The organism is Candidatus Pelagibacter sp. PS_40 (assembly GCF_059417765.1).
Map to the genome: position 1 here is coordinate 1 of NZ_CM182064.1, position 115343 is coordinate 115343.

General features: G+C 29.0%; 115 protein-coding genes, 6 tRNA genes, 1 rRNA gene and 1 riboswitch (1 of these 123 running past the window's edge). Of the genes, 69 read left to right on the top strand and 53 right to left on the bottom strand.

Features of this window, described 5'->3' with window-relative positions:
* Both dnaA and dnaN read left to right on the top strand, forming a co-directional pair.
* Positions 1-1413 (top strand): chromosomal replication initiator protein DnaA, encoded by a 1413-nt coding sequence (dnaA, locus tag AC5SLW_RS00005; RefSeq protein ID WP_494575128.1) that lies wholly within the window; start codon positions 1-3, stop codon positions 1411-1413.
* Positions 1403-2515 carry a DNA polymerase III subunit beta gene (dnaN, locus tag AC5SLW_RS00010; protein WP_011281689.1) on the top strand — a complete coding sequence of 371 codons (1113 nt, stop codon included), beginning with the start codon at positions 1403-1405 and terminating at the stop codon, positions 2513-2515. Before dnaA ends, dnaN begins: the two co-directional genes overlap by 11 nt.
* Here the strand turns inward: dnaN and AC5SLW_RS00015 are convergent.
* From AC5SLW_RS00015 to argH, 3 genes are all read right to left on the bottom strand, one after another.
* Positions 2512-3213: a lysophospholipid acyltransferase family protein gene (locus tag AC5SLW_RS00015; protein ID WP_011281690.1), complete on the bottom strand. Its 702-nt coding sequence runs from the start codon at positions 3211-3213 to the stop codon at positions 2512-2514. The two genes, dnaN and AC5SLW_RS00015, sit on opposite strands and share 4 nt — an antisense overlap.
* Before the next feature lie 12 nt (positions 3214-3225).
* The gene (gene lysA, locus AC5SLW_RS00020; protein WP_011281691.1) at positions 3226-4440 is read right to left on the bottom strand and encodes a diaminopimelate decarboxylase; all 1215 of its coding nucleotides are present in this window, start codon (positions 4438-4440) and stop codon (positions 3226-3228) included.
* Positions 4441-4557: 117 nt separating this feature from the next.
* Positions 4558-5946 (bottom strand): argininosuccinate lyase, encoded by a 1389-nt coding sequence (gene argH / locus AC5SLW_RS00025; protein ID WP_011281693.1) that lies wholly within the window; start codon positions 5944-5946, stop codon positions 4558-4560.
* 24 nt (positions 5947-5970) lie between these two features.
* On the opposite strand from argH, the gene AC5SLW_RS00030 reads away from it, so the two are divergent.
* Entirely contained in the window at positions 5971-6486 is a 516-nt protein-coding gene (locus AC5SLW_RS00030; protein ID WP_006997492.1) for a TlpA family protein disulfide reductase, read from the top strand.
* On the opposite strand, the gene AC5SLW_RS00035 is transcribed toward AC5SLW_RS00030, so the two are convergent.
* The gene (locus tag AC5SLW_RS00035) at positions 6483-6686 is read right to left on the bottom strand and encodes a twin transmembrane helix small protein (protein WP_018413748.1); all 204 of its coding nucleotides are present in this window, start codon (positions 6684-6686) and stop codon (positions 6483-6485) included. The two genes, AC5SLW_RS00030 and AC5SLW_RS00035, sit on opposite strands and share 4 nt — an antisense overlap.
* A gap of 50 nt (positions 6687-6736) precedes the next feature.
* Between AC5SLW_RS00035 and AC5SLW_RS00040 the strand changes: the two genes are divergently transcribed.
* Entirely contained in the window at positions 6737-7393 is a 657-nt protein-coding gene (locus AC5SLW_RS00040; RefSeq protein WP_020169009.1) for an alpha/beta hydrolase, read from the top strand.
* Between the two features lie 51 nt (positions 7394-7444).
* On the top strand, positions 7445-8011 hold the full coding sequence (locus AC5SLW_RS00045) for an HNH endonuclease (RefSeq protein ID WP_006997489.1): 567 nt from the start codon (positions 7445-7447) through the stop codon (positions 8009-8011).
* Here the strand turns inward: AC5SLW_RS00045 and AC5SLW_RS00050 are convergent, their stop codons facing one another.
* From AC5SLW_RS00050 to AC5SLW_RS00060, 3 genes are read right to left on the bottom strand one after another with little or no spacing between them, the layout of a single operon-like run.
* On the bottom strand, positions 8012-8545 hold the full coding sequence (locus AC5SLW_RS00050) for a demethoxyubiquinone hydroxylase family protein (RefSeq protein WP_006997488.1): 534 nt from the start codon (positions 8543-8545) through the stop codon (positions 8012-8014).
* Positions 8529-9008: a disulfide bond formation protein B gene (locus AC5SLW_RS00055; RefSeq protein WP_006997487.1), complete on the bottom strand. Its 480-nt coding sequence runs from the start codon at positions 9006-9008 to the stop codon at positions 8529-8531. Before AC5SLW_RS00055 ends, AC5SLW_RS00050 begins: the two co-directional genes overlap by 17 nt.
* Positions 9009-9015: 7 nt before the next feature.
* Entirely contained in the window at positions 9016-9612 is a 597-nt protein-coding gene (locus tag AC5SLW_RS00060) for a YqaA family protein (protein WP_006997486.1), read from the bottom strand.
* Positions 9613-9680: 68 nt separating this feature from the next.
* Here AC5SLW_RS00060 and AC5SLW_RS00065 point away from each other — a divergent pair.
* Positions 9681-9765: transfer RNA gene (locus AC5SLW_RS00065), tRNA-Leu, on the top strand.
* A gap of 7 nt (positions 9766-9772) precedes the next feature.
* Complete coding sequence (locus AC5SLW_RS00070; RefSeq protein ID WP_041185772.1) at positions 9773-11479, top strand: AMP-dependent synthetase/ligase; 1707 nt, start codon at positions 9773-9775, stop codon at positions 11477-11479.
* A 356-nt stretch (positions 11480-11835) separates the two neighbouring features.
* Here AC5SLW_RS00070 and AC5SLW_RS00075 read toward each other — a convergent pair whose 3' ends face one another.
* From AC5SLW_RS00075 to AC5SLW_RS00100, 6 genes are all read right to left on the bottom strand, one after another.
* Positions 11836-12750 carry a CarD family transcriptional regulator gene (locus AC5SLW_RS00075; protein WP_006997483.1) on the bottom strand — a complete coding sequence of 305 codons (915 nt, stop codon included), beginning with the start codon at positions 12748-12750 and terminating at the stop codon, positions 11836-11838.
* The gene (gene fdxA / locus AC5SLW_RS00080; protein WP_006997482.1) at positions 12692-13018 is read right to left on the bottom strand and encodes a ferredoxin FdxA; all 327 of its coding nucleotides are present in this window, start codon (positions 13016-13018) and stop codon (positions 12692-12694) included. The genes AC5SLW_RS00075 and fdxA overlap by 59 nt, the downstream gene beginning before the upstream one ends.
* Positions 13015-13440: a tellurite resistance TerB family protein gene (locus AC5SLW_RS00085; protein ID WP_006997481.1), complete on the bottom strand. Its 426-nt coding sequence runs from the start codon at positions 13438-13440 to the stop codon at positions 13015-13017. Before AC5SLW_RS00085 ends, fdxA begins: the two co-directional genes overlap by 4 nt.
* Positions 13440-15920: a helicase-related protein gene (locus AC5SLW_RS00090; protein WP_018413755.1), complete on the bottom strand. Its 2481-nt coding sequence runs from the start codon at positions 15918-15920 to the stop codon at positions 13440-13442. The genes AC5SLW_RS00085 and AC5SLW_RS00090 overlap by 1 nt, the downstream gene beginning before the upstream one ends.
* Before the next feature lie 129 nt (positions 15921-16049).
* Positions 16050-16475: a PaaI family thioesterase gene (locus AC5SLW_RS00095; protein ID WP_494575132.1), complete on the bottom strand. Its 426-nt coding sequence runs from the start codon at positions 16473-16475 to the stop codon at positions 16050-16052.
* 123 nt (positions 16476-16598) lie between these two features.
* Positions 16599-16675 (bottom strand) — tRNA-Arg (locus AC5SLW_RS00100).
* Between the two features lie 75 nt (positions 16676-16750).
* Between AC5SLW_RS00100 and AC5SLW_RS00105 the strand changes: the two genes are divergently transcribed.
* The 4 genes from AC5SLW_RS00105 (at position 16751) to AC5SLW_RS00120 (ending at position 23274) form a co-directional block, all read left to right on the top strand.
* On the top strand, positions 16751-17938 hold the full coding sequence (locus AC5SLW_RS00105) for an acetyl-CoA C-acetyltransferase (RefSeq protein WP_494575134.1): 1188 nt from the start codon (positions 16751-16753) through the stop codon (positions 17936-17938).
* Between the two features lie 130 nt (positions 17939-18068).
* Positions 18069-21107, top strand: coding sequence for a pyruvate dehydrogenase (acetyl-transferring), homodimeric type (gene aceE, locus AC5SLW_RS00110; RefSeq protein WP_494575136.1), 3039 nt, complete (start codon positions 18069-18071; stop codon positions 21105-21107).
* Between the two features lies 1 nt (position 21108).
* Positions 21109-22380, top strand: coding sequence for a 2-oxo acid dehydrogenase subunit E2 (locus tag AC5SLW_RS00115; protein ID WP_494575829.1), 1272 nt, complete (start codon positions 21109-21111; stop codon positions 22378-22380).
* Between the two features lie 6 nt (positions 22381-22386).
* A complete protein-coding gene (locus AC5SLW_RS00120; protein ID WP_011281704.1) occupies positions 22387-23274 on the top strand; it encodes a DMT family transporter in 888 nt (295 codons plus the stop codon).
* Here AC5SLW_RS00120 and AC5SLW_RS00125 read toward each other — a convergent pair.
* Positions 23271-24041: an undecaprenyl-diphosphate phosphatase gene (locus AC5SLW_RS00125; protein ID WP_271615747.1), complete on the bottom strand. Its 771-nt coding sequence runs from the start codon at positions 24039-24041 to the stop codon at positions 23271-23273. The genes AC5SLW_RS00120 and AC5SLW_RS00125 overlap by 4 nt on opposite strands.
* 184 nt (positions 24042-24225) lie before the next feature.
* Here AC5SLW_RS00125 and AC5SLW_RS00130 point away from each other — a divergent pair, with 184 nt between their 5' ends.
* Genes AC5SLW_RS00130 through AC5SLW_RS00140 form a run of 3 tightly spaced genes read left to right on the top strand, consistent with a single transcriptional unit; the run spans position 24226 to position 31047 of the window.
* On the top strand, positions 24226-25665 hold the full coding sequence (locus AC5SLW_RS00130) for an NAD(P)-dependent oxidoreductase (protein WP_018413760.1): 1440 nt from the start codon (positions 24226-24228) through the stop codon (positions 25663-25665).
* On the top strand, positions 25665-30170 hold the full coding sequence (gene gltB / locus AC5SLW_RS00135) for a glutamate synthase large subunit (protein ID WP_494575139.1): 4506 nt from the start codon (positions 25665-25667) through the stop codon (positions 30168-30170). Before AC5SLW_RS00130 ends, gltB begins: the two co-directional genes overlap by 1 nt.
* Before the next feature lies 1 nt (position 30171).
* Complete coding sequence (locus AC5SLW_RS00140; RefSeq protein WP_494575141.1) at positions 30172-31047, top strand: Rossmann-fold NAD(P)-binding domain-containing protein; 876 nt, start codon at positions 30172-30174, stop codon at positions 31045-31047.
* Here AC5SLW_RS00140 and AC5SLW_RS00145 read toward each other — a convergent pair.
* On the bottom strand, positions 31018-31773 hold the full coding sequence (locus tag AC5SLW_RS00145) for an alpha/beta hydrolase (protein WP_494575143.1): 756 nt from the start codon (positions 31771-31773) through the stop codon (positions 31018-31020). The genes AC5SLW_RS00140 and AC5SLW_RS00145 overlap by 30 nt on opposite strands.
* Before the next feature lie 42 nt (positions 31774-31815).
* Here AC5SLW_RS00145 and AC5SLW_RS00150 point away from each other — a divergent pair, with 42 nt between their 5' ends.
* The 10 genes from AC5SLW_RS00150 to AC5SLW_RS00195 are packed head-to-tail and all read left to right on the top strand — an operon-like array spanning position 31816 to position 43206.
* The gene (locus AC5SLW_RS00150) at positions 31816-32970 is read left to right on the top strand and encodes a glycosyltransferase family 4 protein (protein WP_494575145.1); all 1155 of its coding nucleotides are present in this window, start codon (positions 31816-31818) and stop codon (positions 32968-32970) included.
* Complete coding sequence (thrS, locus tag AC5SLW_RS00155) at positions 32971-34887, top strand: threonine--tRNA ligase (RefSeq protein ID WP_020169017.1); 1917 nt, start codon at positions 32971-32973, stop codon at positions 34885-34887.
* Positions 34888-35433 carry a translation initiation factor IF-3 gene (gene infC, locus AC5SLW_RS00160; RefSeq protein ID WP_006997463.1) on the top strand — a complete coding sequence of 182 codons (546 nt, stop codon included), beginning with the start codon at positions 34888-34890 and terminating at the stop codon, positions 35431-35433.
* Between the two features lie 53 nt (positions 35434-35486).
* Complete coding sequence (gene rpmI, locus AC5SLW_RS00165; RefSeq protein ID WP_006997462.1) at positions 35487-35693, top strand: 50S ribosomal protein L35; 207 nt, start codon at positions 35487-35489, stop codon at positions 35691-35693.
* Between the two features lies 1 nt (position 35694).
* A complete protein-coding gene (gene rplT, locus AC5SLW_RS00170) occupies positions 35695-36051 on the top strand; it encodes a 50S ribosomal protein L20 (protein WP_006997461.1) in 357 nt (118 codons plus the stop codon).
* A 43-nt stretch (positions 36052-36094) separates the two neighbouring features.
* A complete protein-coding gene (gene pheS / locus AC5SLW_RS00175) occupies positions 36095-37162 on the top strand; it encodes a phenylalanine--tRNA ligase subunit alpha (protein ID WP_006997460.1) in 1068 nt (355 codons plus the stop codon).
* Positions 37159-39567: a phenylalanine--tRNA ligase subunit beta gene (gene pheT / locus AC5SLW_RS00180; RefSeq protein WP_494575148.1), complete on the top strand. Its 2409-nt coding sequence runs from the start codon at positions 37159-37161 to the stop codon at positions 39565-39567. Before pheS ends, pheT begins: the two co-directional genes overlap by 4 nt.
* Positions 39568-39569: 2 nt before the next feature.
* The gene (gene lepA / locus AC5SLW_RS00185) at positions 39570-41375 is read left to right on the top strand and encodes a translation elongation factor 4 (RefSeq protein WP_494575150.1); all 1806 of its coding nucleotides are present in this window, start codon (positions 39570-39572) and stop codon (positions 41373-41375) included.
* Between the two features lie 3 nt (positions 41376-41378).
* Positions 41379-42404: a Gfo/Idh/MocA family protein gene (locus AC5SLW_RS00190; protein WP_494575152.1), complete on the top strand. Its 1026-nt coding sequence runs from the start codon at positions 41379-41381 to the stop codon at positions 42402-42404.
* Positions 42397-43206 carry a glycosyltransferase family 17 protein gene (locus AC5SLW_RS00195; protein ID WP_494575154.1) on the top strand — a complete coding sequence of 270 codons (810 nt, stop codon included), beginning with the start codon at positions 42397-42399 and terminating at the stop codon, positions 43204-43206. Before AC5SLW_RS00190 ends, AC5SLW_RS00195 begins: the two co-directional genes overlap by 8 nt.
* 10 nt (positions 43207-43216) lie before the next feature.
* On the opposite strand, the gene AC5SLW_RS00200 is transcribed toward AC5SLW_RS00195, so the two are convergent.
* Positions 43217-44233 (bottom strand): glycosyltransferase family 61 protein, encoded by a 1017-nt coding sequence (locus AC5SLW_RS00200; protein ID WP_494575156.1) that lies wholly within the window; start codon positions 44231-44233, stop codon positions 43217-43219.
* Positions 44234-44358: 125 nt separating this feature from the next.
* Here AC5SLW_RS00200 and AC5SLW_RS00205 point away from each other — a divergent pair, with 125 nt between their 5' ends.
* The 4 genes from AC5SLW_RS00205 (at position 44359) to AC5SLW_RS00220 (ending at position 48653) form a co-directional block, all read left to right on the top strand.
* Positions 44359-45096, top strand: coding sequence for a class I SAM-dependent methyltransferase (locus AC5SLW_RS00205; RefSeq protein ID WP_494575158.1), 738 nt, complete (start codon positions 44359-44361; stop codon positions 45094-45096).
* An 11-nt stretch (positions 45097-45107) separates the two neighbouring features.
* Positions 45108-45197: transfer RNA gene (locus AC5SLW_RS00210), tRNA-Ser, on the top strand.
* Positions 45198-45312: 115 nt separating this feature from the next.
* Positions 45313-47370, top strand: a complete 2058-nt coding sequence (locus AC5SLW_RS00215) for a DNA gyrase subunit B (RefSeq protein WP_494575160.1) — start codon at positions 45313-45315, stop codon at positions 47368-47370.
* 2 nt (positions 47371-47372) lie between these two features.
* Positions 47373-48653, top strand: coding sequence for an ActS/PrrB/RegB family redox-sensitive histidine kinase (locus tag AC5SLW_RS00220; RefSeq protein ID WP_494575162.1), 1281 nt, complete (start codon positions 47373-47375; stop codon positions 48651-48653).
* Here AC5SLW_RS00220 and AC5SLW_RS00225 read toward each other — a convergent pair.
* The 3 genes from AC5SLW_RS00225 to AC5SLW_RS00235 are packed head-to-tail and all read right to left on the bottom strand — an operon-like array spanning position 48650 to position 51950.
* The gene (locus AC5SLW_RS00225) at positions 48650-50458 is read right to left on the bottom strand and encodes a cobaltochelatase CobT-related protein (protein ID WP_020169020.1); all 1809 of its coding nucleotides are present in this window, start codon (positions 50456-50458) and stop codon (positions 48650-48652) included. The two genes, AC5SLW_RS00220 and AC5SLW_RS00225, sit on opposite strands and share 4 nt — an antisense overlap.
* On the bottom strand, positions 50459-51433 hold the full coding sequence (cobS, locus tag AC5SLW_RS00230; RefSeq protein ID WP_494575164.1) for a cobaltochelatase subunit CobS: 975 nt from the start codon (positions 51431-51433) through the stop codon (positions 50459-50461).
* The gene (locus tag AC5SLW_RS00235; RefSeq protein WP_027306804.1) at positions 51423-51950 is read right to left on the bottom strand and encodes a J domain-containing protein; all 528 of its coding nucleotides are present in this window, start codon (positions 51948-51950) and stop codon (positions 51423-51425) included. Before AC5SLW_RS00235 ends, cobS begins: the two co-directional genes overlap by 11 nt.
* A 25-nt stretch (positions 51951-51975) precedes the next feature.
* Between AC5SLW_RS00235 and AC5SLW_RS00240 the strand changes: the two genes are divergently transcribed.
* A complete protein-coding gene (locus AC5SLW_RS00240) occupies positions 51976-52236 on the top strand; it encodes a BolA/IbaG family iron-sulfur metabolism protein (RefSeq protein WP_230470851.1) in 261 nt (86 codons plus the stop codon).
* Here the strand turns inward: AC5SLW_RS00240 and aroB are convergent.
* Complete coding sequence (aroB, locus tag AC5SLW_RS00245) at positions 52225-53331, bottom strand: 3-dehydroquinate synthase (protein ID WP_494575167.1); 1107 nt, start codon at positions 53329-53331, stop codon at positions 52225-52227. The two genes, AC5SLW_RS00240 and aroB, sit on opposite strands and share 12 nt — an antisense overlap.
* On the bottom strand, positions 53318-53830 hold the full coding sequence (locus AC5SLW_RS00250) for a shikimate kinase (protein WP_494575169.1): 513 nt from the start codon (positions 53828-53830) through the stop codon (positions 53318-53320). Before AC5SLW_RS00250 ends, aroB begins: the two co-directional genes overlap by 14 nt.
* A gap of 58 nt (positions 53831-53888) precedes the next feature.
* On the opposite strand from AC5SLW_RS00250, the gene AC5SLW_RS00255 reads away from it, so the two are divergent.
* The 5 genes from AC5SLW_RS00255 to truA are packed head-to-tail and all read left to right on the top strand — an operon-like array spanning position 53889 to position 58011.
* Positions 53889-54065 carry a hypothetical protein gene (locus tag AC5SLW_RS00255; protein WP_494575171.1) on the top strand — a complete coding sequence of 59 codons (177 nt, stop codon included), beginning with the start codon at positions 53889-53891 and terminating at the stop codon, positions 54063-54065.
* Positions 54040-55800, top strand: a complete 1761-nt coding sequence (locus AC5SLW_RS00260) for a hypothetical protein (protein WP_494575173.1) — start codon at positions 54040-54042, stop codon at positions 55798-55800. Before AC5SLW_RS00255 ends, AC5SLW_RS00260 begins: the two co-directional genes overlap by 26 nt.
* A gap of 26 nt (positions 55801-55826) precedes the next feature.
* Entirely contained in the window at positions 55827-56345 is a 519-nt protein-coding gene (def, locus tag AC5SLW_RS00265; protein WP_494575175.1) for a peptide deformylase, read from the top strand.
* Positions 56346-57278 carry a methionyl-tRNA formyltransferase gene (gene fmt / locus AC5SLW_RS00270; protein ID WP_494575177.1) on the top strand — a complete coding sequence of 311 codons (933 nt, stop codon included), beginning with the start codon at positions 56346-56348 and terminating at the stop codon, positions 57276-57278.
* Positions 57271-58011: a tRNA pseudouridine(38-40) synthase TruA gene (truA, locus tag AC5SLW_RS00275; protein WP_494575179.1), complete on the top strand. Its 741-nt coding sequence runs from the start codon at positions 57271-57273 to the stop codon at positions 58009-58011. The genes fmt and truA overlap by 8 nt, the downstream gene beginning before the upstream one ends.
* Here truA and AC5SLW_RS00280 read toward each other — a convergent pair.
* The 10 genes from AC5SLW_RS00280 to rpmH are packed head-to-tail and all read right to left on the bottom strand — an operon-like array spanning position 58001 to position 65434.
* The gene (locus tag AC5SLW_RS00280) at positions 58001-58480 is read right to left on the bottom strand and encodes an SET domain-containing protein (protein ID WP_006997444.1); all 480 of its coding nucleotides are present in this window, start codon (positions 58478-58480) and stop codon (positions 58001-58003) included. The genes truA and AC5SLW_RS00280 overlap by 11 nt on opposite strands.
* A 31-nt stretch (positions 58481-58511) precedes the next feature.
* Positions 58512-59441, bottom strand: a complete 930-nt coding sequence (locus AC5SLW_RS00285) for a histone deacetylase family protein (RefSeq protein WP_271741904.1) — start codon at positions 59439-59441, stop codon at positions 58512-58514.
* On the bottom strand, positions 59438-60595 hold the full coding sequence (dapE, locus tag AC5SLW_RS00290; RefSeq protein WP_494575182.1) for a succinyl-diaminopimelate desuccinylase: 1158 nt from the start codon (positions 60593-60595) through the stop codon (positions 59438-59440). The genes AC5SLW_RS00285 and dapE overlap by 4 nt, the downstream gene beginning before the upstream one ends.
* Positions 60596-61423, bottom strand: coding sequence for a 2,3,4,5-tetrahydropyridine-2,6-dicarboxylate N-succinyltransferase (dapD, locus tag AC5SLW_RS00295; protein WP_006997441.1), 828 nt, complete (start codon positions 61421-61423; stop codon positions 60596-60598).
* 29 nt (positions 61424-61452) lie between these two features.
* On the bottom strand, positions 61453-62124 hold the full coding sequence (locus AC5SLW_RS00300) for a pyrimidine 5'-nucleotidase (protein ID WP_271480464.1): 672 nt from the start codon (positions 62122-62124) through the stop codon (positions 61453-61455).
* Complete coding sequence (argB, locus tag AC5SLW_RS00305) at positions 62121-62987, bottom strand: acetylglutamate kinase (RefSeq protein WP_494575185.1); 867 nt, start codon at positions 62985-62987, stop codon at positions 62121-62123. Before argB ends, AC5SLW_RS00300 begins: the two co-directional genes overlap by 4 nt.
* Positions 62988-64664 carry a membrane protein insertase YidC gene (gene yidC / locus AC5SLW_RS00310; RefSeq protein ID WP_494575187.1) on the bottom strand — a complete coding sequence of 559 codons (1677 nt, stop codon included), beginning with the start codon at positions 64662-64664 and terminating at the stop codon, positions 62988-62990.
* Entirely contained in the window at positions 64664-64915 is a 252-nt protein-coding gene (gene yidD, locus AC5SLW_RS00315; RefSeq protein ID WP_271480469.1) for a membrane protein insertion efficiency factor YidD, read from the bottom strand. Before yidD ends, yidC begins: the two co-directional genes overlap by 1 nt.
* Positions 64915-65259 carry a ribonuclease P protein component gene (rnpA, locus tag AC5SLW_RS00320; protein WP_011281733.1) on the bottom strand — a complete coding sequence of 115 codons (345 nt, stop codon included), beginning with the start codon at positions 65257-65259 and terminating at the stop codon, positions 64915-64917. The genes yidD and rnpA overlap by 1 nt, the downstream gene beginning before the upstream one ends.
* A 10-nt stretch (positions 65260-65269) precedes the next feature.
* Positions 65270-65434: a 50S ribosomal protein L34 gene (gene rpmH, locus AC5SLW_RS00325; RefSeq protein WP_006997435.1), complete on the bottom strand. Its 165-nt coding sequence runs from the start codon at positions 65432-65434 to the stop codon at positions 65270-65272.
* Positions 65435-65526: 92 nt separating this feature from the next.
* Here rpmH and AC5SLW_RS00330 point away from each other — a divergent pair, with 92 nt between their 5' ends.
* The gene (locus AC5SLW_RS00330) at positions 65527-66246 is read left to right on the top strand and encodes a TVP38/TMEM64 family protein (RefSeq protein ID WP_011281734.1); all 720 of its coding nucleotides are present in this window, start codon (positions 65527-65529) and stop codon (positions 66244-66246) included.
* Positions 66247-66248: 2 nt separating this feature from the next.
* On the opposite strand, the gene AC5SLW_RS00335 is transcribed toward AC5SLW_RS00330, so the two are convergent.
* Positions 66249-66322: transfer RNA gene (locus tag AC5SLW_RS00335), tRNA-Thr, on the bottom strand.
* A 101-nt stretch (positions 66323-66423) separates the two neighbouring features.
* Between AC5SLW_RS00335 and AC5SLW_RS00340 the strand changes: the two genes are divergently transcribed.
* The 12 genes from AC5SLW_RS00340 (at position 66424) to hisG (ending at position 74248) form a co-directional block, all read left to right on the top strand.
* Positions 66424-66621, top strand: coding sequence for a hypothetical protein (locus AC5SLW_RS00340; protein ID WP_006997433.1), 198 nt, complete (start codon positions 66424-66426; stop codon positions 66619-66621).
* A 100-nt stretch (positions 66622-66721) separates the two neighbouring features.
* Positions 66722-67279 carry a dCTP deaminase gene (dcd, locus tag AC5SLW_RS00345; protein ID WP_006997431.1) on the top strand — a complete coding sequence of 186 codons (558 nt, stop codon included), beginning with the start codon at positions 66722-66724 and terminating at the stop codon, positions 67277-67279.
* Between the two features lie 2 nt (positions 67280-67281).
* Positions 67282-68535 carry a UDP-N-acetylglucosamine 1-carboxyvinyltransferase gene (gene murA / locus AC5SLW_RS00350; RefSeq protein WP_271745978.1) on the top strand — a complete coding sequence of 418 codons (1254 nt, stop codon included), beginning with the start codon at positions 67282-67284 and terminating at the stop codon, positions 68533-68535.
* Positions 68535-68930: a DUF2948 family protein gene (locus AC5SLW_RS00355; protein WP_006997429.1), complete on the top strand. Its 396-nt coding sequence runs from the start codon at positions 68535-68537 to the stop codon at positions 68928-68930. Before murA ends, AC5SLW_RS00355 begins: the two co-directional genes overlap by 1 nt.
* Entirely contained in the window at positions 68930-70216 is a 1287-nt protein-coding gene (gene hisD, locus AC5SLW_RS00360) for a histidinol dehydrogenase (protein WP_027306790.1), read from the top strand. The genes AC5SLW_RS00355 and hisD overlap by 1 nt, the downstream gene beginning before the upstream one ends.
* A gap of 2 nt (positions 70217-70218) precedes the next feature.
* Positions 70219-70434, top strand: coding sequence for a translation initiation factor IF-1 (infA, locus tag AC5SLW_RS00365; RefSeq protein WP_006997427.1), 216 nt, complete (start codon positions 70219-70221; stop codon positions 70432-70434).
* A gap of 5 nt (positions 70435-70439) precedes the next feature.
* Positions 70440-70515: transfer RNA gene (locus AC5SLW_RS00370), tRNA-Phe, on the top strand.
* Between the two features lie 88 nt (positions 70516-70603).
* On the top strand, positions 70604-70816 hold the full coding sequence (locus AC5SLW_RS00375; RefSeq protein WP_006997426.1) for a cold-shock protein: 213 nt from the start codon (positions 70604-70606) through the stop codon (positions 70814-70816).
* A gap of 235 nt (positions 70817-71051) precedes the next feature.
* Positions 71052-71126 (top strand) — tRNA-His (locus AC5SLW_RS00380).
* 5 nt (positions 71127-71131) lie between these two features.
* Positions 71132-72529 (top strand): histidine--tRNA ligase, encoded by a 1398-nt coding sequence (gene hisS / locus AC5SLW_RS00385; RefSeq protein WP_011281738.1) that lies wholly within the window; start codon positions 71132-71134, stop codon positions 72527-72529.
* Positions 72507-73559: an ATP phosphoribosyltransferase regulatory subunit gene (locus tag AC5SLW_RS00390; protein ID WP_494575191.1), complete on the top strand. Its 1053-nt coding sequence runs from the start codon at positions 72507-72509 to the stop codon at positions 73557-73559. The genes hisS and AC5SLW_RS00390 overlap by 23 nt, the downstream gene beginning before the upstream one ends.
* A complete protein-coding gene (hisG, locus tag AC5SLW_RS00395) occupies positions 73559-74248 on the top strand; it encodes an ATP phosphoribosyltransferase (protein WP_011281740.1) in 690 nt (229 codons plus the stop codon). The genes AC5SLW_RS00390 and hisG overlap by 1 nt, the downstream gene beginning before the upstream one ends.
* Here the strand turns inward: hisG and AC5SLW_RS00400 are convergent.
* Positions 74234-74365: a hypothetical protein gene (locus AC5SLW_RS00400; protein WP_269077266.1), complete on the bottom strand. Its 132-nt coding sequence runs from the start codon at positions 74363-74365 to the stop codon at positions 74234-74236. The genes hisG and AC5SLW_RS00400 overlap by 15 nt on opposite strands.
* A 64-nt stretch (positions 74366-74429) precedes the next feature.
* Here AC5SLW_RS00400 and AC5SLW_RS00405 point away from each other — a divergent pair, with 64 nt between their 5' ends.
* From AC5SLW_RS00405 to AC5SLW_RS00420, 4 genes are all read left to right on the top strand, one after another.
* Positions 74430-75527 carry a DNA recombination protein RmuC gene (locus AC5SLW_RS00405; protein ID WP_494575193.1) on the top strand — a complete coding sequence of 366 codons (1098 nt, stop codon included), beginning with the start codon at positions 74430-74432 and terminating at the stop codon, positions 75525-75527.
* Between the two features lie 37 nt (positions 75528-75564).
* Entirely contained in the window at positions 75565-76254 is a 690-nt protein-coding gene (locus AC5SLW_RS00410) for a hypothetical protein (protein ID WP_041185804.1), read from the top strand.
* Position 76255: 1 nt separating this feature from the next.
* On the top strand, positions 76256-77683 hold the full coding sequence (locus AC5SLW_RS00415; RefSeq protein ID WP_494574092.1) for an exonuclease domain-containing protein: 1428 nt from the start codon (positions 76256-76258) through the stop codon (positions 77681-77683).
* Between the two features lie 75 nt (positions 77684-77758).
* Complete coding sequence (locus AC5SLW_RS00420; RefSeq protein ID WP_011281744.1) at positions 77759-78076, top strand: thioredoxin family protein; 318 nt, start codon at positions 77759-77761, stop codon at positions 78074-78076.
* Here the strand turns inward: AC5SLW_RS00420 and AC5SLW_RS00425 are convergent.
* Genes AC5SLW_RS00425 through AC5SLW_RS00490 form a run of 14 tightly spaced genes read right to left on the bottom strand, consistent with a single transcriptional unit; the run spans position 78073 to position 90502 of the window.
* A complete protein-coding gene (locus tag AC5SLW_RS00425) occupies positions 78073-79341 on the bottom strand; it encodes a bifunctional folylpolyglutamate synthase/dihydrofolate synthase (protein ID WP_494575195.1) in 1269 nt (422 codons plus the stop codon). The two genes, AC5SLW_RS00420 and AC5SLW_RS00425, sit on opposite strands and share 4 nt — an antisense overlap.
* Positions 79295-80224 (bottom strand): acetyl-CoA carboxylase carboxyl transferase subunit beta, encoded by a 930-nt coding sequence (locus tag AC5SLW_RS00430; RefSeq protein WP_011281746.1) that lies wholly within the window; start codon positions 80222-80224, stop codon positions 79295-79297. The genes AC5SLW_RS00425 and AC5SLW_RS00430 overlap by 47 nt, the downstream gene beginning before the upstream one ends.
* A complete protein-coding gene (gene trpA / locus AC5SLW_RS00435) occupies positions 80221-81018 on the bottom strand; it encodes a tryptophan synthase subunit alpha (protein WP_006997416.1) in 798 nt (265 codons plus the stop codon). Before trpA ends, AC5SLW_RS00430 begins: the two co-directional genes overlap by 4 nt.
* Position 81019: 1 nt before the next feature.
* Complete coding sequence (gene trpB / locus AC5SLW_RS00440) at positions 81020-82252, bottom strand: tryptophan synthase subunit beta (protein WP_006997415.1); 1233 nt, start codon at positions 82250-82252, stop codon at positions 81020-81022.
* Positions 82242-82871: a phosphoribosylanthranilate isomerase gene (locus AC5SLW_RS00445; RefSeq protein ID WP_018413791.1), complete on the bottom strand. Its 630-nt coding sequence runs from the start codon at positions 82869-82871 to the stop codon at positions 82242-82244. Before AC5SLW_RS00445 ends, trpB begins: the two co-directional genes overlap by 11 nt.
* Positions 82868-83560 carry an orotidine-5'-phosphate decarboxylase gene (gene pyrF, locus AC5SLW_RS00450; RefSeq protein WP_018413792.1) on the bottom strand — a complete coding sequence of 231 codons (693 nt, stop codon included), beginning with the start codon at positions 83558-83560 and terminating at the stop codon, positions 82868-82870. The genes AC5SLW_RS00445 and pyrF overlap by 4 nt, the downstream gene beginning before the upstream one ends.
* Entirely contained in the window at positions 83550-83840 is a 291-nt protein-coding gene (locus tag AC5SLW_RS00455) for an HU family DNA-binding protein (RefSeq protein ID WP_006997412.1), read from the bottom strand. The genes pyrF and AC5SLW_RS00455 overlap by 11 nt, the downstream gene beginning before the upstream one ends.
* A 3-nt stretch (positions 83841-83843) precedes the next feature.
* On the bottom strand, positions 83844-85574 hold the full coding sequence (locus AC5SLW_RS00460; protein ID WP_006997411.1) for a S1 RNA-binding domain-containing protein: 1731 nt from the start codon (positions 85572-85574) through the stop codon (positions 83844-83846).
* A complete protein-coding gene (locus AC5SLW_RS00465) occupies positions 85574-86227 on the bottom strand; it encodes a (d)CMP kinase (protein WP_018413793.1) in 654 nt (217 codons plus the stop codon). The genes AC5SLW_RS00460 and AC5SLW_RS00465 overlap by 1 nt, the downstream gene beginning before the upstream one ends.
* Positions 86224-87552 (bottom strand): 3-phosphoshikimate 1-carboxyvinyltransferase, encoded by a 1329-nt coding sequence (gene aroA / locus AC5SLW_RS00470; RefSeq protein ID WP_494575198.1) that lies wholly within the window; start codon positions 87550-87552, stop codon positions 86224-86226. Before aroA ends, AC5SLW_RS00465 begins: the two co-directional genes overlap by 4 nt.
* Positions 87553-87555: 3 nt before the next feature.
* Complete coding sequence (locus AC5SLW_RS00475) at positions 87556-88332, bottom strand: ATP-binding cassette domain-containing protein (protein WP_494575200.1); 777 nt, start codon at positions 88330-88332, stop codon at positions 87556-87558.
* A 1-nt stretch (position 88333) separates the two neighbouring features.
* Positions 88334-88918 (bottom strand): LPS export ABC transporter periplasmic protein LptC, encoded by a 585-nt coding sequence (gene lptC / locus AC5SLW_RS00480; protein ID WP_018413795.1) that lies wholly within the window; start codon positions 88916-88918, stop codon positions 88334-88336.
* Positions 88919-89890, bottom strand: coding sequence for a KpsF/GutQ family sugar-phosphate isomerase (locus AC5SLW_RS00485; RefSeq protein WP_494575203.1), 972 nt, complete (start codon positions 89888-89890; stop codon positions 88919-88921).
* Positions 89891-90502 (bottom strand): ribonuclease D, encoded by a 612-nt coding sequence (locus AC5SLW_RS00490; RefSeq protein WP_494575205.1) that lies wholly within the window; start codon positions 90500-90502, stop codon positions 89891-89893.
* A 16-nt stretch (positions 90503-90518) separates the two neighbouring features.
* Here AC5SLW_RS00490 and AC5SLW_RS00495 point away from each other — a divergent pair, with 16 nt between their 5' ends.
* Positions 90519-91487: a complex I NDUFA9 subunit family protein gene (locus AC5SLW_RS00495; RefSeq protein WP_494575207.1), complete on the top strand. Its 969-nt coding sequence runs from the start codon at positions 90519-90521 to the stop codon at positions 91485-91487.
* Positions 91488-91659: 172 nt separating this feature from the next.
* Here the strand turns inward: AC5SLW_RS00495 and AC5SLW_RS00500 are convergent, their stop codons facing one another.
* Positions 91660-92160 (bottom strand): GcrA family cell cycle regulator, encoded by a 501-nt coding sequence (locus AC5SLW_RS00500; protein WP_494575209.1) that lies wholly within the window; start codon positions 92158-92160, stop codon positions 91660-91662.
* 123 nt (positions 92161-92283) lie between these two features.
* On the opposite strand from AC5SLW_RS00500, the gene AC5SLW_RS00505 reads away from it, so the two are divergent.
* From AC5SLW_RS00505 to argF, 3 genes are read left to right on the top strand one after another with little or no spacing between them, the layout of a single operon-like run.
* The gene (locus AC5SLW_RS00505; RefSeq protein WP_006997402.1) at positions 92284-93096 is read left to right on the top strand and encodes an ABC transporter permease; all 813 of its coding nucleotides are present in this window, start codon (positions 92284-92286) and stop codon (positions 93094-93096) included.
* Between the two features lie 3 nt (positions 93097-93099).
* On the top strand, positions 93100-94266 hold the full coding sequence (locus tag AC5SLW_RS00510) for an aspartate aminotransferase family protein (protein WP_494575211.1): 1167 nt from the start codon (positions 93100-93102) through the stop codon (positions 94264-94266).
* A 2-nt stretch (positions 94267-94268) separates the two neighbouring features.
* Positions 94269-95198 carry an ornithine carbamoyltransferase gene (argF, locus tag AC5SLW_RS00515; RefSeq protein WP_018413800.1) on the top strand — a complete coding sequence of 310 codons (930 nt, stop codon included), beginning with the start codon at positions 94269-94271 and terminating at the stop codon, positions 95196-95198.
* Here argF and AC5SLW_RS00520 read toward each other — a convergent pair.
* Positions 95190-95729, bottom strand: coding sequence for a c-type cytochrome (locus AC5SLW_RS00520; protein WP_026225046.1), 540 nt, complete (start codon positions 95727-95729; stop codon positions 95190-95192). The two genes, argF and AC5SLW_RS00520, sit on opposite strands and share 9 nt — an antisense overlap.
* A gap of 103 nt (positions 95730-95832) precedes the next feature.
* Between AC5SLW_RS00520 and kdsB the strand changes: the two genes are divergently transcribed.
* The 5 genes from kdsB (at position 95833) to recR (ending at position 100160) form a co-directional block, all read left to right on the top strand.
* The gene (kdsB, locus tag AC5SLW_RS00525; RefSeq protein WP_494574093.1) at positions 95833-96573 is read left to right on the top strand and encodes a 3-deoxy-manno-octulosonate cytidylyltransferase; all 741 of its coding nucleotides are present in this window, start codon (positions 95833-95835) and stop codon (positions 96571-96573) included.
* 1 nt (position 96574) lies between these two features.
* Entirely contained in the window at positions 96575-97405 is an 831-nt protein-coding gene (locus AC5SLW_RS00530) for a prephenate dehydratase domain-containing protein (RefSeq protein WP_006997397.1), read from the top strand.
* Between the two features lie 144 nt (positions 97406-97549).
* Complete coding sequence (gene dnaX, locus AC5SLW_RS00535; protein WP_494574094.1) at positions 97550-99223, top strand: DNA polymerase III subunit gamma/tau; 1674 nt, start codon at positions 97550-97552, stop codon at positions 99221-99223.
* 3 nt (positions 99224-99226) lie between these two features.
* Positions 99227-99544 carry a YbaB/EbfC family nucleoid-associated protein gene (locus AC5SLW_RS00540; protein WP_006997395.1) on the top strand — a complete coding sequence of 106 codons (318 nt, stop codon included), beginning with the start codon at positions 99227-99229 and terminating at the stop codon, positions 99542-99544.
* 4 nt (positions 99545-99548) lie between these two features.
* Positions 99549-100160, top strand: a complete 612-nt coding sequence (recR, locus tag AC5SLW_RS00545) for a recombination mediator RecR (RefSeq protein WP_006997394.1) — start codon at positions 99549-99551, stop codon at positions 100158-100160.
* Here recR and AC5SLW_RS00550 read toward each other — a convergent pair.
* Positions 100147-102342 carry a malate synthase G gene (locus AC5SLW_RS00550; protein ID WP_494574095.1) on the bottom strand — a complete coding sequence of 732 codons (2196 nt, stop codon included), beginning with the start codon at positions 102340-102342 and terminating at the stop codon, positions 100147-100149. The two genes, recR and AC5SLW_RS00550, sit on opposite strands and share 14 nt — an antisense overlap.
* Positions 102343-102412: 70 nt before the next feature.
* A riboswitch (glycine riboswitch) is annotated at positions 102413-102500 on the bottom strand.
* 91 nt (positions 102501-102591) lie between these two features.
* Here AC5SLW_RS00550 and AC5SLW_RS00555 point away from each other — a divergent pair.
* Entirely contained in the window at positions 102592-103698 is a 1107-nt protein-coding gene (locus AC5SLW_RS00555) for an acetyl-CoA carboxylase carboxyltransferase subunit alpha (protein WP_494575213.1), read from the top strand.
* Here the strand turns inward: AC5SLW_RS00555 and secA are convergent.
* Positions 103693-106257 carry a preprotein translocase subunit SecA gene (gene secA / locus AC5SLW_RS00560; RefSeq protein ID WP_494575215.1) on the bottom strand — a complete coding sequence of 855 codons (2565 nt, stop codon included), beginning with the start codon at positions 106255-106257 and terminating at the stop codon, positions 103693-103695. The genes AC5SLW_RS00555 and secA overlap by 6 nt on opposite strands.
* Before the next feature lie 65 nt (positions 106258-106322).
* Between secA and argJ the strand changes: the two genes are divergently transcribed.
* Positions 106323-107624: a bifunctional glutamate N-acetyltransferase/amino-acid acetyltransferase ArgJ gene (gene argJ, locus AC5SLW_RS00565; RefSeq protein ID WP_271615983.1), complete on the top strand. Its 1302-nt coding sequence runs from the start codon at positions 106323-106325 to the stop codon at positions 107622-107624.
* A gap of 41 nt (positions 107625-107665) precedes the next feature.
* On the top strand, positions 107666-108097 hold the full coding sequence (locus AC5SLW_RS00570; protein ID WP_494575218.1) for a DUF1178 family protein: 432 nt from the start codon (positions 107666-107668) through the stop codon (positions 108095-108097).
* Here the strand turns inward: AC5SLW_RS00570 and ubiG are convergent.
* Positions 108094-108816, bottom strand: a complete 723-nt coding sequence (gene ubiG, locus AC5SLW_RS00575) for a bifunctional 2-polyprenyl-6-hydroxyphenol methylase/3-demethylubiquinol 3-O-methyltransferase UbiG (protein WP_011281767.1) — start codon at positions 108814-108816, stop codon at positions 108094-108096. The two genes, AC5SLW_RS00570 and ubiG, sit on opposite strands and share 4 nt — an antisense overlap.
* 65 nt (positions 108817-108881) lie before the next feature.
* On the opposite strand from ubiG, the gene AC5SLW_RS00580 reads away from it, so the two are divergent.
* The 5 genes from AC5SLW_RS00580 to AC5SLW_RS00600 are packed head-to-tail and all read left to right on the top strand — an operon-like array spanning position 108882 to position 113609.
* The gene (locus AC5SLW_RS00580; protein ID WP_006997387.1) at positions 108882-110093 is read left to right on the top strand and encodes an aspartate kinase; all 1212 of its coding nucleotides are present in this window, start codon (positions 108882-108884) and stop codon (positions 110091-110093) included.
* Positions 110094-110096: 3 nt separating this feature from the next.
* Entirely contained in the window at positions 110097-111197 is a 1101-nt protein-coding gene (gene ispG, locus AC5SLW_RS00585; protein ID WP_271615982.1) for a flavodoxin-dependent (E)-4-hydroxy-3-methylbut-2-enyl-diphosphate synthase, read from the top strand.
* Positions 111198-111202: 5 nt separating this feature from the next.
* Positions 111203-112276: a peptide chain release factor 1 gene (gene prfA, locus AC5SLW_RS00590; RefSeq protein WP_271564949.1), complete on the top strand. Its 1074-nt coding sequence runs from the start codon at positions 111203-111205 to the stop codon at positions 112274-112276.
* A 1-nt stretch (position 112277) separates the two neighbouring features.
* The gene (gene prmC, locus AC5SLW_RS00595) at positions 112278-113120 is read left to right on the top strand and encodes a peptide chain release factor N(5)-glutamine methyltransferase (RefSeq protein WP_494575221.1); all 843 of its coding nucleotides are present in this window, start codon (positions 112278-112280) and stop codon (positions 113118-113120) included.
* A 12-nt stretch (positions 113121-113132) separates the two neighbouring features.
* The gene (locus AC5SLW_RS00600; protein WP_494574101.1) at positions 113133-113609 is read left to right on the top strand and encodes a DUF4167 domain-containing protein; all 477 of its coding nucleotides are present in this window, start codon (positions 113133-113135) and stop codon (positions 113607-113609) included.
* A gap of 2 nt (positions 113610-113611) precedes the next feature.
* On the opposite strand, the gene AC5SLW_RS00605 is transcribed toward AC5SLW_RS00600, so the two are convergent.
* Positions 113612-114910, bottom strand: a complete 1299-nt coding sequence (locus AC5SLW_RS00605) for a M23 family metallopeptidase (RefSeq protein WP_494575223.1) — start codon at positions 114908-114910, stop codon at positions 113612-113614.
* A gap of 330 nt (positions 114911-115240) precedes the next feature.
* Here AC5SLW_RS00605 and AC5SLW_RS00610 point away from each other — a divergent pair.
* Positions 115241-115343: ribosomal RNA gene (locus AC5SLW_RS00610) — 16S ribosomal RNA — on the top strand (it continues 1372 nt past the right edge of the window).

Genomic DNA, 115343 nt, shown 5'->3' on the forward strand with positions numbered 1-115343 from the left:
ATGACAAGCAACAACACAACACAAAGTACAAAAGATGTTTCATCTGAAGCTTTAGATTGGGCTTTAATTCAAAAGGATATGAAAAATAAGCTAGGTAGCGATATATATGAAAGCTGGCTTAGAAAGATAGACTTCGTTGAAGAGATGAATAGCTATGTCTTACTTTCGGTTTCTACTAGATTTATTCGAGACTGGATTACTTCAAGATATTTAGACCAAATTTTGCAAATAGTAAAAACGTATAAGAAAGATTTAACAAGAATAGAGTTTAAGATTATTGAAAAAAACTCTGAAAATGAGATAGAAAATAATTTTACTAAAAATGAAAATAATGAAAACGTATCATTCATTAAAGATACATACTTACAATATAACAGAATAGACCCAAATAAAAGATTTGATAACTTTATAACAGGAACAAGTAATAAACTTGCCTATGAAGCATCCATGAAAGTTTCAGAAAATATTTCTCATTATAATCCACTTTATATTTATGGAGGAGTTGGAATGGGAAAAACACATTTATTAAATTCAATTGGTCTTTCATTAAAAGAAAAAAACAAAGTTATGTTTATTTCTGCTGAGAGATTTATGTATCAGTTTGTAAAATCAATCAAATCTAATGATATGGTGAAGTTTAAAGAGTATTTTAGAAATACTGACATATTATTGATAGACGATATTCAATTCATGAATGGTAAAGAAGCAATGCAAGAAGAGTTTTTTCATACGTTTAATGCACTATTAGATAAAGGCTCACAAGTTATAATCTCTGCCGATAGAGCTCCGAACAAATTATCAAGAATCCAAGATAGAATTAAATCAAGATTTGCTGGAGGTCTTGTTGTAGATATACAAAAACCTGACTATGAACTTAGAAGTAAAATTGTTAAACAAAAAACAGAGGAACTAAACATTTTTTATTCAAATCAAGTAAATATTTCAGAAGAAATACAAAAGTTTATAAGCACAGAAATAACCACAAGTATTAGAGAGTTAGTAGGAGCAATTAATAGAGTTGTTTCTTTTTCAAGAATTTACAACAAAGTTCCAAATTTATCAGAGGTTAAAGTAATTTTAAAAGATCTATTAAATATTGGAGAAAATAAAGTAACAATAGATTTAATACAATCAACTGTATGTAAGTTCTTCAAAATTAGTAAAAGTGAGATGCTTTCTTCAAGAAGATCTAGATATCTTGTAAGACCAAGACAAACAGCAATATATTTAACAAAAATTTTGACATCCAAGTCATTACCTGAAATTGGAAGAGAATTTTCTAATAGAGATCATACGACAATCATTCATTCAGTTAAAACCATTGAAAAATTGAAGGAAAAAGATCCAGAAATGACAAACAATATTAATAATCTAAAAAATCAGATATTGTATAATAAAGAAAATGAAATTTAACGTTAATCAACAAGATCTGCAACAAGCACTTAATTATTGCCAAGGCGTAATTGAAAAAAGAAGCACACTTCCTATTTTGTCAAACGTTTTATTAAATGCGAGTAATTCAAACCTAACAATTACAGCAACAGATTTAGATTTAATATTTATTCATCAAATTAACAATGTAGAAGTTATAGAAGAAGGAAACACAACTACTACGTCATCTATTATGTATGACATCATAAGAAAATTTTCGTCAGGAAAAAAAATTAATTTATCTTTAACAGACGTTAGCAAACTCCAAGTTGAGTCTGAAAAATCTGTTTTTAATTTAAATTGTATTAGTGCATCTGAGTTTCCACTAACAGATGAAAACTTTAATCAAAATGAATTTTCTATAAAATCAAAACAATTATTGAAATTATTAAATAAATGTAAATTTTCAGTTTCAAATGATGAAACAAGACACTATTTAAGTGGAATTTTTTTTCATCAAACACAAACTGAAGATAAAAATTTTTTAACAGCAGCAGCTACAGACAGTCATAGAATGTCTATTTCAAAAATAAGATTAGACCAGCAAGTAGATTTTGAACCAATAATACTTCCTAAAAAAACAATTTTTCAACTATGCTCATTGTTAGAAAGTTATGATGGCGATGTTAAAATTTCAAATATTAAATCTAAAATAAAATTTGAATTAAATAATAGTATATTAATATCTAAGTTAATTGATGGGAAATTTCCAAATTATATTCAGGTAATACCTAAGAATAATCAAAAGAAGTTAGAAATAGATTTAAAATTATTTTTAGACTCTGTTGATCGAGTTGCTTCAGTTTCATTAGATAAAAAAGATGGAGTTAAATTTAATTTGTCAAAAGACGTTTTAAACTTATCAGTTAACAACACAAATAGTGGTGATGGAAAAGAAAGTTTAACTGTAAAGTTTGATCATGATCTAGAAATAAGTTTTAATTCTAGATATTTAATTGATGTAGCATCACAACTTGATGGAGATAAGATTGAAATTTTTTTCAATGATACTGGGTCTCCGGCATTAATTAAAGATCCAGGCGATTTTGACAGTATATTTGTTGTAATGCCTATGAAAGGCTAGCTTAAAGTATCAAGTTCAGTATAAATAGTTTTTTCCAATTCTTTCGTAAAAATTTCCTTGCTTAGTCCAGGTTCAATAGGTTTTAAAATTGAAACAGTTAGAGTGGTATTAATTTTTTTCCAACCATGTTTTGGCCAGGTATTACCAGAATTGATTGCGATGGGTTGGCATGGAATATTTAATTCTTCATAAATTCTACCAGATCCTTTTTTAAAAGGAGTTCTATCTTCTGCAGAAAGTCTTGTTCCTTGTGGAAAAATTATTAAAGGTCTTTCAGATAATTTCACTTGTTTAGAAATATCATCGAAAAAACCTAAGTTTTCTTTAGAAATTTTATTTCTTTTAATTGAAATTGACCCTATTTTTTTTAAATACCAGCCAAATATAGGAATCATTAGCAATTCTTTTTTTAAAATAAAAACAGGAGAATTAAAGATAGTTTGTAAAAAAAAAGTTTCAAACATTGACTGGTGTGAAGCAGCTATAAAAAATTTTTTTCCTCTAATTATGTTTTCCCTACCTTTAATGATTATCTTTGTTGATAAAAATATTTTTAAACATAAAGAAGTCCAAAAGCCCATAATTTTTCCACCAAATAAAACTATTTTTTTTGGTAGTAAAATTGCTGGCAAGAAAATTATGGAAATTAAAACTATTCCTAAGAAAAAAAATAATGAAAATAAAAAATTTCTTATCATATTAATCAAAAACTAAATCAAATCTTTTAGTTTTTGTCTTTTTTTAATAATATTAATCTTTGATCCTTTAATTATTAATTCTGCTGGTTTTGGTCTTACATTGTAATTTGAGCTTAGTGACATTCCATAAGCTCCAACATCACACATTAGCACAAGATCTTTTTCTTTTAATTTCTGAAAACCTTTTATAGTTGTAAATTTGTCTGTACTTTCACAAATTGGTCCTACAAATTCATAAGTTTTGTTTGAAATTCTATTATTTTTTACTACAGGTATAGTTTGATGATTTGCACCATATAATGCTGGTCTCATAAGATCATTCATTGCAGCATCTAATATGATGAAATCTTTTTTGGTATTTTCTTTTATATAAATAACTTGAGAAATTAAAAATCCAATATTACCAACTATAGATCGACCAGGTTCAAATATTATTTTTGTTTTTTGGCCCTTTAGAAATTTTTGTATAGCAGTGTTATATTTTTGATAGTTAAGTTTTTTGCTATTTTTCTCATAAGAAATACCCATGCCTCCACCTAGATCAATAAATTCAAAGATATGGCCACTTTTTTTTATTATTTTATTCACTACACTGAGCATTTTTTCATATGGTTTGTGATCTAAAATTTGACTACCAATATGAACACTTAAGCATTTAAGGTTAATATTTTTAGAATGATTTGTAAAATTTACTAATTCAAAAAAAGTTTTTTCATCTACACCAAATTTATTTTCTTTTTTTCCAGTTGAAATTTGTTTTAATGTCTTAGCATCTGTATTTGGATTAAGTCTAATACCTATATTAACTATTTTTTTTTTTGATTTTGCAATTTTTTCAATTTCAATAATTTCACTTTTAGACTCAGCATTTATTAATAAAATTTTTTTATCAATTGCATAACTTATTTCTTTTGAAGTTTTACCCACGCCCGAAAAAACAATTTTTTTTGGGTCTATACCTGCTTTTAGAGCCATCATTAACTCACCCATTGAAACAACATCAGCACCTAGCCCTAATTTTCTAATTTCTCTTATCAGATTTACATTAGTATTGGATTTGACAGCAAAACAAATCAATGGAGAAAAGGAGCTAAAATTTTTTTTAAAATTTTTTATATTTTCTGTTAGCCGTTTGTGCGAATAACAATAAGTTGGTGTACCAAACTTTTTTGCTATTTTTTGAACATTAACTTTTTCAATTGTTAAGTTTTTCTTTATATATTTCATCAATCTACTGACTTTGGAAAAACCATTTCATTCCCCTCATATTGAGGATCTCCTTTTTTTCCACATGAAAACAAGAAAGAACAAATTATAAAAATTAAAATTAGTTTTTTTATCATTTTACGTCTTTTTATATTTCATTATCATTTTTTTGATATTATCAAAAGACGTTCCACCATAAGATTTTTTAGAGTTAACAGAGTTTTTCACATTAAATATCTTTAAAACTTCAATTGTGAGCCTTGGTTCAATTTTCTTTAGTTCGTCAATATTTAATTCATTCAATTTTTTCTTTTTTTTCTCTGCATAATTCACAATAGAAGCTGTAGTTTGATACGCTTTTCTAAATGGCATTGAATGATTTTTAACAAGATAGTCAGCTAAGTCAGTAGCTGTAATATAGCCTGAGTTAGCAAGGTCTAACATTTGTTGTTTATTAGGTTTTAGATTTTTTAAAACCTCATTAAGAATAGCAATACTGTTATTAAGAATTTCATTAGATTTGAAGAGTATTTCTTTATCATCTTGAAGATCTTTAAAATAAGATATGGGAAGCCCTTTAAGAATTGTCAACATTGAAAACAAATTTCCATAAACCGTTCCAGTTTTCCCTCTTAAGTATTCCAACAAATCAGGATTTTTTTTTTGAGGCATTATTGAAGAACCAGTTACCACTTTGTCTGAAAGTGTGATTAAATTGAATCCATCAGAGTTCCAAATAATTAGTTCTTCAGCTATTCTTGAAATATGCATTGAACAAACAGAAGCGCTATATAAAAAATCTAGAACAAAATCTCTATCTGCAACAGTATCAATTGAATTATTTGTTGGTCTTTTAAAGCCTAGTTTTTTTGAAGTAAAATTTCTGTCAATATTAAAAGAAGTACCTGTTAAAGCAGCAACACCCAAAGGATTTTCTGATAAACTTTCTAAATTATAGGTAAATCTTTTTTTGTCCCTATTAAACATTTCTACATAAGACATTAAATAATGCGCAAAAGATACAGCTTGTGCATTTTTTAAATGAGTAAACCCAGGCATTATGGTTTCAATATTTTTTTCTGAAATTTTGAGAATGGTTTTAATAATATTGTCTAAATTCTTATTAATTTCTTTAGTTGCTGAAGTCGTCCACATTTTAAAATCAGTAATTACCTGATCATTTCTAGATCTAGCCGTGTGAACATATCCAGCCTCTTCTCCTATAATTTGAAATAATCTTTTTTCAATATTCATATGAATATCTTCATATTTTTTATTATATTCAAATTTATTTTTTAAAATTTCTTTCTCAATTTTATTAAGTCCAAAAATTATCTTATTCTTAATTTTAAAAGAAATAATTTTTTGTCTAAATAACATCTCAACATGTGCGATTGATCCTAAAATATCTTCTTGAAAAAGCTTTTTATCAATATCTATTGAATTACCAACTTTTTGGAACAAAGTTGAGGCATCTTTCTTTATTCTTGATCCCCATATTGCCATATTGTTTTTATTTTTTACCATGATAATTAATTATACATATTTAGCATGAAATTATTATTAATATTTATCTACCTAATAACTAGCAACATTAGTTATGCACTAGAAAAACCTAATATAAAAAATTTAGTTTTATCAAAAAATACAAAAATATATGAGGGAGTAGTTTTTAAAGACTCAAATAATTATGATGTAAATTTAGATGATTTTAAAGGAAAATTGTTAATATTGAATTTTTGGGCTACTTGGTGTGCTCCTTGCAGAGAGGAGATGCCATCTCTAGATGACTTACAGTCAAATAGTAATTTTGATAACTTAAAAATTTTTCCTATTAATATTGGCCAGGAAAATTTCTCTAAATCAGATTCTTTTTTTAGAGAACTAAATATTCAAAATCTAGAGATATATTTTGATGCGCCAATTACTTTGGCTAAAAAATTTTCTTTAAGGGGAGTTCCTACAACTATTTTATTTAATAAAAAAGGTGAAGAGTTTGGGCGTATTATGGGATCTATTGATTTTAATAATTTGGATTTTATTAATTGGCTAAAACAATACGATTAATCTTTAAAGAAATAAGCAAAACTAACCAATGCTACTATAGCAATGAATTGCAGCAACACTCTTAGCTGCATCAGTTTATTCGAATATTTTTTGCTAGTTTCGCCACCTTTGAACAAAGTTCCAATTCCTAAGATCAAGACGACTGCTACAACTATTAAAAGCACAATACCTAAAATTTTAACTAATGTTCCTGTTATCATGAAACTATTGTAGAATAATTTTTAATAAAAAAAACATAATAAAAACATCTATGACACTTTGTCTATCAACTACAATTATTAAGCCAGAAAAAGATATGCCAATTAAAAATGCTATTATTTTACTGCACGGTTATGGGGGTGATGGGAAAGACATAAGTATGTTGACCTTAAATTGGAAAAGATTTTTGCCTAATACTATTTTTTTATGTCCAGATGGTCATGAAGAATGTAAAATTAACCCAGCAGGTTTTCAATGGTTTGATTTAACTAAAGATGATCCAAGTTATATTCTAGAAGAATCTAAAAAAGCAGAAAATAAACTCCAAAAATATATTGAAGAAGTTAAAACTGAATATAATCTTAATAATTCTCAAATTTGCTTATCAGGATTTAGTCAAGGATGCATGATGTCTATTAATTTAGGTTTAACTAGCAATCAAAATTATAATTGTATTGTTGGTTTTTCTGGTAAGATAATTAATCAAGATGATCTTAGTATGAGAAAATCTTCTTCTACTAAAATGCTATTGATACATGGTGATCAAGACGCAGTTGTGTCACCAACATTTTTATTAGAGGCAAAAGATTTCCTAATTAGAAATAATATTGAAATTGAAACCAAAATGATAAAGAATTGTGAACATCATATTCCTATTGAGGCATCAAGCGCGGCTTTAAATTATATTAAAAATAACTTTCAAATATAATTAAATTCTATTTATTGATAAATTATTTTTTTTCAGTTAGAGTTTTTTATAATGATTTTTAACGATCAGAATTTGTCTTTAGAAAAATGTCCTGCGCTAGTGTTAAATGCAGATTATAGGCCTTTAAGTTATTATCCATTGTCTTTATGGAGCTGGCAAGATTCTATAAAATCTGTTTTTTTGGATAGAGTTGTTATAGTTAGTAATTATGACAGAGTTATTAGGAGCCCATCGTTTAATATGAGATTACCAAGTGTTATTGCATTAAAAAGTTTTATAAAACCACAGTCTAATCCTAGCTTCACAAGATTTAATGTTTTTTTAAGAGATAAATTTTCATGTCAATACTGTGGAAGTGGTGAAGATCTTACTTTTGATCATTTACTTCCAAGATCTAAAGGTGGACAAACCAACTGGGATAATGTTGTAACTGCTTGTTCTTCATGCAATGTAAAAAAAGGTGGAAGGTTATTAAAAAATTTGGATATGAGCTTAAATCAAAAGCCATATCAGCCATCTACAGAAGACCTACATAAAAATGGTAAAAATTTCCCACCAAATTTCCTACACAAGAGCTGGATGGATTATTTGTATTGGGATGTTGAGTTAGAAGCTTAATTAAATTTTCTCAGAAATATTAATAGCAATTTTTGATCCAGTTTTAATTAATTTATCCAGAATAGAATACATTCCTTTTTTAGTTGCACCTTCTTTATAGGCTATATCTTTATGATGCAGCTCATCTTCTCTAAATTTAATTATTTTTTCTTTTAATTTTTTCTCATCGTTTTCTAACTCATTAATTTGATTTAGATAATGTTCGTCAATTACTTCTTCCACTGAGGCAGTGCATAGCATAGCAGCTTTTTTCCCCAGCATTGTTGAGCCAAAACCAAGTCCTACACCAAGCAAATCCCATAAAGGTAAAAACTTTGTAGGTTTTATATTTCTTTTTTTAATTTCATTTTCAAAATATTCACAGTGTTCTTTTTCGTGAATTTTCATTTCTTCAATTTTCTTTTTAAGGTTTTCATCTTTAACAAATGTATTTAGAGCTAGTAATTGGCCTTCATAAATCTTTATTGCACCTCGTTCACCTGCGTGATCAACTCGAATAAATTCTTTTACTTTTTCTTTATTTGTTTTTTTCATAAGTTAAGAAAAGTTTTATAGTTATAGTTGTGATTATTAAAGAGATAAAAATATTTATTGTAGCAAGAGATAATCCTAAAATTTTAAACGTTGCATCTTTACAGCTAACTGTAACCTCTTTTAGCTGATTTAGAAGAGCTTCTTTAGTCAAATCTGCATTATTAGAATTTAGGTCACAAACTAAAGACTCTTTTATAAAGCCTTGCTCTATTCCAAAATGATAAAACGAAATAGAGAATGCTATAATAAATGTAATACTTAAAATTATTAAAAAAAATCTTTCAAACTTTTGAATAAAAATAAAAAGTAAAATTATAACTATTGAAACAACATAAGGTATTCTTTCAATTAAACAAAGATTGCACGGTTGATGACCCAAAATATGTTCAATAAAATAGGCTGTTAAAAGAGCAAAAATACTGAATAACAATATAAGATGAAGTGTAGTTTTTCGTTTAATCATGTTTGTGTTATTTAATTGCAAAATATATTAGGGTAAAAATTAATACAATTATAATACCTAAAATTGTAAACCATTTTGCAGCATCAGTTTTCATAAACTTGCTAAAAATATCACCAAATTTATATGATAGGTATGAGACGATAAAAAATCTCAACCCTCTAGAAAATAGACAAATAATGAAAAATATAGGCAAATTAAAACCAATCATACCACTTGTTATTGTGAATACTTTAAAGGGCAAAGGCGTAAACCCAGCAAGAAATAATGTAGCAAGCCACACATAAAGACCACTTCCCTCAGATAAGCTATTTTTAAGATTAATTACCTTTTCTTCATAATTATAAAATTCTACTACAATCATTCCAAGATCAAAAAAATAAGATCCAATGAAATATCCAAGGATACCTCCAAGTGAAGAAAACAAAGTAGCTATTAAAAAAATTTTTAAATAATCATTTTTTTTTGCAATAACCATTGGAGCAATCATAACGTCAGGTGGGATTGGAAAAAAAGAACTTTCAGTAAAAGATAAAATTGCAAGATAAGTATTTGACTTCTTGTGGGCAGCAAGTTTTAAAGTTTTTTGATATAATTCATTAAGCATTTTTTTGTTTTTAATATAAATTATGTTCTTATACTATTTAATTTTATAGTTATAATAAGGAAAACAAAGGGCGAGTGGCGGAACTGGTAGACGCGCACGACTCAAAATCGTGTTTCGCAAGAAGTGAGAGTTCGATTCTCTCTTCGCCCACCAATATATTATGGAAATAAACAAAATTAATAATTTATTAGAACTATTTTATAAACAGTATCTTACACAAGATAAAACAAGTGTGTTTTTACAATCCTTAAAAGAAGTTGAAAAAAAATATTCTTGGGAAGATGTATATTCAAATGTCATTAAACTTTCTGAGGAAATATCAAGATATATAAAAAAAGGTGATAGATGCTTGTTAATATCAGAAAATAGACCAGAGTGGATGATATCAGATTTATCTATTATGCTTTCGGAGGGCATAACAGTTCCGGCTTATACAACTTATGTAGAAAGAGACTATGAGTATATAATTGATGATTGCACTCCGACTGTTTTAATCATTTCTAATAAGACACAGTATTTAAAAGTAAAAAATATTATACCTAAAAAAAAATTTATAAAAAAAATTATTTTTTTTGATGTAATTGAAGAATTTGACCAAGAACTTCATGTAAGTATTAATCAAATTTTTGCTAATAAAAACTTTAATTCCTTAAATTTTTCTGAATTAAAAATTCAAAGAAAAGATATTGCTTGTATAATTTATACATCTGGTACCCAGGGAAATCCAAAAGGAGTTGTATTAAGCCATGGTGGAATTTTAAACAATTGTGAGGGAGCCCTTGGTTTATTAAAAGAGTTTGTCTCAAAAAAACCTAAATTTTTGACATGGCTACCCCTTTCTCATTCATATGAACATACAGTCCAATTTGTTCAAATAGTCGTGGGAGCACAGGTATTCTATGCTGAGAGTATAGAAAAACTTATAAAAAATATGGAAAATTGTTCACCTGAGATAATGACAGCAGTTCCTAGATTTTATCAAAATTTACATCAAAAAATAAATACTAATTTTAGTAAAGCTACAGGAATAAAAAAATTCTTAATCAATCAAACCATCAAACTTGGAAATAAGAAATTAAATAGAGTGCAATTTTCATTAATAGAAAGTTTAATAAATTTTGTTTGTGATCTTTTAGTACGAAAGAAAATCAAAGAACAATTTGGTGGAAATCTAAAGGCATTTATTTCAGGAGGAGGAGCGTTAGACAAAGAAGTGGGTTGCTTTTTAAATGCAATTGGTCTCCCAACTTTACAAGGGTACGGATTAACCGAAACATCTCCTGTAGTAAGCTGTAATTCTATTAATGAAATTAGGGTAGAAACTGTGGGCAAACCATTTAGGGGAAATTTAGTTAAAATTGCAAATGATGGTGAGATTCTGGTTAAAGGAGAAAATGTGATGTTGGGTTACTGGAATAATGAAGAAGAAACAAATAAAGTTTTAAAGAATGGATGGTTATCTACAGGTGACATTGGAGAGTTTGATGGCGAGTTTTTAAAAATAACAGATAGAAAAAAAGATATAATTATAACTCCAGGTGGAGATAATATTTCTCCAATCAAAATAGAGAGTGATTTAAATAAATCTAATTACATAGAGCAAAGTTTAGTTTATGGTGACAACAAACCTTATCTAGTTTGTTTAATTGTTTTAAGCTCAGAATATAAAAATATAAAGAATGAAGAAATTAAAATAGAAATAGAAAAAATAAATAAAAATTTAAGTAAAATAGAAAAAATAAAAAAGTTTTTTGTAATTAAAAATCAATTTACAATTGAAAACAATATGATGACCCCTACTTTAAAATTAAAAAGATATAAAATTATAAAAACTTATCAAAATGAGTTAGAAAAACTTTTTAATTAATTTTTATAAAAGACATTATAAGTCGCATAAACGTTAATGTTTTTTACATAACAAAAATTTTAAATAAAAATTTTTTTTAAAAAATAAATTTATAATTTGCCAATTAATTAATGAATTGACATCACTTGTATAAAAAAATAAAAATAAGTTAACAACGAATCACTTTGATTCGTTTAACTTAAACAGGGAGCTAAAGATGGCTACAAAGAAAAAAGCTAAAAAAGCTAAAAAGAAGACTAAGAAAAAAGCTAAAAAAGCTAAAAAAGCGAAGAAAAGAAAAAGATAGTATCTTAGACTTTTCAAAAAACGCTTCTCATAACGTTATGTGTGAGAGGCGTTTTTTTTTGCCCTAATTTTTAATCCTCAGTATCGGTAATTGGCTCTGAGTCTGTGTCAGATTCTGTGATAGGTTCTTTAATCTTAGTTGGTGCAGCCACAGCTTTTGCTTGGCCCTCCAAATTTCTCTTTAAAGCCTTATCTAATTTTTTCTGGGTATCTTCTAATGATACACCCATCACTATTTGAAATTCAGATAAAATTCTTTCATAAGCTTTTTCAAACAACTGTCTTTCACTGTATGATTGATCAACCATTAAGTCGTCACCTTTATTTAAATCTCTAACAACTTCTGCAAGCTCATAGATTTTGCCTGAAGAAATTTTTGCTTCATATTCCTGTGCTCTTCTACTCCACATAGATCTTTTAATTTTTGGCTTGCTTTTTAAAATAGATATACATTTATTGACCTGATTTATTGTTGCAAGAGGTCTAAGATGAGATTGCTTATTTACAGGAACCATACCATTGGCTTTGTCTTTTTCAAATTTAAGAACATAAGTTTCAACATCAATTCCACCAATGTTAATTTTTTTAAACTCTGTAATTTGGCCAACGCCATGTTTTGGATAAACAACGTAATCTTTAACTTTATATTCTCTTTTTTCTGTTTCTTGTTTTTTTACCTTTTTAATTTCAGGCTTAACTTCATTACTTTTTGAAATTCTTAAATTATCAGTTTTAATTTCTACTTTTTCTGGAACAGCTTTTTTAGAGACTGTTTTTAAATTTTTTTTAATTTTAGTTGGAGTTGCTTTTATTGTTTTAGTTTTTTTTACTGGAATTTTTTTTTTTACAACTTTAGCTTTAGGAAGCGTAGGCTTTTTTGCTACCTTTGCTTTAGTTTTTTTTTTTACTTTTTTCTCAGGAGTTTTTTTAAAGATTTTCGCTAAAATATTTGTCGTACTTGTTTTCTTCATTTTTATATTTTTCATTATCCTCTGGAGGATCTTTTTTAATAGTTATATTTGGCCAAATTTCAGAATACTTTGTATTTAGTTCAAGCCATTTTTCGCTCCCAGACTCAGTATCTGCTACTATCGCATCTACTGGACATTCTGGCTCGCAAACGCCACAATCTATACACTCCTCGGGTTTAATTACAAGCATATTTTTGCCTTCATAAAAGCAATCAACAGGACAGACTTCAACGCAGTCCATTAGTTTACACTTAATACATTTATCATTTACAACGTATGTCATTTTCCCAATTCACTTTTTACTTTTAACTTCAAGTCTCCCATTGTCTTGGCATCCACATATAGTAAACCTGAGAGTCTTCTCATTAAGTTTGTTTCATAAATGTCAGCACTATCGTTTGAATAGATTATTTTCCATAATGACTCAATTATTTTAATTTTATCAGAATCTGGAACATTTTTTACTTCTCTTGTAAAATCTAATATTTGATTTGAGTTATCTTCAACAATTATTGCTTCAGACATAATTTTATCTATCTCAGAGACCGGTGCGCCTAAATCAATAAGCGTTTCTTTAATAATATCTTCTTCTTTTTTTTCATAAGCCTCATCTATTTTTGCTGCATGAATTAGCAAGGCAGCAATTTTAGAATAAGAGTTATCCTGAGGTTCATTTTTTTCTTTATTTTTAAAAAAGCTAATCATTAATTCAAATTTAAGTTTTTCAATACTTTAAATGGGCTGTTTGAAGTATCTATTTTTTTAAAAGTTTTTTTAATTTGTTTTTTTGGATTATATCTAAAATACATATCATTGTCTTTTTCTAAAGTTTTATAATTCATTTTTTCAATCAATTTCTTAAAGTTATCTTTACTACATCCTAATAAATTAAGCATCTCTGGTACTAGTTTAATTTCTTTATCCTTTTCGGGGCTAGCGTTAATAATTAGCATAAATAATCTCTCTAAGATGTCAATTCTAACAAAATAATTATCAAAATTTTCAAATCCACATAAAAGCATAAATTTTTTATTTCTTTTATTTTTGTCATCTAAAAAATTTAAACCAAACGTAGGTGGCGTCAACTCAAAATACTTTTGGTTAAAATTTTTCCATAATAAAGTTCTTAAAGAAACTGCTTCAGGTTTTAATAGTTTGAATAAAAAAATATGATAACGCCCAAACTTCACCCCTAAGTCTCTTAAAATTTTTCTTTCATCTTGCCCAAGTTTTTTTAAGTATTCGGTAACCATTTCTCTTTTAACTACACCATTGCTTTCATACAATTGATAAGCTAAAGCTTTAATGGATGAGTTACTTTCTTTTAAATTTCTTAGATCAATTAAACTTTTTAGTATTAAATTAATTTTTTCATTAACCCATTTTTCAATAAATTCTGATAATTTTTGTTTGTCATTATTTTCTAAAAGATCATCTACTATTAAAAGTATATCTGGATTTAAATAATCTTTTCCGGTTACTAATTTTGCAATAGGAAAATTTTTCCAATAGATTTTAAAATCATCTTTTAATTCAATTAGACCTGTTTCTATGATTAACTGAACTCTTTTTTGAAGCTCGGGCCCCACAGTCTGTCTTGCTGCCTTTTTCAATGATTTAATGTCAGTTTCTAAAGCCCCAACTTTTAAGTCCATTTCAAATTTTAGACCTTTTAAATCACCAATAAACTGCTCATCAATTATTACTTTGTCGTTTTCCATTATTTCAGTTTTAAAATCCATATCTTGGTTTAAGCCTCTTGCAAGTACGCTGGCTCGTTTATCAATAAATGTTTTTGTAAGTTCTTCATGTAGTCTATCTGATAATCTATCTTCTAATAGTTTTGTTTTCTCTATCCAATAATCTTGGTTTTCAACCCAATTAATTTTATTGGAAACATAAGACCAAGTTCTAACATTTGCAATTCTATTTGACAAAGAATCTACATTTCCTTCTAATTTATCTAATTTCATCAACTGTAATCTCATATAATCATTGGTAATTTTACCATAATTACTATTTAAAAAATTGAATACCTTGCCAACAACTTCAATATGATTTCCATATGTTTTTTTCACAAAGTCTGGAATTTGACAACACTCCCAAAGTAATTCAAGTGTTTCTCTGTTGTTTTCAATTTTGTTACCTTCCATATCTTTTAAAAAATATTTTAATACTTTTTCATCTCCGCACTCGTGTATTTTCCTTAACCAATCTTTATTGGGTTTTTCTTCAAGTGATTTAATTAAACTTAAAGCGTTATTAAAATTTAAATTAGAATTTCTCCAAAATAACATTCTAATTTCTTCAAATTTATGATTTTCAAGTAATTCTACTTCCTCAGCTGAAATATCTTTGCAGTCTCCAGTCACTCCAAAACTACCATCATTTAAATATCTGCCTGCTCTTCCAGCAATTTGCCCAATCTCAGACATATTAAGACGTCTTAATTTTTTACCATCAAATTTTTTAAGGTTTGAAAAATATACATTTTCTAAATCCATATTAATTCCCATACCAATTGCATCTGTAGCAACTAGGAAATCAACATCTCCTGATTGATATAATTCAACCTGAGCATTTCTGGTTTTTGGACTTAGAGAGCCCATAACAATAGCTGCTCCACCTTTTTGCCTACGTACAAGTTCTGCAATTGCATAAACCTCTTCAGTTGAAAAAGCTATTATTGCAGTTTTTCTATTTATTCTTGATATTTTTTTATGCCCTACGTAGGTAAGTTTAGAAAGTCTTTCTCTATTTATAAATTCAGTGTCTTCGTTCAGTTTATTGACTATATTTTTAATAGTACTAGAGCCCATAAACATCGTTAGTTTTTCGCCACGAAGATTTAACAATCTATCAGTAAAAATATGACCTCTCTCATGATCTGCACACATTTGTATTTCATCAATACCCACAAAATCTAAATGCTTATTGATTGGCATCGACTCTACTGTACAAAGAAAATATTTTGCATTAGGAGGAATTATTTTCTCTTCACCCGTGATTAATGCAACTTTATCAGAGCTTATTTTTTTTATAATTTTGTCATATACCTCTCGTGCAAGTAAACGTAATGGAAATCCAATCATTCCCGAATCAAAAGAAAGCATTGTTTCTATTGCAAGATAGGTTTTGCCGGTATTTGTTGGACCAAGAACAGCTGTAATTTTATTTTTAGACATTTCTATTGATGGTACCTTAAATTTTTACTCCACCATATATTGTTGTCCATAAAGAACAAAAATAGGTTAAAACATGACCGAATCATTAGAGAAAAGTTCTCATTTTAAAGTTTATAAAATTATTAAAAATTAACCACCTGGACCTAAGTTAGAAGATTTTATTTTTAAAATTTTCCATATACCTGAAGCAGAGGTTATAATTTTATCGTTACATTTTAGTTCACAAAACAAAAATACTAGTGAATTTGTTTTTTTTAAAATTCTTGTAAAACCGTTGATTTCATCTCCCACTTTAGATGCACCAATAAATTTTAAGTCTAATGAAATGGTTACACAAGGTGCATTACCTGACGCTCTGTGTGCAGCAGTTCCTGCACCTGCATCAATTAAGGCTGATAAATAACCACCATGAGTTATTCCTGCATTGTTCAAATGGTTTTCATTAATTATAGATTTAAACTCATATTCTGTTTCAGACATAGTTCTAAATAAAACACCACCATTGTGTTTCATAAAACCAGATTTAATACTTATTTGTTCAAATTCATTACTCATAATTTTTATAATATGAAGGTTAAAATTAATAAGATTATAAAAACAATTATAAAAAAATATATAACTGATTTTTGTAGAGATGATTTTAGTAGCCAATCTAACATTTTTTTTATTTATCCTTTTTGGTGGACCGCCCAGAACTCGAATCTGGAATCTCCCGGTTCGTAGCCGAGCGCCTTATCCAATTTGGCCAGCGGTCCTTAATTAAATAATTTACTCAGTATATCAAAGTTTTTAATGTAATTTAACTTATAAAATATTATGTTGTATTAGCAATGACCAAAAAACTAGATGATGTAGTTATAACAACTGCAGTAAGAACTCCTATTGGCACATTTAAAGGATCTTTAAAGGATATTAGCGCTGATAAACTAGGCGCATTAGCTATTAAAGAAGCTGTCTATAAATCAAAATTAAAATCAGACGATATTGATGAGGTGATTATGGGACATGTTCTAACTTCTGGATTAGGACAAAACCCAGCAAGACAAGCTTCTATTCATGCTGGAATTCCAGTTTCAAAACCCGCATATATAATCAATCAAGTGTGTGGATCTGGATTAAGATCTGTAATTTTAGGATATCAGTCTATTAAACTAGGTGAAAATAAAATTATAGTTGCTGGAGGACAAGAAAATATGTCTAGAGCACCACATGCTATATTTTATCGAGAAGATAAAAAACTAGATGAAAATAAGTTAGTAGATACGATGATCAATGATGGATTAATAGACTCATTTAACAATTATCACATGGGAATTACTGCTGAAAATGTTGCAGAAAAATATAAAATTTCTAGAGATGAACAAGATTTATTTGCATTAAATTCTCAAGAAAAAACTCAAAAAGCTATAAATGAAAATAGATTCAAAAATGAACTAATCAAATTAAAGATTAATACTGATGATAAAAATTTTATTTTCGAAAAAGATGAACACTCAAGAAACAATCTAAACTTAGAGGATTTAAAAAAATTAAAAACTGTTTTTAAAGAAAATGGCACAGTTACTGCAGGCAATTCATCGGGAATAAATGATGGTGCAGCAGCAACTATATTAATGTCTAGAGAAGAAGCAGAACTTAGAGGTATAGAACCGTTAGCCAAAGTGGTCTCTTGGGCAACATGTGGTGTTGAACCTTCGTTGATGGGGTTAGGGCCAATTAAAGCTGTTAACCTTGCATTAGAAAAAGCTGAATGGAAGAGAGAGGATATTGATTTATTTGAAATAAATGAGGCATTTGCAGCTCAAAGCATTGCTGTAATTAGAGATCTTAAAATTCGTAAAGAGATTGTAAATGTTAATGGCGGGGCAATTGCATTAGGACACCCAATTGGAGCTTCAGGAACTAGGATTTTAGTAACTCTTATTCACGAAATGATTAGACAAAATAAATGTAAAGGTTGTGCCACTCTCTGCATTGGTGGTGGTATGGGAATAGCCATGTGTGTTGAGAGAAATTAATTTCTTATTTATTTGTTAATTTTTTAAAGTTTTTTGTTCAATAAAATACAGGTTTGCACAAAAAGGCTCATTATTATGCTAAAATAACATGAGATATAGTTTTTTTTAGGTGTATAAATCGATTTAAATAATGAGTGAAAAATTACTTGTTCCAGACATTGGTGAATTTGAAAAAGTTGAGGTTATTGAACTTTTAGTAAAAGTTGGAGATCAAATAAACTTAAACGATCCTGTTGTTACTATTGAGAGTGACAAATCTAGTGTTGAAATTCCATCAACAGTTTCTGGTAAGGTAGAATCTGTAAATATTAAAATAGGTGATAAAGTTTCTAAAGGAGACTTATTATTAAGTATTGAATCTTCAAAAGAAAGCCCTTCAGAAAAGCCAATTCCTAAAGATACAGAAAGTATTATTAAACAAGCAGAATCTGTTTTAAAGAATGAAAAAAAAGAAGAAACTATTCAACAAAGTCCAGCCCTAGAAAAAAAACAAACAATAATTCAAGTTACAAATGAAAATGATATTGATCCATTAGAAACTCAAGATTGGTTAGAGTCTTTATCTGCAGTTGTTGAAAAAGATGGAAATCAAAGAGCTCATTTTTTGATAAAAGAATTAATTAACAAAGCATATCAAGAAGGTGCAAATATTCCTTATACACAACACACTCCTTACATAAATACAATCCCACCAGAGGCAGAAGTCAAGTCCAATGGAGATCAGAACATTGAAAGAAGAATTAGATCTTTAATTAGATGGAATGCAGCAGCCATGGTTGTGAGAGCAAATAAAAAATTTCCTGAATTAGGTGGTCATATAGGAACATTCGCATCTGCAGCAACACTTTATGATGTAGGAATGAATCATTTTTGGAGAGCTAAAAATAATAAATTTGGTGGTGATTTAGTTTATTTTCAAGGTCATAGTGCACCAGGCATCTATGCTAGAGCATTTTTAGAAGGCAGATTAAATGAAAAACAATTAGATAGTTTTAGACAAGAAGTAAAACCAGGTGGACTTTCTTCATATCCACACCCTTGGTTGATGCCAAAGTTTTGGCAGTTTCCAACTGTGTCAATGGGATTAGGACCTATGCTTGCAATTTACCAGGCGAGATATATGAAATATTTAATTAATAGAGGATTAATTAAAGATGAAGGTAGAAAAGTTTGGGCATTTCTTGGTGATGGAGAAATGGATGAGCCAGAATCTTTAGGTGCTATAGGGTTAGCTTCTAGGGAAAAACTGGATAATTTAATATTTGTTATAAACTGTAATCTTCAAAGATTAGATGGACCTGTTAGAGGTAATGGAAAAATTATTCAAGAGCTAGAAGGAAGCTTTAGAGGAGCCGGTTGGAATGTAATTAAAGTAATTTGGGGGTCTTACTGGGACTCACTGATTGCTAATGATAAAACAGGTCACTTAGTTAAAGCTATGAACGAAACTGTCGATGGTGAGTATCAAGCAATGAAGGCTAGAGATGGAGCTTACGTTAGAGAAAAATTTTTTGGAAAATATCCAGAGACACAAGAGCTAGTTTCTAGTTTGTCAGATAAAGATATTTGGAGATTGAATAGAGGTGGTCATGATCCTCATAAAGTTTATGCAGCATATGATCAGGCATCAAAAAATCAAGGCAGCCCAACGGTTATAATCGCTAAAACCATTAAAGGTTATGGCATGGGAAAAACAGGTGAAAGTGTTAACACAACCCATCAAACTAAGAAGTTAGACGTAGACGATTTATTATATTATAGAGATCGTTTTGATGTGCCTTTAACTGACGATCAAGTAAAAAATGTAGAGTATTTTAAGCCAGATGAAAAATCTCCAGAAATTAAATACATCAAAGAAAGAAGAATGAACCTTGGGGGTTCTTTGCCAGAGAGAACAACTTACGCAAAGCCAATAAAAGCACCAGCAAAAGATATTTTTGATTTCATGAAAGTATCAACAGGTGAAAAAGAAATGTCTACAACCATGGCATTAGTTAGAATGTTTACAAATTTGCTAAGAGACAAGAATGTTTCACCGAGGTTAGTCCCAATTATTCCTGATGAAGCAAGAACTTTTGGCATGGAAGGATTTTTCCAAAAGATAGGAATATATGCGCATGAAGGTCAAAAATATGAACCTGAAGATTCTGCGCAGTTAAGCTCTTATAGAGAAGATAAAAGTGGACAAGTATTAGAGGAAGGAATTAATGAAGCTGGAGCAATGTCATCATGGATTGCAGCTGCAACAGCTTACACGAATCATGATATTGAAATGATTCCAATTTATATTTTTTACTCAATGTTTGGTTTTCAAAGAATAGGAGATCTTGCATGGGCTGCTGGAGATAGTCAGGCCAGAGGTTTTTTAATTGGAGCAACAGCTGGAAGAACTACTTTGGCTGGTGAAGGATTACAACACCAAGATGGACACAGTCACTTGATAGCTTCAACGATACCAAATTGTGTAACATATGACCCAACTTTTCATTATGAGTTAGCTGTTATTTTTAGAGAAGGCTTGAGAAGAATGCATGAAAAAAATGAAAATGTTTTTTATTATATCACAACCATGAATGAAAACTATTCACATCCAGGAATGCCAAAAGATAAAAATTGTGAAGAAGGAATTCTTAAGGGAATGTACAAGATTAAAGAATTTAATAGATATGGAAAAACAAAAATTCAACTTTTAGGCTCAGGTACAATATTGAGAGAAATGATGTCTGCAGCAGAAATTCTTCAAAATGAATATCAGATAGATAGTGAAATTTGGAGTGTTACTAGCTTTAATGAGTTGAGAAAAGATGGTATGGAAGTTGAAAGATATAATCTCTTAAACCCTGATAAAGAACAAAAAGTTTCATTTGTAGAACAGTGTTTAGGAAAAACTGAAGGACCGATTATGGCAGCCTCAGATTATATGAGAATGAATTCTGACCAAATTAGACCTTATACTAATAAAAGTTTTTATTCTTTAGGGACAGATGGTTATGGAAGAAGTGACACTAGAAAAAACCTTAGAAAATTTTTTGAAGTTGATAAAGAGCATATTGTTGCCTATGGACTGAGTGTGTTAGCAAAAGAGCAACTGATAGCTTCTAAATACGCTAAAGAAGCCATAAAGAAGTATAATATTGATGGCAGCAAACCAATGCCAACAAAACTATAAGATGTCAGATAAAGAGATTAAAGTACCAAATATTGGTGAATTTAAAGACGTTGAGGTAATTGAGGTGCTAGTTTCAAATGGCCAGTCAGTTTCTAAAAATGATCCACTTATTACAATTGAGAGTGACAAATCTAGTGTTGAAATACCAGCTTCTTTTGATGGAAAGGTTAAGTCTGTTAAAATTAAAGTGGGAGATAGGGTTTCAGAAGGTGATTTAATATTAACTATAGAACAGTCTGGAGAAGAAGAAAAAAAAATAGAACAAAAAACTATTAAAGAAGCAGAACAAGTTACAAATCAAAATCAAGTAGAAAAAATTGCAAAAGTCAATCCAGCACAAAATACAATAAAAAAAGATAATTCAGAAATTTCATCTGCAAGCCCAAAAGTACGTAAATTTGCTAGAGAACTTGGGGTTAATATTAATGAAATAGTTGGTAGTGAAAGACAGGGAAGAATTGTGGAAGATGATGTAAAAAATTTTATATCCTCTACGATTAATAAAAATCCAGATAAGACCGAAGATCAACCAAAAAAAATTGTTAGTGAATATTCTCATTCTGATTTTGGTGAAATTGAAGTTAAAGATATGCCTAGGGTTAAAAAATTAGCCTCTACATATTTAGTTAATTCTTGGACTACAATACCTCATGTCACAAATCATGATGAAGCAGATATAACTGAAATGGAAGATTTTAGAACTTCACTTACTAACATGTATACAGGGGAAAGAAAAAAAATTACTCCATTAGCTTTTATTGTTAAAGCTTTAGTTGCATCTTTAAAAAAGTTTCCTAGTTTCAACTCTTCAATAGATGATATTGAAAATGGAAAAATTACAATGAAAAACTATTTTCATGTTGGGATTGCAGTGGATACTCCACATGGTTTAATGGTGCCAAAAATTAGAAATGCTGACAATAAAAGCATCTCATATATTAGCAATGAATTGAAAATAGTAAGTGACCAATGTAGAAATTTAAAAATAGATAAGAAAGAATTTTTTGGAGGATCTATGACTATTACGAGTCTTGGAGGAATTGGAGGTTCATTCTTTACACCAATAATAAATTATCCAGAAGTTGCTATATTAGGAGTAGGCAAGGCACAAAAAAAACAAATTTTTATTAATGGGAAATTTGAAACAAGAACAATGCTACCGCTTTCTTTATCATATGATCACAGAATAATTGATGGAGCTGAAGCAGCTAGATTTAATAATGATCTAAAAGAAAATTTAGGCAAAAATTTTGCTTATAAATTAGCTGTATAGATATTAATGTCAAAAACATCATCATTATTTTGTGCATTATTATGTACATTCATATGGGGAACGACTTTTATAGCTCAAGATACTGGAATGGACGACATTGGCCCTTTCACTTTTAATGCTGTCAGGTTTTTTGTTGGTTTTTTAGTAGTAGCTCCATTAGCCTTTATTTTTGAAAGAAAAAAAATATCAAAATCAGTACAAAAAAATCAAAAAGAATTTATCAACTTGGCTATTTTAATAGGCCTATCTTTATTTTTGGGATCAGCACTTCAACAAGTAGCTTTACTCTATACAGATGTTGCTAATGCGGCATTCTTTACGATTTTTTATGTGCCAATGGTTCCGTTTATAATTTTTTTCATGTATAAAAAGCCAATTCACTGGAGTATTTGGCCTTCTGTTCTTCTTTGTGTGATGGGAGGTTATTTGTTAACTAATTTTTATAGCGCAACAGTTAGAAATGGTGATGCACTTATAATAATAGGCGCATTTTTCTGGAGTACACACATTATTTTTACTGGCAAAATTATAGAAAAATATAATCTTCCATTAACAATTGGTGCGATTCAAACTTTAATTGTTTCCTCGCTATCATTAATTATAGGATTAATTTTTGAAGATTTTATTTGGTCCAATATTCTTAAAGAAAAATTTCAAATCTTATATGCTGGAATTTTGTCTGGAGGTCTTGCATTTGTTTTACAAATATATGCACAAAAAAATATATCCCCTGCTCCCTCAGCAATAATCTTTTCTTTAGAGGGTGTTTTTGCGACAATTGCTGCTTGGATTTTATTAGATCAAATTTTAGATATAAATAATTTATTTGGATGTTTATTTATTTTATTTGGTGTTTTGTTTTCACAATTAGCACCAATATTAAAAAAAAATTAATTATATATTATTATAAACAGAATTATTGAAATAATTATTCTGTAAATAACAAAAACATTCAAAGAAAATTTGTTTATATAATCTAGGAAAAACTTAACTGTAAAATAAGAAAATAAAAAAGAAAGAGTGATTGATATTAGTACAAGATAGTTAAGCTCAAAGCTTTGACCAATGGCATTTTTTAACTGCAGCACACTTGCTCCAGCTATAGCAGGTATAGCTAGTAAAAAAGAAATTTTACTTGAATCAAATCTATTAAATCTAAAAAGTCTTGCAGCTGTTATTGTAATTCCTGCCCTACTCACACCAGGTATTAAAGCAAGTATTTGGAACAAACCAATATATAGTATTGTTTTAAAATTTAAATTAGATGATATTTTTTTATCAAATTTACTTTTATCTGCGAGATATAAGATAATTCCAAAAATTAATGTTGTCCAAGCGATTATCTTTAAATTGTTTTCTAATAGGTTAACTAGACCTGTGGAGCTGATTACGTAGCCAGCTATTACAATTGGTATTGAGCCAATAATTAATAAAGATAATAACTTTTGATTATTTCTAAGGTCTGATAACTCTCTTCTAAAATAAAAGACTATTGCAAGTAAAGAGCCAAGATGGAGACTAACATCAATCATTAGTGAGTTAGAATTAAACTCAAATATTATCTCAACAATATTCAAGTGAGCTGATGAACTAATTGGTAAAAATTCTGATATTCCCTGAACTATTGATAAGATTATAATTTCAATAATATTTGAGAACATTTAATGCTTCGTAGCTTAAATATTCAATAATTTAAACAATTCCATTTTAACATATTAGATATGCATAAATTAAAATATTAAGATTTAATTGGATTTATTTCAAATTTAAGGTCATATATGCTGACCTTGTTTGTCTTTTATTACATAAAACCTTGATATATGCTAAATTTATTGAGGGTTAAATATGTCAGAAAATATGCTTAAATTTGTTAAAATAGGTCAACAAACTCCACCTAAAAGAGAAGTTGGAAATAGAAAAGAAGACTTTAACGAAATTTATAAGGAATTTATTAACGATAAAGCAAGCGAACAATCTAGCAGGTGTTCTCAATGTGGAGTTCCTTTTTGCCAGGTCCATTGTCCATTAAGTAATAATATTCCAGATTGGCTAAAATTAACTGCAGAAGGACGATTAAAAGAGGCTTACGAATTATCTCAAAGCACTAACAACATGCCAGAGGTGTGTGGAAGAATATGTCCACAAGATAGATTGTGTGAAGGAAATTGTGTAATTGAACAATCAGGACATGGAACTGTAACTATAGGTTCAGTTGAGAAGTATATTACTGATAATGCTTGGGAACAAGGATGGGTAAATCCAATAAAGGTTAAAAATGAAAAGAGTCAAAGTATTGGAATTATAGGAGCAGGCCCAGCTGGTCTAGCTGCTGCGGAGCAGTTACGTAAGTCAGGATATCAAATTACAGTATACGATCGATATGATAGAGCTGGTGGTTTAATGATTTATGGCATTCCAAATTTTAAATTAGAAAAATTTGTTGTAGAGAGAAGAACCAAATTATTAGAAGAAGGTGGAATTAAATTTGTTCAAAATTTTGAAGTTGGAAAAGATGCTACATTAGAGCAATTAAGAAAAAAACATGATGCTCTTTTAATTGCAACTGGAGTTTATAAAGCTCGAGAAATAGATCTTCCAGGAAAAGATTTAGGAAATATATTTCCAGCCATGGAATTTTTAACAGCTTCAAATAAAAAAGGATTAGGAGACAAGGTAGAATTATTTGATAATGGAACTTTAAATGCTGAAGGAAAAAATATTGTAGTAATTGGAGGAGGTGACACTGCAATGGACTGTGTTAGAACTTCAATCAGACAAAAAGCAAAATCAGTTAAATGCCTTTACAGGAGAGACAAAGAAAATATGCCTGGATCTGCAAGAGAGGTAGCCAATGCAGAGGAAGAGGGAGTAGAGTTTGTATGGCTATCTAGTCCCAAAGAATTTATTGGAACAAATAAAGTTGAAGGTTTGATGGTGGATAAGATCAAACTTGGGGAACCTGATGACAGTGGAAGACGTAAACCAGAAATTCAGAATAATTCTCACTTTAATATTAAGGCAGACATAGTAATTAAGGCTCTTGGTTTTGATCCAGAAAATTTACCAAAACTATTTGGTTCTGAGGATCTACAAGTTACTAAATGGGGAACATTAAAAACCAATTTTGATACTATGGAGACAAATTTACCAGGTGTGTTTGCAGCTGGAGATATTATTAGGGGTGCATCTTTAGTTGTCTGGGCCATAAAAGACGGAAGAGATGTAGCAGTATCAATAAAAAATTTTTTAGAGACCAAAGAACTCAGTAAAGAGAAGGTTGCTTAATGAAAAATTATAAAAAAAATCTTAAAATTCTTGAGGATGGTCATGTTTATTCTAAAGAAATGGAGCATGACGCTTGTGGAGTAGGGTTAATTGCTTCTACAGAAGGTAAAAAATCAAGGAAAGTAGTAGAATATGGAATTAATGCCCTAAAAGCGGTTTGGCACAGAGGAGCAGTTGATGCTGATGGAAAAACAGGTGATGGAGCTGGAATCCATTTAGAAATCCCCTCAGACTTCTTTGCTGAAAAGATAGAAATCACAGGTCATGACCATGATGGTTCAGAAATTTGTGTGGGTATGATTTTTTTACCCAGAAACAATTATCAAGCACAAGAAAATGCAAGAACTTTAGTTGAAAGTGAATTAACAAAAAGTAATTTTAGTATTTATGGATGGAGACAGGTTCCAGTAAATCCAAAAGTTTTAGGTGAAAAGGCAAATCTTACAAGACCAGAAATTACTCAAGTATTATTTAAACATAATAATAAAGATTTAACAGAAAAAGAGTTAGAAAGAAAAATTTATGAATCAAGAAGAAAAATTGAAAAAGAAGCTATTAAAGATGCGATAGAAGGTTTTTATATTTGTTCAATAAGTTCTAAGTCAGTTATTTATAAGGGCATGTTTTTAGCGGAGTCTATTGCAGATTTTTATTTAGATTTAAAGGATGAGAGGTTTATATCTCGATTTGCAATATTTCATCAAAGATTTTCAACAAACACAGCACCTAGTTGGGATCTGGCACAACCTTTTAGAGCATTAGCTCATAATGGAGAAATAAATACATTCAAAGGAAATACAAACTGGATGAAAGTTCATGAGCAAGAAATGAATAGTCCATTATTTGATAATATGGAAAATTTAAAACCAGTTATACAACCAGGATCATCAGACTCTGCTGCACTAGATAGTGTTTTTGAACTTTTAAATATTTCTGGCCAATCAGCACCCCTTGCAAAATTAATGTTAATTCCAGATGCATGGTCTAAAAAAAGTCAAACATTATCAAAAGATCACCAACAACTATTTAATTTTTTAAATAGTACAATGGAGCCATGGGATGGACCAGCCGCTATTGCAGCTACTGATAATGAATGGGCTATAGTAGCTGCTGATAGAAATGGGTTACGCCCAATGAGATATACTATTTCAAAAGATAAAATATTGTGTGCAGGATCAGAAACGGGAATGGTTGAAATCGATGAGAAGCAAATTCTTAAAAAGGGTAGATTAGGACCTGGAGAAATTCTTGGAGTTAGAATAGCTAAAGGTAAAGTATTTTCTAATGTTGAAATAAAAGACTATCTAGCAAAAGAGTTTAAACATTTTAACAATCAAATAATTGATTTAGAAAAGAAATTCCCAATAAAGAATGAAAAATCTACTTTTTCAGGTGATGAGTTAAAAAAAAGACAACATACATTTGGTTATAGTTTAGAAGATCTGGAGCTTATTCTTCATCCGATGGCAGAAGATGCAAAAGAAGCCATTGGTTCTATGGGTGATGACACTCCACTTGCAGTATTGTCTGACCGTTATAGACCGCTTTACCATTTTTTTAGACAAAATTTTAGTCAAGTTACAAATCCACCAATTGATTCTTTAAGAGAAAACAAGGTTATGAGTTTAAAAACTCGTTTTGGTAATCTTGGAAATATTTTAGATTTCACTAATTTAACAGAAGAAAACATATACGTTTTAGACAGCCCCATATTATCAAATTCTCAATTAGAAAAATTTATTAATTTTTTTGGGGAAAAATCAATAACAATTGATTGTACTTTTGATAAAAGTGAAAATCTTGAAACTTCTATTGAGAGAATTAGAAAAGAGTCTGAAATTGCAGTTCGACAAGGCCTTACGCAATTAGTTTTAAGTGATAAAAATATTTCTGAAAAAAGATTACCCATCCCAATGCTATTATGTGTTGGTGCAATAAATACTTATCTTATTAAAAAAAAATTAAGAGGCTATGCATCAATCAATGCTCAAACTGGAGAAGCATTAGACACGCATTCATTTGCAACACTTATAGGTGTTGGAGCAACTACTGTTAATCCTTATTTAGCACTGGATAGTTTATATCAAAGGTTTGAAAAAAAATTATTTGGAAAGTTTGAGTACGATGAATGCATAGCTAGATATATACAATCGGTAAATTATGGACTTCTGAAAATAATGTCAAAAATGGGAATTTCGGTCATAAGCTCTTATAGAGGTGGATGTAATTTCGAAACAGTTGGTTTGAGTAGAACAGTAGCATCAGAATACTTTCCAGGAATTTTATCAAAGATTTCAGGCATAGGGTTAAATGGAATAGAAAAAAAATTAAGAACTATTCACAAAGAAGCATTTGAAGGAACGGATGTAGTTTTACCAATTGGAGGAATTTATAGATATAGAAAGGATGGTGAAACTCATCAATATCAAGGTAAGCTCATTCATCTTTTGCAAAGTGCAGTTTCATCAAATTCTTTTGAAGCTTATAAAAAATATGCAGAAGGTATTTATAATCTTCCTCCTATACACCTTAGAGACTTGATTGGATTTAGAGATAAAAATTTAAACCCATCCTTAGATATTTCAGAAGTAGAACCAATCGAAAATATTTTAACAAGATTTGGAAGTGGAAGTATGTCTCATGGTGCATTATCGAAAGAAGCACACGAAACATTAGCTATAGGAATGAATAGAATTAAAGGAGCCTCTTGTAGTGGTGAAGGTGGAGAAGATGAAAAAAGATTTATTAAGATGGAAAACGGAGATAGTGCTAATTCTAGAGTTAAGCAAATAGCCTCAGCAAGATTTGGAGTAACACTTAAATATCTAAATAACTGTAACGAAATAGAGATTAAAATTGCACAAGGAGCAAAACCTGGTGAGGGAGGTCAATTACCAGGGTTTAAAGTTACGGAAGAAATTGCCAAATTAAGACATTCAACTCCGGGTGTAACCCTAATATCACCACCACCTCACCATGATATTTATTCTATCGAGGATTTAGCTCAATTAATTTACGATCTTAAACAAGCCAATCCAAAAGCAAGAGTTGGTGTAAAATTAGTAGCATCTTCTGGGATAGGAACAATCGCAGCTGGGGTAGCTAAAGCTAAAGCAGATATAATTTTAATTTCTGGACATAATGGAGGAACAGGAGCTACACCACAAACAAGTGTTAAATATGTGGGGATACCTTGGGAGATGGGATTAACTGAGGCTAATCAAGTTTTAACTTTAAATAATTTAAGGCATAAAGTTACTCTAAGAACAGATGGTGGAATTAAAACAGGAAGAGATGTTGTTATTGCAGCCATGATGGGAGCAGAAGAATATGGAGTAGCTACTACAGCTTTAGTAGCCATGGGATGTATAATGGTTAGACAGTGTCACTCAAACACATGTCCAGTTGGAGTTTGTACTCAAGATGAAAAACTAAGAGAAAAATTTTCTGGTACGCCAGAAAAGGTAGTCAACTTATTTAAATTTATAGCTGAGGAAGTAAGAGAAATTTTAGCACAAATAGGATTTAAATCATTAAATGAAATAATTGGTAGGACTGATTTATTAAGACAGGTAAGTAAAGCTTCACCAAACTTAGATGATTTAGACCTAAACCCTTTATTTGTTCAAACAGATGCTGGTGAGAACACAAGGCACTGTACAGTTCCAGAAATAAATTCTGTTCCAGATACATTGGATCAAGAAATTTTACCTGAAATTAAAGAACAAATTGGAAAAGTAAAAATTATTGAAAAGGAATATATTATTAAAAATACTCATAGGACAGTTGGAACAAGAATTTCTAATCATCTTTATGAAAAATATGGATCTGAAAAACTAGAGGATGGCTTTTTATCTTTAAAGTTTAAAGGATCAGCTGGACAGTCATTTGGTGCATTTGCAATAAAAGGCTTAAAACTTATTTTAAAAGGTGATGCTAATGATTATGTTGGCAAAGGTTTATCAGGCGCAACAGTGGTAGTTAAACTTCCAGACGAAAGTAATCTAGTTTCACATGAGAATACCATAATAGGAAATACAGTTTTGTATGGAGCAACATCTGGAAAACTTTTTGCAGCAGGTCAAGCTGGAGAAAGGTATGCGGTAAGAAATTCAGGATCAATTTCAGTTATTGAAGGATGCGATTCTAATGCTTGTGAATATATGACTGGTGGCACAGTTATAATTCTAGGTGATGTAGGAGACAATTTTGGAGCTGGAATGACTGGCGGAATGGCGTTTATTTACGATATAAATAAGAAATTTGATAAAAAAGTAAACCCAGAGACTGTAGTATGGCTAACGCCTGAAACAGATTATTGGATAACTTATTTAAAAAATTTAGTTCAAGAACATCACCAGGAGACAAATTCGGATTTTTCTAAAAAGATTATAGAAAATTTTGATAGAGAAATTTCTAATTTTATTCAAGTTTGTCCAAAAGAAATGATTGATAAGCTAAAAAACCCAATAAGTTTAAAATCTATTATAAAAGAAGTTAGTTAAAATGAAGGATATAAATATTTTTTGTTTTGGTTTTGGCCAAGTAGCAAAAAATTTTATAAAGAAGCTTAGTGTTGAGCAGTATAATATCAATTTGTCAGCAACCTCTAGAAGTGAGTCTTCAAAAAAAACATTCAATGGTATTAATTATAATAGCTATCTATTTAATAGCGAAAAATTTGATCAAAATTTAGTTGTAAAATTAAAAGAAGCAGATCATATCTTAGTTTCTATACCACCAGAAGATCAAGAAGATTTAGTTATAAAAAATTTTTCTAAATTTATAGAAAATTCCAAAGTAAAATGGATAACATACTTATCAGCAACTAGTATTTATGGTGATCATAAGGGAGAGTGGGTTAATGAAAATAGCAAAACAAACCCAATTTCAAATAATGGTATAGCAAGATTGAAAGCTGAAAATGCATGGTTTTCTCTAGAAAAAAATAAGAAAATACCAATTCAGATATTTAGGTTATCTGGAATTTATTCTAATGAAAAAAATATTTTAATACGTCTAAAATCAGGAGGCGTGAAATTGATCAACAAAAAAAATCATTTTTTTTCTAGAATTCATGTAGATGATATTTCAAATATATTATTTAAATCTTTATCAAAATTTAAGTCAGGAGAAATATACAATCTATCTGATGATAAACCCTCTACATCTGAAGAGGTTACTTTATTTGGAGCAAAGATATTAAATATTGAAAATATCGAAAAAATTGAAGTTGACCAAATTAAAAGTGAGATGTTGAAAAATTTTTATAATGAGTCTAAAAAAGTTAGCAACAAAAAGATGAAAAGTTATTTTGATTATAATTTAAAATTTCCAAGCTATATCGAAGGATTAAACCATATTAGTTGTAATTTTATTTAGCTCTAAGAGTATTTTTTTTAAACCTCGTTTACTTGATAAGCTGTGATCACCATTTTTTATTATCACTAATTTTTTATTAGCTTTAGTAAATAACTTAAGAACTTTTCTAGAATAACTTGTTGGAACAACTTCATCTTTACTTCCATGAATCATAGTTACATTGATTTTGGATTTAATGTTTTTATTCAAGATTTTATTTTTTCTACCATCTTTTATTAACTGATAAGTGATTGGATACTCATAATTACCATGTTTTAAGTTATAAATTCCTTTCTTTATAGTTTCATTTTTCATTTTTTTTGTAAATTTTTTCCACATTAGGTTTTGTAAAAACTCTGGAGCTGAACCAATTCCTAAAAAACCTTTAATTTGATCTTTAAAATATTTAAATTGATTTAACGAGAGCCACGCTCCCATACTTGAACCAACTAAGATAAATTTATTTTTTTTAACTATTTTTTTTATTACTATTTCAACTTCTTTTGACCATTGTGTGATATTTCCCTCGGTAAATTTTCCTGAGGATTTTCCATGACCAGAATATTCAAGAGCAAGAAAACCAAGCTTATTTTTTTTTGCAAATTTTAGTATTGCTTGAGGTTTTTCACCTTCAATGCTTGACATAAAACCATGTAAAAAAATAATATAAAGATTATCTCTATAATCCTTACTTAAATATCTTATTTGCCTGTTATTAAGGATCTTAATGTATTTAAATTTATTCATATAAGTTTATTAGAATTAATTCTTAATATATAGTTCTATCAAATGTCTTCAGAATTAAAAGTACTGCAAGTAATTCCTAAACTTGGATATGGTGGTGCAGAAACAGGCTGTTACGATCTTGCACACTATTTACCAGAAAATAATTGTATTTCTTATATAGTAACTAGTGGAGGAGAGTTATTAAAATTTATTGATAAAAAAAAAGTAAAAGTAATAAAACTTCCCGTCCATAGTAAAAATCCATTTTTAATGCTCTTTAATTCAATAGCTTTGATTTTTATTATTTTACTAAATAATATATCAATTGTTCATGCAAGAAGTCGTGCTCCAGCTTGGTCTTGTTTGTTTGCAACAAAAATTACAAGAAGAAAGTTTGTTACAACCTTTCATGGTACTTATAATTTTAAAAACTCAATTAAAAAATTCTATAATTCAGTAATGGTTAGATCGGATTTAATTATAGCAGGATCAAATTTTATTTTTTCACATATTAATCAAAATTATTCAAAATATTTAGATTTAAAAAAAAAATTCTTGGTAATTTTTAGGGGAATTAATGTCGATTATTTTGAATTATCAACAATTTTAGACAGTGAAGAAAACAGACTTATTTCAGATTGGGATGTTGATAGAAATAAAAAAACGATCCTAATGCCAGGTCGGTTAACTGCTTGGAAAGGTCAGGAGACATTTATTGAGGCATTAAATCTTGTTAATAAAGAACTGGGGTATGAGTCTTTTAATGCTATTATTTTGGGTAGCGATCAAGGAAGAGACATTTATACCAAAAAAATTAAAAGATTGGCTGAGCAATATAGGCTAACTAGTCAGTTAAAATTTATAGAACATTGTAAAAATATGCCGTTAGCCTATAAAATATCAGACATTGTTGTTTCAGCCTCAGTAGAACCTGAAGCTTTTGGAAGGGTAGCAGTTGAAGCTCAATCAATGGAAAAACCAATAATAGCAAGTGATATTGGGGGATCTAACGAAACTATTATTGATAACGTGACAGGTTTTTTATTTCAGTCTGGTAATGCAGAAGCTTTGAGTAAAAAAATAATAGAAGTCTTACAATTAGACGAATCTAGATTGAAATCTATTGGTATAGAAGGTAGAAAAAATATAATTAAAAAATTTAATGTTGAAAAAATGTGTTTTTCTACATATTCAGAATACAAAAAATTATTAAATTAAATGCCATTAATAACATTGCCAGATGGAAACACTATTGAATTTCCAAATAAAGTAACAGGACTTGAGGTTGCTGAAAAGATTAGTAAATCTTTATCAAAGCAGGCAACTATTATTAGTGTTAATGAAGAACTTAAGGATTTAAGTTTTGTTATTGATGAGGATTGCTCAGTTAAAATTTTTACTTCAAAAGATAAAGAAGGTTTAGAAACTATTCGTCATGATACGGCCCATATAACTGCAATGGCAGTTCAAGAACTCTTTCCAGGAACGCAAGTAACCATTGGTCCAATTATAGAAAATGGATTTTATTATGATTTTTCAAGAAAAGAACCCTTTACAGAAGATGATTTAAATAAAATTGAAAATAAAATGAAAGAAATCGTTGATAGAGATGTTCCAACTACAAGAGAAGTTTGGAAAAGAGATAAAGCCATATCTCATTTCAAAGATAAAGGAGAAATATACAAGGCTGAAATTATTGAAAGTATTCCACAGGGTGAAGATGTTTCTATATATTTTCATGGAGACTGGCATGATTTATGCAGAGGCCCTCATCTTTCTTCAACGGGAAAAATTGGTAAGTACTTTAAATTAACAAAGGTATCAGGGGCTTATTGGAGGGGTGACTCAAATAATGAAATGTTGCAAAGAATTTATGGAACAAGTTGGGCATCACAAAAAGATTTAGATGAATATTTAAAAAGAATAGAAGAAGCAGAAAAAAGAGACCACAGAAAACTTGGAAAAGAAATGGATTTATTTCACTTTAGGGAAGAAAGTCCAGGATCAGTATTTTGGCATGAAAAAGGTTGGAAGTTATTTCAAAAATTAGTTGCATATATGAGAGCTAGACAAGAAAAAGCTGGCTACAAAGAAGTGAACACTCCTGAAATTTTAGATAGATCTCTTTGGGAAAAATCTGGCCACTGGGAAAAATATGGAGAGCATATGTATACTTCTCAAACACCAGATGAAAAAATATTTGCAATAAAACCAATGAATTGCCCAGGTCACGTACAAGTTTTTAATCAAGGATTAAAAAGTTACCGAGATCTTCCTTTAAGAATTTCAGAATTTGGAAAAGTACACAGATATGAGCCTTCAGGTGCTTTACATGGACTTTTAAGAGTTAGAGCTTTTACTCAAGACGATGCTCATATTTTTTGCACAGAAGATCAAATTACATCAGAATGTTTGATTGTTACTAATTTAATTTTAGATATTTATAAAGATCTTGGATTTGAAGATGTAATATTAAAATACTCAGATAGACCAGACTTAAGAGTTGGTGATGATAATGTTTGGGACAAAGCTGAAAAAGCTTTATTAGATGCAGTTAAAGCTTCAAAGCTTCAATACACAATTAATAAAGGAGAGGGAGCATTCTATGGTCCAAAAATTGAATTTGTTTTACGAGATGCTATTGGTAGGGATTGGCAATGTGGAACTTTACAAGTAGACCTTAATTTACCAGGAAGATTAGATGCTTCTTTCGTTGATAAAGATGGAACTAAAAAAATTCCTGTAATGCTTCACAGGGCGTTATTTGGATCATTAGAAAGATTTATTGGAATTCTTATAGAAAATTATGCAGGCAAATTTCCATTTTGGATAGCTCCTTTACAAGCTGTTGTAATTCCAATTTCAGAGGAATTTGATTCTTATGCAAAAGAAGTAAATGAAAAAATTAACAATGCAGGCATAAGCTCTGAGGTAGATTTAAAAAACCATAACTTAAATTATAAAATTAGAGAACATTCACTATCAAAAATACCACTTTTATTGATTTGTGGAAAAAAAGAAGTTGACAGTAACTCAGTAACGATTAGAAGATTGGATACGAACAAACAAGAAAATATGGAATTAAACTTATTCTTAGAAACTTTCTCAGCTTTAAACAAAGCATCCTCAAACTAAGTGGCAGATTTTAAACAAAATTATTTTCAAAGAAGAACTAAAGATAAAGGTCCAAGATCTAACAATAGAATTTCTTCACCTGAGGTTCAAGTAATTGGAAGCGATGGTGAAAATATAGGAATCATTAATACAAATGAAGCTATATCAATGGCTAAAGAGCAAGGATTGGATTTAATTGAAATAGCTCCAAACGCAAAACCACCTGTATGTAAAATTATTGATATGGGTAAATTTAAATATGATGCTCAAAAAAAAGCAAATGTTGCTAAAAAGAAACAAAAAATAGTTTTATTAAAAGAAATTAAAATGAGACCAGTTACAGAAACTCATGATTATGATTTTAAAGTTAAAAATGCTAAAAAATTTATTGGAAAAGGTGACAAGGTAAAATTTACAATACGATTTAAGGGTAGAGAGCTACAACACTCACACTTAGGTAGAGAATTAATGGATAAAATAAAAGCTGATATGCAAGATATTGGCAAAGTTGAATTGCACCCAAAGTTTGATGGTAAACAAATGATCATGGTTATCCAGCCTTTATAAGGCTTAATAGAGGTTGTAAATCCATTCCAATATTTGTATAAGTCCGCAGAATTATGCCAAAATTAAAAACTAAAAGTTCAGCAAAAAAAAGATTTAAAATCTCAGCTACAGGGAAAGTTATGATGGCTCAAGCTGGAAAGAGACATGGTATGATAAAAAGAACAAATTCACAAATTAGAAAATTAAGAGGCACGACTGCTATGTCAAAACAAGATGGCAAAATAGTTAAATCATACATGCCTTACAGTTTAAGAGGATAAAATGGCTAGAGTAAAAAGAGGCGTAACAAGTCACGCAAAACATAAAAAAGTTTTAAAAGCTGTCAAAGGTCAATGGGGCAGAAGAAAAAGCACTATAAGAGTTGCAAAGCAAGCTATGGAAAAAGCTATGCAATATGCATACAGAGATCGTAGAACTAAAAAAAGAGAGTTTAAATCTTTATGGATACAAAGAATTAATGCAGGCGTTAGATCTGAAGGAATAACTTATTCAAAATTTATTAATGGTTTAACTAAATGTGGAATTAAGTTAGATAGAAAAATACTAGCTGAAATAGCATACGATAGCCCAGAAGCCTTTAAAACGATCGTTCAAAAAGCTCAATCGGCACTAAATTAATCTTCACTATTGTTTTTCTTCGGTGAAGAAATAATCTCTCAATATGTCTGATATTAAAAAAATAAAAGATGAATTTCTTTTAAAGTTAAAAGAAAATTTGGATTTAAATCAAGTTAATCAAATTAAAACAGAACTATTTGGTAAAACTGGGTTAATCAGCTCACAATTTAAACAGCTTGGAAAATTAGCAGAAGAAGAAAGAAAAAAATTTGCATCAGATTTAAACTTAGTCAAAAGTGAACTTGAAAATTTAATTACTATAAAAATTGATGATATTGAAAAAAAAGAGATTAACAAAAAATTAGAAAAAGAAAAAATAGATATAACTTTACCAGAGAGACCTTTTGTTCAGGGAAAAATTCATCCTGTATCTCAAGTTATAGATGAAATTTCTTCAATTTTTTCAGAAATTGGTTTTAGTGTAGAAGAGGGACCAGATGTTGAAAATGAATATAATAATTTTACTGCGTTAAATACACCTGATAACCATCCTGCAAGAGATATGCATGATACTTTTTATCTAGATGATACAAAAGAGCTACTTTTAAGAACACATACTTCACCAGTTCAAATTAGAACAATGCTTAATGATAAACCACCTTTTAAAATAATAGCGCCAGGGCGAACATATAGATCTGACAGTGATCAAACTCATACTCCAATGTTTCATCAAGTTGAAGGGCTACATATTGATAAAAATATAAATATGGGGCATTTAAAAGGATGCTTAAATTATTTTATTAAAGAGTTTTTTGAGGTTGATAAAATTAAAATGAGATTTAGACCTAGTCATTTCCCATTTACAGAGCCATCTGCAGAAGTTGATATTGGTTATGAAATAAAAGATGGAAAAATAGTAATTGGGGAAGGTGATAAATGGCTAGAAGTTTTAGGTTGTGGAATGGTTCATCCCAATGTTTTAAAAAATGTGAAAGTAAACCCTGATGAATTCCAAGGTTATGCATTTGGAATAGGAATAGATAGGCTCGCAATGTTGAAATATGGCATTAATGATTTAAGAGCCTTTTTTGATTGTGACTATAGATGGCTAAATCATTTTGGATTTGATCCAATAGATGTCCCAACAAACTATAGGGGCTTAAGCCGATGAAGATTACAACAGCATGGCTCAAAGATCATTTAGATACCAAACTTAATGAAAATCAAATCATCGATAAACTTACAGATATTGGTTTAGAAGTAGAGGGTGTTGATAGTCAATCAGGAGAGCTTGATCAATTTGTAATTGCCAAAATTTTGAAGGCTGAAAAGCATCCTGATGCTGATAGGCTTAGAGTATGTGATGTTGATATAGGTTCGGGCAAACCAGTAAAAGTTGTTTGTGGAGCTCTAAATGCTAAAGAGGGTTTATTAACAATTTATGCCCCTCCTGGTGCTGTAGTGCCAAAAAGTCAAATGAAATTGGTGGTAAGTAAAATAAGAGGTGTAACCTCATATGGAATGCTTTGTTCAGAATCTGAACTTAACCTATCAAACGAAAGTGATGGCATAACAGAGCTTTTACCAGAAAAATATAACAAAAAAGTAGGAGAAAATTATTTTCCAAAAAAAAATTTAAATGTAATTGATATTTCTATTACACCAAATAGAGCAGATTGCTTAGGGGTTAGAGGAATAGCAAGAGATTTAGCTGCTGCAGGCGCAGGAAGATTAATAAATCAAAAAGAAAAAAAACTCGATAAAAAAAATAAACAAACAATTAGTGTAAAAATTGAAAATGAAAAAAATCAAGCATGTATATCCTTTGGTAGTTGTTTAATTAAAGGAGTAAAAAATACTGAAAGTCCAGAGTGGCTAAAAGACAAAATAATTGCTCTAGGCCAAAAACCTATTTCGGCAATAGTTGATATTACAAATTATGTAATGTTTGATTTGAATAGACCACTTCATGCATATGATGTTGATAAAATAGATAAAGGAATAGTTGTAAGAAATTCTAAAAAAGGTGAAACATTCGAAGCATTAGATAATAAGGAGTATAAATTAGAGGATGAGATGTGTGTCATATCAGATGCGTCAGGCGTATTAGGTCTCGGAGGAATAATAGGAGGCACAAGAACTGGAACTGAACTAGATACAAAGAATGTGTTAATTGAGTCTGCTTACTTTAGTCCACGATCAATCAGAAAATCATCTAAAATCTTGAATATAGATACGGATGCAAAATTTAGATTTGAAAGAGGTATTGATCCATTATCAATTGATCAAGGACTTGAAAGAGCAGCTAATTTAATCCAAGAAATATGTGGTGGTGAAGTTAGTGAATTTGATATTCAAAAAATTGAAGATGTTAAAAAAAAATCATTAAAATTTGATCCTTCTTTGTTTGAAAAAATTACTGGATTTAATATTGATATAAAAGAAATGATAAAAATCTTAGATAACCTAGGATTTGAAATTAAAGAAAACAAGGGAATGCTAGATGCCGTTATACCATCTTGGAGACCAGATATTTCACAAGAAGTTGATGTGGTAGAAGAACTTGTAAGAATCAAGGGCTATGATCAAATTAAAATTATTGAACCAGAAAAAGTTAGAAAAAAACAAACATTAAATTTAAAACAAAAATTATTTCATTTTTTACAAAGATCTATTGCTTCTAAGGGGTATTTTGAAGCTATCACATGGTCTTTTACCGACAGCAAAATTAATCAACTATTCATTGAAAATAATAAAGAAATTAAAATAATTAATCCTATAAGTTCTGATTTGAACGTTTTGCGAAGTTCAATTTTTTCTAATTTGATAATTCATTTGAATAAGAATTTAGGAAGAGGATTTAAAGATTTGTCATTTTTTGAAATAGGTCCAACTTTTTTAGGATCTGAGCCAGGTGAGCAACAGACAGTCGCTACTGGATTAAGATCAGGAAAATTGGCTAGGCAGAGCTGGCTGGAAAAAGAAAGATTAATAGATGTGTTTGATGTTAAAAGTGATGTTATCAAAAGTTTAGTTGAAGCAGGTTATAATAAAGATAAGCTCTATATTGACGATGAAACACCAAGCTATTATCACCCTGGAAAATCAGGAAGAATATTTCTTAACAAAGGAAAAGAAAAAATAGTTGCTTTTTTTGGTGATATTCACCCAGGTATATTAAAAAAATTAGATATTAAAGTTGAGTCTTTAGTGGGTTTTGAAATATTTTTAGACAATTTAAAACAGCCAAAAAAATCATTAAAAGATCAAAAAACTCAGTATAAATATTCAGATTTTCAAAAATCAGAAAGAGATTTTGCTTTTGTTTTAGATAAAAATTTTAAAGTTCAAGAATTAATTGAAACCATCTCTAATGTAGACAAAGAGTTAATAAAATCTGTCAAAGTATTTGATGTTTATGAAGGAGAGAATATTCCTGAAGGTAAAAAATCAATTGCATTAAATGTAATTATTCAATCTTTAGAAAAAACTTTGGCTGAGGATGATTTAAACAAAATTAATCAACTTATTATTTCTGCTGTTGAATCCAAAACTGGTGCTAAGATTAGATCATAATCATGACAAAAATTGATCACATCAGAAACTTTGCAATCATTGCGCATATTGATCATGGTAAATCAACAATTGCAGATAGGATAATTCATAGTTGTGGTGGTCTAACCGAAAGAGAAATGAAGGCCCAAGTTCTAGACTCAATGGATATTGAGAGAGAAAGAGGCATAACTATTAAAGCTCAAACAGTTAAACTTAATTATAAAGCAAAAGATGGTAAAGAGTACATTCTAAACATAATTGATACTCCAGGACACGTAGATTTTAGCTATGAAGTTAGTAGATCTCTGTATGCATGTGAGGGATCTATTTTAATTGTTGATAGTACCCAAGGAGTAGAGGCTCAAACATTGGCTAATGTTTATCAAGCTTTAGATACCAAGCATGAGATAGTACCTGTACTAAATAAAGTTGATTTACCAGCATCAGACTTAGAAAAAACAAAGAAGCAAATAGAAGAGGTCATAGGTATTGATACTGAAAATGCCATACCTTGCTCTGGAAAAACAGGTGAGGGTATAGGAGAAATTCTAGAACAAATTATTGTGTCACTACCAGCTCCAGAAGGAGAAAAAGATGCTGATTTAAAATGCTTATTAGTTGACAGTTGGTATGACACTTATTTAGGGGTGGTTATTCTAGTTAGAGTTATTAATGGAAAAATTTCAAAAAATATGAAGATTAAAATGATGTCTACTGAACAAGAATATATAATTGAAAAAGTAGGTGTATTTACTCCAAAAGCAACTGATGTTAATGAATTAAACGCAGGAGAAATTGGTTTTATAACAACAGGAATAAAAATTTTATCAGAAACAAAAGTGGGAGATACTATTTGTGATGCAACTAAACCACCTCAGGAAGCACTTCCTGGGTTTAAACCTAGTAAACCAGTTGTATTTTGTGGTTTGTTTCCTGTAGATAGCTCTGAATACCAAAAATTAAAAGATGGTTTAGGAAAACTTCAATTAAATGATGCTAGTTTTTCATATGAGGCAGAATCTTCATCTGCGTTAGGTCTTGGCTTTAGATGTGGCTTTTTAGGTCTCTTGCATTTAGAAATTATAACTGAAAGATTAGAAAGAGAATTTGATATAAATTTATTAACCACAACACCAGGGGTTGTTTATAAAGTTCATATGAACAAAGGAGACATAATAGAGCTACAAAACCCTTCAAGTTTACCAGAACCTACTTTAATCAAGTTTATTGAAGAGCCTTGGATTAAAGCAACAATTATTACACCAGATCAATATCTAGGAGCGATTATAAAAGTTTGTCAGGATAAAAGAGGAGTACAAACAAACTTAAGTTATTCGGGTAATAGAGCTGTTTTAAATTATGAAATCCCTCTAAATGAAGTTGTTTTTGATTTTAATGATAGGCTTAAATCAATGACTAGTGGCTATGCAAGTTTTGATTATGAGATCATAGGTCATAGAGAGGGAGATTTAGTAAAATTAGGAATACTTGTTAATGCTGAGCCAGTTGACGCTTTATCAATGATGGTTCATAAAGATTTTGCTCAAACTGTTGGAAGAGAGGTATGTGAAAAATTAAAAGATTTAATCCCACGTCATAATTTTATGATTCCAGTGCAGGCAGCAATTGGAGGAAAAATTATAGCAAGAGAGACTATTAAGGGTTTTAAAAAAGATGTTTTAACAAAAATTCATGGTGGTGGAGCTAGAGATAGAAAAAGAAAACTATTAGACAAACAAAAAAAGGGTAAAGCTAGAGGCAAACAATTTGGAAAGGTTGAAATTCCACAGGAAGCTTTTATTGGTGTCTTAAAAATACAAAAAGAATAGATAATGAAAAAAATTAATTGGGGGATAATAGGTTTAGGGGATATTGCTCAAAGTTTTTCAGAAGGTTTTCTTAATTGTGACAATGCGCGGTTGCTTGCAGTTTCTAGTAATAAAAATGAAAAATTAGATCAATACAAAAGTAATTTTAAATTAGAAAAAAAGTATCTTTTTAATAATTATGAAGATTTAATTAAATGTGGGGATGTTGATATAGTTTACATAGCCTTACCAAATAATCTTCATTTTCAATGGATTTTGAAATGTATTGAAAAAAATAAAAATATTTTGACTGAAAAACCAGCTGTAAGAAACCTCACAGAGGCAAAAAAAATAGAGAAGGAAATTATTGATAGAAATTTATTTTTCAGTGAAGGTTATATGTACAGGTATTACCCACAAATCAAAAAGGTAATTGAAATTTTGAAAACAAATCAATTAGGAAAATTAATTTCAATGGAAACTACATTTTCAAACAATCTATTATTTAAGAAAAAATTTTTCTTTTTTACAAAAAAAAGAAAAATAAAGCCAGAAAATAGATTATTTAATAAAGATCTAGGAGGTGGTAGTATTCTTGATTTAGGTTGTTATACTATATCATTCAGTCTTTTAATTGCGTCATTAATTGATGGGTTAAACTTAAAAAATTTTAAATTGAGAAATATAAAAAAAGAAATTGGCTCAACTGGTGTTGATATAGAGGCAGAGGCTGATTTAATCTTTGAAAATGGTTTTAAATCAAAAATTAAATCTTCATTTAAAGATGATTATAAAGATACAGTCATTATTGGTGAAAAAGGATCTTTATTGATTAAAGATGCTTGGCATGGTGCTTCTCTGATAGAAAAAAAAATTGGTAAAGATAGAACTAAAATATTTAATGAAGAATCATCTAACATATATTCATATCAAATAGAAAATATAAGTAAAAGCTTATTGGACAATAAAAAAAAAACATATTTTCCAGGTTTCACAATTAATGACACAATTTTAAATACAAAAATTTTAGAAAGTTGGATTAATGCCTAAAAAAAAATTAGCTGATTGTATAACTTTTTTTGATAATAATTTTATGTTTGATTTGAGATATAATATTTTAAAAAATTATGTAGATTATTTTATAATCTGTGAGTCAAAGTATAATCACAAAGGAATTGAGAAAAATAAAAATTTTATTTGGAAAAAAGATTTTGATCAAAATAAAGTTAAATATTTTTTCATAGAAAAACCATTTAATGAAAATGATGATCCATGGAAAAATCAAGCTATACAAAGAGAATTTTTGTTAAAATGTACAGATTTTTTAGATGAAGAAGATTATATTTTTTTCTCTGATCCAGATGAGATTCCTGACCCAAATTTACTGGTTAATTTTAGTTTAAAAAAAAAATATGGGATATTTCTCCAAAAATGTTTTAATTTTAAGTTTAACCTTTTTAATCCATATGAAACCCCATGGGAAGGTACTAGAGTTGCACAGAAAAAAAATTTAAAATCTATTGATTTTATGAGGCAAAAAATTAAATCAAAAAATTTAAAGTATAAGTTTTTTAGGTTTGATAAAGAAAAAAGTATTGAATTGTTTAATAATGCTGGCTGGCATTTTAACAATATTCTTTTACCGAGTGAAATCTCTACTAAACTAAAAACATTTGCACATAGTGAATTTTCTAGCGACAAATTTTCAAAAGAAGAAATTATTAAAGATAAAATAGAAAGTTACTCAGATCTCTTTGAAAGGGAACATAAATATATTAAAGTAAAGTTAGACAATTCTTTTCCAGATTTTATAATAAAAAATAAAGAAAAATTTGATGATTGGATAATTTAAATTTTCAAATTCATTTGAATAAATCTAAGTGTTTTTTATTAAAAATTAGCAGCTCATTTCCATCAAATCTTTTGTAATTATTAATAATTAATTTTTTATGTTTAAGTTTAGAATAATTTGCAATAGTTTTAATTGCATTTCTTTTAGAGTCATTTTTTTTAATTATTTCATACACTTTTGTTTTTTTTTTACAAAAAATTATGTTTGCAAATCCTGCACCGTGCAATCCAACTATTAATTTTGATGAGTTAAATAATGAAATCTGATCAAATATACTTAATTTTGATAATTTAAATATTGCAAAATTTTTTTTCTTTAAAATATCAATTATTTTGTCATTTTCATAAAATTGATAATGATTAAATTTTGAATCTGACCTATCAATATATATCTTTTTATAGTTAAATTTTTTATTTTTGAAATTTATAAGTCTGTTTCTAATTTTCTTTATAATATTTAATGGAATATTTTCAAATTGCTTATGGAAATCACCAGATTTTAGATAAATATTTTCTAAGACAGAGATTTTATCAGCATCGATATGCTTAAATTTTTGACTGTCTATTAGTTGGCTTTCTTTAATACCATAAATTTTTAATGTATCGACTATATAATTATTTGTTTTTGGAATATAAAAATAATCGAAGTAATTTATCATTTTATTTACATAAAGAATTTCAATTTTAGGTAATAAATCAAATAGCCAGTGCCAGTAGTTATTGCCACTCGCACCTTGTATTAAAGAAAAAACTTTTCCTTTAAATTTTTTTTTTAGTTTAGGGGTGCCAATTTTTAAAACAGAATTATATTTTACTGAACTTATTTTATCTCCATTTTGCTGATAAGAAAAATTATTTATTTGATTATTTTTTAAAATATAAGCAACGTTTGTGTTACAATCTGTATAAATTCTACCTTTACAAAACTCGTATAATTTAAACTTTTTTTTATAAAAATTTAAATTAGTAATTTTTAATTCATTATTATTTATTTTTTTTTTCGATTTATTAATTTTTCCATAAATCATTTTAAATAACTTAATGATAAAAATTTTATATAAAAGCTTCATAAATGAAATTTATTGTTTTTATTTTAAAATATAATTTATATAGGAATTTTTCTTAGATTTGTTATAACATCATTTTTAACATAATGAATCAATATTATAAGTTTATATTTAAATCTTTTAAAAAAAATTTATTAATCACAATTTATTTAATATTAAGATTATTTATATTTAGAAAATTTAGCTTTTTAGATAAAAAATTCCAGAAGAAATATTTAAAAATTAATCAGTCAGCGCCTGGTTTAAAAAGTAAAGGAAGCTTTTCTCAAGATTGGTTTTCTTATAATATTAAGTATCTTTCAAGAATTATATACAAATACAATTTAACAGAAAAAAATATGAATATTTTGGAAATTGGGTGTTTTGAGGGTTTATCAACACTATTTTTTCTAAGCACTTTAAAAAATTCAAATATACATTGTGTTGATCCATTTTCAAGTTTTGAGGAAAATAAAGATAAAGATTTTAATCAAGTATTTGAAAATTTCAAAAATAATACTAAAGAATTCCATACAAGAGTTAGGCTAAGTAAAACTACATCAGATGAATTTTTTAAAAAAAATTTAAATGAAAAATTTGATTTAATTTATATTGATGGAAATCATCATTCTGATAACGTTTTAAGAGATGCAAGAAATTCATTTAAATTACTTAATAAAGGAGGCTTTATTGTATTTGATGATTTTCTTTGGGATTATTACGATGAAATAAATTTAAATCCAATTGGTGGTGTTAAACAATTTTTATCCGAAAATTTTTTTAATTTAAGAATTGTTTCTATTGGATATCAACTAGTAATCCAAAAAAATAAGTTTATTTTATAAATATTAATACTGGAGAGGTGGCCGAGTGGTTGAAGGCGCACGCTTGGAAAGCGTGTATGGGGGAAACTCTATCATGGGTTCGAATCCCATTCTCTCCACCATTAAATAAACTTTATTTATCAGACAGTTATTTAGGTATTTTATGATTTTCTTGTTAAGATAAATCAGCATTTTTTTAAAAAAATGTTATAATTTTTCTTTTCCAAAATTAAAAAAATGACAAATAAAAATACATATCAGGCAGACTCCATTAAAGTTTTAAAAGGTCTTGAAGCTGTTAGAAAAAGACCAGGAATGTACATTGGTGATACTGATGATGGAACTGGTTTGCATCATATGGTCTATGAGGTTGTTGATAATTCTATAGACGAAGCTTTAGCAGGACACTGTAAAAATATAGATATTAAAATAAACTCTGACGGAACAATTACAGTTAGAGATGACGGTAGAGGAATACCTGTTGATATGCATAAGGGCGAAAAAATGTCTGCTGCAGAGGTTATTATGACTCAGCTCCATGCTGGAGGAAAATTTGATCATGATTCATACAAAGTATCGGGTGGTTTACATGGTGTTGGAGTTTCAGTTGTAAATGCATTATCAGAAAAATTAAAATTAGAAATCGACAGAGATGGAAATAGATATTTTATCGAATTTAAAGATGGAGCCTCAAAAGCACCTCTTAAAGTTATAGGAAAATCAAAAGAAACTGGAACGCAAATAACTTTTTTACCATCAAAAGAAATATTTTCTTCAATTAAATTTACTCCAAATATAATTATTAAAAGAATGCGTGAACTTGCATTTTTGAATAAGGGAATAAAAATAACTGTTAACGATTTAAATCAAAAAAAAGAAAAAATAATTGTATTTAAGTTTGATGGAGGAGTTTTAGAATTTGTTGATTTTTTAGACGAAAAAAGAGAAAAACTTGTAAATAAAACAGGTAATGATTTATTTAAGAAGCCTATTTATATTGAAGGAAAAAAAGATAATATTGAAATTGAATGTTCTTTAAAGTGGAATGCAAGTTATGGAGAAGACATCTATCCATATACAAATAACATTTATCAAAAGGATGGTGGTACCCATTTATTAGGATTTAGGAGTGCCCTTACTAGAGTCATTAATAAATATGCTACAGAACATAATTTATTAAAAAAAAATAAATTAACTATTTCAGGAGACGATATTAAAGAGGGTCTTACATGTGTAATTTCAGCAAAGATACCTGATCCTAAATTTTCTTCTCAAACAAAAGATAAGCTTGTTTCATCAGAAGTTAGAATGATTGTAGAAAGTATTGTTAGTGAAAAACTTTCAATATGGTTTGATCAAAACCCAACTTTATCTAAGATTATTTTAGCTAAAGTAATGCAGGCAGCTCTTGCAAGAGACGTTGCTAGAAAAGCTAGAGAAAATGTTAGACGTAAAGGTGCTTTAGAATTAAGTGGATTACCTGGAAAATTAGCAGATTGTCAAATAGGCAAACAAGAAGGAACAGAATTGTTTATTGTTGAGGGAGATTCTGCGGGTGGTTCTGCTAAACAAGGAAGAAATAGGTCAAATCAAGCTGTTTTACCCCTTAGAGGTAAAATTCTTAATACCTATGTGGAAGAGATTGTTCTTAAAAAAAATAGCAATAGAGATGGTAGCGAACATAGAACAAAATCTTTAGCAAAAATGATGTCATCTAATGAGGTTGTGACTTTAATTAATGCACTTGGCCTTGATCCAAAAGTTGAAGATATTGATTTGAAAGATTTAAGATATGGAAAAATTATTATCATGACTGATGCTGATGTTGATGGTTCTCATATACGAGCATTATTACTAACATTCTTTAACAATAAGCCATTTAATAAACTAATTGAAAATGGACATGTTTATCTTGCACAGCCGCCTTTATTCAAGATCAATAAAGGAACAAAAGGCATTTATATAAAAGATGAAAAAGAGTTAGAAGATTATATTTTAAAGAATAACAAAGAATTACAAAAAATTAAAAAAGGAACAAAAGAATTCACTAAAGCTTATGAAGATGAAAAATCTAGAATGAGCATTCAAAGGTTTAAGGGATTAGGAGAGATGAACCCAGAAGAGCTATGGAATACTACGTTAGACCCTGAAACAAGAAATTTATTACAAGTACAATACTCAAAAGATACAAAAAAAGATCAAGATTTAATACACACATTAATGGGTAATGATGTTGCATTGAGAAAAGATTTTATTGTTTCAAATGCAATTAATGTTCAAAATCTAGATATTTAATAATGAAGTTTTTCGAAACTTCTAAATATTTTTCATTAAAAAAATCAACCTACATCAATCTAAGATGGATTGCTATTATTGGCCAACTTATAACAGTTAATATTATTTATTTTGTTTTTGATTTTAGATTTAATCTAATTTTAGAAAATTTGATAATTTTGATTGGAGCGCTAAGCAATCTTTATTTAATCTATATTAATAAAAACACACAACTGTCAGATAAAATAGCATTTCTTTTTTTATCTATTGATATTTTACAACTGAGTTGTTTGATTTATTTAACAGGTGGAATTATAAATCCTTTTTCAATTTTTTTGATTATCCCGGCTATATTTTCATCATCTAATTTAGGTTTTAGGAGCAATTTATTCTTAGTTAGCTTCACAGTTTTAGTGATTATTTTTCTTACTTTTTTTAATCAACCTTTGCCCTATCCAATTAAAGAACATTTTCACGTAGACAGCTATTATTACTATTCAATTCCAATCGCATTAATTATTGCTTTAATTTTTTTAAATTATTTTGCATTAACCTTTGGATCAGAATCTAGAATAAGGAAAGAGGCACTAAATAAAATGGAAGAAATCATGTCAAAAGAACATGAGCTATTATCATTAGGAGGGCAGGCTGCTGCTGCTGCACATTCATTAGGTACACCGTTTTCAACAATGAAGATTATCTCCACTGATTTATTGGAACGATTTAAAGATAATGAAGATGTTAAAAAAGATATTGAGTTATTATCCAGTCAATTAGAGAGATGTAGTGAAATTTTAAAAAAATTAACATTAAACCCAATAATCGAAGATAACTTTATTGATCGTGATTTAACAATAGCCGAATACGTGAGTGAAATAGTCAAGTCATTCCAAGAAACAAGTAAAAAAGATTTTATTGTAAATTATGATCAAAATTCAAATCCACTAAATATAACTAAATCAATAGAAATTGTTTATGGACTAAGAAATTTTATCGGTAATGCAAATAAGTTTTCTGAAAATAAGATTTTTATTAATATAAAAAGTGATAGTGATTTCACAGAAGTTATGATTGAAGATGATGGAGAGGGATACCCAAAAGATGTTTTGAGTAAAATTGGAGAGCCTTATATTAAATCTTTTAAGTCTTCAATAAAATCTAAATCTGGATTAGGTCTTGGAATTTTTATAGGCAAAACTTTACTTGAAAAAAATTATGCAAATATTCTATGCAGAAATTCCCAAACAAGAAGTGGGGCTGAAGTAAGTATTAAATGGAAAAATGAAGATCTTTTAAAACTTTAATGTAGTTTTTTTTTATTTTCAAATAAGCCACTCAATTGTGAAACCATAACATCTCCAAGTTCATGCACATCTGTTATTTTAATAGCTTTATTGTAATATCTAGAAACATCATGCCCAATACCGATAGCTAAAATTTCAACGTCACTCTTAGTTTCTATAAATTTAACCATTTTTTTTAAATGTTTTTCTAAAAAATCTCCTGAATTAACTGATAAAGTTGAGTCGTCAACTGGGGCACCATCTGAAATAACCATCAGTATTTTCCGCTCTTCTTTTCTTTTTTTAATTCTATTATAGGCCCACGAAATAGCTTCCCCATCAATATTTTCTTTTAATAATCCTTCTTTAAGCATTAAGCCTATATTGTTTTTCGCCTGCCTCCACTGTGTGTCTGCACCTTTATAAATTATATGTCTTAAATCATTTAATCTTCCAGGATTTTTTGGTTTATCATTCTTAGTCCAAGCTTCTCTGCTTTTACCACCTTTCCAATTTTTTGTTGTAAAGCCTAAAACCTCTACTTTTACTGAGCATCTTTCTAAGGTTCTAGATAATATATCTGCACAAAGTGCAGCAATTGTTATTGGCCGACCTCTCATGGAACCAGAATTGTCTATTAACAAGGTTACGATTGTGTCCTTAAAATCAAGATCTTTTTCTTTCATAAAAGATAAAGAATTATAAGGATCCATAATTATTCTAGTTAATTTTGAGCTATCTAATAAACCTTCTTCTAAGTCAAACTCCCATGCTCTATTTTGTTTTGCAAGGAGCTGCCTTTGTAGCTTGTTAGCAAGCTTAGTAATTAAATCTTGAAACCCGACAAGTTGTTGGTCTAAATTTTTTCTTAATTTTTGTGTTTCTTTTATATCTTCTAATATTTCAGCTTTTGCAATTTCATCAAATTCTGTGGTGAATACTTTGTAATCTTGATCAATATTATCAATATTTGTTTTTTGTAAAACACTTTCTGCACTCTCTTTTAAAGAATCCGAGTCTTCTAATTGCTCTTCCATCTGCTGGTCGCTTAGATCAAAGCCAGCATCTAAACTAGTCTGGCTATCATCTTGATTATTTTCTTCCTCTTTGTCATCAGACTGGCCGTCATTATCGTTCTCTGATTTATTATCTTGCTCATTTTCTTGTTCATCGTTTTCTTCATTATTTTCTTCATTATTTGAAGCAAAGACATCCATATTCTCTAAAATTTCTGAAAATTTTAAACTATAATTATTTTGATCTTCCAAATTTTTACTTAAAAAATCAAAATGTTTATCAATAGATTCGTCAAATTCTTTCTTCCAAAAATCTAACATTTTTGTAGACACATCATTGAGCTCTAATTTAAAGAATTTGTTTAACATATATAATTCAAAAGCTTCATTCACAGGAACATCTTCTTTATTTTTTAATTGTTCTTTACGATTAGAAAGTATTTTTTGGTTATAATTTTCACTTAAATTTTTTCCGACTCCTTTAAGCATTTTGCCGCCAAGAAGTTCATACCTGATTTTTTCAGCAATATTATATAAAGATTTACAAGAAGGATTATTAGGTAGGTTTTTATTAAATATTTCTTTATTTGAAAATTTTTTCTTTAAGGCTCCAGAGTCAGTTTCTGCTCTTAGTTTAACAAAATCGTTTTTATTTGATAAATTGGTTACATCAAAAAAATCAGTTTTTTTATTACTTAAATCTTTATCTAATTTTTTAACATCTAATTTATAATCTTCAGAAATTACTTTAGCTGTAGAAATTAATGCTTGTTTAAATTGCTCTTTAAAATTGTTTTCTTTTGAGCTCATTTAGATCTGAATATTAACCATCGACTCTGGTAAGTCTTCTCCAAAACATCTCTGATAATATTCAGCTATTGTATTTTTTTCTATATCGTCACACTTATTCAAAAAAGTGACCCTAAAAGCATAACCTGTGTCTTTGAAAATTTCAGCATTTTCAGCCCAATGAAGTACCGTCCTTGGACTCATTACGGTTGATATATCTCCAGCTATAAAGCCTTTTCTAGTTAAAGATGCAACTTTAATCATGTTAGAGATTTTTTCTTTACCTTTTGGATTGTTTAAATTTTTATTTTTAGCAAGAACGATTTCCATTTCTCTATCAAGACTAAGATAGTTTAAAGATGTTACAATATTCCATCTATCCATCTGCCCTTGGTTAATTTGTTGAGTACCATGGTACAATCCTGTTGTATCCCCTAGACCAACTGTATTTGAAGTCGCAAATAATCTAAAAAATTTATTTTGTTTTATAACTTTATTTTTATCTAAAAGAGTGAAATTACCTTCAGCTTCCAACACCCTTTGAATAACAAACATCACGTCTGGTCTTCCTGCATCATACTCATCAAAAACAAGTGCAACAGGGTTTTGAATGGACCAAGGTAAAATACCTTCTTTAAACTCAGTAATCTGTTTTCCATCTTTTACAACAATTGCATCTTTTCCAATAAGATCAATTCTACTTACATGACTATCTAAATTCACTCTAATACAAGGCCAGTTTAATCTAGCTGCGATTTGTTCAATGTGAGTAGACTTTCCTGTACCATGATAGCCTTGAACCAAGACACGTTTATTAAAAGCAAAACCTGATATGATAGCAAGGGTAGTATCTCTATCAAACTTATAATTTTTATCTATTTCGGGAACGTATTCACTTCTTTTAGAGAAAGCGTCAACTTCCATATCTGAGTCAATTCCAAAACTTTGCTTTAAAGACATTTTAATGTCTGGCTGTATGTTTAAATTAGGTGTCAATTTTTTCCTTATAAGTATTTTTTAGCTGAGTATAAGCTAAAGTAATTAATTTAAGTTTTTCTTCGTATTCTTTATTTCCCAAATTAATATCAGGGTGAAATTTTTTGACAAGAGTTTTGAACTGATCTTGTATTTGTTCCCATTTTTGGCCAACTGAAACACCTAAAATACTAAAAGCTTTAATATCATTAGCATCAAATTTGAATTGATTCATGTGGTTATATTCACCTCTAAGTTTGGTTTTATCAAACTCATCTTTTAACGTATTGTTCCACAGAACTTTAAAAAAATTATCTGAAGAGCTAAAGCTTTGAGTGGGTTTATGCCAGGTCATGTCAGACTTTAAAAAATCAAATACCTGCTCATCATCCATTCCTTTAAAATAATTCCAATTTTTATTAAATTCTTTAACATGAGTTAAGCAAAGCAATCTGTAGCGTTTGCTATTATCTTTTTCAATTGGTGCCTTATATTCACCAGTATCAAAGCAATTATTCCAATCACAAATATTTTTCATGCTGTATAGTAATAAATTATTATTTATGAATATAAACGAATTAATTAAAATTGTTAAAAATAAACTTGAAGCAAAAATTGTTATACAGGATCTTAAAATCGAAGATAAAAGTTTTTTACATAAAAATCATAAAGGAAATCAAGAAGGAATGTTCCATCTAAAATTAATTATTAAATCTGAAGAGCTTAAAAAATTAAATAAGATAGTATCAACCAAGAAAATCTATAATATTTTAGATCATGAGTTGAAAGAACACATACATTCTATTCAAATACTACTTAGTTAATTCTTTTTTTAAAAAGAGATTAATAGTTTTTTCATTAAACTGTAATTTGTAAACTGGAGAACCTATTCTTTTAAGCAAAACCAGACTAATTTTCTTTGTATTATTTTTTTTATCTTTTTTCATAAAAGATAAAATTGTATTTAAATTTTTTATTGAAAAGAATTTATTAATATCTCTTGGAAGATTTAGGTCATTTAAGTGACCATCAATTAATTCAAATTCTTTTTTATTTAAAATTTTATTTAATAAACTAAATCTAGCAGCAGTTTTAACACCGAGGATAACTGCTTCACCATGATTTAATTTTGCTGAATAACGCAGTGTTGCTTCAAAGGCATGAGCAAAGGTATGTCCAAAGTTTAGTATTTTTCTTATACCTAATTCTTTTTCGTCAGCCTCAACTACTTTTTTTTTAATCAAGCAGCTTTGATGAATAGCTGTTTGTATAAAGGGACTTTTTAATTGGAGAATTTTTTCTCCATTTTTATTTAAAAAGTAAAAAAATTTTTTTCCATTAATAAGTGAGTGTTTTAAAATTTCACCATAGCCACATACAACTTCTCTTTTTGGTAAAGAGTTTAAAAAGTTAGTATCTGATATAACTAGACTAGGTTGATAAAATGAGCCAATTAAGTTTTTACCATATTTGGTGTTTACACCTGTTTTGCCTCCGATTGATGAGTCGACCTGTGAAAGTAGTGTAGTTGGTATATTTACAAACTTTAAGCCTCGCTTAAAAGTACTTGCTGCAAAGCCTGATACATCACCAGTAATACCACCACCAATAGAAATTAAACAATCATTTCTATTAAAACTTTTTTTTAAAAGAATTGATGTGATTTCATTGACACTTTTTAGATTTTTATTTTTTTCACTCGCATTAAAATAATGAATTGAAACAGATCCTTTTGGTAAAGATTTTAAAGTATCTTTTACTAAATTTTTTGGAATATTTTTGTCAATTACTAGAAGACATTGATTAAAATCAATAGAATTTTCTTTCAAAAATTTATTTACTTTTTTTAAAATATTATTTCCAATAATAATTGAATATTGTCGGCTGTTGGTGTTAACTTTTAATTTAATTAAGCTCATATGTTTTTATTATTGTTTTAACTATTTCATTTTTTGTTAATTTATTACAGTTTATTTTAAAATTAGCTTTTGAATATACTTTCTTTCTTTTATTAATAATGGCTTTAATTTCAAGATCAGTTGAATTTGAGGCTAAGGGTCTTTTTTTACTACCTTTAATTCTTTTAATTAAAATTAAATCATCCCAATCGAGCCAAAAAGAAAAATGATTTTTTAAAATATCTTTTCTTATCTTGTCATTAATAAAACTGCCCCCACCTAAAGAAACAACAACTTTTTTATGTTTTAAAGACTTAATAGTTATTTTTTCTTCTAAATTTCTAAAGTATGCCTCGCCATTTACTTTAAATATTTCTGAGATGGTCATACCAGCATGTTCTTCAATTAAATTGTCTATATCAATGAATGGAATATTCAATTTTTTGGAAACCATAGCCCCAATAGAAGATTTGCCTGACCCCATCATACCTAAAAAAACGAGGTTTTTATTTGAATTCATAAGCTTTCTTTATTGAAAAAACACAAATATGTCTTAATTTGAAATTACTAAAGAATATATGCAATTTTCAAAAAACACAAGTAATCGGAGTGGTAAAAGTTTATTAATCAAAATAGTATTTGTGTTAATTATTTTTATTGGAGCCATAGTACTACTTGGTAATATTGAATTTCCATCTCCAAATAAAGACATTGAAAAAATCATCCCTAATGAAAAACTTAAAATTGTTAAGTAAGAACTATTTTTTAGTTATATTATTTTCTTTATTTTTTGGTTTTGCAACCAACTCACAAGAACCAGTGGATATCTGGGAAGTGGGAGAAAAAAAACCTAAAGAAAACTTAATCTTAACAGAAGATGAATTAGAAAAAAATATTCCCCAGAATAGTATTTATGATATGCAATCCCAAAAAGAAGTGGAATTAAGCATAGAAGAAACGCAAACTTTAATTTCAAAAGAAAAAAAATTAATCGGAATTTATGACCCTGCAGAAAATGGGTTGGATATTAATATGTGGTCCAATTCTAATGGAGATCAAATTTTAAATATCTTTAAAAGAATAGATAAATTGGAACTTTCAAGAGATGCTGCAGAGATTTTGGATGTTTTATTATTAACAAATGCACATTATCCAGAAATGAATATTTCAAAAGAACAGTTTTTAGAAATTAAATCAAAGTGGCTTATTAAGCGCTCAAACTTTGACTTGATTGAAAAATATTTATTAAATAATGAGATTATTAATGAGCATCCAAAACTTACCAAACATTTAGTAGATCATTATTTGTCTCAATCAGATGTTGAAAAAGCTTGTGAAATTTTTTCTAAAATTAATGAACCGATACAAGATTTATATTTATCTAAATTCAACATTTATTGCTTAATTAATAATAATAAAAGAGATGAAGCTCAATTGCTTATCGATCTTCAATTAGAATTAGGCATTGCAGATAAGTTTTTTAATAAAAAAATTGATTATTTAATGGGGTATAATACAGAACCAGCAACAGAAGTTTCAGAAAAAACAATTTTAGATTTCCATTTATCTCACAGAACGAACCCAGAATTTAAATTTGAACCAAAAAATACTACATCCAGGCAAATATGGAAATATCTATCAACTTCAAATCTATTAGATGATATCAGTGATATTGAGCTTACAGATATAGAGAAAATTACGAGCATTGAAAAAGCAACACATGAGGGAAATTATGCAGAAAAAGAATTATTTGAACTTTATAAGAGATTTCAATTTAATATTAATCAATTATTAAATATTAAAGAATCAACAAAAGTACTCTCAAAAACAGAAACAAGAGCGCTAATTTATCAAGGAATTTTAATTACTACTGAAATTGAGAATAAGTTACAGTTAATGAACGCCCTCAAAAATTCTTTCAAGAATGACGGTATTGAAAATGCATTTAATATAGAATTAAAAAATTTTTTAAAAAATATAGAAGAGAACAAGGTGCCTTCAAATTTTACAACATTTTATCAAAATAATTTAGGTAATGAAGAGACAGAACAAGCAAATATTAAAATAAATAATAAAATTTTACATCAATCAAAATTAATAAATTATTTAAAATTAGAAAAATCTAAAAATGATCCCACAAAAGATATAAATGATTTCTTAAAAAAGATAAAAAAAGATAAAAAATATTTTTTTTCTAAAAAAGATGTAATTTTAGTTGAGACCTTCAAGTCTGATGGTGTCAAGATTTTAGATAAGTATGATGATTTATACCAAATAAACGATTCAGAAATACCATCTGATATTCAAATATTTGTTAACAGCGGTGATATGGCTGCTGCATTGCTTAGAATTGTTGAGGTTATAGGGCAGGACAGCTTAAATGCTATTGATGAGGATACGTTATACTTTATTATAAGCACACTTAATCAGCTAAATGCGGATCCACTAAGAAATAAAATACTCTTTAAAGTTCTTCCTTTAAAAGTTTAAAATTTATACTAAAATAATCAACCATAATGTCAGTTAAACCAATTTTAACAGAACCAAATAAACTATTAAGGCAGATTTCTAAACCAGTTAAAAATGTTGGTGATGAAGAAAGAAGACTTATGGATGATATGTTGGATACTATGTATGCAGCACCAGGAATAGGTCTTGCAGCAATTCAAATAGGGGTACCAAAAAGAATTATAGTAATGGATATAAGTAGAGATGAAGACAAAAAGGAGCCAAGATATTTTGTTAATCCAGTAATCAAAAATAAAAATGATATAACGTCAAAATATGAAGAGGGTTGTTTGTCAGTTCCTGATCAGTTTGCTGAAATAGAAAGACCAAATGAATGTGAAGTTGAATATTTAGATTACAATGGGAAAAAACAATTATTAAAAGCAGATGGATTATTGGCAACTTGTATTCAACATGAAATGGATCACTTAGAAGGAGTTTTATTTATAGACTATTTATCTAAATTAAAAAAATCTATGATAATTAAAAAACTCTCTAAGATTAAGTCGAATAGAATAATCGTTTAAATGACAAAGAAAATTGTCTTCATGGGTACACCATTTTTTGCTGTACCAATTTTAAAATCTTTATATGAAAAAAATTATATAATATCTGCTGCGTATACACAGCCACCAAAAAAATCTCAAAGAGGTCAAAAAATAAATAAGTCGCCAATACAAAGTGTAGCAGAAGATTATAATATAGATTGTAGAACACCAGACACATTAAAAGCAAATAAAGAAGAATATGAATATTTAAAACAACTAGATTTAGATTTAGTAATTGTTGTGGCCTATGGTCAAATAATACCCAAAGAATATTTAAATCTTGCCAAAAAAGGTTTTATAAATATTCACGCCTCCCTTCTGCCAAAGTGGAGAGGTGCTGCACCCATTCAAAGGTCTATTATGAATTTAGAGAAAGAAACGGGAATTAGTATTATGAAAATAGGAGAAAAACTTGATACTGGTCCAGTTGGCAATAGTTATAGAATAAAAATTAAAAATAGTGATAATGCAGAAACAATATCAACTAAACTTTCAATTTTAGCTTCAGAAAAAATCATAGAAAATGTAGAAAATATATTTGAAGATAAATTAACATTTAAAGAACAAGATGAGACAAACGCAACCTATGCTTCTAAAATTGAAAAATCAGAGGGTGAAATTAAGTGGAATGATAATGCAGAAAGTATTATTGGAAAAATAAACGGATTATACCCAAGCCCTGGGGCCTTTTTTATTTTTAAAGATGAAAGATACAAAATTTTAAAAGCAGAATTAGGAAATAAAAGCGGTGAGATAGGTGAAGTAATGTCCAGTGATTTAGAAATCAGCTGCGGTAACCAAAAATCTATCAAAATTATTGAAATTCAAAGACAAGGAAAAAAGCCTCAAAATATTAATGAATTTGTTCTTGGTTCTCAAATTACAAAAGGCTCAAGAATAACAAATGTTTAGATATCAAGTCTTAATAGAATATATAGGAACTAATTTTGTTGGTTGGCAAATACAATCTAAAGGAAAATCAATTCAAAAAGAAATACAAGTCAAGTTATCAAAATTTTTAAAAGAAAAAGTGGTTTTGATAGGATCTGGAAGAACAGACGCAGGCGTTCATGCAATAGAGCAGTCAGCTCATTTTGATTGCAAAAAAGAAATTCAAAATTTAGATAAGTTATTAAAATCAATTAATCATTTTATAAATGATAAAGGTATTTCTGTTATAGCAATTAAAAAAAGAAGTCTAAAATTTCATGCACGACATTCAGCCAAACAAAGAATTTATAAATATATAATTTTTAATAGATTAAGTAAGCCTTCTCTTGAAAAAGAAAGAGGTTGGCACATAATCAAAAAATTAGATATTGAGTTAATGAAAAAAGGGGCAAAAAAACTTTTAGGTACTAAAGATTTTTCTACTTTTAGAGCATCAAGCTGTAATGCAAAAAGTCCAATCAAAACTATGAAATCTGTTAAGATTAAATCAAAAGATGGAAGAATTGAAATACAATTTAAATCACAATCATTTTTACAACAACAAGTACGATCAATGGTAGGTAGTTTAAAATACTTAGCTGAAAATAAATGGGATTTAAAAAAATTTGAATTTGTTATTAAATCAAAAAAAAGAATTCTTTGTGCACCACCAGCACCTGCTGAGGGATTATTCTTAGAAAAAGTTATTTACTAGTTTTTTGTCGGCCAATACTAAATTTTTTATTAATTCTCCATCTAGATTCTGCTCTAACAATATAACCACAACAATTTTTTGACTTACATTTGCATGGAAACTGTTTGTAATCTTCATCATAACCAAAACCATAATCGGCTGTAATCTCTTCACCTTTTTTAATATCTTTTATAGCAACCACCCATAATTTTAAACCTGTCCCGTTATAATCGCAATTATTAGAACAAGAGTGATTTATTAAACGTGCTGTGTTCCAAGAAACATCTCCATCCAAGTCATATTTTTTATTCAAATTAAATAAATAGATGGGCTTTGCATTATCAAACTTTTGTGATTCTTCTGTTTGTTTCTTAGTGATAATTTTACCCACATAATCAATAATTCTAGTACCTTTTTTGATATCTTTTGCAGCATATAGGCCACGACCTTTTTTATCGATGTCAGATTTTTTAATTTTGTAAAGTTTCATTGTGAGTTCTTTAATGCGTATTGAGAAATTATCAATTAAATTCTAGTAAAGCTTTTACATGCATCTCAGTGCTTTCTTGAAGTGCTTGTAGATCGTATCCACCTTCTAAAATTGACACTACCTTTCCATCACAATATTGTTTTGATAACTCGAGTGTTCTTTTGGTAATACTATAAAAATCTTTTGACTCTAATTGAAGTTGTGCCAATGGATCATCTTTATGAGCATCAAACCCTGCAGAAAGTAAGATAAATTCAGGTTTAAACTCTTTAATTTTATTAAGTACAAATTCATAAGCATTTAAATACTCTTCAGAAGTTGTTCCTGCTGGTAAAGGAATATTTAATATATTGTTATGTTTTCCTTTTTCATCTTTAGTGCCTGAGCCTGGGTAATAAGGGTATTGATGAGTAGAAATATATAAAACTTTTTCATTATCATAAAAAATATCTTGAGTGCCGTTTCCATGATGCACATCAAAATCAATAATTGCTATTTTTTTAAGTTTATATTTATTTATAAGATAATTAGCTCCAACAGCGACATTATTATAAATGCAAAAACCCATAGCTTTATTTTTCTCTGCATGATGCCCTGGAGGTCTAACGGCACAAAAAGCATTTTTAAAATCTTTATTTTGAACACCATCAATAGCTGTTATAATTGAACCTACAGCATCTGAGGTCGCATCCTTACTCCCAGGGGAGACTATTGTATCTCCATCTAAAAAAGATAATCCTTTTTCAGGAAAAGATTTTTCTACAAAATTTATATAATCAGAATTGTGCGTTATTTCTAAAAGTGATCGGTCAAATTTTGAAGGTTTTTTCCAAACTAAATCTTTATTATCTAACTTTTTAAAGTTATTGATAACTACTGTAACTCTATCAATTTTCTCTGGATGACCGTCGCCTGTATTATGATTTTGATAAGTGCCAGAGGTTATTAAACCAGTTTTCATTTAAAATAATTTTCTAAAATATTATAATATATTTTAGTCAATTTTTTTAGATCTGAAATAGACACTGCCTCATCTACTTTGTGCATTGTTTTACCTACTAGACCAAATTCTAAACATGGGGCAATTTTTCTAATAAATCTTGCATCAGAAGTTCCACCGGTTGTAGACAGTTGAGGTTTAATTTTTGTAATTTTTTTTATTACATCTCGAATCATATAAGTTGTTTTATTGGGCTTAGTTAAAAAAGCTTCACCTGATACACGGTATTCAACTTTAAAATTAGATTTATCTTTTTTAGTAATTTTTTTGAAAATTTTATTCAATCTATTCTTTAAGCTAGAAGACGTATGTTTATTATTAAATCTTATGTTAAAGGTAGCTCTTGCAAGGCCTGGAATAACATTATCAGCTGTATTATTGATATTAATTTTAGTTACCTCTAAATTTGTAGGCTGAAAGTCTTTTGTTCCTTTATCAAATTTTATTTCTTTTATTTCATTTAGTATTTTTATTAATGAAGTCGATGGATTTTTAGCACGATGAGGATATGCAACATGACCTTGAGTTCCAATTATCGTTAATTCAACATTAATACTTCCTCTTCTACCTATTTTAATCATTTCACCAAGTTTATTAGGGTTTGTTGGCTCACCAACTAAGCAAAAATCTATTTTTTCTTTTTTCTTTTTTATGTAATCAACTACTTTTTTAGTACCATTAATTGCAACACCTTCTTCATCACCAGTAATTAATAAACTAATAGATCCATTAATTTTTTTATTAGTTAATACATAGTTGTTTACAGCAATAACCCAGCTTGCAATTGCACTTTTCATATCATTAGCACCTCTACCAATAAGATGATTTTTTTTAATAGCTGGACTAAAAGGCTTAATCGTCCAATCTTGTATATTTCCGGGAGGCACTACATCCAAATGACCAGCAAACATAAAGTTTGGTTGAGAATTACCTAATCTTGCATATAGGTTTTTAACTGGTTTAGAATTTTTATCTTTAAACTCTAAAATCTTACATTTAAATCCAATAGTAGTTAATTTTTTAGCTAAGAATTTCATTACCCCAGCATCAACTGGTGTAATGCTTGGAAATCTTATTAGCTCTTTAGCTAATGTGATTTCATTGTAAGTTGGCATTTAGTCTCTTAATAAGTCGTTAATAGAAGTTTTGGATCTAGTTTTTTCATCAACTTGTTTAATAATTACTGCACAATATAAAGCAGGACCTTTACCATCTTTACTAGGAATGCTACCTGGAACTATTACTGAGTATGGTGGAATTTTTCCATAGATTACTTCACCAGTTTCTCGATAAACAATTTTTGTAGATTGACCAATAAATACACCCATAGATAATACAGATCCTTCTCCAACAATTACTCCTTCAACTATTTCTGAACGAGCTCCAATAAAGCAATTGTCTTCGATGATAGTAGGGTTAGCTTGCATTGGCTCTAATACACCTCCAATTCCAGCACCACCTGATATGTGACAGTTCTTTCCTATTTGTGCACAAGACCCTACAGAAGCCCAAGTGTCCACCATAGTTCCTTCATCTACATAAGCTCCAATATTTACAAAGCAAGGCATTAGTACTGCATTCTTTCCAATAAAAGATCCTTTTCTAACTGGAGAATTTGGAACCATTCTAAAACCAGCTTTTATATGATCTTCCTTAGTCCAATTTGCTGTTTTACCTTTTAATAAATGAGATTTATCATACCAACTACTATACGGGCCGCTTAATGAATCCATATCATGAGTTCTAAAACTTAACATTATTGCTTTTTTAACCCACTGATTAACTACCCACTCATTACCATTTTTTTCAGCAACTCTTAGCTCACCTTTATCAACAAGTTCAATTGTTTGGTTGATAGCATCTAATATAGATTTATCAGATTGACCATTTATGGAATCTTTATTTTCCCAAGCTGTATTAATAATGCTTTCAAATTCTTTCATAGTTTTATTTTATCTTTAGTAGGTTAGTTTTATTGTGCTTTTAATATATTAATTTCTTGAAGAAAAGAAGGCAAGTTCTTAATCTTATAATCAATATATGGTTTATCGGCATCTTTTTTTGCAAATACTTCATCATTCTCAAGCCAACAAGTTTTCATTCCTAAATTTTTCGCTTGTTCTAAATTATGAGCGATATCTTCGATTAATATTGATTTTGTTGGATCAAGCTCAAATTTTTCTACTATCTTTTTATAAGGTTCAATTTTTGGTTTTGGAATAAAATTAGCATCAACAATATCAAATGCTCCATCAAACAAACCATCTATACCTAGTTGTTTAGTTACATTTTCAACATGAGCGTGAGAACCATTAGTAAAAATATATTTCTTTTCTTTTATTTTAATTAATTCTTCTCTTAATATCTCATCTTTAGGAAGCCAGCTAATATCAATATCATGAACAAATTCCAAAAATTCATGTGGATCAATTTTATCGTGACTCATTAATCCAGATAATGTCGTTCCATATTCATAGAAGTATTTTTTTTGAATTTCTCTTGCTTTAATTAAATCGACATTAAATTTCTTTGAAATAAAAGAAGACATCTTTTTATCAACTTCAGAAAAAACCTTTGTTTGTCCAGAATACAAAGTATTATCTAAGTCGAATAGCCAGTATTTAGTATCAATTAAATTTTTCATTCTCTAATTAAAGTTCCTGAACCTTTATCAGATAATAGTTCAAAAAGGAGTGAGTGATTTTTTCTTCCATCAATTATTACAACTGCCTTAACTCCATTACTTGCAACATCTAGACAATTCTTAATTTTAGGTATCATTCCACCAGAAATTACTTCTTGATCAATTAATTCATTAGCTTTTTTAGAATTAATTTCAGGGATTAGTTTTTTTTCACTGTCTAATACGCCCTCAACATCACTAATAATCATTAATCTTCTAGCTTTTAGTTCAATTGCAATCGATCCTGCAGTAGTATCTGCATTTATATTAAAGGTCTGATTATCTTTATCCACACCTAAGGGTGCAATGACTGGTACTTTGTTTGCTTTTATTATTTCAGTTAAGAACTCTTTGTTAATCCCAGTAGGCCTTCCCACAAATCCAAGGTCTTTGTTTTCTTGTACGACAGTAATTATATTATTTTCTTTTGAGGTAATTCTTTTTGCTTTGCTGTCTAACTCGTTTAAAGCTTCAACAATCTCTTTATTAAATTCGATTAATACATCCTCAACTATGTTGATCGTATCTTTATCAGTAACTCTTAGTCCGTTAATAAAATTGCTTTTAATATTAACTTCTAAAAGCTTACTATTAATTCTTTTTCCACCTCCATGAACAATTATAGGATTGAAACCAAGTTTTTTTAAAACGACTACATCTTCAATAAAAACTTTAAATAATTTTGGATCAACTAAAACACTGCCACCACACTTAATGATAATAAATTCATCATTATATTTTTCTAAATATTTTTTTACTTCTTCAACTGTTGGGCCATCTTTGGGTAAGATATTTATTAATTCTTCTTCTCTTAACGATGACATTTATGTTGTTTTGATAGTCATTTTTCTTTGAACAATATATTGTTGTATCATTGTGAAGATGTTGTTGAAGCTCCAGTAGATAACAAGACCTGCAGGAAATGGTGCAAGAATTACAGTTAAAAAAACTGGGAAAAACATAAATATTTTAGCCTGTATAGGATCTGGTGGCGTTGGGTTTAGTTTCTGCTGTATCCACATTGTGATACCCATAATGATAGGCCACGCACCTATTAATAAGAAAGAAGGTGGATCCCAAGGAATTAAACCAAAAACATTGAATAAAGATGTTGGATCTCTATCACTTAAGTCATGTATCCATCCATAAAATGGCATGTGTCTCATTTCAATGGTTACAAATAATACTTTATATAGCGCAAAGAAAACAGGAATCTGAACCAGAATAGGAAGACAACCACTCATTGGATTAACTTTTTCTTTTTTATAAAGAGCCATCATTGCTTGTTGCAATTTCATTTTGTCATCCTTGTGTAACTCTTTTAGACGAGCCATTTCAGGTGCTAATAACTTCATTTTTCCCATAGACTTAAAACTAAAATTGGCAAGAGGAAAGAATGCCAATCTAATGCAAATAGTGACAGCAATAATTGCTAAACCGTAATTACCAAGTAATTTAAAGAAGTAATCTAATACAAAGAACAAAGGTTTTGTGATGAAGTACATAAAGCCCCAATCAATCGCTAGATCAAATTTGTTGATATCTAAATTTTCAGCATAACCATCAATGACATTTACTCTTTTAGCAGCAACTATAATTTGAATTTTTTCTTCAATGGAACTGTTTGCTTTAACCTCAATACCTTTGGTAGATATGTAATTTGCTCTGAATTTATTTTTATAATCAAAAGTTGTTTTAAACTCCTTACCCTTTGGTGGTATAACTGATGTAACCCAAAACTTGTCTGAAATAGCAACAAATCCATCTTGTGCGATTTGAGTAAACTTTTTTTCTTGGATATCGTCGTAATCTTCCTCAATTAATTCATCATCAAGTACAGATAAAAACCCTTCATGCAAAATATAAAAGCCAGATATCTCTGGTATCTTATTTCTAATTATTTGCCCATAGGAGTAAAAATTATAAGATTTATCTGACGAGTTAATTATTTTTTCTTTTACAGTAAATAAAAATTGATCATCTAGACTTATATGTTTCTCAAATGTAATCCCTTGAGTATTAGTCCATGTTAGTTTTATAGGATTATTATTGGTTAACCTTTTATTTCCGGTAGTTTCCCAGACGGTAGAAGCATCAGGTATATCTATATTTTTATTAGTGCTTACAAAGCCACTTTCAATTAAATAACCATCTTCAACATTTCTTGGGCTTAATAAGGTTATTTTTTCATTTCTATTAAGTTCAATATTGTACTCTTTAAAAGTCAGATCATCTATCGCCGCACCCTTTAAAGAAATTGACCCAACAACACTTCCATTTTCAAATTGAATTCTATCATTTTCTTTTAAAGCATCTGCTCTTGAAAGTTTTGAAAAATTTTCATTTTTATCTAAGCTAGGAGTGTCTTCATTATTTTCAATTTTATTTTGTTCAGCTAGATTTTTTTTAATAGTTGCAGGGTCAGGCTGAAAAAAAAGAGAGTATAAAATAATTACCGCTGCTGATAAGGATATTGCTGCGATTACGTTTCTAGTATCCATTATTTCTTAGCCTTGAATTCTTTATTTACTGGATCAAATCCTTCACCACCACCCAACATTTTAATGGGGTGACATGAAAATATTCTTTTAGTACTTTTTGAGATTGCCTTAACAAGCCCATATGTTCTTAAACATTCAATTGTATATTCTGAGCAAGTTGGAAGATATCTACACGAAGGAGTTAAGTAGGGGCTAATAACCATTTTATAAAATTTGATCAGGCCAATTAAAATGTTTGATATAATATTCATTACTTAATCTTTTCTATGTCTTGGAATAAAGTATCTTTTATTATCGCATATTCATTGTTTAGCATAGTTATTTTCGCAATCACAAGGTAAGAATAATTAAAGTTTATAGACACTTTTTTTATAGCTTCGTTCATTATATTTCTTAATCTTCTTTTAATTTTATTTCTCTTTACAGCACTACGGATTAGTTTTTTTTTAGCTACAAAGCTAATATTTAGTTTTTTATTATCTTTATCTGCAAGAGGACCAAAAAAGAGAGTGATATATTTATTTGAGATTTTTTTTTTCTTAAGTAAATTTTTAAAATCTTCGTTTTTAGAAAGAGCAACAATTTTGCTTTTCATTTATTTTGAACTATTTACCCTGAGGTTTTTTTTGAGTAGATGACACTGTAAGGTTTTTACGTCCCTTATCACGTCTTCTCTTAATAAGTTTCTTCCCACCTTTAGTTGCCATCTTTGATCTGAAGCCATGCTTCTTAAGACGTTTTCCAACTTTAGGCTGATATGTTCTTTTCATAGGATTTATTTAAGTTTTTTTAAATTTCGCCCTTTATAGTAATTATATGTATAAATAGCAAATAGAAGATTTTATAATACGACCAATAAATTATGGAAAAATCAAAAAAAGTTAAGATAACTTTAGGTTTATTTTATCTTCTAGTTGTTTCATCATTTTTATACTTTTTTTTATCAAAATTCACCCTTGAAGAATTAACAAGCTATGAATTTATTAAAAACAATAGAGATTATTTTTTTGGATTAAAACAAACTAATTTATTTTTAATTTCTTTAATATTTTTAACAGCCACAATTATTTGGGTTGTGATGGCTGGATTTGGTTTGCCAGTTGCACTCTTAGCAGGGTTTATTTTTGGCAAGTGGCTTGGAACGATTATTCTAATAATTGGAATGACTATTGGTGCAACAATTTTATACATCATTGGAAATTATTTTTTTAAAGAAATTATTAAAGAAAAGTTTTTAAATAGATTTAAAAATCTAGAAGTAAAATTTAAAAAATCAGAATTTATTTATCTTTTAGCTTATAGATTTATTGGAGGCATTCCTTTTGCATTATCAAATGTGTTACCTTGTATTTTTAATGTTAGAGTGAGTAATTTTTTTTGGGCAACATTAATAGGATTAACTCCACCACTATTTTTAGTTGTTTCAATTGGAAGTGGACTTGAAAAAATCATAGAACAAAACTTAGAAGCTCCTAGAATCATTGATTTGATATATTCACCAGATATCTACATTCCAATGATTGCTTTTGGAGCTTTATTAGTAGCTGCAATTGTTGCTAGAAAAATATTCTACAAAAAATAATCTGGTGCCCCCACCAAGAATCGAACTTGAAATTTATCCTTACCATGGACATGTTATGCCATTTAACTATAGGGGCTAATTTGTTATTTTATTGAAGTATTTCTATAATAAATCATTTTTTCAAAAAATTGCCTTAATTTTTTTCATATAATGATTTATACCTACGGAGGAAATTTTATGGGCATTCATTACGATTATAAATCTACTAAAGGCAATAAGCTTATGGAGAAGCAGGCAAAGAGAGAAAAAAAGCTTGCTGAAAAAAAAGCAAAACGTGAAGCTAAAGAGGGACCAAAAGTTCAAGAAGAACCAGAGAAAACTTTAGATGCATCAAAGCCTATCACTTTAGATTTTTTAACTAATCCAGACAAATAATGAATGATAAAGAAAAAAATGAGAAGTTAAGTCTGGCTCTTAGAAAAAATTTAAAAAAAAGAAAAATTTTTCAAAAAAAAAATAAGAAGAAAAGTAAATAATGTCAGTACTTTCTGATAAATCTATAAGGAAGTTAGCAGTTGAGCAGTCAATGATTTCTCCTTTTATAGATAAGCAAGTCAGGGATGGTAAAATTTCTTATGGACTTAGTTCATTTGGCTATGATGCAAGAGTAGGAGATGAATTTAAGATATTTCATAATGTTAATTCTTCTATCGTTGACCCTAAGGAGTTTAGTTCAGATAATTTTGTAACCAAAAAAAGCTCTGATTATATTATCATTCCTCCTAATTCTTTCGCTCTTGGAACTACTATTGAAGTCTTTAAAATACCAAGAGATATTATGTGTATTGTTGTTGGTAAGAGCACATATGCAAGAACAGGAATCATAGTTAATGTAACTCCAATTGAATCTGAGTTTTTTGGAACAGTTACTCTTGAGTTTTCTAATACCACACCGCTACCTGCAAAAATTTATGCAAATGAAGGTGTTGCACAATTTTTATTTCTAAAAGGAGATCAGTCTCCTGAAACTTCATACGCTGACCGTAAAGGAAAATATATGGGTCAAACTGGAGTAACTTTACCAAAAGTATAATCATGAAAAAATTGGAAGTCTTTGGGGCAGCAAAGCTCAAGGGACAAATTAGAATTTCAGGTTCTAAAAATGCATCCCTTCCTATTTTAGCTGCAACATTATTATCAAATAAAAAGATATCTTTAACAAACCTCCCAAGGGTAAAAGATATTGAAACAATGATACTTTTATTAAAGTCATTAGGTTCAATTATTGAAGATAATAAAAAAGAATTGATTATCAAAAATACCAAGCAAACAAAAACTTTTGCAGCTTATAGTTTGGTTAAAACTATGAGAGCAGGAATATTAGTTTTAGGACCATTACTTGCTAAATTTGGTAAAGCAAAAGTTTCATTACCTGGCGGCTGCGCAATAGGGACAAGACCTGTTGATATTCATTTACAAGCTCTATCAAAACTTGGAGTTAAATATAAAATTATCCAAGGTTATGTGCATGCTAATGCACCCAAAGGATTAATAGGAGCAAATATAAAATTTCCTAAAGTTTCAGTTGGTGCTACAGAAAATTTAATTATAGCCGCATGTTTAGCTAAAGGAAAAACAACTTTATCAAATTGTGCGATTGAACCTGAGATTAAAGATTTAGTTAATTTTTTAATTAATATGGGGTGTAATATTAAGTGGACTGCAAAGAGAACGGTTAGAATTGAAGGAGTGAACAATCTTAAAGGATTAGATTACTCAGTAATGCCGGATAGAATAGAGGCTGGAACTTATTTAATAGCTGCAGCATTAACTGAAGGAAATTTGAAAATTACTGGAATTGATCCTAAGATAATAAGTACAGAAATTAATATCTTAAAAAAAGTAGGATCAAAAATTACATTAAAAAAAAATGAAATCCTTATTCAAGGAAGTAAAAAGATTAAAAATATAAATATTAAAACATCTCCTTATCCAGGGTTTCCAACAGATTTGCAGGCACAAATGATGGTATTATTATGTAAGGCTAATAAAAGATCTCATATTAAAGAAGAAATATTTGAAAATAGGTTTATGCACGTTGCAGAGCTTAATAGAATGGGAGCTAAAATTTCTATTAATGGAAATCAAGCAAGCATAGAAGGAAATATCAAATTTGAAGCAGCAGAATTAATGGCCACAGATTTAAGAGCCTCTGTATCTTTAATTCTTGCAGCTCTTGCAGCTAAAGGAAAATCAGTAATTAATAGAATATATCACCTTGATAGGGGCTATGAAGATATAGAGAAGAAATTAAAAAAAGTAGGGGCTAAAATTAAGAGAATTAATTAATGGATAAAAAATATTTATCAAAAATTATAGCTACAGATAATGAGGGATTACAAGTAATCTCAGCATGTTGCTCTGGAGCTGAAGTTAAAGTTAATGAAATTAAGTATCTTCAGAAAAACAAAGTTTTTCTATTATCATTAAAAAGATCTAAAGTAGAAACGGAAGAACAAGATAAAAAAATTACTAGTATTTGCAAATTTGAATTTGTAGATAGAGTTAAATCTAAAAATATTAAACAAAACGACCCTGAGGAAAAATTAGAGTTAATTGGGATGGATTATTTAAAAAATAATGACAATTATGAGATAAACTTAATGTTTACAAACAATGCATATATTACATTATCGACAGAAATAATTGAAGTAACTTTAGATGACCAAAACAAAGCTGATTAATGATTAAGATATTAGATAGTAAAAATAAAAACTTTGATAAAACTTTAGACGCATTACTGTCTAAACGAAAAAATAAAGTCCAACTTAATTCAGTTTCAGTTATTAAAATTATTAAAGATGTTAAGAAAAATGGAGATAAAGCTATTTTAAAGTATGAAAAGAGATTTAATAAAAATAGTATTATTGCCCCAAGCATAAAACAAATTAATAGAGCTATTCAGTCTTTAGATCAAAAAGTTAAAAAGGCAATCGATCTTGCTTATGATAGAATTTATAAATTCCATTCATTACAAAAATTTAAAAACATTTCTTATACAGACAAACTAAAAAATAAATTAGAGTATAAATACGTACCTATTGAATCAGTTGCAATTTATGTACCTGGTTCAACAGCTTCATATCCTTCCAGTGTTTTAATGAATGCAGTACCTGCAATTGTTGCTGGAGTGAAAAGACTAGTTATGGTTAATCCAGGTCAAAAAGGTAAACAAAATCCTGCGGTATTATATGCTGCTAAAAAATGTAAGATTAAAGAGATTTATTCAATTGGAGGACCATCTGCTATTGCAGCTGTTGCATATGGTACTAAGAAAATCAAAAAAGTTGACAAAATTATTGGCCCTGGAAATTCTTATGTAGCTGCAGCAAAAAAAGAAGTATTTGGAGATGTTGGAATTGAAGGAATGATTGCAGGTCCTTCTGAAGTGACAATTGTTTGTGATAAGTTTTCAAATCCTGAATGGATAGCGAGCGATCTAATAGGTCAAGCAGAACACGATAACCTTGCTCAATGTATTTTAATTTCAAAAGACAAATCAATTATTAAAAAAGTTAATTATGAAATTATCAATCAATTAAAAGAATTGCCTAGAGCAGTGATTGCAAAAAATAGTCTACTTAATAATGGAATTTTAATTCATATGCCGTCTGACCAAAAAATTATTAACACAGTAAATAAAATTGCTCCTGAGCACTTAGAGCTTAATACTAAGAACTATAAAAAGGTAGTGAGTAAGATTAAAAATGCAGGATCTATCTGTTTAGGAAAATATGCTGTAATGGCAATGACAGATTATAATGTTGGCTCTAATCATGTATTGCCAACCAATTCCTCAGCAAGATATTCAAGTGGAGTTAGTGTTAATGAATTTTATAAAAGAATTTCATATATAAACCTATCAAAAAAAGGGATTGAAACCCTTGGTCCATCAGTTATAACACTTGCAAACTACGAGGGTTTAGTGGGACACGCTAAGTCGGTAGAAAAAAGAATTAGGAGAAAATAAATTTGTCAAAACAAGAAATGCTGTCGTTCTCAGGAATTGTTGAGGATTTATTACCAAATGCAATGTTTAGAGTAAAATTAGAAAACGGCCATATTGTTACAGCTCATGCTGCAGGCAAATTGCGTAAGAACAGAATTAGAGTACTTCAAGGTGATAAGGTTCAAGTCGAAATGACACCTTACGATTTGACCAAAGGTCGTATCACTTTTAGAGGTTAATATGGGGCCCTGTAGCTCAGTTGGTAGAGCATCGGATTGAAAATCCGTGTGTCACTGGTTCGAGTCCAGTTGGGGCCACCACCACCTCCCTTAAAAATCTAAAAAATTATTGAAAAAATAAAAGAAATAAAATAACTTTTTTATATAAATAATAAAAGGATGAGTAAAAATGAGCACACTAAAAGGAACAGTAAAGTGGTTTAACGGTAAAAAAGGTTTTGGCTTTATTGAAAGAGAAGATAAAGAAAAAGATGCATTCGTTCACGCATCAGCAGTAAAAACTGCAGGTATGCGTTTTTTAAACGAAGGTGATAAACTAGAATTTGAGATGGAGGATGGCCCGAAAGGCCCTTCAGCTGTAAATTTAAAAAAAATAGACTAGTTCTTAAACTTCAAAAATCTAAAAGGGCGTTTAATCCTTAAAAATAAGGTTAACGTCCTTTTATATTTAGGTGTTGAAAATTATTCTTAATTGTCTAAAAGACTGATCATGATTATAAATATTACATACAGAGAGACTTCAAGAAGTACTCACAGACTTTGTTTCCATAGCCTTTAGGCTATTTATTTATAATATAATTTTAAATCCACACAAAAATAATATAAACACAAGGAATGCCTGCGTAGTATAACGGTTAGTACGATAGTTTGTGGAACTATAGGATTTGGTTCGATTCCAAGCGCGGGTACCAAAAAGATGAATAAAGAAAATAAACTAATTCCTGGGTTACCCTCAGGATTTGAAGATCGATGGGGCAAAAAATTAATTCTCAAGAAAAAGTTAATTAATACTATTGAAGCTAATTTTGTAAAATTTGGTTTTGGTGCTCTTGAAACGCCTTCATTTGAAATTTCAGAGAACATAGGATCATTTCTTGCAGATGATGATAGTAATCCTATGTCTGACGTATTCTCATTCAAAGATGGGGAGAAAAATATTACACTTAGATATGATTTATCAAGTCCACTAGCTAGATTTGTTGCTCAAAATAATCAGGAATTACCCTTACCTTATAAAAGATATCAAATGGGTGATGTCTGGAGAAACGAAAAAGCGGGTAATGCTCGTTATAGAAGCTTTTTACAATGTGATGCTGATATAGTTGGTAACGTTAACCCAGCCCAAGCAAATGCTGAACTATGTAATTTGATTGCAAGTACACTTCTTGCCTGTGGTTTAAAAAAAGATCAGTTCGTTGTTAACATTAGTAATAGAAAAATTGTTCAAGGTTTAATTGAAGACCTTAAAATATCCGATGATAAGAAGATAAAGGTTATGAGAGCAATAGATAAATTAGATAAGCCTGGCTTTGGTTTAAGAGGAGTTGAAGATTTATTAAAAGAAGAAAGAGTAGATGCAAGTGGAGCTGTTACAAAGGGTGCTAACTTAACAGATGATCAAGCTTCACAAATAATCAATTTCTTAAAAGTAAAAGATTTAAAAGAATTAAAAGAAAATTTAAAAAATCCTTTATCTCAAGAAGGAATTAAAGAATTAGAAGATTTATTAGAAATAGTAAGTTATGGAGATTATTTAGATCAAATAAAGACAAACTTTACAATTGTAAGAGGGCTTGCTTATTATGATGGGTTTTGTGTTGAAACCAATTTAAATTTCAAAGCAAAAAACAGCAAAGGTAAAGAAGTTGATATAGGAAGTATTTGTTCAGGTGGACAATATAATAAATTAATTTCAAGATTTAAGGGAGTTGATATTCCAGGAACTGGAATGAGCTTTGGTGTTGACCGATTATTATTTGCAATGATGCAACTTGATCAAATTGAAGTGGATGAAAAAAAACCAGTCATTATTTGTGTAATGGACGAAAAGTATTTAAAAAATTATTATGAGATTTTAAAAGTTTTAAGAGATAATAATATTAACTCTGAAATATTTTTAGATAGTAAAAAAAATTTAGGCAAACAATTAACGTACGCAAATAAAAAACAATGCCCGGTAGCTGTTATTTGTGGTGAAAATGAATTTAAAGATAATACGATTACTTTAAAAAACCTTTTAGGAGTTAAAGGTGAAAACAATCAGTTAACGTTCCCAAAAGAAAATTTAATTAATGAAATCAAAAAATTTATCTGAAAAAATTCTTAGATCGGTTAAATCTAAAGGATTTAAATATATTGATTTACCTTCAGTAATTGAGGCCAATCATATCGTTCAACGATCTGGGGAAAATTTTAGAAAGTTTATTTTTTCATTTACTGATCAAAATGGTAGTGAGCTTTGTCTTAGACCCGATCTAACTATTGCATCATGTTTAAGATACTTAGAAAATAATCTTAAAGGAAAAGAGAAAATATTTTATAGCGGTCAGGCCTATAGAAAATCAAATAATAAAAGAGATTCTATTATTAGAGACCAAGTTGGCTTTGAGATTATTGGCTCTAAAGATGAAAAGAAAGATGATAAGGAAATTATTAATACAGCCTTAAAATCTCTATCTAATTTACAATATTCATCAGGAACTTTAAAAATTGGTAACGTTGAGATTTTCAATTTATTAATTTCAAAGCTAGATATCCCAAAAAGATGGAAATTAAGACTTTCAAGACATTTTTGGAGAGAAGAATACTTCAATGACTTATTAAAAAGATTAGAGACAAACTCTGATGTAGACCCAACGATTGTTGAAGTTGATAAAAAGAGATATTTAAAAATGTTAAAAGATAATCAGCAAACAATAGTTGCTGGACGATCAACTGAAGAGATTTTAAAGAGATTTGATAACAAGATTAAAGATCCAAGAAGAGCTAGTAGAGGTAAAAACGTTTCAAAAATTATTAAAGAGTTTTTAAAAATTAACTGTCCAATAGGACAAGCTGCTGAAAACCTTAATATTTTTTTTAAAAAAAATAAAATTAATTTAGTTGTGGATCAAAAATATTTCCCAACTTCATTAAATAAAATTCAAAAATTAAATGTAGAGTTCTCAGCGTCTTTTGGGCGTCAATTAGAATATTATACAGGCATGGTATTTAAAATCGATATTAAATCTAAATCTAAAAATATTAATGTAATCAATGGTGGAAGATACGACAAACTAATTTCAGACCTTGGATCTAAAAAACAAGTTCCAGCAGTAGGAGCTGCTTTAAATTTAAACTACTAATGACAAAAAATATTATTAATATTGGAATTCCAAGTAAAGGTAGATTGAGAGCTGATATCTTAAAGATATTTAAAAAAAATAAATTAAATTTAGTCTCAGAAAGAGGTGAAAGAGATTTATTAGGATCTATTAAAAACTTAAATAATGTTAAAGTATTATATCTTCATGCAAGAGAGATAGTTGAAAGACTTGGAGATGGCTCTTTAGATCTTGGCTTTTCTGGATTTGATTTATTAAAAGAAAGTGAAGTAAATATTCAAAAAAAGATAAGTGTTGTTAAGAATTATGGATTTGGTAAAGCAACATTGGTTGTTGCTATCCCAGACCCTTGGATTGATGTTCAAACAGTTGCTGATTTAGAAGAAATTGCTTTTGAATTTAAAGATAAAAAGAAAAAAAGATTAAGAGTGGCAACGAAATATCCTAATTTAACAAGAGAGTTTTTGTTTTCAAAAGGAGTTACTCAATTTAAGTTAGTTAGTAGTTTAGGTGCAACTGAAGCATATCCTTTTACAGGGTCATCTGAAATTATAACCGATATTACTTCATCTGGTGAAACTCTGAGAGCGAATAATCTTAGAATTCTTAAAGATGGCGAAATTTTAAAGTCAGAAGCCTGCATGATGGCTTCAAAATCTTCTTTAAAAAATAGTCTAGTTAAAAAATTAGTTAAGCTACTTTCTAAGTAGAGTATCCTTAACGTAAATTAAAATAATCTTAATAATATCAAGGTTTCTAAGTACTGCATAAGCCGTAACTATAGTTCCTGTAATAAGTAGTATTTTTAATACTAAGATTAATTCCATAGAGACAGTTTTAAATAATTACATATATAAATCAAATTTTTACTATAAAATATCTCATAGAATCATGGACATAATTTTATTAACAGTTTTAGTCTTATTACTAGGAGTTGCTTTAGCAATCCTTTATCTGAACTTAAGATCTAAGCCAAAAGATGAGAGCGAAAATAAAGAAGCTGAAGAGATGGCCAATTTAAAGATAGAAATTACTTCATTAAAAGATACCTTAAATACTACTATTAATACTTCACTTGGTTCAATGTCGACTTCATTTACCGCTCTATCAACTGGGGTGACTAAAGATATGACAGAAGCTTTAACAAAAGTTGATGAAAAAGTAGGAAACTTCAACAGTCAGGTCGAATTATTAAATAAAAGCCAAGAAGGTATAACAAAAATTTTAGCTGGAGTTAAAAAATATGGAACTCTTGCGGAGTTTTCATTAGATGCACTGATTAAAGACTTATTACCTGCTTCTCAATTCATGACTAACGTTAAGATGAAAGAGGACACAAGTGAAAATGTTGAATTTGCAATTAAGCTTCAGGGTGATGTTTTAGTACCAGTAGATTCTCACTTTCCAGTAGAAAAATTTAAAGCTATTACCGATGGTTATGACGCGGATGATAAAAGAGCTGTTGCAGATGCAAGAGCAAAATTAGCGACTGCATTTAAAGCTAAAGCTAAAAGTGTTAATGAAAAATATATTGTTCCACCAAAGACAACAGATTTTGCAATAGTTTATGCACCGACTGAAAGTTTATATAAAGAGCTAACTGAATACCAAGATCCAACTACTAAAGAGTTATTAACTCAAGAATTAATGAAAAAACATAAAGTTGTAATCTGTGGTCCAAATACTCTTTCTGCTTATTTACAATCATTACACATGGGCTTTCAATCTCTAAAAGTTCAAAAGGGCGCAACTGAAATTTACGATCATCTAAAAACAATTAGCTCAAGATTTGGAAAACACTTTGATAATATAATTGCTCTTAGAAAAAAATTAGAAGAAGCAATGATTGTTGTTGATAAGTTTGGAACAGATGCAAGATCGATCAGCAGAAGCCTAGAAAATATTAAAGATCCCGAACAAGTTGATAAAGCTGTTCAAACAGAAAATGTAGAAAAATTTGTTGACCATTCAAAACAAGCCAAAAATTAATTTCATTTTTCCTTCAATACCCCTTATAACAAACTATATGCAGTGGAATAATAAATTTACTTATCCAAAATCTATGAGATCAATGGTTAGTGGCTCAAGAATGTATGCTGTAAATCAAGAAAAACTTCCATCAGTAACTTCCATATTACAAGCAACACAAAGTGAAGAAAAAAAAGCATCTCTTGCAAATTGGAAAGCAAGAGTGGGCGCTGCTGAAGCTAATAGAATTAAAAATGATGCTTCAAGTAGAGGAACATCGATGCATTCTCATTTAGAAAAATATTTATTAGGTCAATTAAATTTAGAGCTATTAGAAGAAGAGGCTAGTAAATCCAAAAAAATGGCAGATGAAATTATTGAACAAGGTATAAAAGGAAAATTGTCAGAAATTTATGGTACTGAAGCAACATTATATTATCCAGGAAAATATGCGGGTACATGTGATGCTTGTGGAGTGTACGAGGGACAAGAAACTATCATTGATTTTAAACAGTCCAACAAACCGAAAAAAGAAGAGTGGATTGAGGACTATTACCTTCAATTAGGGGCTTATTCATTAGCTCATAACGTTGTTCATAACTCAAATATCACTCAAGGAATTGTCCTGCTATGTACGGTTGATAATTTATTCCAAGATTTTAGAATTCAAGGTGTTAAACTAGAAGAATATCAAAATAAGTTTTTAGAAAAAGTCGAACAATACTATCACCAAAGGAATATGAACTAATATGAACCTTGCAATATGGGATATCGAATCTAGTAGCGCTAATACTTCATGGGGAAGCATTATTGAAGTAGGTGGCATTTTAGTTGACCCAAATTTTAAAGAATTAGATCGTTTTAATTTTAGATGTAGATTGCCAGAAGGAGAAGTTCCTCAAGCAATGGCTTTAATAGTTAACAAAACTAGCGTTGATTTATTAACCAAAGGAAATTTAAGTCACTACCAAATGTTATCTCAGTTAGAAGCAACATTTAAAAAATGGAGCCCAGCAATGTTTATGGGTTGGTCAAATATTGGCTTTGATGATGAAATGATAAGAAATGAATTCTTTAGAGGAATTAGATATCCTTATATCACTAACGCAACTCCTAACAAAAGACATGATGGTTTAAACATTGCAAGAGGCGCTCATGCAGTAGATGAAAGTGTTGTAAAAACTGAAATAAATGCAAAAGGGAATGCGGTCATGAAACTAGAATCGTTAGCTAGAATGAATGGTTTTGAATCAAGTGGTGCTCACTCAGCTTTATTTGATGCAGAACTAACCGTTAAGGTTTTAGGATTAATTAAAAAAAATCAGCCTCAAACTTGGGATACATTTTTAAGAACAGCAAACAAGAGCGATACAGAAACAATATTTAAAACAGAAAAAATGTTTACATTAGCTGAATATCATTTTGGTAAAAATTATAGATTTGTAGTTGCACCACTTCACCCAAAACATTGTATTCACCCAATCTATCAATGGGGCCAAGCTTTTGACCTTAAAATTGATCCTATTCCATTATTTGATATGTCAATTTCTGAACTTAAAAGTGCTATTAAAAAATTAAAGTTTTTAAGAACTATACGATCAAATAAAGCTCCTATAATTCTAGACGCAAGTTATGGACTACAAGTTGAACCATATAGTAATCTTGATCCTGATCTAATTAAAGAGCGTGCAAAATTAGTAAACAGTAATGAGAGATTTTCTCAAAATGTTTTAACCGCATTACGAGAAACAGCTGAAGAAAAAGCACAATTCGATTCACAAGTTGATTTACTGGCAGAAGAGACAATTTATAAAAAATTTACTCCTCAAAAAGATACAGCTTTATTTCCAAAATGGCATGCAGCTTCTTGGAAAGATAAATTAATATTATTAGATAAATTTGAAGACGAGAGAATGGTAAGCTTTGGAAAAAAGATAATATATCAAGAATCACCTGAGACACTTCCACCTGATATGTTTAAGACTATTAAGCGTGGAATAGCCGAAAGAATATTAAGTGATGAAAAAGAAAAATGGTGGACATGCAAAGAATTTTATTTTGAGTGTGATAATTTAAGAGATAGATATACCAACGAAAAAGATGAGAAAAAGCTGAAGTTTCTAGACGAAATTAATGAGTTCGTAGAAGGTATTCAAAAAAAATACGAACAAGCATAATAAGTCTCTGTTAATTAACTAAAAAAATCATTTTTTACATATTGAATAAATCTAATAAGAATTTATATATGAAATATGCTTATTGATTTTAAAGACGAAGAATTTGAAACAAAAATTAAGAATGAAGATATCTCTGTAGTTCAATTTTCTGCAGAATGGTGTGCTCCGTGCAAGAGCCTTAAACCCATCATGGATAAGTTTTCAGATAGCTACAAAGATAAAGCAAACTTTTATTATGCTGACATAGAAAATGGTGGAATTAACACAGGTTCAGCTGCTGGTGTAAGAGGTGTACCTACTGTTATTGTTTACAAAAAAGGTGTTGAAGTAGACAGAAAAGTTGGTGGAGTTGCTGAAAGTCAAATGAAAGAATTTCTAGATAAGAATATCTAGTTTAAGTTTAAAACTTCTCCTGCAAGATACAAAGAACCTGTAATTAAAATAATATCATTTTCTTGAAGATCAATTGAGCTAATTGCTTCCTCAATAGAATTTTTATAATTAATATTTTCAAAATTTTTAATTTTCCCTTTAAGTTCACTTCCCTTAATAGCATTGGGTTGATTTGGAATGTCAATTGTTGTTAATGATTTAATATCTTTAAAGTAACTCATATATTCATTGTGGTCTTTGTTGGCCATCATTCCTAAAATAATATGTTTGTTACAATTTAGACTTTGAAGATATTCATTTAATACCTTTGCACCAAGTGGATTATGAGATCCATCAACAAATAATAAATTATTACTAGTTAAATCTTTTAATTTTCCAGATTTTAACTCTTGTAGTCGTGCAATACTTTCTATTTTAGTAATACCACTCTTAATATGTTCATCAGTTATTTTATATTCTGTTAATTGTCTAGCAGTTGCAATTGCTGTAGAGACATTTTCTAATTGAAATTCTCCAGGCAAATTAGGTTTTGGAAGTTTAAGAGCACCAAATTCATCTTCAAAATAAAAAAAATTATTTTCTTTTAAGGTAAAATTATAGTTTTTATTAAAGATTATTTTTTTAGAAGAGTTATCTTTAATTGTATCCTCAATACTTTTGTTAATTTCATTTGAGCTTTGTTTTGCAACTACTATTTTAGAGTTTAACAAAGTGGATGTTTTCTCAAATATTATTTTTTCAACTGTTTGCTCTTCTTTTGGAAGCCAGTCTAAGTGATCCAGACCAATAGCTGTTACAATAGTAGCTAAGTTTTTTTTTAAAATATTGGTTGCATCAAATCTATGAAATAGACCTGACTCAATTAAGTTAATGTTTTCAGGGTATTTCTTTGCATAATGAAAATAAGCTACAGTTAAAATTTCAAAGAAAGTGATTTGTGTTTGATTATTCGCTTCTTCTACTTCAGAAAAAAGATTGGCTAATTCATCATCTGTTAGAGGCTTATTGTTAAAGACAAATCTCTCATTAATTTTTTGAATGTGAGGACTGGTATAAATATTACATTTATAATCAGCCTCTTTTAAAATTGCATAAAGTGCCTGGATAGTTGAAAATTTTCCGTTCGTGCCAACAATAGAAATGCAGTTAATTTGATCTTGAGGATTGCCTAATTTTTCTAAAAGATTTTTAGTTCGATCTAGACTTAGATCAATCTCTTTAGGATGCAGCTTTTGTAAGCGCTCTACTATCTTCTGAAGTTTCATTTTCTGATGAATTTATAGCAGAATTTTTCTTTAACAATATTGATAATAATGATCCAATTTTTTCTCTTAAGTCTTTTCTCTCTACAATTAAATCTACAAAGCCAGTTTTTTCTACATACTCACTTCTTTGAAAGCCTTCTGGTAACTCTTCTCTTACAGTGCCTTGAATTACTCTTGCTCCTGCAAAAGCTATAAGAGCTCCTGGTTCTGCTAAGTGCAGATCACCTAACATTGCATATGACGCTGTAATACCACCAGCAGTTGGATCAGTTAGAACAACAATATAGGGTAAATTATTTTTCTTTAGTTCGTTAATTGCAAGTGTCGTCCTTGTCATTTGACTTAAAGATATAAGACTTTCCATCATTCTCATTCCGCCACCAGAAGTAAACACTACAAAGGGTTGTTCATTTTCTATTGCATGTTGAATTCCGTATAAAAAAGCTTCACCTTCTGCAGCACCAATTGAGCCACCTACAAAATCAAAATCAGATGCAATTGCTGTGATTTTTAAATTTAGAATATTAGTATTAACAACCATCATTCCACAATCCATGCCAGTTTTTTTTCTAGCAGCTTTTAATCTATCTTTATAAGGTTTTGCATCATTCCAATTTAAAGGGTCATCTTGAGGAATTGGAGTTTTTAAAACTTCATAATTATTTTTGCCAAATATAATGTCAAATCTCTGACGTGGGCTTATTCTGTGGTGTTTGTTACAAGATGGGCAAACCCATAAGTTTTCTTCTAAATCTTTTTTTAAGATTGGCCCCTTACAACATGAGGTCCAGTCACTATTAGCTATCTCTGTTTTGGTTGCACGTGCTTTAATGATGGTTTTAATCTTTTCACCAAATCTTAAAGTTTTTTTAATCCAATTCATGCTATTTTTTTTCTTAACTTTAACACAATATTAGTTACATTTGTGACAGGATTTTGGCGTTTTTTAATAGAATTTGATATTTCTTTACATAAAGCACTGCCAACCACTAATCCATCAGCCTTTCTTAAAGATGCTATGGTTTTTTCAGTGATCCCAAAGCCTATTACAATATTCTTATTCTTGTTAAGTTTTTTAATTTTACCGTAACGCTCTAAAATTTTTTTAGGCGAAACCTTTAGCTTGCCACCAGTTGTTGAGAGCATACTGATATAATAGACCATATCATGTGAGTCTCTTATAATTTTTTTCATTCTGTCCAGAGACGTAGTAGGAGATACTAATTGAATAAAACTAATATCTTTTTTCTTACATTTTTTTGCAAATTCTTTATTTTCTGGATAAGGAAGGTCAACAACAATTAATCCATCTACTCCTACTTTTTTACAAATATTTATAAAGTTATTATCTCCATATTGATAAATCATATTATAATAACCCATCAATATTACGGGTTTTGATTGTTTTGATTTTTTAAAATTTTTAACTATTGAAAAAACATCTTTAATTTTGATACCATTTTTCAAAGCTCTATAAGCGCTTGATTGAATCTGTCCACCATCTGCAATTGGAGTGTTATGAGGAAATCCTATTTCGCAAATGTCAGCATATTTTGCAATTGATTTTAATATCTCAAGAGACTTCTTTTTAGTACTATCTCCAGCTACTGTGTAAGTTAGTAATGCAGGTCTCTTTTCAGTTTTTACTTTTTTAAATGCTAAGTTGATTAATGACATCTTAGTTAATTTTTCCCAATCTTTCTTTTAAAATATCACGATCCTTTTTGGCATCACCACAAGAATTAACAATAATGATAGTATCTTTGTTTAATTTTGGAGCAATTTTTATAGCTTCAGCAAAAGCATGACTAGGTTCAAGACTTGGGTTTATTTTTTCAAGTTTTGTAACTAGTTTGTATGCATTTAAAGCCGCCTCATCAGTTGCAGATGTATATCTTGCTCTTTTAGTATCTTTTAAGAAGCAGTGAATAGGGGATACCCCAGGATAATCTAATCCAGCAGAAATAGAAGCGGTATCGTTAATTTGTCCTTCACTATTTTGACAAACATAAGCTGCAGCTCCATGCAATATCCCAAGTTTAGCTCCATTAGTTAGAGGTGCTGCATGTAGTTTTGAATTTTTTGGTCCACCAGCTTCAACACCAATTAATTCAATCTGTTTTTTGTCATAATCAATAAACTCACTCCAAAACCCATAAGCTGAACTTCCACCTCCAACACAATTAATGAGTTTAATTTTTTTAGGCATCTTTTTAAATTCTGACTGAATTTGAACTTTCAATTCTCTTGAAATTTGAGCTGTACTCCAGCCACAAATTTTAACAAATATATTAGGGCCTACTGTTGATCCAACACACATATGGGTGTTATCGCAATTTGAAACCCAATAACGCATGCATTCACTGACAGCATCTACTAATGTTTGGCTTCCTGAATAAACAGGTACAACTTCTGCACCATTCTTTTTCATTGCATCTACATTAGGCTTTTGTCTTTTAATATCCTTTGCACCCATGAATATTTTGCATTTAAGGCCAAATTTTTTAGCAGCCATACTCAGCATCTTTCCAGCATACCCTGCACCCGTATCACCAACGACATATTTTTTCCCTGCCTTTTTAGCAATAAGGCAATGAACTGTTGCATTATAAATTTTATGAGCTCCTCCGTTCGCCTCAGACACCATTTTGGCATATATTTGAGCTCCACTTAAGTGATCTGATAGGTTTTGAAGTTTAATAAATGAAGTAGGAGAGCCTATATAATTCTTAAAATAATAGTCTCTTTCTTTAAGAAATTTTTTATCGTATCTAAGTTTTTCAAAAAGTTCAGTTAAATCCTCAATGGGCTTTTTTAAAGTTTCAGGTATAAAATTTCCACCAAATTTACCACCCCAAAATCCATTTTTGTTGTGTTGATCAATTAAAGGAATTTTTTTTTTAAGTTTCATTGTTAATTAATTTAATTTTATTTAAAAAAATATTTATTTTTGAAACATCTTTTAATCCAGATGTTTCTAGACCTCCAGAAATATCTATAATGTCTGCAATTTCTTTATAATTTTCAAGGTTATCTTCAATTTGAATATTCCCAGCAAGCATCAATTCTTTATTAATTTTAATATTTTTAATTAATTGATGATCAAAGGACATGCTTTTTTCATAACCTTTGCTGTCGAATAATATTATATCTGCAAGTTCATTATATTCTAAATATTTAACTGTGTCATTTTGATCTTTTACAGTTATCGCAACAATAATTTTTTTATTATATTTTTCTTTAAGTGATTTAACTTCAGTAGGTGTACAATCATAAAGTTGATAATAATCGAATGGTAAATCCTTTATTTTTTCTAATATATCTTCATTAGGTTTAACTAATACAGCAACATATTCTGATTTTTTTTTATCAACTTTTAATAGCTTTTTAAGCTTGTCATGTTCAACAAATCTTTTTGATTTAGGCCAATTACAAATAAACCCTATCATCTTAGGTGGAGTAGGATGGGAAGTTAAAAATTCTAAAGTTTTAGAGTCGGAGATCCCACAAATCTTGCAGGGTTGGATCATTGATTTAAGTGATTAATTAATCTTTTAATGTTATTTTTGATATTACCCTTTATTAATGACCTTCCCATTACAATACCAGAAACTTTATTTTTAAAAGCATCATTAGGAGTCATTACTCTAGATTGATCATTTGCATCATCTCCAGGTAGCCTTATTCCTGGCGTAACAATAAATAAATTTTTGTATTTTTTCCTAACTATTTTTGCTTCTTGTGCAGAACACACAATTCCAGCTGCACCTGATTTTTTTATAAGACCAGCTTGTTTTAATACTAACTGCTCTACGGTCTTGGTGTGACCAATTTCTTCAAGAGATTTTTTGTTAAGGCTTGTTAAAATTGTAACTCCTAATACTTTTAAATTTTTGTTAATTGATTTAGCTTTTTTTGTAATAGCTTTAAGCATTTCAAGGCCACCGCTTACATGAACTGTAATATATTTACATTTCTTTAAATCTTTTAAACTATCCATTGCAGATAAAGCAGTTTGTGGAATATCATTTATTTTTAAATCTAAGAAATAATCTCTCTTAAAATTTTGAAGAAAAGCTCTCCCACTTTTTGAATAAAAGAACTGTAAGCCAAATTTCGGAAATATTTGAAGTTTATTAGTTTTCGTATCGCTAATTATTTTTTTTATTTCTTTTAAGCTTGATGTATCACAAGCAACAAAGATATTTTTATTCATCATTGTTTAATTTTTTAAACATTTCCTTAGACATTTTAAAGTGAATTGTTTTTTTTTCGGGCGTATTCACTTTCTCTCCTGTTTTGGGATTTCTTGATATTCTTGCCTTTTGAATATTAGTAGAGAACATTCCAAAACCTCTTAATTCAACACGATCTCCTCGTTTAAGGGCCTGCTTTATTTCAGTAAGAATAATATCAGTAAACTTTTCTAGGTCTTTTTTTAAAAAATTTGGGTAGTTATTAGCGAGTTGTTTTAGAAGCTTTGATTTTACAATAGCCAATTTTTATTCGTCTTCTTTTTTCTTTTTCTCTAAATCATCAGATAATGATGAGAAAGGTAAGTTTTTACCACTTGCTTCAGAACCATAAGTATCTAGTGCAACTTTACGCTCAATTTCTTCTAAAAGTTTAATACTTAATGTTGCTTTTCTTTTATCTATATCTAACTCTTGAATAGCACAGTCAATTCTTTCTCCACCTGTAAATCTAGCAGGTCTTGCATCAGCAGCATTAATAGCTATTGCAGATTTTTTAATAATGAAGTCCATTTCACAGCCTTCAGGTCTTACAACAAGACCTTTGTTGTCAGTTGAAATAATCTTAACAGTGATAGTTTGTTTAACCTTTTTATCATTAAACCAATCAAAAGGGTCTGGTTGAGTTTGACGTAAGCCAACTCTAACTTTTTGTTCTGCTGCTTTTACTTCTAATACTTTAACTTTTAATTTATCGCCAATTTTATATTTAGCTAATTCTTCTTCACCATTATTTAGGTAAGTTAAATCATTACAATGCAAGAAAGCATCAATATCTAAGCCATCAACTTTTAAGAAAATAGAATATTCATTTTTACTTGCAACTTCACCCTCAACCTCAGATCCAATTGGGTAAGTTTTTTCAAATGTTTCAAAAGGGTTATCAGTTGTTAAACGGTGAGATATTGCCACTCTTCTTTTTTCTTTATCAATTTCAGTGATTACACAATCAATTTCATCTCCAACTTTGAACATTTTTTTTGCAGAAATATTTTTTTTAGTCCAACTTAATTCACTTGAGTGCAATAAAGTTGATAATCCTTTTTCAAGCTCACAAAAAGCTCCAAAGTCCATAAGCTTAACTACTTTTACTTTATAGATTTTGTTTAGTTCATAATTTGAAATGTTTTCAAAAGGGTCTGGTGTAAGCTGTTTTACTGAACAACCAACCTGAAGCTTTTCAAGATCAACACTGATTACTTTAAGGTCATGTTTCTCGCCGATTGTAAAAACTTCATCAGGGTGATTAACTCTTGAATAAGAAATTTCTTGTAAGTGAACTAAAACATCAAGCTCACCATTAACACTAAAAAAACAACCAAATGAACTATAGCCTTTTACTTCAGCACCTTTAATTATATCTCCAACTTTGAATTTTTCGACAATTTTAATTTTATCTTCTTTTTTAAATGAAGAGATTATTTCTCTTCTAGAAACACATGCGTTTCCTCTAACTTTATCTAATTTTATTAGAGCAAATTTTTGAGGCTCATTCATTAAATGACTAATGTCTTTTAATGGTTTATCTGAAATTTGAGATCCAGGTAAAAACATTAAAGAACCAGTATCGATGTGTTCAACTATGCATCCACCTTTAACACGTCCAGTAATTTTACCCATGATAGGTTCATTTTTTTCATACGCTTCAACAAGTTTGTCCCAACCTTGAATTTTTTGAGCTTTTGAAGCTGATACTAGTACTTCACCTTTTTTATCTTCTAACCTTTCAAGAAGAACAGAAATTTTTTCACCCACTTTTGCTTTATCAAGCATACCCATGCTTTTTAATTCATTAATATCTAAGATAGGCTCTGATTTTAAACCAGGTACTTCAAGAAATACAAAGTTATCAGTAACTTTGTTTACTACACCTGTAATAATTTTTCCTTCTTCAAGATTTGCTGTTTTAGTAAACTGTGAATTTAGTAATTGTTCGAATTCTTTAGAGGCGGGGTTTGAAAGGTCTTTATAAATTTCCATTAAGCTTTTAGTTTCCTATCCATAATTTGTTTAATTTTTAAAAAGCATGATCTTTTAGTTAAATTCGTGGTATTAATCAAGACCGAATCTCGAGTTCTCATAAGAGGTGAAACTTTTCTATTATAGTCACTTTTGTCACGGTTTTTGATACTTTTTAGGACTTCATTAAAAGATATTTTCTTATTTAGTCCTTTTAACTCTTTATACCTTCTTAAAGCTCTAGTCTTAGTATTTGCTGTTATAAAAAATTTAAAATCAGCATCAGGAATTATCTTATAAGTTATGTCTCTTCCATCTAAACAAGATCCATTATACTTTTTGGGAGGATGATAAGCACTTTTAATTTGAAATGCATGAACAAGTTTTCTTATTTTTTTATCTTTTGATATAATTGATGCCATTGTTCCAACTTCATCTGATAATAATTTTTTATTTTGCAAATCTTTCATAGTTAATTTGAGCATCTTTTTTTTTATTAAAATATGACTATACTTATTTGGTTGAGTAAGTTTAATATTTGCAATTAATCTATAAATTTTTCCTGTATCTAAATAAAATAAGTTAAAATGTTTAGAAATTAATTTTGCTTGAGTGCCGGCACCAGCAGCAGCAGGCGAGTCTATTGCGATTTTAATTTTTTTTTTAAGCTTCATAGTGATGAATGGTTTATATTTTTAATTATCTTCAAAAAAGATGGAAAGGAAGTGTTGATAGAATCTTTATTGTGAATTTTCCATTTTCCACCAAAGGTTAAGGCAGCAATTGTACTCATCATAAAAACTCTATGATCCTTTAGATAGTTTTTAACAGTTATTGGTTTTTTTATTTCTAAATCAGGCTGTCCATAAATCTTAATAGAATCGTTTGTTAAATCTGTTTTTATACCCATCATATTTAAAATTTTCGAACCCCAAATTAATCTTGGACTTTCTTTTTGGTTTAGTTCTGAAAGGTCTTTAAAATAAGAAATACCTTTTGCTTTTGCGGCAATTAAAAAAATAACCAAAAATTCATCAATGGCACTACTATTTAATTCTACTGGACAATTAATAGCTTTAAGTTTTTTTGAACTTTTTATTAAAATATCAGAAATTTTTTCTCCTCTATAATTTTTTTGTTTTTCAAGTGTTATTTTGGCTCCCATTTTTTTTAAGATTGTAATAACTCCCACTCTAGAAGGATTGATATTTACATTCTTAATTAAAAGTTTTGAATTATCAGCAAGCGTTGTTAGTACCATAAAAAAAGCACTGGAACTTATGTCTCCTGGAATTTGATAATTGAAGGCATTAATTTTTTTTGGTTTTTTAATGTCTATAAAATCAAACTTTTTAGTCTTTCTTACCTTGATCGGAATTTTTAAATATTTAAAAAGTAATTCTGTGTGATTTCTTGATTTCTTTGCTTTAATAGAGGTTGTTCCTGATGCATTTAGTGCTGCAAGCATTACGCTACTTTTGCATTGAGCTGAACCTTTCTTCTCAAAATATTTAATACCTTTTGCTGATTGTGTGCCAAGAATTGTTAAAGGTAGTTTATTCTTTATTTTATAAGAAAATTTAACCCCAAATTTTCTTAGAGGTGTGGTTACTCTTGAAAAATCTCTTTTAGATAAACTTTTGTCACCAATTATCTTTATTTTTTTTGTAGATTTAATTAAAAGACCTAAAATTAATCTACCAAGTGTTCCAGAATTTTTAGCATCTATTGTTAAATTTTTATTGTATTTAAAGCCATTAATCCCATTGCCTACTATTTCACAGTAATTTTTTTGTATCCGCACTTTTATGCCAAGTTTTTTGATGCTATCAATTGCAGCTAATACATCTTCTGACATTAAAAGGTTGTAACCTTTTGATTTTCCAATTGCTTGAGAAGCTAAAAGAACCCATCTTATGCTTAAACTCTTATCTCCACTAACTCTTATCTGTTTATTAAATTTTTTTATTTTAACTTTAATTATGAGTGTTTTTGACATGCTTTAATTAAATTTAAAAGAGTCACCAAAATAAGCATTTTTGGCCTCAGTGTTATTAATCAATTCATTAGGAGATCCTTGCGCTACAATCTTACAGTTTGATAAAATGACTGCTACATCTACACAAGAAAGAAGATCTCGCGCTTGGTGATCACAAATACAAATAGTTATGTTGCTTTCTGTTTGTAAATTAACAATGATTTCCTGTAGCATCTTAATAGTCAGAACATCTAGTGCTGCGAAACACTCATCAAGTAAAAGCACCTTTGGGTCACTTAATAAGGCAAGAGCAATTACTAGCTTCTTTTTTTGTCCACCAGATAGAAACTTTGCTTTTATATCTCTGATAGCGTCTAATTCAAATTTAGCTATAAGCATATCAATCTTATGATGAATTAAATTTTTATTGTCGATTACGATTTCAGCTATTGCTTTTAAATTTTCTAACAAAGTAAGATCACTAAAATAACCACCGTATTGAGGAACATACCCAATTCTAAATTTTGTTGTTCTCAAATATATTGGGTAATCAACAACATCAATCCCCTCAAATTTAATTTTACCAAAGTCAGGTTTAATTAAACCTGTGATTAAATTAAAAATTGTTGATTTTCCAACTCCATTTGGTCCTAACATTCCTAAAATTTGTCCATGATTAATCTTAAAGCTTACGTTGTCTAAAATTTTTCTCTTACCAAATGATAATGATATATTTTCTAGAGAGATAAAGGGCTGAGGGTTTTTAAAAGATTTAATCCTAAATTTTTTTATTACACCCATATTACTTAGTTCCTTCGATTAATACTTTTTTTCCAGTATCATTCATAAAAATTTTAGTGTCTTTAGTAGTAAGATTCATTTCAATTTTATCAGCATATAAATTTGTTTTTTCTCCAGCATAAACGACATTTTCAGTAAATGTGCCAAGATTACTTAAAAAGGAAAAATCCAAGTATTCTCCTGATATCTTATGTCTTGGGTAAATAACTATTACATTTTCAGAAAAAATAGTATCATAATTTTTTGAATTATATTTGCCAAAATTAGAAGTAATTTTAACTGTGTCTGAATCTTTTATAAAAATAAAAGCTACAACGTCTCTTAAAAACATCACGTCAGAATTTTCAACTTTAATTTCAGCTTGTTTTGCAGTGATCTGATATTTATTACCTTTAGCATCAGTAGAAACATAATTAATATCATCAATATAGGTTGAGTTGCTATTTTGATTTTCATCAATTTTTTCTATAACTTGAGTTTCCTTTACATCTTTAAAATTCTCAGTGAAGTACTTTAAATAAAACCATAATGAAATTAAGATAATGACAAGAACCATTATAGCTTGTAGGCCTGTTTTTTTATTCATTTAACGAATATTTGAATGAAGTATGTTGTGAATATGTAAAATTCCAACAGTCTTTTTTTTGTTTTTATCTTTGTGAACACATAATGAAGTGATTTTCTTTGCATTCATTATAGATAAAGCTTTTTCAGCAAGAGTGTCTAGATTGATGCTTATAGGGTTTTTGGTCATAACTTTTTTGACAGATAGATCTTGGAGATTATCGCTCATTGCATTAACTCTTCTAATTTGGCCATCAGTAATTATTCCTGTAGTGATTTTCTTATTATTTTGAACAATTAAAGTACCAAGTTTTTTATTTGAAATAATTTGTAAAGCTTTTTTCATATTTAAGCTTTCATTTACGAATGGAATTTTGTTTCCTGTGATCATTAATTCTTCAACAGTTCTAAGTTGTGCGCCAAGATTTCCAGAGGGATGAAATTTTTTAAAATCTTTTTTATTAATATTTTTTTTATTTAAAACTGCTACTGCCAACGCATCACCTATGCTCAATTGATTAATTGTGCTTGAAGTTGGAACGATACCAAGACCTGCCTCAGTTACTTCTGGAATGAGTATTTTGATATCAGACGCTTTGTATAATATCGAATTTTTTTTAGACATTATTCCTATTAGAGTGATTTTATTTCGATTTGCATATTTAATAATATTTTTTAACTCTTCTGTGGAACCAGAATAACTTATCAAAATTAAAATATCTTTTTTTGAAATACTACCAAGATCACCATGAGAACAGTCATTTGCAGATAGTGAAAATGAAGGTGTGCCAACAGAGGAAAGTGTTGCTGAAATTTTTGCTGCTATTAATCCACTTTTGCCTACCCCACATAGTATCACTTTTGATTGACAGTTTGCCAACGATTCTACTGCTTCACTAAAAGAATTATTAATTGAATTTTTTAGTTTTTTTAAAGCTTTGATTTCAAGATCAATTACATTCTTTGCAATTTTTTTATAATTTCTTTTTTTCATTTAATGAGACCATATATCGTCTTTAAATAAAGCCAAATCAAGATCAACTCTAGTTTTTAAAAATGCTAAACAGCTCTTATATAAATCAATTCGCTTTTCTCTTACTAGAATTTTATTTAATTCTTCATGAATTTTATGCAAATAAATAACATCATTAGCACAATATTTTAATTGTGCTGGAGATAGCTCTCCTCCAAAGTCTGAACTTTGAAATTGTTTACTTATATCTACGTTCATAAATTCTTTAATTAATGTTTTTAGGGAGTGACTATCAGAATAGGATCTAGCTAATTTTGAAGCTATTTTTGTATCAAGAATATTATTAGTTTCTGTTTTCAGGTAATGCTTAATGTGAGCCATGTCCGCCCTACCATAGTGAAATATTTTGGTGATTGATTCGTCTGAAAGAACTTTATTTAAGTTTGGAGTATCATATTTTTCCCTATCAAGCTGGATAATATGAGCATCAGAATTACCAGTTGATATTTGAATAAGACATAAAGGATCACGTTTAACATTGAGACCCATAAACTCTCCATCAACCGCTATAATATTGCCTAAATCTAAATCTTCTGGTAGATCACTCTTGTGAAGTTTAATATCAATATTCATTTTTAATTATATATATATGAAAGCAAAAAATTGTCTAATTTTTGGCGGTAGTGGTCAAATAGGTCGTCATTTAATAAGAAAGCTTACTAAAAATAATTATAAAGTAACTGTGGTTACTAGAAACCTTCATCAAAAAGGATATGCAATAAAAACTCAAGCTAATGCAGGTTACATAGACATTGTTGAAGCTAATATCTTTGATGAAAAAAAAATTAGAAAGCTTTTCTCCCAAACTGATATTTGTGTAAATTTAATTGGTATTTTATATGAAAGTGGCAAGGGCGATACTTTCAAAAATATTCACTCTATTTTTCCATCTATTTTATCTAAACTTTGTAAAGAATATAAAGTTCAGCAATTTATTCATTTGTCAGCATTAGGGATAAATAATGCACCAGACTCAGAGTATGCAAACAGTAAATTAGATGGTGAACTTAATATTCAAAAAAATTTTCCTTTAGCAACAATATTAAGGCCTTCTGTAGTTTATTCAGTTGATGATAATTTTACTACGTCTTTTATGACTTTACTCAGTAGACTTCCATTTTTCCCTCTTTATTATAATGGATCAACTAAATTTGCTCCAATACATTGTTCGGATTTGACTGATACCATTTATCATGTTGTCTCTAAAAATATTTACTCGAAAATTATAGAGTGTGTTGGGCCTGACATCTTATCCTTAAAAGAAATTTTAAAAAAATTATTACATTTAATAGATAAAAAAAGATTATTAGTACCATTACCTCTTTTTGTAGCAACTATGTCTGCTAAATTTTTTCAATTATTTCCAAAACCACTCCTAACAATAGATCAGCTTACGCTTTTAAAATATGACAATGTTCCTTCAGGTAAATATCAAACTAATGCTGATATTGGGGTTCCAAGTACAAGAGTATTTGATAATGAAGTAGAAAAATATTGCTATATGTGGAGAGAAGGTGGGCAATTTTCTACAAAAAAATATAACCCTGCTAATTCTTAATAGAATTTCCTATACTAAAATTGTATGATTATTTATGATAATTAATATTATTTATTTTTTAATATTCTCAATTTTCTCTTACCTAATTTATCTAATCATAAAATCTCTGATTAGAGGGTTTAATGGAAAGAATAAGAAATAAAAAATTAAGATTAATTAAATTAAAAAATTATTAAGCAGTATTAATTTTTTTATCAATATACTGAGGTGTCTCTTCATCTTTATCAGATACAGGCTCTTCTTTTTTTCCTTTTGGCTGATAGGCATATAGTAAATGAAGTTTGCAATATGAAAAATCTTTTAAAGACGATCGTCCACAAAAATAAAATGATTGTTCTTCAGGGTGACCTATAGGCCATTTACAAGAGCTCTCGTCTAGTTCCTCTAATTTCTTAGGATTTTCTGGTTCAAAGTCTTTTTCAATAATTAAGGATTGAAACTTACTTTTTCGTCCTCTTTTTTGCTTAGAAGAATTTTCTTCTGAACTATTATCAAAATTTTGGCTTGAAGATGCATTTCTAGTTTTAATTTTTGATGATAAATTTAATCTATGAGCTTTACCAATTACTGCATTTCTACTAATACCACCGATTATTTCAGCTATTTGGCTTGCAGTGCTTCCTTTGCCCCAAAGTTCTTTTAACTTTTCTACTTTTTCTTCGTTCCAGCTCATATTCTATATTTAGTATGTTAATTAAATTTTATAACTATATACAGATCACACAAGAATAAAAAAAAGACAATGGATTTTTCTGTTTTATACACATCTTTTTTTAAAATTTATATATGATTACTTATGGTTGAATTGGATAAAAAATATCATATCGGAGTTAAAAAGTTTGGCTTTGTAAATTGGATTGGCTTTAAAAGCCTATGGCTTAAAGAGTGTAACAGGTTCATGGCAGTTTGGCAGCAAACTTTGTTATCTCCACTTGTTTCAAGTTTATTATTTTTATCAGTTTTGTCCCTAGCTTTAGGCAATAATAGAGGAGATGTGCTTGGCTATTCTTTTATAAATTTTTTAGCGCCTGGTTTAATTGCAATGAGCATTTTAACACAATCATTTAGTCATTCTGTTTCTTCACTAATGATAGGAAAAATTCAAGGAAACATTGTTGATATGCTCTATGCACCACTTTCAGCCCTTGAAGTGTCGATGGCAATAATACTAGCTGCCTTAACAAGAAGTTTTTTAATAGCTATAATTTCAATAGCTGTCTTTTCATTAATAGTTGATATCACAATTTATAATATTTTTTATATTTTTGTATTTGGTTTTTTAAGTGCATTTATTCTTGGAAGTCTTGGTTTTATAACTGGCCTTTGGGCTGAAAAATTTGATCATACAGCAACTGTAACAAATTTTATAATAACTCCATTAAGTTTTTTATCAGGTGTATTTTATTCTATAGATAAACTGCCAGAATTATTTCAAAATATTAGTCACATAAATCCATTCTTTTATATGATCGATGGGTTTAGATATGGCTTCTTAGGAAAATCAGATGGACCAATAACAATAGGCCTAATCTATCTAACCATATTAAGTATTGTTATGTGGTATGTTGCTTTTCTTCTTTACAAAAAAGGTTATAAAATTAAATCTTAGTTAATGAGCGCTTTAGCAAAAAATTATAATAGAAGAAAAATTTCCTTTAAATATGGCAAAGGAAGTTTTTTATATTCTACTAATGGAAAAAAATATTTAGACTTTGTTCAGGGAATAGCAGTAAATTCCTTAGGACATGCAAACCCATATTTAATAAAAGCAGTTAACAAACAATCTAAAAAACTTTGGCATGTTTCTAATGCATTTATAATTCCAGAGGGTGAAAAATTAGCTAAAAGATTGGCAAAAAAAACTTTTGCAGACTTTATTATTTTCCAAAATAGTGGAGCAGAAGCCACAGAGGCTGCAATTAAAGTTGCTAGAAGATATTTTTATTCGATAGGACAACCTTCAAAAAATAGAATTCTTTGTGTTAAAAATTCATTTCATGGAAGAACATTAGCTACAATTTATGCTAGTGGATCAAAGAAGATGACTGAGGGCTTTGGACCAAAAGTTGATGGATTTGACCATTTTGAATTTGGAAATCATAAAGATTTTAAAAAAAAAATAACAAAAAAAACGGCTGCTATTATGGTTGAAACTGTGATGGGGGAAGGAGGAATTAAAGTTATACCCAATTGGTGTTTAAAAGAATTAAGAAAGATTTGTGATAAGAGAAAAATTTTATTAATTTTAGATGAAGTTCAGTGTGGAATTGGAAGGAGTGGAAATTTTTTTGCATTTGAAAATTCTAAAATTAAGCCTGATATTGTCCCAATAGCAAAAGGTATTGGAGGTGGATTTCCGTTAGGTGCAGTTTTAATGAATAAAAAGGTAGCATCAGGAATGACAGCTGGAACTCATGGGTCAACATTTGGTGGCAACCCACTAGCTATGTCTGTTGGAAATGCTGTTTTAGATCAAATATTAAAAAAAGTATTTCTTTCAAATGTTAAAAAATTATCAAAATACTTTTATTCAGAATTAAATAAATTAAGAAAAAAGTTTCCTAAAATAATTAAAGAAGTAAGAGGCGTTGGTTTATTAATCGGATTACAACTTCATGATGATCAAACAAAATTTATACAGAAACTAATGGATAATAAATTATTAACAATTAGAGCGGCTGAAAATGTTATTAGAATATTACCTCCTCTTAATGTTAAAAAAGAAGAGATAGATATAGCAATAAATATTATTAAAAAAGTGTGTTCTACTTATAAATAAATATGAAACATTTCATCAACCTTAAAGATATACCTTCAGCAGACCTTAAAAAAATCATCATTGATGCAAAGAATAGAAAACAAAAAAGAAAAAATTATAACACCCTAGAAGTTGATAAAGATAAACCTTTAAAAGGCAAGTTACTCATTCAAATGTTTGAAAAGGCAAGTTCGAGAACGCGATTAAGTTTTTACCTTGCAATAAAACAACTAGGTGGAGGAACTATAACACTTAGAGCTAATGAATTACACCTAGGAAAAGGTGGCGAAAGTCTAGCAGATACTGCTAAAATCTTATCAACTTATGGGGATGGTTTTATGCTGAGAACTGATAGTGATAAAAAAATAGAAGAATTTAGCAGATACTTAAAGATACCAGTAATAAATGGTTTAAGTCCATCGTCTCATCCAACACAAGTGCTATCAGATATTTTCACAGTTGAAGAGATTAAAAAAAAATCTATTTCCAAATTAAATATTTGCTGGATTGGAGATTCTAATAATGTTCTAAATAGTTTGATTGCGGCTTCAGTTAAATTTTCATTTAACTTAAATATTGGCTGTCCCAAGAATTATGGGCCTAAAAAATTTGTATTAGATTGGGTAAAAAAAAATAAAAGAAAAATTCATATCTTTAATGATGCTAAAAAAGCAGTTAAAAATGCTGATGTAATTTTTTCAGATAAAGTAATTTCATTGAACGATAAAGTTAATAAAAATAAAAAAATTAAAGATTTTAGAAACTTTCAAATTAATTCAAAATTGATGAGTTTTGCTAAAAAAGATACAACTTTTTTACACTGTCTTCCAAGGGGAGAAGAAGTTACGACAGATGTTTTTTTGGGAAAAAACTCTGAAGTATGGCTGCAGGCTCTAAATAGAGTGCACGTTCAAAAAAGTATTTTATTATATTGTTTTGGTAAATTAAGGTAGCTGTTTAGGGCTATCACTATTTTGATTTAGGTACTTAATAATCGAGGCTCTATCTTCTTCTTTTCTCAAGCCAGCGTAAGACATTTTTGTTCCTTTCAAATATGAGCTAGGTTTAGTTAAAAAACCATTAAGTTCTTCAAAAGTCCAGTCTTTACCATATGAGGCTAAAGTTTTAGAATATTTGTAGTCTTCTACAGCACCTACTTTACTGCCTACTACGTTATAAAGAGCAGGACCAATTTTATTTGGACCACCTTTTTCAATAGAGTGACATGCTGCACATTTTTTAAAAATTTTCTCACCTGAAGTTACATCGCCTAGAGCCATTATAGCGGCAATGTCTACTTTTTGCTCAACTTCAGCAACTTGGGATATTGTGGAAGCTGGTTGTCCTTCAACTTCAACTTGATACCCTGGATTTTCTGGTTTATTTACATGAAAGACACCATCAGCAACTTTTCCTAAACCAATTACAAGAAGCGCAACCATTAAAATAGCAGCAATAATTTTATTAAGCTCGAACGAATCCATATAAATTTTATTATTTTGCAGATATAACATGATAATTAAAAAATACTTAATTTTTAATTTTTTAATTTTGCGTCTGTTAGACGCACAAATTGGTAAATTTATAATGGCTAAAACATTAATATTAATTCCATCAAGAATGTCAGCAAGTAGATTGCCAGGTAAACCACTTTTAACAATTAATAATTTATCAATAATTTCTCATGTTTTTAAAAAGGCAGAAGAAACAAATATTGGCGAGGTAGTAGTAGCAACCGAAGATCAAGAAATACTCGATGATGTTGAAAAAAATGGTGGTAGAGCTGTTTTGACGAGTAACACTCATAAAACTGGCACAGATAGAATTTTTGAGGCTTACGAAAAGCTTAATATTAAAGACATTGATTTTATATTAAACCTGCAAGGGGATGAACCAAATATCGATAAAAATGATATTATAAATTTAAATAACTTTATGATTAATAGTAATTCTGGAATTGGAACGCTAGCAGCAGAAATTAAAAATGATAAAATGTTAATTGATCAAAATATAGTTAAGGTTATTACAGAAAAAAAATTAGAAAAGAATAATTTTCCAATAGCATTAAATTTTACTAGAGATGGTTTTTCAAGAAATGATCAAAATACTTATCATCATATTGGAATCTATTCTTATAAAACAAGTACATTAAAAAAATTTGTTAGTCTGGACCAAACATTAAAAGAAAAAAAAAATAGATTAGAACAGTTAAGAGCATTGGATAATAATCTGAAAATCAATGTTGCTTTGGCAAACTTTTCTCCCATTGGTGTAGATACAAAAGAAGATTATCTAGCTATAAAAAAAATTATGGAATATAAATCCTAAAATGACCAAAATTTATTTTCAAGGAACATTCGGTGCTTATTCACATTTAGCAGCACTAGAAATAGATCCTAAAGCAGAAATAATTCCATGTAAGACATTTGATGAATGTTTTTTAAAAACATCACAAGATAAAAATTCGAGAATGGTAATTCCAGAGTCAAATCGAATTACAGGAAATATTGGAATCGAATATCTTATTTTTAAGTATAGACTTAATATTTATGCGGAACATTTTCAGAAAATTGAACATAATTTATTAGGACAGCCAGATAGCAATTTAAGTGATATCAAAGATGTTTATTCTCACGCTCAAGCTTTATCACAGTGCTCTAAATTTATTAAAAAAAATAATTTAGTTGAACATATTCGTGCTGACACTGCTGGTTCGGCTGAGACAATTTCAAAGACTAAAATTAAAACTGAAGCAGCAATTGCTTCTACTTTAAGTGCTGAAATTTATGATCTAAAAATACTTTCAAAAAATATTGAGAATGAAAAAGGCAATGCTACGAGGTTTTTGGTAATGGGTAATGAAGTTTTACAGCCTGATTTTGGTGATAAGAAATACATAACTTCTTTTCTATTTAAGCTAAAAAGCAAGCCTGCAGCTCTCTATCAATCATTAGGTGGCTTTGCGATAAATGGAGTTAACCTTACAAAACTTCAAAGCTATCCAGAGCAAAATTCCTTTGAGTCATATTTTTTCTTATGTGATTTAGAGGGACACATCGACAATCCAAAAATACAAAAGTCTTTAGAAGAATTAGGACTTCATTGCCAAGATTTTCACGTACTAGGTGTTTTTGAGGCTGATAAGTTTAGAGAAAAATAACTTAGAAACTTTTCTTGTAGAATAGAAAACATTACTGTTATAATAGTTTTGGAGGCTAGAGGTGAATACTGCTTGAACCCGACCAGATCTTAACGGAAGCAGTCGTAGAGACAGTTATTCAGGTTCTAGTCTCCTTTATATAAAATGAATAAAAATACAAAAGTTTTAGCTTTAAAGTACAGACCTCAGACATTTAATGATCTTATAGGGCAAGATGTTGTTGCGGAAACAATTTCTAACTCTATTAAGGCTAATAAAGTGCCTAATGCCTATCTTTTTACTGGAATTAGAGGAATAGGAAAAACGACAACAGCAAGGATTGTTGCAAAATCTCTAAATTGTTCAAATGGAATAGATAATTTGTGTAAAGAGGAACTTTGTGAAAATTGTAATGCCATTTCTAACTCAAATCATATTGATGTATTGGAAATGGATGCAGCAAGTAAAACAGGGGTGGACGATGTAAGAGACCTTATTGAATTTTCTAGATATGGCCCAACTACTGCTAAATATAAAATATTTATAATTGATGAAGTTCACATGCTTAGCAAACAAGCATTCAATGCATTGTTAAAAACCTTAGAGGAGCCACCAGAATATTTAAAATTTATCTTTGCAACAACAGAAATAAAAAAAATTCCAATTACAGTAGTTTCACGTTGTCAAAGGTTTGATTTATCTAGAATTAAATCTTTAGAGTTGTTTGATTTTATTAAGAAAATTAAAGAAAAAGAAAATGGTAACGCATCAGATGATGCTCTTAAATTAATTGTTAAAATTTCTGAGGGTTCAGTTAGGGATGCGCTATCGTTACTTGATAGGGCTTTACTTACCTTGGATAAAGACAAAGAATTAGATCTTGCAGCAGCACAAAAAATATTTGGTTATTTTGATAAGTCTCAATTAATTGATTTATTTGAATTGATATTTGAAGGTAAAGAAACTGAAGTTCTCAACACTTACAGAGAAATATATAACCAGGGTGTTGAACCAAAAATTTTTATTAATGATTTTTTAGAGCTCTTATATTATTTTAAAAATATTGATTCACTCAATTTGGATGGTAATAATTTTTTATTGAATGATGAAGAGTTTAATAAAATTAAAGATCTTTCAGAAAAAGTTAACAATGAGACCCTAATATTATTTTGGCAATTTACTATTAAAACACTTGAGGAGCTTGATATTGTTTCTAATCAACATTTATCAATAGAAATGTTCTTAATTAGATTAATTCATTTAAAAAGCATTAAACAGGAAAGTGACAAACATAAAGACGATAGCAAACTATTATCTGAAAGTGAAAACCAAACATCCTTTTCCCCAAAAAAAACAAACGAAGATATCTTTGGAATAAAAGATAAATCTGAAACAATAGGGCAAATGAAAAATATTGTTCAGGAAAAAGATATCAAAGAAAAAGAAAATAATAACATTGAAATAAATACCAGTCTTATAAATTCATTTGATGATCTATTAAAAGCATGCTCTTCTAAAAAAGAGATTAAATTAAAATATGAATTAGAAAAAAATGTTAACCTTGTAAGTTTTGAGAACAAAAGAATTGAAATTTCATTTAATGAAGATTTAGATAAAGATTTTATTAAAGATCTTTCAACAAAACTTTTTGAATGGACCAATGAAAGATGGATTATAAGTCTAAGCAAAACTAAAGGACAGCCATCAAAAAAAGAAGAAGAAATTAATGAAAAAAAAGAACTGATAGAAAGTGTAAAGAACTCCTCAATTTATAAAGATATTTTAAAAAATTTCCCTGACGCAGAACTTATTGATGTTAAACCTAGAAAAGAAGATTAAAGAATGACTGATTTTACAAAAATTTTAGATAAAGCAAAAGAATTAGAGGCTAAAATGAAAGAGAGCCAAGAAAAAATAAAGAACATTCAGGTAGAAGGAACGTCTGGTTCAAATTCTGTAAAGGTTACTTTAAATGGTGAAAATGAAATGATCAAAATTGACCTTTCAGACGAAATATTAAAGGAAAATAAAATTATAATCGAAGATTTGATAGTGGCTGCCCATAATAATGCAAAATCAGAATTAAAATCTAAGACATCTGAAGAAATTTCTAAGTCTACAAGTGGATTAGGTATTCCTGGTTTTAAATGGCCACTTTAAGAATATGCAAAATATTAATGAGATAGAAGAGTTAATTAAATTAATTTCTAAACTTCCTGGCTTAGGTCCTAAATCTGCAAAAAGAATTGTATTAAAACTTATTAATAATAGGGATGAACTTGTAAAGCCAATGGCAAACACGTTGGCACAAGTTTATAAAAATGTTATTAGGTGTCAATCTTGTGGTACTTTAAAATCTAATTCATTAGGCTGTAACAATTGTGAAAATTCAAAAGAAAAATATAATAAAATATGTGTAGTTGAAGACATTGCAGATCAATGGTCAATTGAAAATTCAAATATCTATAAAGGCTACTTTCATATTCTTGGTGGCACTATTTCTTCTGCCGGCCAGAGAAAAGAGGATCTTTTGATTAATTCATTAGTAGAAAGAGTTTCAAGAGAAAATATTGAAGAAGTTATACTAGCAACAAGTGCAACAGTAGAAGGTCAAACTACTGCTTATTACATAGAGGATAGTTTAAAAAAAACTTCTACTAAGGTTACAAAACTTGCTCAAGGACTTCCTGTTGGTGGTGAAATAGAAAGTCTCGATGATGGAACTTTATATTCAGCTTTTAAAAACAGAACTGGAATTAAAACTAATTCTGACTAGATTTCTTTATTAATCGATTTAGATGTAATAACGGTTCTGTGTAACCCGAAGGTTGCTCTTTACCTTTAAAGATTAAATCACAAGCTGTCTTAAAAGCAATTGATTGCTCAAAATTTTCAGACATCATTTCGTAGCTTCCTCTTCCGGAGCGAGTATAGGCACCATCATTTTTATTTTGATCATCAACAATTTTTGCCATTTTTTTCATTACTTCCATAACTTGTGATTTTGTACAAATATCGTGATGTATCCAATTAGCTATATGTTGAGAAGAAATTCTTAAAGTGGCTCTATCCTCCATCAAACCAACATTATTAATATCAGGTACCTTTGAACAGCCAACTCCATGATCTATCCATCTGACGACATACCCTAAAAGAGTTTGTGCAGAATTGGAAATTTCAGAGTTAATTTCTTCCATTGACCAGTTTGGTCTGTCTGCTACAGGAATTGTTAACAAATCATCCAGTTTTGCAGATTCTCTTTTTTGAATTTCTTTCTGTTTCTCAAAAATATTTATTTCATGATAATGAAGAGCATGAAGAGCTGCCGCTGTAGGTGAGGGAACCCAAGCACAATTTGCTCCAGCATTTAGATGCCCAGTTTTTTGTTCCATCATCTCTTTCATTTTGTCCGGCATAGCCCACATTCCTTTGCCAATTTGAGCCTTACCAGAAAGACCACATTGAAGACCTATGTCTACATTGTTATTTTCATATGCCCCAATCCATTTAGAAGATTTCATATCTCCTTTTTTAATCATAGGACCAGCTTCCATTGAAGTATGCATTTCATCACCAGTACGATCTAAAAAACCAGTATTAATAAAAAATACTCTATTTTGAAGTGTTCTAATACACTCTTTTAAATTAGATGAGGTTCTTCTCTCTTCATCCATAATTCCAATTTTACAAGTGTATTTTTCCAATCCTAAAACTTCTTCAACTTTAGTAAAAATTAAATCAGTAAATGAGGTTTCATCAGGACCATGCATTTTTGGTTTAACAATATAAATAGAACCAGTTCTAGAATTACCTTTTTTTTTAATATCATGAAGGCAAGCTGCTGAAGTTATAAAGGCATCCATAATACCTTCTGGTATTTCAGAACCATCTTTTAAAGTGATTGCTGAGTTAGTCATAAGGTGTCCAACATTCCTTACCAATAATAAACTTCTTCCATGTAGCTTTAATCCTTTTCCATCTTTAGAAATATAACTTCTGTCGGGATTTAATTTACGCTCATAAGTCTTTCCATTTTTTTCAAAAGTTGATTTCAAATCACCTTTCATAAGTCCAAGCCAATTACGATAACAAATAACTTTGTCATCAGCATCTACTGCAGCGACACTATCTTCATTATCACAAATAGTTGAAACTGCAGCTTCAACAATAATATCACTAATTTTAGCAGGATCTTGTTGAGCACTAAAAGCATTTGGGTCTATAATTATTTCTATATGAAGATTATTATTTTTTAAAATTATTGCTGATGGATCATTGGCCTCTCCTCTATGACCAATATATTTATCTTTATTTTTTAAAGATGATTTATTACTATCTTTTAATATTGTTAAAGAGCCATTATCAATTTTAAAGCCTGTAATATTATGCCATTCAAAATTTTCTAGAGGAAAATATTTTTCTAAAAAGTCTCTTCCATATTTTATAACCATTTCTCCTCTTAAAGGATCGTATCTTTGAGTGGCACTATCCTCAGATTGCTCGATTACATCTGTACCATACAAACTGTCATATAAACTCATCCATCTAGCATTAGCGGCATTCAGTGCATACCTTTCGTTCATGATTGGAACTACTAATTGAGGTCCAGCGATACTAGTTATTTCTTCATCAACATTATTTGTTTTGATCTTAAAATCAGGGCCCACTTCTTTTAAATAATCAATTTCTTTTAAAAATTTTTTATACTCCTCTAGATTGATTTCATTACCTTTATTAGCAATATGCCAATCGTCTATTTTTTTTTGTAAATCTTCTCTTATTTTTAATAGCTCTTTATTTTTTGGGGCTAGCTCATGAACTACTTGGTCGAAGCCTTCCCAGAATTTTTCAGAAGAAATATTTGTATCTTTAAGCAACTCTTCATTAACGAAGTTAAGCAATTTATTAGAAACTGATAGATTGTGTATTTTTGTATATTGTTCTTTCATAGCACCCATTTTACCCCATCTGTATTTTTGCCTGAGAGTTTTGCTCCATCGGCGAGATAAATCTCTTTCCAGAGTGTTATGTTTGTTATCGGTCCATTTGCCTGAGAGTTTCCGGGGTGGTTGCTCCTTCGGCGCTATTATTTAATAGTCTCTCCCGATATCAATTAAGAGTACCTTTTAATAGAATTATGTCAAATATAAATTATTTAAAACATTTTATTGCCTTTTTTCTTAATTAATTAATAATTAAACAATCATATGAAAAATTATTTAAATTTTGAAACAGATATTAAAAATTTAGAGATAGAAATAGACAAACTTAAAGACCCTTATAATCAAGATGGTCTTTCGGAAGTAGATACCAAAAAAATATCTGAGTCTCAAAAAGAGATAGATAATAAGCTACAAGAGATTTACTCTAACTTAGATCCCTGGCAAACTACTCTAGTTGCAAGACATGAAGATAGACCTAAAGCAAAATTTTTTATTGATAATTTATTTGAAGATTTTATCCCATTGTCAGGTGATAGATATTATGGAGAAGACAAATCTGTATTAGCAGGATTTGCAAAATTTGATGAAAAATCTGTCTTAGTTATTGGTCAAGAAAAAGGGGACAGCCTTGAAAGTAGAATTGAAAGAAATTTTGGAATGATGAGACCTGAGGGTTACAGAAAAACAATTAGATTAATGAAATTAGCAAATAAATTTAACATTCCGATAATTTCTTTTATAGACACACCCGGAGCTTACCCTGGTGTAGGGGCGGAAGAAAGAGGTCAAGCAGAGGCAATTGCAAAATCAATTGAGTGTTGCATGTCTTTAAACGTCCCAACTCTTGCAATTGTTATTGGAGAAGGTGGATCAGGAGGGGCAATAGCACTTGCTTCATCTAACAAGGTAATCATGTTAGAAAATGCAATTTACTCAGTAATATCTCCAGAGGGCTGTGCCACCATTTTATGGAGAGACCCCAAAAGAACTTTAGAAGCAGCAAAAGCTATGAAATTGTCTTCAAAAGACCTTTTAGAACTAAAAGTAATTGATGAAATTATTTCAGAGCCAATTGGTGGTGCCCACAGAGATAGAGACCTAATATTAGATAACGTAAGAAAATCGATTGAAAAAAATTTGAATGAATTTCTTAACATGAGTGGAGAAGAAATTTTTAATCATAGAAAAAATAAATTTTTAACTATTGGAAGATCTAAAGGTTTCGTAAATCAAATAGACGATCTAAGTACACTCAGCATGAAAGAAAATAAGGTTAATTTATTTATTAAAAACTTCTTTAAATCAAAGTTAAATTTAGCAGTTTTATTTGGAGTAATAGTTTTATTGGGCTATTTTATATTTTCTTTATAAGGCCCCACAACAGTTTTTAAACTTTTTACCTGTAGCTTCACATTTCTCATTTCTTGAAATTTTTTCATTTTTTCTTTTTATTAGTAAACATTTTGGATCGTTAGATGTTTCTTTTTTTAATGGTCTTGAAATACTTTCACTAGGTTCTTGAACTATTTTTAAATTTATTAAAATTGTAACAAAATCCATTTTCAATTTATTCAATAAGTTTTCGAAAAGAAAAAAGGCTTCTTTTTTATACTCAACTAATGGATCTCTTTGACCATAAGATCTTAGGCCAATAACTTGTCTTAGTTGTTCAAGATATTGAATATGTGACTTCCAGTTTAAATCTATACACTGAAGAAAAATTCTTTTTTCAACTTCTTTTGCTTTTTCTTCATCCAACATTTTAATTCTTTCATTTCTTGCTTCTAAAAATTTAGAATTAATTTTATTTTTGAACTCTTCATCTTTTAATTCAGTAACATTTTTAAATTCATTATCATCAACACTTTTTCCTAGTAAAGTTTTTAACTGATTATTAAATTCATTATTTTTAGTTGTTGATAGTTTCTGTGTTTTTAAGCTGATTAGATGACTAATAATTTCAGATAAGAATTCATCTGAATAATCAAAAACTTTTTCACTATTCATCACGCCATTCCTTTGAGAGAATATTACATGTCTTTGATCATTTAACACGTCATCAAATTTTAATAAATTTTTTCTTATATCAAAATTTCTAGCCTCAACTTTTTGTTGTGCCCTTTCAAGTGCTTTATTAATCCAGGGGTGATCAATACTTTCTCCATCTTTTAAGCCTAATTTTTGAAGAATATTATTCATAGATTCTGAACCAAAAATTCTCATTAAGTCATCTTCTAAACTAACATAAAAAATTGAACTTCCTTCATCACCCTGTCTACCAGCTCTTCCTCTGGCTTGGTTATCAACTCTTCTAGATTCCATTCTTTCTGTACCAATAACAAATAGTCCACCGAGTGATTTTATTTTATTTTTATTTTCTAAAAGTTCATCATCAGGTTGACTTCCTTTTTTTCCACCTAACTGGATATCAACACCTCTACCCGAGATACTTGTTGTGATTATAACTGAATTCATTTTTCCAGCATTTGCAATGATTTCAGCTTCATTTTCATGATTTTTTGCATTTAAAACTACATGTTTAATTTTTTCATCATTTAGTAATTTTGAATAAATTTCTGATTTATTAATGCTAGAAGTGAAAACTAATATAGGCTGACCTTGCTTGTGACACTCCAGAACTTTTTCAATGATAGCTTTATTTTTTTCTTCTTCAGTTCTAAAAATTTGATCATTCCAATCTTTTCTAATCATTTCTTTATTTGTAGGGATGATAACCACAACTAAATTATATATTTCATAAAACTCCTGAGATTCAGTTGCTGCAGTTCCAGTACATCCTGAAATTTTATTATAGAGCTTGAAGTAATTTTGATAAGTTATTGATGCTAGAGTTTGATTTTCAGCTTGAACATCTATTCTTTCTTTGGCTTCAAGTGCTTGGTGTAAGCCATCTCCAAATCTTCTTCCCTCTAATATTCTACCAGTAAGTTCGTCAATAATTTTTAATGTTCCATCTTTAACAATATAATCCTTTCCTTTTTCAAATAGATGATGAGCTCTTAAAGATTGATTTACATGATGAACTAAACTTAAGTTTTCAGGGTCATAAAAGTTATTATTTTTTAGAATTCCAGCATCAGAGAATATTTTTTCTACATTATTTATTCCCTCATTGGTAAGCAATATATTTTTATCTTTTTCATCAATCTCATAATGTTCTGGTAATAATCTTTTTATAAGTTTGTCAATCGCAAGATATTGTTCTGTTTTGTCTTCAGCAGCTCCCGATATTACAAGTGGCGTTCTAGCCTCATCAATTAAACAAGAATCTATTTCATCCACAATAGTATAAACATGTCCTCTTTGAACCATTTGTTCTTTTGAAAATTTCATATTATCTCTAAGATAATCAAACCCTAATTCACTATTAGTTGCATATGTAATATCAAAATTATAATTTTTTTTTCTTTCAAGATCATCTTGGTCATTATTTATAAAACCAAAAGTTAATCCTAAAAATTTATATATCTCCCCCATTTCTTGCGAGTCTCTTTTTGCAAGATAGTCATTTACAGTAACTATATGCACCCCTTCTTCTGTCAGAGCATTTAAATAAGCAGCTAGACTTATTGTTAAAGTTTTACCTTCGCCAGTTCTCATTTCTGCAATTTTGCCCTCGTGAAGCACAACACCTCCAAGTATTTGAACATCATGATGTCTCTCATTTCTTGTTCTCTTAGAAGCCTCTCTCACAAGTGCAAAAGCTTCAGGCAATAGGGTGTCTAAATTTTCACCATTTTTAAGTCTATCTTTCAATTCTGTAGTTTTTTTAGGAAAGTCTTCGTCACTAAGGTTTTTAACAGAAGCTTCTAAGGAGTTAACTTTTACAACTATTTTGTTAATTCTATCGAGCTCTTTTTGATTGCTAGATTTAATAAACTTTGTGATAAAATTTAAGGGATTAAGCATTTAATTTTCTGGTATATAATTAATTATAACTTTTAATATAAGTATTAAATAAATATTTTAAACACATGCCAATAAACGTTAAAAACTTTATAAACTCACTAAATTTAAAGTCAAAAAATAGTGACTTTCAAGATTTAGAACATCTAGATGGAGTTTCAATATCCACAGTTTGTGCAAATTTATACAGCAAACCCAGGGATGATTTGGTTATGTTTTATTTTAGAGACGGGGCAAACTATGCATCTGTTTATACACAATCAAAAATAGTTTCAGAGAACATTAAGTGGAATTTAAATATTAAAAGTAAAAAAATAAGCTCTCTAATTATTAATACTAGAAATGCTAATGCATTTACAGGATCAGATGGTTACAAAGGTTTAAAAGAAATAGCAGAAGAAGCAGCATTACAATTAACAAAAAAACAAACTGAAGACGAAGATTTTCCAAAGAAGATATCATCAAATCAAGTACTTTTTGGATGCACAGGGACAATTGGAGAAAAATATCCAACTGAAAAAATTAAAAAGAACATTCCAGAACTAATCAAAAAAATTAAATATACACAAAATAAATTTACCTGGATGAAAGCTGCATTAGGCATAATGACAACAGACCTACAGCCAAAAATTTCTATGGAGGAATGCAAAATAGGAAATAAAAATGTTAAGATTTATGGGATTGCCAAAGGATCAGGAATGATTTTTCCAAACATGGCGACCACATTAGGTTATGTTTTTACAGATGCAGATCTTTCAAACGATATTTTAAACAAACTATTAAAGAAAAATATTAATACAACTTTTAATGCAATTAGTTGCGATGGTGACACTAGTACTAATGATATGGTTTCTATTTTTTCAACAGGAAAAGTAAAAAACTCAATCATTAATAATATTAATGATAAAAAGATATTTAGTTTTGATAAAGCCCTACATTCAGTATTATTAAATTTGTCAAAAAGAGTGGTTAAGGATGGTGAAGGAGCTACTAAATTTATTACAATCAATATAGTTAAATCAAAAAGTGAGAAAGAAGCAAGAGTAATAGCTTTTTCTATTGCGAATTCAAATCTTGTTAAAACAGCTATCGCAGGAGAAGATCCAAATTGGGGTAGAATAATAATGGCCATAGGAAAATCTGGAGTGAAAATAGATTTAAAAAAATTAGCAATAAACTTTGGTGGTATTAAGATTATAGAAAAAGGACAAATTTTTAAATATTACAAAGAAAATGAAGTGGCTAACTATATGAAAAGTCAATCAATAGATATTTCAGTAAATTTAAATATGGGATCAAAAAGTTTTACTGCTTACACAATGGATTTAACAAAAAAATATATTGAGATTAATGCTGATTATAGAAGCTAATTTGATATTGAATTAACTTTATTAATTATTAACTATAAACCATGATTAAATACAAGCTCATATGTAAAGATTGTGAAACTACTTTTGATAGTTGGTTTTCATCGTCTAAGGAATATGAAAAACTTAAAAAGAAAAAATTCTTAAATTGTCATTTTTGTAATTCTTTAAATGTTGGAAAGGGCTTGATGTCTCCTAATGTGAGTACTTCAAAAAATATTTTAACAGACATTGATTCATCCAGTGAAAAATATAAAGAAATAAAAAAAACAATTTATAAATATCAAGAATTTATAAAAAAAAATTTTGAATATGTGGGAGAAAATTTTGCTTATGAGGCAAGGTCTCTACATTATAAAGACAAAAAAAAAGCCAAAGGTATTTATGGTACCGCAACAAAAAAAGATCTTAACGAATTAAAGGAAGAGGGTATAAAAGCAGAAATACTGCCTTGGATAAAAGATAATACGAACTAATTTTTTATAAATTTTGTAATATAATTAACAGAAGTATCATTTGTTACTTTCCAGCTATTATCTAATATATTAAAATTCATTCCATCTAATTTTTTAAGAGATAGATTGTTTTTTTTACTTATATCTATTAGCTCACTAGGTTTAACAAATTTTTCCCAATCATGTGTTCCAATTGGAAGCCATTTTAAAATATATTCAGCACCCACTATTGCAAATACATAAGATTTTAATGTTTTGTTAAGGGTTGCGATAAACATTATTCCATTTTTTTTCAATAATTTTGAACTTTCTTTAATAAAAAAGTCTATATCATTAACATGTTCAACTATTTCCATGTTCAAAATTACATCAAATTTTTTTTTATCTTTTAACATCTCTGGAGATGCAACTTTATAGTCAATCTTAAGTTTATTTTTTTTTGCATGAAATTTTGCAACTTCAATATTTTTCTTTGATGCATCAATGCCAACAACACTTGCTCCTAGTCTGCACATTGGTTCAGATAATAACCCTCCACCACAACCAATATCAAGTAATTTAATATTTTTTAACGGCTTATCAGATGATCTAATTTTAAAATCTTTGATAATATTTTCTTTTATATATCTAATTCTTATTGGATTAAAATTATGCAATGGTTTGAATTTACCATTAGGATCCCACCATTCTTCAGCAATTTTGGAAAATTTCTCAATTTCTTTTTTATTTATTGAATTCATAATAGATAACTTGTGGACATAACAATTAAGATGTATTTTATCAAATATAAATTACAAAATTATCAATGAAAACTGTTGTATTAAAGTTCGGTGGAACCTCCGTTGGAAGTATAGATAGAATAAAGAGCGTAGCAAAAATTATTTCCTCTTACAAAAAGAAGAAAATGGGTGTCATTGTGGTTTCATCTGCAATGAGTGGCACAACCAATGAATTAATAAAAAAAACAAAAGAATTAAGTAATACCTTTGATGCAGCAGAATATGATGTTTTGTTAGCAACAGGAGAGCAAGCAACTTGTGCATTAATTGCTGGTAGATTAAAACACCTTGGTTTTAAAGCTAGATCATGGATGTCTTGGCAGCTACCAATTATTACAGAAGGACCTTATAGCTCTTCAAGAATTAGCAAAATCAATAAAGGAAAAATACTTAGTTTCATGAAATCAGGTGGAATACCTATCATAACTGGTTTTCAAGGCATTAACTTAGAAAATAGACTTACAACACTGGGCAGAGGTGGAACTGATGCATCAGCAATAATGCTTGCAAAATTTTTTAATACTGATGCGTGTGATATCTACACTGATGTAGATGGTGTTTATACTACAGATCCAAGAAATCATTCTAAAGCCAAGAAAATTCATAAAATTTCCTACGATGAAATGTTAGAGATGGCATCATTAGGCGCAAAGGTTATGCAACCTACATCTGTGCAAGATGCAAAACTAAATAATATTAATTTTTCAGTTAAATCTTCATTTCAAAAAAAGAAAGGCACATTAATAACTGGTACAAAAAAAACCTTCAGTAATCAAATAATAACTGGAATTACTTCTACAAAAAATGATTCTAAAGTTACGATTGTAGGTGTTAAGGACAGACCAGGAGTAGCAGCTGCTGTTTTTAAACCATTATCACTTAATCAAATTAATGTTGATATGGTAGTTCAAAATATTTCTTTAAATGGAAAAGAAACAGACTTAACTTTTACAATTAAATCTGAGGATGTAAAAAAAACAGAAAAAATAATTAAACAAAATAAAAGAATTTCATTTAGAAAACTTACGTATGACAATAATGTTTCAAAAGTATCTATTATTGGTGTGGGTATGATTACAACACCAGGAATTACCTATAGAATGTTCCAAGCTTTGGCTTCAAAAAAGATTAACATAATGGTTATTTCAACTTCTGAAATTAAAATTTCAGTTTTAATTTCAAATAAACAGATAAAAAAAGCAGTAGCAGTGCTTCACAAAGAATTTAAGTTAGATTAACTTATGAGCTTAAGACCATTTAGAGACATTCATAGAAAAAAAACAAAAGTAATAAATGTTGGTGATGTAAAAATAGGTGGTGACAATCCTATTTCTGTTCAATCAATGACCAATACTTTAACAACCGATATTCAGGCCACAATAAAACAAATTAATGATATTCATGAAGAGGGTGCAGATTTGGTTAGAGTTTCTTGCCCAGATGAAGAGTCTTCATTAGCTCTTAAAGAAATTACAAAACATGTATCTGTTCCAATAATTGCTGATATTCATTTTCATTATAAAAGAGCAATAGAAGCTGCTGAAAATGGAGCAAAATGTTTAAGAATTAATCCAGGAAATATTGGGGATAAATTAAAAATACATGACGTACTTAGTGCTGCTAAAAATAATGATTGTTCTATTAGAATAGGTGTTAACGCTGGCTCTCTTGAAAAAGATATTTTAGAAAAATATAAAGAGCCATGCCCAGAAGCTTTAGTTGAAAGCGCACAAAGGAATATTAAGATTTTAGAAGATCAAGATTTTTTTAATTTTAAGATAAGTGTAAAATCTTCAGATATATTTTTATCTATTGCAGCGTATCGTCAACTATCAAAAGTTACAGATTATCCATTACACCTAGGGATTACAGAAGCTGGAAGCTTTGTATCAGGCAGTGTCAAGTCATCAATAGGTCTTGGCTCACTTTTAATGGATGGAATAGGTGATACTATAAGAATTTCTTTGTCTGATGATCCTGTTAAAGAAATTAAAATTGGTAATGAAATATTAAAGTCACTTAATTTAAGAAATAGAGGTGTAAAAATTATATCTTGTCCATCATGTGCAAGACAAGCATTCCAAGTAATTGATACGGTAAAAATATTAGAAGATAAACTTTCTCACATCAAAACCCCTTTAACATTATCGATTATTGGCTGTGTAGTTAATGGACCTGGAGAAGCAGCGATGACAGATATAGGAATTACTGGAGGCGGTAAGGGTAATAATATGCTCTATTTATCTGGAATTCAAAGTGAAAAAGTTTTATCAGAAGATATAATATCAAGGGTTGTAAGTGAAGTTGAAAAAAAAGCTGCTGAACTTGATAAAAAATTATAAATACAATGATACCTCTAAAAACTATTGAAGATTTAATATCTAAGCATTCTGTTTTAGAGAAAGAATTATCATCAGGTGAAGTGGATAAAAAACTTTTTGCTGAAAAATCAAAAGAATACTCGGATTTAAATGAGGTAATTGATGATGCTAGAAAATATTTTTCTTATGAGGGAGAAAAAAAAGATCTAGAAAAAATATTAAGCGATTCTAGTAGTGATAATGAGTTTAAAGAAATGGCTGAAGTAGAATTAAAAGATTTAAAATTAGAAAACGAAACTATAGAAAAAAAATTAAAACTATTTTTATTACCAAAAGATGAAGCAGATAAAAAAAATGCAATTATAGAAATTAGAGCAGGCACAGGAGGATTGGAGGCAAGTTTATTTGCTGCGGATCTCTTTAAGATGTATGAAAAAGTTAGTCATCAAAAAAAATGGGAATTAGAATTAATAAGTATGTCTCAGAGTGAGGCGGGGGGGCTGAAAGAAGTTATCGCATCAATTAGGGGAAAAAATATTTATTCAACATTAAAGTATGAAAGTGGAGTTCATCGTGTTCAAAGAGTTCCAGATACAGAAACTCAAGGGAGAGTTCACACTTCTGCTGCAACAGTGGCTGTACTACCAGAAGCAGAAGAGGTTGATATAAAAATAAATGATTCAGACTTAAGAATTGATGTATTTAGAGCTGGTGGCCCAGGTGGGCAATCTGTTAATACAACTGATAGTGCCGTGAGAATTACTCATATTCCAACTGGATTATCTGTATCTCAACAAGATCAAAAATCACAACACAAAAATAAAGCAAAAGGTATGTTAATTTTAAGATCAAGACTTTATGAATTAGAAAGATCAAGAATTGAGGGTGAAAGATCAGAGGATAGAAAAAGTAAAATAGGAACAGGAGACCGCTCTGAAAGAATTAGAACATATAATTTTCCACAAGGAAGAGTAACAGACCATCGTATTAATCTAACCTTACACAAACTTGAAGCTTTTTTAGAAGGTGAAGCTTTTGATGAAATGGTAGAAAGCTTAACGCTGCAAGCACAAGAAGAAAAATTGAGCAATCTTAATTAAAATGAATATAGAAAATGTTCTAAATGAAGGAATAGCTATCTTACAAAAAAATAAGATAGCCAACCCTCAACTTGATAGTGAGATATTATTATCCAACTCGATTAAAAGAGATAAAAAGCATATTATTTTAAACCCTAAAGAAGTTTTGAACTCAGAGCAATTAGGAAAATTTAAAAGTTTAATTGAAAGGAGAAAAAAAGGTGAACCAATTGCTTATTTAATAAATAAAAAAGAGTTTTGGAAAGATGAATTTTTTGTCAATAAAGATGTGCTAATTCCAAGACCTGATAGTGAACTAATAATAGAGCAGGTTTTAAAAATTTATTCAAAAGATAATCAACTACAAATTCTCGATATTGGAACTGGATCTGGATGCATTCTTTTATCTATATTAAAAGAGAGATCTAATTTTTATGGAACTGGAATAGATATTTCTAAAAAAAGTATAAATGTAAGCAAATTTAACGCAAAACAACTAAACTTAACTAATCGAGTAAAGTTTTTTCACTCAAGTGTTGACAATTTTAATAATGGCAAATATGATATCATTGTTTCGAACCCTCCATATATTGAACAGTTAAGTTTAAAATATTTGGAAAAAGATGTAGTTAATTTTGAGCCAAAGTTAGCTTTAAGTGGTGGGTTTGATGGTTTTTCAAAAATCAGAAAAGTAATCAATAAGACAAATAATCTGATTAAGAAAAATGGTAAATTTATTTTAGAGATTGGTTTTAATCAAAAAAATAAAGTTATAAAAATATTAAAAGAAGAAGGTTTTTACGTTAACAAAGCCATAAAAGATTATGGCAACAATGATCGCTGTATAATCAGCACTAAAATTTAAATTGAAAATATTATGGTAACATTTAGAAGTAATAACAGTAATAACAATAGAAGACCTCCATTTAGAAGCAATAATAATAGAAGACCTCCATTTAGAAGCAATAATGAAGGGTCAAAATTTTCTAATAATGATAATTTTCAAAGAAAAGTTCCAGGTAGAAATAATCATAATGCGGTTAAACTTATTGAAAAATACAATGATTTAGCGAGAGAGGCTTTAGCTAATGAAGATAAAATTTTATCTGAAAATTATTTTCAACATGCGGATCACTTTACAAGAGTTCAAAACGAGCAAGAAAGCCTTAGAATGGCTAGAGTAAATTCATCTGCAACTGCAACTATTAAGCCAGTGGATTCAGACAAAAAGGTTGAAGAAACTATTAAAACCGAAGCTGAAACGGTTAAAAAAGAAGTGACCGAACCTGAAGTTAAAAAAGTTGTAAAAAGTGTAGATAAAAAAGTGGTTGAAAAGAAAGTCGCTGCTAGTTAATTTTATCCAATAATTAATTCTGATTTTAAAACATCTAATTTAATTTTTTCTACCTCAAATATTTCTCTTTCTTTTCCTTTAAGAGTTTTACCAGAAGGCAACTTTAATTTTTGAGAGTTAACTTTTTTTCCATTTACAACTACTTCATAATGTAGATGTGGACCTGTAGATTTTCCAGTCGACCCGACATAACCAATTATCTGACCCTGTTTTACTCTTATTCCCTCTTTTATTCCTCTAGCAAAATTTTTCATATGAGCATAAATAGTTTCATAAGTTGAATTATGTTTTATTTTAATACAATTTCCACCACCACCACACCATCTTGCTCTAGTTATCAGACCACTTCCAGATGCCATAATAGGAGTGCCCATTGGGGCTGCAAAGTCAGTTCCTCTATGCATTTTATTAAAACCATCTATAGGATGTTTTCTCATTCCAAATGCAGAAGAAAGCCTTGCACCATTAATAGGAGTTTTCATCAATGCTTTTTCAACACTCTTACCATTTTCATCATAGTGTCCTTCACTTCCTTTTTTTTGAAAATAATATAATGCATTATTTTTTCCACTTAGCTTTAGATCTGCAAAAATTATATTACCTGTCTCAAATATTTTACCATCATCATCTTCAAACACTTCGTACATGATTTGAAAATTATCATTTTTTCTAATATCTCTTTGAAAATCAACCTGGAATCCATAAATTCTTGCAAACTCAATAATCATATTTGGCTGAACTTTCAAATCAATAGCTGTTTTATATAAACTTTGTGTAATTTTCCCTTCCTTAAAAACAATTTTTTTATTTAAATTTGTAATGATTATTTTTTTTTCAAAAAGATTATTATCTAGATTTCTTGTTAATTGAATTTTTTCTGTTCTAGAAACTGGAAATAAAAAAGAAGTAATTTTTTTATTATTTGATTGATCAATAGTAATTTTTATTTCAAGATTTGGCTGAAGATTATTTATATTATAATCCGAATTTAATTTTTTTTTGATCTGATTAATTTCTTCATTTGGTATTGAATAATTATTTAAAATTTTATCAAAGGTTTCACCACTAGAAATTTTATGATCAATATTTTTATATCTTGGAACTAGATTGTCAAAAATTTGGTTAATACTTTTTTGGAAATAAATATTATTTATTAAATTTTTGTAATTTTCATCTATTAATACTTTTTTTTCGTTATAGAGGCTGGTGCTTGAAATCGTAATTAACAATAGTAAGAAAAGAAAAGTAATCTCAATGTTTTTTTTTATTATTTTTATTATTTTATTTGAACTAAATATCATCTTGAACTTTGAATTATTAATTTAGTAATGACTAAAAATCAAAAAAAACCTAGTATTTATTGATATATTTGAGCATTTATTTAAATGCTAAATGCTTGATTTACTTTTATTTTAGCTTATAAGCAGCACACTTTCTCAGTAAAATTATTGTTTACTCAATAGATTAGTGAGGATTATTGGGCGTTTTAGACCCAATTAGCTATTTAAAAAGTAAAAATTTAAGAAGAGAAGTGTGGACGGTTAAGGTTACCAAAATTTGTCGTACACACTTCAAAATCGTATGGATTGTATTCTTACAATTTATATATGAAGCTAGTGTGCGCCGTTTTTTAACTTGAGAGTTTGATCATGGCTCAGAACGTACGCTGGCGGCACGCCTAACACATGCAAGTCGAACGAAGTAGCAATACTTAGTGGCAGACGGGTGAGTAAC

Bases quoted from the DNA above. Each gene is read 5' to 3' on its own strand.
- dnaA (WP_494575128.1), top strand. From the start codon at position 1: ATGACAAGCAACAACACAACACAAAGTACAAAAGATGTTTCATCTGAA.
- dnaN (WP_011281689.1), top strand. From the start codon at position 1,403: ATGAAATTTAACGTTAATCAACAAGATCTGCAACAAGCACTTAATTAT.
- AC5SLW_RS00015 (WP_011281690.1), bottom strand. From the start codon at position 3,213: ATGATAAGAAATTTTTTATTTTCATTATTTTTTTTCTTAGGAATAGTT.
- lysA (WP_011281691.1), bottom strand. From the start codon at position 4,440: ATGAAATATATAAAGAAAAACTTAACAATTGAAAAAGTTAATGTTCAA.
- argH (WP_011281693.1), bottom strand. From the start codon at position 5,946: ATGGTAAAAAATAAAAACAATATGGCAATATGGGGATCAAGAATAAAG.
- AC5SLW_RS00030 (WP_006997492.1), top strand. From the start codon at position 5,971: ATGAAATTATTATTAATATTTATCTACCTAATAACTAGCAACATTAGT.
- AC5SLW_RS00035 (WP_018413748.1), bottom strand. From the start codon at position 6,686: ATGATAACAGGAACATTAGTTAAAATTTTAGGTATTGTGCTTTTAATA.
- AC5SLW_RS00040 (WP_020169009.1), top strand. From the start codon at position 6,737: ATGACACTTTGTCTATCAACTACAATTATTAAGCCAGAAAAAGATATG.
- AC5SLW_RS00045 (WP_006997489.1), top strand. From the start codon at position 7,445: ATGATTTTTAACGATCAGAATTTGTCTTTAGAAAAATGTCCTGCGCTA.
- AC5SLW_RS00050 (WP_006997488.1), bottom strand. From the start codon at position 8,545: ATGAAAAAAACAAATAAAGAAAAAGTAAAAGAATTTATTCGAGTTGAT.
- AC5SLW_RS00055 (WP_006997487.1), bottom strand. From the start codon at position 9,008: ATGATTAAACGAAAAACTACACTTCATCTTATATTGTTATTCAGTATT.
- AC5SLW_RS00060 (WP_006997486.1), bottom strand. From the start codon at position 9,612: ATGCTTAATGAATTATATCAAAAAACTTTAAAACTTGCTGCCCACAAG.
- AC5SLW_RS00070 (WP_041185772.1), top strand. From the start codon at position 9,773: ATGGAAATAAACAAAATTAATAATTTATTAGAACTATTTTATAAACAG.
- AC5SLW_RS00075 (WP_006997483.1), bottom strand. From the start codon at position 12,750: ATGAAAAATATAAAAATGAAGAAAACAAGTACGACAAATATTTTAGCG.
- fdxA (WP_006997482.1), bottom strand. From the start codon at position 13,018: ATGACATACGTTGTAAATGATAAATGTATTAAGTGTAAACTAATGGAC.
- AC5SLW_RS00085 (WP_006997481.1), bottom strand. From the start codon at position 13,440: ATGATTAGCTTTTTTAAAAATAAAGAAAAAAATGAACCTCAGGATAAC.
- AC5SLW_RS00090 (WP_018413755.1), bottom strand. From the start codon at position 15,920: ATGTCTAAAAATAAAATTACAGCTGTTCTTGGTCCAACAAATACCGGC.
- AC5SLW_RS00095 (WP_494575132.1), bottom strand. From the start codon at position 16,475: ATGAGTAATGAATTTGAACAAATAAGTATTAAATCTGGTTTTATGAAA.
- AC5SLW_RS00105 (WP_494575134.1), top strand. From the start codon at position 16,751: ATGACCAAAAAACTAGATGATGTAGTTATAACAACTGCAGTAAGAACT.
- aceE (WP_494575136.1), top strand. From the start codon at position 18,069: ATGAGTGAAAAATTACTTGTTCCAGACATTGGTGAATTTGAAAAAGTT.
- AC5SLW_RS00115 (WP_494575829.1), top strand. From the start codon at position 21,109: ATGTCAGATAAAGAGATTAAAGTACCAAATATTGGTGAATTTAAAGAC.
- AC5SLW_RS00120 (WP_011281704.1), top strand. From the start codon at position 22,387: ATGTCAAAAACATCATCATTATTTTGTGCATTATTATGTACATTCATA.
- AC5SLW_RS00125 (WP_271615747.1), bottom strand. From the start codon at position 24,041: ATGTTCTCAAATATTATTGAAATTATAATCTTATCAATAGTTCAGGGA.
- AC5SLW_RS00130 (WP_018413760.1), top strand. From the start codon at position 24,226: ATGTCAGAAAATATGCTTAAATTTGTTAAAATAGGTCAACAAACTCCA.
- gltB (WP_494575139.1), top strand. From the start codon at position 25,665: ATGAAAAATTATAAAAAAAATCTTAAAATTCTTGAGGATGGTCATGTT.
- AC5SLW_RS00140 (WP_494575141.1), top strand. From the start codon at position 30,172: ATGAAGGATATAAATATTTTTTGTTTTGGTTTTGGCCAAGTAGCAAAA.
- AC5SLW_RS00145 (WP_494575143.1), bottom strand. From the start codon at position 31,773: ATGAATAAATTTAAATACATTAAGATCCTTAATAACAGGCAAATAAGA.
- AC5SLW_RS00150 (WP_494575145.1), top strand. From the start codon at position 31,816: ATGTCTTCAGAATTAAAAGTACTGCAAGTAATTCCTAAACTTGGATAT.
- thrS (WP_020169017.1), top strand. From the start codon at position 32,971: ATGCCATTAATAACATTGCCAGATGGAAACACTATTGAATTTCCAAAT.
- rpmI (WP_006997462.1), top strand. From the start codon at position 35,487: ATGCCAAAATTAAAAACTAAAAGTTCAGCAAAAAAAAGATTTAAAATC.
- rplT (WP_006997461.1), top strand. From the start codon at position 35,695: ATGGCTAGAGTAAAAAGAGGCGTAACAAGTCACGCAAAACATAAAAAA.
- pheS (WP_006997460.1), top strand. From the start codon at position 36,095: ATGTCTGATATTAAAAAAATAAAAGATGAATTTCTTTTAAAGTTAAAA.
- pheT (WP_494575148.1), top strand. From the start codon at position 37,159: ATGAAGATTACAACAGCATGGCTCAAAGATCATTTAGATACCAAACTT.
- lepA (WP_494575150.1), top strand. From the start codon at position 39,570: ATGACAAAAATTGATCACATCAGAAACTTTGCAATCATTGCGCATATT.
- AC5SLW_RS00190 (WP_494575152.1), top strand. From the start codon at position 41,379: ATGAAAAAAATTAATTGGGGGATAATAGGTTTAGGGGATATTGCTCAA.
- AC5SLW_RS00195 (WP_494575154.1), top strand. From the start codon at position 42,397: ATGCCTAAAAAAAAATTAGCTGATTGTATAACTTTTTTTGATAATAAT.
- AC5SLW_RS00200 (WP_494575156.1), bottom strand. From the start codon at position 44,233: ATGATTTATGGAAAAATTAATAAATCGAAAAAAAAAATAAATAATAAT.
- AC5SLW_RS00205 (WP_494575158.1), top strand. From the start codon at position 44,359: ATGAATCAATATTATAAGTTTATATTTAAATCTTTTAAAAAAAATTTA.
- AC5SLW_RS00215 (WP_494575160.1), top strand. From the start codon at position 45,313: ATGACAAATAAAAATACATATCAGGCAGACTCCATTAAAGTTTTAAAA.
- AC5SLW_RS00220 (WP_494575162.1), top strand. From the start codon at position 47,373: ATGAAGTTTTTCGAAACTTCTAAATATTTTTCATTAAAAAAATCAACC.
- AC5SLW_RS00225 (WP_020169020.1), bottom strand. From the start codon at position 50,458: ATGAGCTCAAAAGAAAACAATTTTAAAGAGCAATTTAAACAAGCATTA.
- AC5SLW_RS00235 (WP_027306804.1), bottom strand. From the start codon at position 51,950: ATGAAAAATATTTGTGATTGGAATAATTGCTTTGATACTGGTGAATAT.
- AC5SLW_RS00240 (WP_230470851.1), top strand. From the start codon at position 51,976: ATGAATATAAACGAATTAATTAAAATTGTTAAAAATAAACTTGAAGCA.
- aroB (WP_494575167.1), bottom strand. From the start codon at position 53,331: ATGAGCTTAATTAAATTAAAAGTTAACACCAACAGCCGACAATATTCA.
- AC5SLW_RS00250 (WP_494575169.1), bottom strand. From the start codon at position 53,830: ATGAATTCAAATAAAAACCTCGTTTTTTTAGGTATGATGGGGTCAGGC.
- AC5SLW_RS00255 (WP_494575171.1), top strand. From the start codon at position 53,889: ATGCAATTTTCAAAAAACACAAGTAATCGGAGTGGTAAAAGTTTATTA.
- AC5SLW_RS00260 (WP_494575173.1), top strand. From the start codon at position 54,040: ATGAAAAACTTAAAATTGTTAAGTAAGAACTATTTTTTAGTTATATTA.
- def (WP_494575175.1), top strand. From the start codon at position 55,827: ATGTCAGTTAAACCAATTTTAACAGAACCAAATAAACTATTAAGGCAG.
- fmt (WP_494575177.1), top strand. From the start codon at position 56,346: ATGACAAAGAAAATTGTCTTCATGGGTACACCATTTTTTGCTGTACCA.
- truA (WP_494575179.1), top strand. From the start codon at position 57,271: ATGTTTAGATATCAAGTCTTAATAGAATATATAGGAACTAATTTTGTT.
- AC5SLW_RS00280 (WP_006997444.1), bottom strand. From the start codon at position 58,480: ATGAAACTTTACAAAATTAAAAAATCTGACATCGATAAAAAAGGTCGT.
- AC5SLW_RS00285 (WP_271741904.1), bottom strand. From the start codon at position 59,441: ATGAAAACTGGTTTAATAACCTCTGGCACTTATCAAAATCATAATACA.
- dapE (WP_494575182.1), bottom strand. From the start codon at position 60,595: ATGCCAACTTACAATGAAATCACATTAGCTAAAGAGCTAATAAGATTT.
- dapD (WP_006997441.1), bottom strand. From the start codon at position 61,423: ATGAAAGAATTTGAAAGCATTATTAATACAGCTTGGGAAAATAAAGAT.
- AC5SLW_RS00300 (WP_271480464.1), bottom strand. From the start codon at position 62,124: ATGAAAAATTTAATTGATACTAAATACTGGCTATTCGACTTAGATAAT.
- argB (WP_494575185.1), bottom strand. From the start codon at position 62,987: ATGTCATCGTTAAGAGAAGAAGAATTAATAAATATCTTACCCAAAGAT.
- yidC (WP_494575187.1), bottom strand. From the start codon at position 64,664: ATGGATACTAGAAACGTAATCGCAGCAATATCCTTATCAGCAGCGGTA.
- yidD (WP_271480469.1), bottom strand. From the start codon at position 64,915: ATGAATATTATATCAAACATTTTAATTGGCCTGATCAAATTTTATAAA.
- rnpA (WP_011281733.1), bottom strand. From the start codon at position 65,259: ATGAAAAGCAAAATTGTTGCTCTTTCTAAAAACGAAGATTTTAAAAAT.
- rpmH (WP_006997435.1), bottom strand. From the start codon at position 65,434: ATGAAAAGAACATATCAGCCTAAAGTTGGAAAACGTCTTAAGAAGCAT.
- AC5SLW_RS00330 (WP_011281734.1), top strand. From the start codon at position 65,527: ATGGAAAAATCAAAAAAAGTTAAGATAACTTTAGGTTTATTTTATCTT.
- AC5SLW_RS00340 (WP_006997433.1), top strand. From the start codon at position 66,424: ATGGGCATTCATTACGATTATAAATCTACTAAAGGCAATAAGCTTATG.
- dcd (WP_006997431.1), top strand. From the start codon at position 66,722: ATGTCAGTACTTTCTGATAAATCTATAAGGAAGTTAGCAGTTGAGCAG.
- murA (WP_271745978.1), top strand. From the start codon at position 67,282: ATGAAAAAATTGGAAGTCTTTGGGGCAGCAAAGCTCAAGGGACAAATT.
- AC5SLW_RS00355 (WP_006997429.1), top strand. From the start codon at position 68,535: ATGGATAAAAAATATTTATCAAAAATTATAGCTACAGATAATGAGGGA.
- hisD (WP_027306790.1), top strand. From the start codon at position 68,930: ATGATTAAGATATTAGATAGTAAAAATAAAAACTTTGATAAAACTTTA.
- AC5SLW_RS00375 (WP_006997426.1), top strand. From the start codon at position 70,604: ATGAGCACACTAAAAGGAACAGTAAAGTGGTTTAACGGTAAAAAAGGT.
- hisS (WP_011281738.1), top strand. From the start codon at position 71,132: ATGAATAAAGAAAATAAACTAATTCCTGGGTTACCCTCAGGATTTGAA.
- AC5SLW_RS00390 (WP_494575191.1), top strand. From the start codon at position 72,507: ATGAAATCAAAAAATTTATCTGAAAAAATTCTTAGATCGGTTAAATCT.
- hisG (WP_011281740.1), top strand. From the start codon at position 73,559: ATGACAAAAAATATTATTAATATTGGAATTCCAAGTAAAGGTAGATTG.
- AC5SLW_RS00400 (WP_269077266.1), bottom strand. From the start codon at position 74,365: ATGGAATTAATCTTAGTATTAAAAATACTACTTATTACAGGAACTATA.
- AC5SLW_RS00405 (WP_494575193.1), top strand. From the start codon at position 74,430: ATGGACATAATTTTATTAACAGTTTTAGTCTTATTACTAGGAGTTGCT.
- AC5SLW_RS00410 (WP_041185804.1), top strand. From the start codon at position 75,565: ATGCAGTGGAATAATAAATTTACTTATCCAAAATCTATGAGATCAATG.
- AC5SLW_RS00415 (WP_494574092.1), top strand. From the start codon at position 76,256: ATGAACCTTGCAATATGGGATATCGAATCTAGTAGCGCTAATACTTCA.
- AC5SLW_RS00420 (WP_011281744.1), top strand. From the start codon at position 77,759: ATGCTTATTGATTTTAAAGACGAAGAATTTGAAACAAAAATTAAGAAT.
- AC5SLW_RS00425 (WP_494575195.1), bottom strand. From the start codon at position 79,341: ATGAAACTTCAGAAGATAGTAGAGCGCTTACAAAAGCTGCATCCTAAA.
- AC5SLW_RS00430 (WP_011281746.1), bottom strand. From the start codon at position 80,224: ATGAATTGGATTAAAAAAACTTTAAGATTTGGTGAAAAGATTAAAACC.
- trpA (WP_006997416.1), bottom strand. From the start codon at position 81,018: ATGTCATTAATCAACTTAGCATTTAAAAAAGTAAAAACTGAAAAGAGA.
- trpB (WP_006997415.1), bottom strand. From the start codon at position 82,252: ATGAAACTTAAAAAAAAAATTCCTTTAATTGATCAACACAACAAAAAT.
- AC5SLW_RS00445 (WP_018413791.1), bottom strand. From the start codon at position 82,871: ATGATCCAACCCTGCAAGATTTGTGGGATCTCCGACTCTAAAACTTTA.
- pyrF (WP_018413792.1), bottom strand. From the start codon at position 83,560: ATGATGAATAAAAATATCTTTGTTGCTTGTGATACATCAAGCTTAAAA.
- AC5SLW_RS00460 (WP_006997411.1), bottom strand. From the start codon at position 85,574: ATGGAAATTTATAAAGACCTTTCAAACCCCGCCTCTAAAGAATTCGAA.
- AC5SLW_RS00465 (WP_018413793.1), bottom strand. From the start codon at position 86,227: ATGAAGCTTAAAAAAAAAATTAAAATCGCAATAGACTCGCCTGCTGCT.
- aroA (WP_494575198.1), bottom strand. From the start codon at position 87,552: ATGTCAAAAACACTCATAATTAAAGTTAAAATAAAAAAATTTAATAAA.
- AC5SLW_RS00475 (WP_494575200.1), bottom strand. From the start codon at position 88,332: ATGGGTGTAATAAAAAAATTTAGGATTAAATCTTTTAAAAACCCTCAG.
- lptC (WP_018413795.1), bottom strand. From the start codon at position 88,918: ATGAATAAAAAAACAGGCCTACAAGCTATAATGGTTCTTGTCATTATC.
- AC5SLW_RS00485 (WP_494575203.1), bottom strand. From the start codon at position 89,890: ATGAAAAAAAGAAATTATAAAAAAATTGCAAAGAATGTAATTGATCTT.
- AC5SLW_RS00490 (WP_494575205.1), bottom strand. From the start codon at position 90,502: ATGAATATTGATATTAAACTTCACAAGAGTGATCTACCAGAAGATTTA.
- AC5SLW_RS00495 (WP_494575207.1), top strand. From the start codon at position 90,519: ATGAAAGCAAAAAATTGTCTAATTTTTGGCGGTAGTGGTCAAATAGGT.
- AC5SLW_RS00500 (WP_494575209.1), bottom strand. From the start codon at position 92,160: ATGAGCTGGAACGAAGAAAAAGTAGAAAAGTTAAAAGAACTTTGGGGC.
- AC5SLW_RS00505 (WP_006997402.1), top strand. From the start codon at position 92,284: ATGGTTGAATTGGATAAAAAATATCATATCGGAGTTAAAAAGTTTGGC.
- AC5SLW_RS00510 (WP_494575211.1), top strand. From the start codon at position 93,100: ATGAGCGCTTTAGCAAAAAATTATAATAGAAGAAAAATTTCCTTTAAA.
- argF (WP_018413800.1), top strand. From the start codon at position 94,269: ATGAAACATTTCATCAACCTTAAAGATATACCTTCAGCAGACCTTAAA.
- AC5SLW_RS00520 (WP_026225046.1), bottom strand. From the start codon at position 95,729: ATGGATTCGTTCGAGCTTAATAAAATTATTGCTGCTATTTTAATGGTT.
- kdsB (WP_494574093.1), top strand. From the start codon at position 95,833: ATGGCTAAAACATTAATATTAATTCCATCAAGAATGTCAGCAAGTAGA.
- AC5SLW_RS00530 (WP_006997397.1), top strand. From the start codon at position 96,575: ATGACCAAAATTTATTTTCAAGGAACATTCGGTGCTTATTCACATTTA.
- dnaX (WP_494574094.1), top strand. From the start codon at position 97,550: ATGAATAAAAATACAAAAGTTTTAGCTTTAAAGTACAGACCTCAGACA.
- AC5SLW_RS00540 (WP_006997395.1), top strand. From the start codon at position 99,227: ATGACTGATTTTACAAAAATTTTAGATAAAGCAAAAGAATTAGAGGCT.
- recR (WP_006997394.1), top strand. From the start codon at position 99,549: ATGCAAAATATTAATGAGATAGAAGAGTTAATTAAATTAATTTCTAAA.
- AC5SLW_RS00550 (WP_494574095.1), bottom strand. From the start codon at position 102,342: ATGGGTGCTATGAAAGAACAATATACAAAAATACACAATCTATCAGTT.
- AC5SLW_RS00555 (WP_494575213.1), top strand. From the start codon at position 102,592: ATGAAAAATTATTTAAATTTTGAAACAGATATTAAAAATTTAGAGATA.
- secA (WP_494575215.1), bottom strand. From the start codon at position 106,257: ATGCTTAATCCCTTAAATTTTATCACAAAGTTTATTAAATCTAGCAAT.
- argJ (WP_271615983.1), top strand. From the start codon at position 106,323: ATGCCAATAAACGTTAAAAACTTTATAAACTCACTAAATTTAAAGTCA.
- AC5SLW_RS00570 (WP_494575218.1), top strand. From the start codon at position 107,666: ATGATTAAATACAAGCTCATATGTAAAGATTGTGAAACTACTTTTGAT.
- ubiG (WP_011281767.1), bottom strand. From the start codon at position 108,816: ATGAATTCAATAAATAAAAAAGAAATTGAGAAATTTTCCAAAATTGCT.
- AC5SLW_RS00580 (WP_006997387.1), top strand. From the start codon at position 108,882: ATGAAAACTGTTGTATTAAAGTTCGGTGGAACCTCCGTTGGAAGTATA.
- ispG (WP_271615982.1), top strand. From the start codon at position 110,097: ATGAGCTTAAGACCATTTAGAGACATTCATAGAAAAAAAACAAAAGTA.
- prfA (WP_271564949.1), top strand. From the start codon at position 111,203: ATGATACCTCTAAAAACTATTGAAGATTTAATATCTAAGCATTCTGTT.
- prmC (WP_494575221.1), top strand. From the start codon at position 112,278: ATGAATATAGAAAATGTTCTAAATGAAGGAATAGCTATCTTACAAAAA.
- AC5SLW_RS00600 (WP_494574101.1), top strand. From the start codon at position 113,133: ATGGTAACATTTAGAAGTAATAACAGTAATAACAATAGAAGACCTCCA.
- AC5SLW_RS00605 (WP_494575223.1), bottom strand. From the start codon at position 114,910: ATGATATTTAGTTCAAATAAAATAATAAAAATAATAAAAAAAAACATT.